Here is a 111128-nt window from a genome sequence, read left to right as displayed (position 1 = left end):
CAACAGATCAACAGCGCTTGAAGTCTTAACAACAGCCGGTAGAGTATTCTCCGGAACGCATTACGAGATCGATATTTTCGGCGAGCAAAAAATACGGCTCACCGGAACTGGCTTTCAACCGACCCCGTAGACTTTAATAAAATCTTCGACGCCCGCTCAGTGGAGCTCAAATGAAGAGATTCTATAAATTTTCGAGTTGTACGTATCTCATTTTGCTCGCAGTCACATTTTGCACCGGCGCATTCATACTCACTAAAAATCTCGAGGCACAAATATACGATGCCAAACAAGATTCAATCGGCATCCCTTTTATCGTATTGTTTGCTATATGGCTGACACTGACACTTAACCACCTAATGCAGATTCTATTATTGCGAAAGTCACGCACTCGCTTCTCTGCAAGTCTAATCCGAAAAATACCAGCATATTTGCTTGCCTCGGTGTCACTGGTGATTCTTGTAGGAAGTATTGTTTATTGGTCGATCCCGCACCATGCGCTCATCGCAATATTTTACGTTGCTAGCGCAATCGCGTTTATCGCTTTTCAGGCAAGCACATTTGCCCAATCTAAATAACACATTAGCAAAACAACTCTTTGAGTAACTTGCCAAACCGTTCGTCTAAGCGGTCTGGCAAGTCTCTCCTGTTTACTGGAAAGCACCGCGATTCTGCGCGTTACGCACCGAGACTTGATCATTCAGCGTCCAGAAGTCATACAGCACACCCAGAAAGAACAACCCGCCCGTCAGCAGATAGATCAGGCCACTGATCCATTTCCCCTGATACATCCGGTGCACACCCAATGCTCCGAGGAACGTCAGCAGAATCCACGCCACGTTGTATTCGATCGGCCCGGCGGTAAAACGCAAATCCGCCTCGCGATCCATTGCCGGGATCAAGAACAGGTCGATCAGCCAGCCAATGCCCAGCAAACCGAAGGTGAAAAACCAGATCGTCCCGGTCACCGGTTTGCCGTAATAGAAGCGGTGAGCGCCGGTAAAACCGAAAATCCACAGCAGATAACCGATGATTTTGCTGTGCGTATCTTGCTGCTGAACAAATTGTTGATAGGGGTTCATGAAGACCTCGATTCACACGATAGATAAATATTCTTGAATTCTTTGTGACTTTTTTACAGGTAGCCGACGTACGGCAAATGTTACCGTTGCTACCGTCAAAGCCTTATAGCACCTGACTTCTGTCCGACAATTGCGTCCATTTGCCGCTTATTTGGTTCCGTTGGCCTCCAACTGAATCGACCAACGGCCTCGGAATGAAAAAAAACTCTGTTATAAAGTTGCGCGCTATCACTTAAGAGCCACGCCTAATGCGACCATTTTTCAAGACATGGCTAACCATCTGCCTATTAATGCCACTGGCCGCCCACGCCACCAATCGTGAGCAACGTCTTCCTAACGTTAACGGCTTTACCCCTAAATCCCATGCTTCGGCTCCTTCGAGCAAAAGCAGCAAAAGCAAAACCACCACGCTGAGCAGCAAGAGCCACAGCAAGCTGGTGCCACCGATGGCGAGCAAGGAAAGCAGCAATGTGCTGAGCCGTGCGGTGAACGTCCTCGGTACACCTTATCGTTGGGGCGGCAGCAGCCCAAGTAAAGGCTTCGATTGCAGCGGTCTGGTGAAATACGCGTTCAACGACGCCACGTTCGACCTGCCACGTACCTCGAATGCCATGGCCAGCGGCCACGGCGAGAAAGTCGAGCGCAAGGATCTCAAGCCAGGCGACCTGATTTTCTTCAACATCAAGAGCCGTCGGGTCAACCACGTTGCCATCTACCTGGGCAACGACCGCTTCATCCACGCCCCGCGTCGTGGCAAAGCGGTGAGCATCGATACGCTGAACAAGCCGTACTGGCAGCAGCATTACGTGGTTGCCAAGCGTGTGTTGCCGAAAGAGCAGAGCCAGATGCGCGTGGTTCAGCGCTAACACCATACCAATCGTTCCCACGCTCCGCGTGGGAATGCCTCAATTGACGCTCCGCGTCCGCTTCGGCAGGGACGCAGAGCGTCCCGGGCTGCATTCCCACGCAAAGCGTGGGAACGATCACTCCCTCAGAAATTATCCGGCGTACGCGCCTTCTCCCGCGCATGGTCGCGGCTGATCAAGCCCTTGGTCAGCAGATCCTTCAGGCACATGTCCAGTGTCTGCATACCCAACGACCCACCCGTCTGAATCGCCGAATACATCTGCGCGACCTTGTCCTCGCGAATCAGGTTACGGATCGCCGACGTGCCCAGCATGATCTCGTGCGCCGCCACCCGTCCGCCGCCGATCTTCTTGATCAGCGTCTGCGAGACCACCGCCAGCAACGACTCCGACAGCATCGAACGCACCATCGACTTCTCGTCGCCGGGGAACACGTCGACCACCCGGTCAATGGTTTTCGCCGCTGAGGTGGTGTGCAGCGTGCCGAACACCAGATGCCCGGTTTCGGCTGCGGTCAGTGCCAGGCGAATGGTTTCCAGGTCACGCATCTCGCCGACCAGAATCACGTCCGGGTCTTCGCGCAACGCCGAGCGCAGAGCGGTGGCGAAACTGCGGGTATCACGATGGACTTCGCGCTGATTGATCAGGCATTTGCGCGATTCGTGAACAAATTCGATCGGGTCTTCAATGGTCAGAATGTGGTGATGCCGATGGGTGTTGAGGTAATCGATCATCGCCGCCAACGTGGTCGATTTGCCGGAACCGGTCGGCCCGGTGACCAGCACCAGCCCGCGCGGCGCATCGGTGATCTTGCGGAAGACGTCGCCCATGGCCAGATCTTCCATGCTCAACACCTTCGACGGAATGGTACGAAACACCGCCCCGGCGCCACGGTTCTGGTTGAAGGCATTGACCCGAAAGCGCGCCACGCCCGGCACTTCGAAGGAAAAGTCGGTTTCCAGATGTTTCTCGAAGTCGACCCGCTGGGTGTCGTTCATGATGTCGTAGATCAGTTCGTGCACTTGCTTGTGATCCAGCGCCGGCAGATTGATCCGCCGCACATCGCCATCGACACGGATCATCGGCGGCAGACCGGCCGACAGGTGCAGGTCGGAAGCGCCCTGTTTGGCGCTGAAGGCCAGCAATTCAGTGATATCCATAGCGCTCCTCAATTCCAGTAGAATGCCGCGAACCTTCAGACCGCTGGCGCCTCTTGATGTCCACGATAGCAGACAACATTTTCCACGTTGGTTCGCGCATCCAGACCGCGACCCAAGCCGCACACCGTCCTGAAAACAGCGTCCAGTTGCTCGCCGTGAGCAAAACCAAACCCGCCGAAGCGCTGCGCGAAGCGTATGCCGCCGGCCTGCGCGACTTTGGCGAGAACTACCTGCAGGAAGCCCTGGGCAAACAGCTCGAACTGGCCGACCTGCCCTTGATCTGGCACTTCATCGGCCCCATTCAATCGAACAAGACTCGCGCCATCGCCGAGCATTTCGACTGGGTGCACTCCGTGGATCGTCTGAAAATCGCTCAACGTCTGTCCGAACAGCGCCCGGCCGAGCTGCCGCCGCTGAACATCTGCATTCAGGTCAACGTCAGCGGTGAAGCCAGCAAGTCCGGCTGCACGCCTGACGATCTGCCGGCATTGGCCGCTGCCATCAGCGCTTTGCCGCGCCTGAAACTGCGCGGCTTGATGGCGATTCCCGAGCCAACCGACGACCGCGCCGAGCAGGACGCGGCCTTCGCCGCCGTGCAGAAATTGCAGGCGAGCCTCGCTCTGCCGCTCGACACACTGTCCATGGGCATGAGTCACGACCTCGAGTCGGCCATTGCCCAAGGCGCCACTTGGGTGCGTATCGGTACCGCCCTGTTTGGCGCCCGCGATTATTCCCAGTCTTGAACCATTCCAGATAAGGACCACACATGAGCAACACACGTATTGCGTTTATCGGTGCGGGCAACATGGCGGCCAGTCTGATTGGCGGCCTCCGTGCCAAGGGGCTGGAAGCCGGACAGATCCGTGCCAGCGACCCGGGTGAAGAAACCCGCGCCAAGGTCAGTGCCGAACACGGCATCGAAACTTTCGCCGACAACGCCCAGGCCATCGACGGCGTCGATGTGATCGTACTGGCGGTCAAGCCGCAGGCCATGAAAACCGTGTGCGAAGCGATTCGCCCGAGCCTGAAGCCGAATCAATTGGTGGTATCGATCGCAGCGGGCATCACCTGCGCAAGCATGACCGCGTGGCTCGGCGAGCAGCCGATCGTGCGCTGCATGCCAAACACCCCGGCGCTGCTGCGTCAGGGCGTCAGCGGTTTGTACGCGACCAGCGAAGTGACCGCCGAGCAGCGTCAGCAAGCTGAAGAGCTGCTGTCCGCCGTCGGTATCGCACTGTGGCTCAACGAAGAACAGCAACTGGACGCAGTCACTGCCGTTTCCGGTTCCGGCCCGGCCTATTTCTTCCTGCTGATCGAAGCCATGACCGCCGCCGGCGTCAAACTCGGTCTGCCTAAAGACATCGCCGAACAACTGACCCTGCAGACCGCACTCGGCGCCGCACACATGGCCGTCTCCAGCGATGTTGACGCCGCCGAACTGCGCCGCCGCGTAACTTCGCCAAATGGCACCACGGAAGCTGCAATCAAATCATTCCAGGCCAATGGCTTTGAAGCACTGGTCGAAACCGCACTCGGCGCCGCCGCGCACCGCTCGGCCGAAATGGCCGAACAACTGGGCAAATAAGGAGCCTTACATGATTGGATTGAACACCGCAGCGGTTTACGTGCTGCAAACCCTCGGCAGTCTGTACCTGCTGATCGTGCTGCTGCGCTTCGTGCTGCAACTGGTACGGGCGAACTTCTACAACCCGCTGTGCCAGTTCATCGTCAAAGCGACCCAGCCGCTGCTCAAGCCACTGCGCCGGATCATTCCGAGCATGTTCGGTCTGGACATGTCGTCACTGGTGCTGGCGATTCTGGTGCAACTGGCGCTGATGGCGCTGACCCTGCTGCTGACTTACGGCACCACCGGCAATCCGCTGCAGCTGTTTATCTGGTCGCTGATCGGCGTGACCGCGCTGTTCCTGAAGATCTTCTTCTTCGCCCTGATCATCAGCGTGATTCTGTCGTGGGTTGCACCTGGCAGCCACAATCCGGGCGCTGAACTGGTCAACCAGATCTGCGAGCCGGCGCTGGCACCGTTCCGCCGCTTTCTGCCGAATCTCGGCGGTCTGGATCTGTCGCCGATCTTCGCCTTCCTCGCGCTGAAGCTGATCGACATGCTGGTAATCAACAATCTGGCGGCGATGACGATGATGCCGGAAATCCTCCGTCTGCTGATGTGAGCTGGTTTCGATGGGACGGTGACGACTTGATCCTCGAGTGTCACCTGCAACCGGCAGCCCGCAGCGATGACTTCGCCGGGCTGCATGGGGATCGCCTGAAGATTCGTCTGACCGCACCGCCGGTTGAGGGCAAGGCCAATGCTTATCTGATGGGCTTTCTGGCCAAGGCGTTTGGGGTGTCCAAGAGCCAGGTGAGTTTGCTCAGTGGCGAGTTGAACCGGCAGAAGCGGGTGAGGATCTGCTCGCCGAAGAAGTTGCCGGACTTGCCTGACCTAATGCGCTGATCGTTCCCACGCTCCGCGTGGGAATGCATCCCGGGACGCTCCGCGTCCCCTGCCGAAGCGGACGCCGAGCGTCCAATGAGGCATTCCCACGCAGAGCGTGGGAACGAGCGCAGGTAGTTGCTTGCCGCTAACCCCCCCGGTCTTTAGACTTACGCCTCATTTCAACGAGAGCAGGGTCGATGCCAACTGCCTTTCCCCCCGATTCTGTTGGTCTGGTGACGCCGCAAACCGCGCACTTCAGCGAACCGCTGGCCTTGGCCTGTGGTCGTTCACTGGCCGCCTATGACCTGATCTACGAAACCTACGGCACGCTGAACGCGCAGGCGAGCAACGCCGTGCTGATTTGCCACGCCTTGTCCGGCCATCACCACGCCGCCGGTTATCACAGCGTCGACGACCGCAAACCCGGTTGGTGGGACAGCTGCATCGGCCCCGGCAAACCGATCGACACCAACAAGTTCTTCGTGGTCAGCCTGAATAACCTCGGCGGCTGCAATGGCTCTACCGGCCCGAGCAGCGTCAACCCGGAGACCGGCAAACCGTTCGGTGCCGACTTCCCGGTGCTCACCGTGGAAGACTGGGTGCACAGCCAGGCGCGTCTCGCTGACCTGCTCGGCATCGGCCAGTGGGCGGCGGTGATTGGCGGCAGCCTCGGCGGCATGCAGGCATTGCAATGGACCATCACTTACCCGGACCGCGTGCGCCATTGTCTGGCTATCGCCTCGGCGCCAAAACTGTCGGCGCAGAACATCGCCTTCAACGAAGTGGCGCGTCAGGCGATCCTCACTGACCCGGAATTCCACGGCGGTTCGTTCCAGGAAGCCGGCGTGATCCCCAAGCGCGGCTTGATGCTGGCGCGGATGGTTGGGCACATCACTTACCTGTCCGACGATTCAATGGGCGAGAAATTCGGCCGTGGCCTGAAGAGCGAGAAGCTCAACTACGACTTCCACAGCGTCGAATTCCAGGTCGAAAGCTACCTGCGTTATCAGGGCGAAGAGTTCTCCGGACGTTTCGACGCCAACACTTATCTGTTGATGACCAAAGCGCTGGACTACTTCGATCCGGCGGCGAACTTCGACGATAACCTGGCGAAAACCTTCGAGAACGCCACAGCCAAGTTCTGCGTGATGTCGTTCACCACCGACTGGCGCTTCTCCCCTGCCCGTTCGCGGGAACTGGTGGATGCGCTTATGGCAGCACGCAAAGACGTCAGTTACCTGGAAATCGACGCACCCCAGGGCCACGACGCCTTCCTGATTCCGATCCCTCGCTACTTGCAGGCGTTCGGTAATTACATGAACCGCATCACGCTGTGAGAAAGCCATGAGAGCTGATCTGGAAATCATCCAGGAATGGATCCCCGCCGGCAGCCGCGTCCTCGACCTCGGTTGCGGTGACGGCGAGCTGCTGACCTGGCTGCGCGACAACAAGAATGTCACCGGTTATGGCCTGGAAAACGACGCCGACAACATCGCCCAGTGCGTGGCCAAAGGCATCAACGTTATCGAGCAGGATCTGGACAAAGGTCTGGGCAACTTCGCCAGCAACAGTTTCGACGTCGTCGTCATGACCCAGGCCCTGCAAGCCGTGCATTACCCGGACAAGATCCTCGACGAAATGCTCCGGGTCGGCCGGCAGTGCATCATCACCTTCCCGAACTTCGGTCACTGGCGCTGCCGCTGGTATCTGGCGAGCAAAGGCCGCATGCCGGTTTCCGAGTTTCTGCCGTACACCTGGTACAACACGCCGAACATTCACTTCTGCACCTTCGAAGACTTTGAAGAACTTTGCCGCGAACGTGATGCGAAGGTCATTGATCGGCTTGCCGTGGATCAACAGCACCGTCACGGGTGGGCCAGTAAGCTATGGCCTAATCTGTTAGGTGAGATCGGTATCTACCGCGTCAGCAGCCCGCAGCTTGCAGACCACAAAGTCGCGGTCTGAATCCCGTCATTTCGAGGAGCACGATCATGGGTCGTTTAGCGTTGTTGTTATTGACTGCCTGCCTGAGCGCCAGCGCTCTGGCGGCCGACGTCATCAAGGGTGAGCGCAAGGAAACCTTTGGCGACGTGACGGTGCACTACAACACCTTCAACTCGACGTTCCTGCAACCGGACATCGCCAAGGCCGCGGAGCTGATCCGCAGCAAGAATCAGGGCGTGATCAATGTCTCGGTAATCAAGAACGGCAAACCGCTGGTCGCCAACGTCACCGGCACGGTCAAAGACCTGACCAGCCAGAGCGTGCCGCTGAATTTCAAGCAAGTCACCGAGCAGGGTGCGATCTACTACATCGCCCAATACCCGGTGCCTCAGCAGGAAACCCGCACCTTTGAAATCAAGGTGCAGAACGGCGACAAGATCAACACCATCAATTTCAACCAAGAACTCTTTCCCGGCGAATGATGAACATCAAGCAGCTCGTACTGGCCAGCCATAACGCCGGCAAACTCAAAGAACTCCAGGCCATGCTCGGCGAATCGGTGCAACTGCGCTCGATTGGCGAGTGGAGCAAGGTCGAGCCGGAAGAAACCGGTCTGTCGTTCGTCGAGAACGCCATTCTCAAGGCGCGCAATGCCGCGCGCATTTCCGGGTTGCCGGCGCTGGCCGACGATTCCGGTCTGGCGGTGGATTTCCTTGGCGGTGCGCCAGGCATCTATTCGGCGCGCTATGCCGACGGCAAGGGCGACGCGGCGAACAACGCCAAACTGCTCGACGCGCTGAAGGATGTGCCGGAAGCCGAGCGCGGCGCGCAGTTCGTCTGCGTGCTGGCATTGGTGCGGCACGCTGACGATCCGTTGCCGATTCTCTGCGAAGGCCTGTGGCACGGGCGCATCCTCACCACTGCCAGCGGCGAGCACGGTTTCGGTTATGACCCGCTGTTCTGGGTGCCGGAGCGCGATGTGTCCAGCGCCGAATTGAGCCCGGCCGACAAGAACCAGATCAGCCACCGCGCCCGTGCAATGGATCTGCTGCGCCAGCGTCTGGGCTTGAAATGACCCGTGACTCTTCCGCGTCGTCGCTGATCGTCGGCGGCGCCGCTTCTTCGCCTCGGGCATCGCTGCCAACGCTGCCGCCCTTGGCGCTGTACATCCACATCCCGTGGTGTGTGCGCAAATGCCCGTATTGCGACTTCAACTCGCACACTGCCAGCCCGGTGTTGCCGGAGCAGGAATACGTCGACGCCTTGCTGGCCGATCTCGATCAGGATCTGCACGCTGTTTATGGGCGTGAAATCAGCTCGATCTTTTTTGGTGGCGGCACACCGAGTCTGTTCAGCGCCGAAGCCCTCGGGCGGCTGCTGGAAGGTGTCGAGCAGCGCATCCCGTTTGCTCAAGACATCGAAATTACTCTGGAAGCCAATCCGGGCACCTTCGAACAAGAGAAGTTCGTCGCGTATCGCAAGCTGGGGATCAATCGCCTGTCGATCGGTATCCAGAGCTTCCAGCAGGAAAAGCTCAAGGCGCTGGGCCGGATTCACAACGGTGACGAAGCGGTGCGTGCTGCCGGCATGGCGCGGCAGGCCGGGTTCGATAACTTCAACCTCGACTTGATGCATGGTTTGCCCGATCAGTCGCTGGACGATGCCTTGAGCGATCTGCGTCAGGCCATTGCGCTGAATCCGACGCATATTTCCTGGTATCAGCTGACCCTGGAGCCGAACACCGTGTTCTGGAACCAACCGCCAGTGCTGCCGGAAGACGACACGCTGTGGGACATTCAAGAGGCCGGGCAGGCGCTGCTGGCCGAGCACGGTTACGCACAATACGAAGTGTCCGCGTATGCACAGGCCGGTCGCCCGGCGCGACATAACCTCAATTACTGGAGTTTTGGCGACTTCATCGGCATTGGTGCGGGTGCGCATGGCAAGTTGAGTCATCCGGACGGGCGCATCGTGCGTACCTGGAAGACCCGTTTGCCGAAGGACTATCTCAACCCGGCAAAAAGCTTTCAGGCCGGCGAAAAAGCGCTGACCAATGACGAGATGCCGTTCGAGTTTCTGATGAACGCTTTGCGCCTGACCGCTGGCGTCGAATCGCACCTGTATCCAGAACGCACCGGGCTGTCGCTGGAAAGCCTCGCCGAAGGCCGGGCAGCGGCAGAACGAAGCGGTCTGTTGCAGGTCGAACCGTCACGTCTGGCGGCGACCGAGCGCGGACAGCTGTTCCTCAACGACTTGCTGCAACAATTTCTGAACTGAGCCCGACCCTCAACTTCAGCTCCAAGGAAAAACGCATGGATTTGATACTCGACCTGCTCGCCACCGTCTCCCGCTGGAGCCGCAGCAACCTCTCGGAAATCGCCCTGGCGCTGGTCGGCTGCCTGCTGGTGCTGTTCGGCGCCGACTTCAAAGGCTGGGTCGAGCAACGCCTGGGCAGCATCGCCGGCGCCCTGCGCGTGCCATTGATGGCGCTGCTGTGCGTGATCGGTAGCGGCGCGGCGCTGATTTACGCCACGCCGTGGGTAATCAAAGGCCTGAGCCAGTTCAACAACTACAGCCTGGCGCCAGTCCTGCTGGTAGTCCTCGTCCTCATCGGCGTAGTCGCCGACCGCCGCTGATCTTTCAGTACACCCAAAACAACTGTAGGAGTGAGCCTGCTCGCGAAGGCGTCATTTCAGCCAACATCACTGCTGAATGACCGATCGCTTTCGCGAGCAGGCTCGCTCCCACAGTTGATCGCAATGACAGGGAAGCTCATGAGTAAAAAACTGCTGGATGAGACGAGCAAATTTCTTAGCTACGTACTGCGCCACGAGCCTCAGGCGATTGGGCTGACGCTGGATTCGGAGGGTTGGGCAGATATCGAAGCACTGATCAGCGGCGCTGCGCGTGATGGTCGAAGCCTGGATCGCTCACTGATTGAAAACGTCGTAGCGAACAACGACAAAAAGCGCTTTTCGATCTCGGAAGACGGCCAGTACATTCGCGCCGTTCAGGGCCATTCGACGAAAAGCGTAGCGCTTCAACTGGAGGAAAAGCAGCCACCGCACACGCTGTATCACGGCACGGCGACGCGCTTCATGGACTCTATCAACCAGCAAGGCTTGATCCCGGGATCGCGTCACCACGTGCATCTATCGGAAGAATCCGCCACCGCCTCAGCCGTCGGGCAACGCTACGGAACCGTGGCAATCCTGAAAGTCGCCGCACAGCAAATGCAGGAGCAAGGCTTCAAGTTTTATCAGGCTGAAAATGGCGTCTGGCTGACAGAACTAGTGCCAGTGCGCTTCATTTCCACCCTGTAACTTCTGACGAAACCGAAAACAACTGTAGGAGTGAGCCTGCTCGCGATTGCGGTCCGACATTCAACCTCTTCGGTGACTGTCAGTCCGCCATCGCGAGCAGGCTCACTCCTACATTTTTACCGCGTGATACTTAGGACTGTTTTTCGAACTTCAGGTCCCACACGCCATGGCCAAGACGTTCGCCGCGGCGTTCGAACTTGGTGATCGGGCGTTCGGCCGGGCGTGGCACGCACTTGCCGTCTTCGGCGAGGTTGCGGTAGCCCGGGGCGACGTTCATCACCTCCAACATGTATTCGGCATACGGTTCCCAGTCGGTGGCCATGTGCAGAATGCCGCCGACCTTCAACTTGCTGCGCACCAGTTCAGCGAACGACGCCTGAACGATACGACGCTTGTGGTGACGGCTCTTGTGCCACGGATCCGGGAAGAACAGCATCAGGCGATCAAGGCTGTTGTCGGCGATGCAACGGTTGAGCACTTCGATCGCGTCGCAATCGTAGACCCGCAGGTTGGTCAGGCCCTGAGTCAGCACACCATTGAGCAGCGCGCCGACACCCGGACGGTGAACCTCAACGCCGATGAAATCCTGATCCGGCGCGGCCGCGGCCATTTCCAGCAGCGAGTGGCCCATGCCGAAACCGATCTCCAGCGAGCGCGGTGCCGAACGGCCGAACACCTGATCGTAATCCACTGGGGCATCGGCCAGCGGCAGCACGTACAGCGGCGCGCCCTGATCCAGACCGCGTTGCTGGCCTTCGGTCATGCGCCCGGCGCGCATCACGAAACTCTTGATGCGGCGGTGTTGGCGCTCGTCGCCTTCTTCCGTCTGGATAGGCGTGTCGTTCGATTCAGTCATCAATGGCTCTTACTTGATCAGACCATCCAGCGGCGAAGAGGCGCTGGCATAGAGTTTTTTCGGCATACGGCCAGCGAGGTAGGCCAGACGGCCTGCAACGATGGCGTGTTTCATGGCTTCAGCCATCATCACCGGTTGCTGGGCGTGGGCGATGGCCGAGTTCATCAGCACTGCATCGCAACCCAGCTCCATGGCGATGGTGGCGTCGGAAGCAGTACCGACACCGGCATCGACCAGCACGGGAATCCTGGCTTCTTCGAGGATGATCTGCAGGTTGTATGGGTTGCAGATCCCCAGGCCCGAACCGATCAGACCGGCCAGCGGCATCACTGCGATGCAGCCGATTTCTGCCAGTTGCCGGGCAATGATCGGGTCATCGCTGGTGTACACCATCACGTCGAAACCTTCCTTGACCAGCGTTTCGGCGGCCTTGAGGGTTTCGATCACGTTAGGGAACAGGGTTTTCTGGTCGGCCAGTACTTCCAGCTTCACCAGGTTGTGGCCATCGAGCAGTTCACGGGCCAGGCGGCAGGTGCGTACGGCTTCGATGGCGTCGTAGCAACCGGCGGTGTTCGGCAGGAAGGTGTAGCGCTCCGGCGACAGCACGTCGAGCAGGTTCGGCTCGCCTTCGATCTGGCCCAGGTTGGTGCGGCGCACGGCGAAGGTGACGATCTCGGCACCCGAGGCTTCGATGGCCTGACGGGTTTCTTCCATGTCACGGTACTTGCCGGTACCGACCAGCAAACGCGACTGGTAAGTACGACCGGCCAGAACAAAAGGCTTGTCGCTACGAACGATGCTCATGGGGAATCCTCTTTAGGAGTGAGGGTCTTGCAGAATTCTGTACCCTTACGGGCCGGGCGATCAGCCGCCGCCGATGGCGTGCACCACTTCGACGTTGTCACCGTCATTGAGCGTGGTGCTGGCATGCTGGCTGCGCGGGACGATATCCAGATTGAGTTCGACTGCCACCCGGCGTCCGGTCAGTTCCAGACGGGTGATCAGGGCCGCAACAGTCTCGCCGTCGGGCAGTTCAAGGGATTCGCCGTTCAACTGAATGCGCATGCGCAACGCCGCCATCATTTTTAGGGGCTGGCATTCTAGCCCGATCATGACCTAAAGGTCAGCACCAAGCGTCAAGCGGTTGGTTGCAAGCGCCAGGCGGCGAGCCCCAGGCACAGCCAGCCGATCAGAAACGCCAGGCCACCGAAGGGGGTGATGATGCCGAGCTTGCTGATACCGGTGGTGGTCAGCAGGTACAGGCTGCCGGAAAACAGCAGGATACCGACAGTGAAGGACACGCCGGCCCAAGCGACCAGTCGGCTCTGAATCTGCGTGGCCAACAGCGCCACACCGAACAGTGCCAGGGTGTGGACCAATTGATAGGTGACGCCGGTATGGAAAATCGCCAGATACTCCAGCGTCAGGCGGCTTTTCAGGCCATGGGCGGCGAATGCGCCCAATGCGACACCGGTGAAACCGAAAAAAGCGGCCAGCATTAAAAAGCCACGCAGCATTGGGAACTCCAGTCAGACGCGATCGGCAGGGTCTGTATAATGGCCCGCTCCACCGGTTCGGCCAAGCCATCTCTATGCTGCGTACTATTTTCCGTCGTCTCACGAAGGCCCTGCTCTGGTTCGCGGGCGGCAGCGTCTTGCTGGTGCTGGTGTTTCGCTTCGTGCCGCCGCCGGGAACGGCGCTGATGGTCGAGCGCAAGGTCGAATCCTGGGTCGATGGCGAGCCGATTGACCTGCAGCGCACCTGGAAACCGTGGGACGAGATCTCCGACGACCTCAAAGTGGCGGTCATGGCCGGTGAGGATCAGAAGTTCCCCGAGCACTGGGGTTTTGATTTCAGCGCGATCCAGGCCGCACTGGCGCACAACGAGCTCGGCGGCTCGATTCGCGGCGCCAGCACCTTGAGCCAGCAAGTGTCGAAGAACCTGTTTCTGTGGGCTGGGCGCAGCTATCTGCGTAAAGGTCTGGAGGCATGGTTTACCGCGCTGATCGAGGTGTTCTGGCCCAAGCAGCGGATTCTTGAGGTGTACCTGAACAGCGTCGAGTGGGATGACGGGGTGTTTGGTGCGGAAGCGGCGGCTCGGCATCACTTTGGCGTGAGCGCGAAGTCCTTGTCACGGCAGCAGGCGAGTTATCTGGCGGCTGTGTTGCCCAATCCACGGGTATGGAGTGCGAGCCATCCGACCGCTTATGTGTCGCGCCGGGCCGGGTGGATTCGCCAGCAGATGAGTCAGTTGGGTGGGGATAGCTATTTGCTGGGCCTCAACGATTCACGGCGGGCACCGTGGTCTCGATGACACCGAGGATCTAAATGTAGGAGTGAGCCTGCTCGCGATAGCGGTACATCAGTGACGGCAATGCTGACTGTCACACCGCTATCGCGAGCAGGCTCACTCCTACAATGTTTTGTGTTGGAGCAGAAATAAAAACGCCCCGATCATCGCTGATCGGGGCGTTTTTTTATTGCCTGCTCGCCGGTTATGCGGCAATCGACAACTTGAGCTTGTTCATCGCGCTCTTCTCGAGCTGACGGATCCGCTCGGCCGACACGTTGTACTTCTGCGCCAGGTCGTGCAGCGTGGCTTTCTCTTCTGCCAGCCAGCGCTGGTAGAGGATGTCGCGGCTGCGTTCGTCCAGCACTTCCAGTGCTTCGTGCAGGTTGTGGTTGGAGTTATCGCTCCAGTCGGCATCTTCCAGTTGACGCGCCGGGTCGTACCGGTGGTCTTCCAGATAGTTGGCCGGCGACTGGAAAGCGCTGTCGTCGTCGGCTTCAGCAGCCGGGTCGAAGGCCATGTCATGGCCGGTCAGGCGACTTTCCATCTCGCGCACTTCACGCGGTTCAACGCCGAGGCTTTCCGCCACACGGTGGACTTCCTCGTTGTTCAGCCACGCCAGACGTTTCTTCTGGCTGCGCAGGTTGAAGAACAGCTTGCGCTGGGCCTTGGTGGTCGCGACTTTCACAATGCGCCAGTTGCGCAGGATGAACTCGTGGATTTCCGCCTTGATCCAGTGCACGGCGAACGACACCAGACGCACACCCATTTCCGGGTTGAAGCGCTTTACGGCCTTCATCAGGCCGACGTTACCTTCCTGGATCAGGTCAGCCTGAGCCAGACCGTAGCCGGAATAGCTACGGGCGATATGTACGACAAAACGCAGGTGGGCGAGCACCATCTGCCGAGCCGCCCCCAAATCCTGCTCATAGTAGAGACTCTCGGCCAGTTCACGCTCCTGCTCCGGCGTCAGCAATGGAATGCTGTTGACGGTGTGCACGTAGGCTTCCAGGTTCGCACCCGGAACCAACGCATACGCAGGTTGCAAAGAATTGGTCATACGAAAAAACCTCCCACTTACATACTCGTGCCTCTCGGCACTGCGAAAAATTGACCGGGAATTCAAGTGCAAGTTCCCAAAAAAACCGCGAGGTCAATCACGCGCAAAAAAGATTCTACTTCGGCGCCAGCTCCCTGAGATGGCGTGCGACTGCAATCCATGCACCGATATAACCCAACAGCACCGCGCCAAGCAAGAGCGACAGACCGTCGGCAACTGGCACTCCGGCCAGCGCGAAATCACTGCCGTACAAGCCGGCCAACCCAACCACCGCATCGTTCAGCCAGTTCAGGCCAAACGCCAATACACCCCAGGACAACAGTCCCGCACCGAAGCCATACAACGCGCCCATATAAAGGAAGGGGCGACGCACATAGCTGTCAGTGCCGCCGACGAGTTTAATCACTTCTATCTCTGTGCGGCGGTTTTCAATATGAAGACGAATGGTATTGCCTATCACCAAAAGTAATGCAGAAACCAAAAGCACCGTCAGACCGAAGACGAAACGATCGCCAAGCTTGAGGATGGCCGCCAGACGCTCGACCCAGACTAGATCAAGTTGCGCCTGTTGTACCTTGGGCAGCTCGGAAAGTTTTTGTCTTAATGCTTCCAGCGTTGGCTTGTCGACTTCGTTCGGCGTGACCAGCACCACGCCCGGCAACGGGTTCTCCGGCAGCTCACGCAGGGCTTCGCCCAATCCGGACTGCTGCTGAAACTCTTCCAGCGCCTGATCGCGGCCGACATATTCAGCATCAGCTACGCCGGGCATGCCTTTGATCTGCTCGCGCAACGACTCGCCCTGCTCCGGGCTGGCGTCGAGTTGCAGATACAAGGATATCTGCGCCGCCCGCTGCCACGAACCGCCGAGACGCTCGACGTTGTTGAGCAACAGCGAAAGCCCCATCGGCAGGCTCAGCGCGACCGCCATCACCATACAGGTGAAGAAGCTGCCGATCGGCTGCTTGCCGAGACGACGCAGACTGTCGAGCAGGCTGGCGCGATGGCTTTCGACCCAGGCACGGAACAACGTGGCGAAATCCGGGCCATCGTCATCGTCGTGCTTTTTCTTCTTCGGCGGCTGCGGATCGGCGGCTTTCGGGGCCACGCGTTCGGAAACCTTCGGACTGCGTGTGGCACTCATTCGCCGGCCTCCCCGTCGCCGATCAATCGGCCGCGTTGCAGGGTCAGCATGCGGTGACGCATGCGCGCGATCAGTGCCAGGTCGTGACTGGCGATCAGCACACTGGTGCCCAGACGGTTGATGTCTTCGAACACGCCCATGATTTCCGCCGCCAGACGCGGGTCGAGGTTACCGGTCGGTTCGTCCGCCAGCAGCAAGGCCGGGCGGTGCACGATAGCGCGGGCAATGCCGACGCGCTGTTGCTGACCGGTGGACAGATCGCCCGGGTACAGATCGGTTTTATCCGACAGCGCCACGCGCTCCAGTGCCGAATCGACACGCTTGGCGATTTCGGCCTTGGACAGCCCGAGAATCTGCAGCGGCAAGGCGACGTTGTTGAACACCGTGCGATCGAACAGCAACTGGTGATTCTGGAACACCACGCCGATCTGCCGACGCAGGAACGGAATCTGCGCGTTGCTGATGGTGCTCAGGTCTTGCCCGGCCAGCAGCAGTTTGCCGCTGGTCGGACGTTCCATCGCCAGCAACAGACGCAACAAAGTGGATTTACCGGCACCGGAGTGGCCAGTAACAAACAAGAACTCGCCACGACGGACTCGAAAGCTCAGCTCATGCAAGCCGACGTGACCGTTCGGGTAGCGTTTACCGACCTGTTCGAAACGAATCATGAACGCTCCCGCTCGGCAAACAGTGCCTGGACAAAGGGTTCGGCTTCAAAGGTACGCAAGTCGTCGATGCCTTCACCGACGCCGATGTAGCGGATCGGCAGGCCAAACTGCTTGGCCAGGGCGAAGATCACCCCGCCCTTGGCGGTACCGTCGAGTTTGGTCAGCGCCAGGCCGGTCAGTTCGACGGTCTGGTTGAATTGCTTGGCCTGGTTGATGGCGTTCTGGCCGGTACCGGCGTCGAGCACCAGCAGCACTTCGTGCGGCGCGTCGGCGTCGAGCTTGCCGATCACCCGGCGAACCTTTTTCAGTTCTTCCATCAGGTTGTCTTTGGTGTGCAGACGACCGGCGGTGTCAGCGATCAACACGTCGATGCCACGGGCCTTGGCAGCCTGCACGGCGTCGAAGATCACCGAAGCCGAGTCGGCGCCGGTGTGCTGGGCGATCACCGGGATCTTGTTGCGTTCGCCCCAGACTTGCAGTTGTTCCACGGCAGCAGCGCGGAAGGTGTCACCGGCGGCGAGCATGACTTTCTTGCCTTCCAGTTGCAGCTTCTTCGCCAGTTTGCCGATGGTGGTGGTTTTGCCGGCGCCGTTGACGCCAACCACCAGAATCACGAATGGCTTGTTCTGCGAGGCGATTTTCAGCGGTTGTTCGACCGGTTTGAGCATCGCGGCCAGTTCGGCCTGCAGGGATTTGTACAGCGCGTCGGCATCGGCCAGCTCTTTGCGGGCGACCTTCTGGGTCAGGCGCTGGATGATCTGTGTCGTGGCTTCAACACCGACGTCGGCGGTGAGCAGACGGGTTTCGAGGTCATCGAGCAGATCGTCGTCGATGGTTTTGCGGCCGAGGAACAGGCTGGCCATGCCCTCGCCGATGCTGGCGCTGGTCTTCGACAGGCCTTGCTTGAGACGGGCGAAGAAACCGGCTTTGGTTTCTTCGGTGCGCGGGGCTTCGACCGGGGCTTCGGCAACCACTTCGACCGGCACGGCTGGAGCTGCAACTACGGGAGCAGGTTCTGGCTCGCGCTGTTGCACGACTGGAGCAACAGGAGCAACAACGACCGGAGCAACAGGCTCAGGCGCAATCATTTCAGGAGCAGGTTCAGCAACCACCCGCACAGGTTCGATGATCGGCTCCACCACTGGCGCCGGCGCCACTTCAGGCACAAACGCAGCAGGTGCAGGAATTTCCGGGGTGATATGCGGCGCAGCCTCTTCAACCAACGCCACCGGCTCTTCCGCTACCGGCAAGGTCAGCCACGGCTCGGCGGCCGGGGTCAGCGGCAGCTCAGCCGCCACCGGAGCTTCAGGCTCTGGCTCAACCGGCTGCAACACCGGCTCGGCAATCGGCAGCACAATCGGTGCCGGCTCTTCTTCTATTACCGGAGTCGGCGCCGGGGCAGGCTCAGGAATCGCAGGCGGCTGTTCGACGACGGGTTCCTGCGGTTTCTTACGCAGCCATCCGAACAGGCTTTTCTTTTCGCCAGCCGCAGCTGGGGTCTTCTTGTCGTCGTTGGAACCAAACATGGAGGACGGCTATCTCACGGTAGCGACGCGCCATAAGGGCGCCCCGGCAAATAAATATTCGATGCAGAACAGACTGTGTTTCATCCAGCTTGTTCACGCGCAACATTTTGTCGAGGCGCCACAGGCACCTCAAAGGTCGATTAATACGAAGGACTGGAACGGCATCGTCGGCGAAAACGCAGAGTTTAGCTGACAAACTCAAAGCTTCTTCCGGGAACCCATACAACCTATCGACCGATCAGTGGCTTGATAGGCGTGGCCGCCAGTAAAACGGATCAGTATCCTAGCACCCTCTCGCCCGCTGACGCTAAGACCAAGCGGGCAGCCCAACAGGTTAAAAAACGAATGAATGCTCTAGCCCGCCGCGCTGCAGGCCTGCTGCTCAGCACAGTCTGCCTGCCCCTTTCGGCCTTGGCGGCCGACCCGCAACCAACCCACGAATTCACCCTCGACAACGGCCTCAAGGTCGTCGTGCGCGAAGACCATCGCGCGCCAGTGGTGGTGTCGCAGGTCTGGTACAAGGTCGGTTCCAGCTACGAAACCCCGGGCCAGACCGGTCTGTCCCACGCGCTTGAGCACATGATGTTCAAGGGCAGCGAGAAAGTCGGCCCCGGCGAAGCGTCGTTGATCCTGCGCGATCTGGGCGCTGAAGAGAATGCCTTCACCAGTGACGACTTCACCGCCTATTACCAGGTGTTGGCCCGCGACCGTCTGGGCGTAGCCTTCGAACTGGAAGCCGACCGCATGGCCAATCTGCGCCTGCCGGCCGACGAGTTCGCCAAGGAAATCGAAGTCATCAAGGAAGAGCGCCGCTTGCGCACCGATGACAAGCCGATGTCCAAGGCTTACGAGCGCTACAAGGCCATGGTCTACCCGGCCAGCGGCTACCACACGCCAACCATCGGCTGGATGGCTGACCTCGAGCGCATGAAAGTCGAAGAGCTGCGCCACTGGTACCAGTCCTGGTACGTGCCGAACAACGCCACACTGGTGGTGGTTGGCGACGTCACCCCGGACGAGGTGAAAACCCTCGCCCAACGCTATTTCGGCCCGATCGCCAAACGCGACGTGCCACCGGCGAAAAAACCGCTGGAACTGGCCGAGCCGGGCGAACGCCAGATCACCCTGCACGTGCAAACGCAACTGCCTAGCCTGATGCTCGGTTTCAACGTGCCAAGCATCGCCACCGCTGAAGACAAGCGCTCGGTCAACGCCTTGCGCCTGATCTCGGCGCTGCTCGACGGTGGTTACAGCGGGCGCATCCCGACGCAACTGGAGCGCGGCGAAGAGCTGGTCTCCGGCGGTTCTTCGAGCTACGACGCCTACACGCGAGGCGACAGCCTGTTCACCCTGTCGGCAACCCCGAACACCCAGAAGAAAAAGACCATGGCACAAGCCGAGGCCGGTCTGTGGAAGTTGCTGGAGCAGCTGAAAACCACCGCGCCGTCCGCTGAAGAATTGGAGCGCGTGCGTGCGCAAGTGATTGCCGGTCTGGTCTTCGAACGCGATTCGATCACCAGCCAGGCCACCGCAATCGGTCAACTCGAGACCGTAGGCCTGTCGTGGAAACTGATGGACACCGAACTGGCCGATCTGGAAAGCGTGACCCCACAAGACATCCAGAACGCCGCCAAGCTGTATTTCACCCGCGAACGTCTCAGCGTCGCCCACGTCCTGCCACTGGAGACGACTCATGAGTAAGCGCAAATCCCCACGCCTGCTGCTCGGCTTGATCGCCATCGCGGTGATCGGCTCTGCCGCTTTCTACCTGACGCCAAGCGCTGACAGCAAAGCGAGTGAAGCCCTCGACAACGCCAAGACCAGCCAAAAGCTGCAATCGCTGGCCGAACTCGACGGCAAGGCCCCGGCCAGCCGCAAACTCGACGTACAGACCTGGAACACCGCCGAGGGCGCCAAGGTGTTGTTCGTAGAAGCCCACGAGCTGCCGATGTTCGACATGCGCCTGATCTTCGCCGCCGGCAGCAGCCAGGACGGCAATGCATCGGGCCTGGCGGTACTGACCAACGCAATGCTCAACGAAGGTGTCGCCGGCAAAGACGTCGGCGCTATCGCTCAGGGCTTTGAAGGCCTGGGGGCGGATTTCGGCAACGGTGCGTTCAAGGACATGGCATTGGCCTCGCTGCGCAGTCTGAGTGCGCCTGAGCAACGTGAACCGGCGCTGAAGCTGTTCTCGGAAGTGGTCGGTAAACCGACCTTCCCGGCCGACTCCTTTGCGCGCATCAAGAACCAGCTGCTCGCCGGTTTCGAATACCAGAAACAGAACCCCGGCAAACTCGCCAGCCTTGAGCTGATGAAGCGTCTGTACGGCGATCACCCGTACGCGCATTCGAGCGACGGCAATCCGCAAAGCGTGCCGAAGATCACCCTCGCGCAATTGCGTGAATTCCATGCCAAGGCTTACGCCGCTGGCAACGCGGTCATCGCGCTGGTCGGCGATTTGTCCCGCGCCGACGCCGAGGCGATTGCCAATCAGGTGTCCTCTATCCTGCCGAAAGGCCCGGCGCTGGCGAAGATCGCTCAGCCGCAGGAACCGAAAGCCAGCGTTAATCACATCGAGTTCCCGTCGAAGCAGACCAATCTGATGCTCGCGCAACTGGGTATCGACCGTGACGACCCGGATTACGCCGCGCTGTCGATGGGCAACCAGATACTCGGTGGCGGTGGTTTCGGCACGCGTCTGATGAGTGAAGTGCGCGAGAAGCGCGGCCTGACGTACGGCGTGTATTCGGGTTTCAGCCCGATGCAAGCGCGTGGCCCGTTCATGATCAACCTGCAGACCCGTGCAGAAATGAGCGAAGGCACGCTGAAACTGGTGCAGGACGTGCTCGCCGACTACCTGAAAACCGGGCCGACGCAGAAAGAACTCGACGACGCCAAACGCGAACTGGCCGGCAGCTTCCCGCTGTCCACTGCGAGCAATGCCGATATCGTCGGCCAACTCGGCGCGATGGGCTTCTATAATCTGCCGTTGAGCTACCTGGATGACTTCATGCGTCAGTCGCAGAGCCTGACCGTGGAACAAGTCCGCGACGCCCTGAACAAACACCTGAGCACGGACAAAATGGTCATCGTCACCGCTGGCCCGACCGTGCCGCAAAAGCCGTTACCGGCCCCATCTGATAAACCTGCCGAGCAACCGCTCGGGGTTCCGGAGCATTAATGGCTACCCGATCGCCTAAAAAACCTGCGCAAAACGTCCACAACGGTGTGAACCAGTTGCGCATCATTGGCGGCCAATGGCGCAGCCGCAAGCTGAGTTTCCCCGATGCGCCGGGCCTGCGCCCGACGCCGGATCGCGTGCGTGAAACCCTGTTCAACTGGCTCGCGCCGTACGTTGAAGGGGCCAAAGTGCTCGACCCGTTCGCCGGCAGCGGCGCGCTGTTTCTCGAAGCACTGTCCCGTGGCGCGGCCATGGGTCAGGCGCTGGATGCCAGCAACATTGCGGTGTCCAGCCTGAAAGAACACCTCGGTACCCTGCGCTGCACCAACGGCCAGGTGCAGACTGCAGACGCCCTGCGTTATCTGGAGACCCAGACCGCCAGCGCGTACGACCTGGTGTTCCTTGATCCGCCGTTCAACCAGAACCTGCTGCCGGCCGTTTGCACCTTGCTCGAAGAGCGTCAGTGGCTGGCGCCCGACTCGTGGATCTACACTGAAAGCGAAACGGCGCCATCGACGCTGGGCCTGCCGGGCAACTGGCGCCTGCACCGCGAGCAGAAATCCGGCCGGGTTTACTACGCGCTGTGGCAACGTACGGCAGAGATCGCCGGTTAACCGACCGGCCTGAACAAGCGGCGCGCCTCGACCGAGGCCGCCGCGCTGCATCGAGAACCATCGTGCCCCCTTCGTCAGAACGCTTCACCCCCGCCTTCGGCCTCGGCAATCCGCACCTGCAAACCCTGTGGGGGCCGCTGTGGCGCAAAACCGTGCATATCGAACGTGAACGCGAACGCCTGTGGCTTGAGGACGGCGACTTCCTCGATCTCGACTGGCACGGTCCGCACACCGCCGATGCGCCCCTGGTGTTGGTACTGCACGGCCTGACCGGCTCCTCCAATTCACCTTACGTCGCCGGCATCCAGAAGGCGCTGGCCGATCAAGGTTGGGCCAGTGTTGCGCTGAACTGGCGCGGTTGTTCGGGCGAGCCGAATCTGCTGCCGCGCAGCTACCATTCCGGCGCCAGCGAAGACCTCGCCGAAACCATCAGACACCTGCGCGCCAAGCGACCGTTGGCACCGTTGTATGCCGTTGGCTATTCGTTGGGCGGCAATGTGTTGCTCAAACATCTTGGGGAGACCGGCAGCGCCAGCGGTGTGCTAGGTGCCGTGGCGGTGTCAGTGCCATTTCGCCTGGACCAATGCGCTGACCGTATCGGCCAGGGATTTTCCAAGGTCTATCAGGCGCATTTCATGCGCGAGATGGTCGCCTACATCAAGAACAAGCAACGGCAGTTTCAGCATGACGGCCGCGAAGACGGACTCGCCGCGCTAGCAGCCCTCGGCTCGCTGGAAAACATGCGCACGTTCTGGGATTTCGATGGCCGGGTGACCGCGCCGTTGCACGGCTTCAATGATGCCGAGGATTATTATCGTCGCGCCTCAAGCCGCTATTTCCTCGGTGAGATCCGCACGCCGACCCTGATCATTCAAGCGGCGGACGATCCGTTCGTGTTCCCGCACAGTTTGCCGCAAGCCAGTGAGCTGTCGGCCTCGATTGCCTTCGAGTTACAGGCACGCGGCGGGCATGTCGGCTTCGTCGATGGCTCGATTCGTCAGCCCGGTTATTACCTGGAACGACGCATCCCGCAGTGGCTGTCTCGCGTGCCCGCATGAGCGATCAGGGCGAGTCGATCCGTTTCTGGCAAACCGCGCCACTGGCCGGGGTCGAGTTGTTGTCGGCGCGCTACATTGAGCATCGTTTCGCCCCGCATGTGCACGACGGATTCGTGATCGGCATGATCATGGCCGGCGCCCAGCGTTATCGCTATCGCGGCGCCGAACATCTGGCCGGCAGCGGCACACTGGTGTTGATCAATCCGGACGAACTGCACACCGGGCACAAGGGCACCGAGGATGGCTGGCTGTATCGGGCGTTTTATCCCGATACGGTGCAAATCGTTTCGCTGCTGGATGAGCTGGAGCTGTCCACCACGAATCTGCCGGCATTCGGCGCCACGCTGTACCGCGATGCGGATCTGGTCAACGGCTTTGCGCAGTTGCATCGTTTGCTCGAAAGCCCTGCCACCGCACTGCAACAGCAAACGCTGTGGCGCGAGATGATGTTGCGGCTGTTGCAGCGCCATGCGGCAGTGCCGGTGCCCGGTCGGGCCGGCAAGGAACACCGAGCGGTGCTGTTGGCCAAGGAATTGTTGCACGCACAATTGGCGGCGCCACCGTCACTGGAGGAACTGGCGGCAGCGGTGAATCTGTCGCCCTTCCATTTCGCCCGGGTGTTCCGCCGCGCCACCGGCATGCCGCCGCACAGCTGGCTGATGCAGCAACGAATCGCCCAGGCGCGCGCACTTCTGCAACACGGCTGCCTGCCGGTGGAGGTCGCCACACAATTGGGGTTTGCCGACCAGAGCCACTTGAGCCGGCAGTTCAAACAGGCTTATGGCGTCGGCCCCGCCGCGTACCGCAGCGCCCGACAATTTCCTTCAGACAACGAATAACCAATGTGGGAGCGAGCCTGCTCGCGAAAGCGGTGTGTCAGTCCAAGAAATAGTGGCTGACAGGACGCATTCGCGAGCAGGCTCGCTCCCACAGGTGTTGGTTATTCGCCAGTGGCGATGCCGCGAGCCGGTTCGTTGATCCACTCGCTCCACGATCCGGCATACAACGATCCGAGCGGATAACCCGCCAGACACAACGCAAACAGGTTTTGACACGCCGTCACGCCAGACCCGCAATAGGCAACCAGATCCGCTGGCGAACGCTCACCGATCTTGGCGGCAAAGCGCTGCTTGAGCTGATCCGCCGGCAGGAATCGCCCATCGCTGCCGAGGTTGTCGGTGAATGCCGCGCATTGCGCGCCGGGAATGTGCCCGGCAATCGGATCAATCGGCTCAACTTCACCCTTGAATCGCGGCAAAGCCCGAGCATCAATCAAGGTCAACGCAGTTTGGCCAAGACGCTTTTGCAATTTTTCGGCGCTGATCAGCAGGCTCATGTCCGGCTGACCACTGAAAGTGCCGCGACTGACCGTCGGCGCATCCAGACTCAGCGGCAGCCCCGCCGCATGCCACGCCTTGAGCCCGCCATCGAGAATGAACACGCCATCGCGCTTGCCCAGCCACGCCAGCAACCACCACGCCCGCGCCGCGTAAGCACCAGGACCGTCGTCGTACAAAACCACGTCGCTGTCGTTGTTGATGCCCCACGCCTGCAGCCGCTCGATCAACACCGCTGGCTCGGGCAACGGATGCCGACCGGTCACGCCTTTGACCACTGTGCCGCTGAGGTCTCGTTCAAGATCGGCGAAGCTCGCCCCGGCAATGTGCCCTTCGGCATAGCTGCGCTGACCGTAGTCCGGGTCTTCGAGGGCAAAACGACAATCGAGAATCACCAGCCCCGGCTGCGCCTTGCGGGCGTCCAGTGCTTCGGGGCTGATCAGTTGCGCAATCGGCATAACAGGCTCCTGAGGGAGTTCAACAGAACGGTTTATTTCACGTCTTCAAGGGCCTGGGCCAGCGGCACATAAAACTCCTCGAACAACGCATTGACCTCGTCTCGCGCCTGCTCGGTGACAAACCCGGCTTCCAGCACCAACACCTGGTACACGCCACGTTTAATGGCTTGTTCACTGAGGTGGTTGGAATTCTCGCGGGTGGTGCACAGGAAACGCACCCACGACGTCAGGATGATCCAGGCATTGAGGGTCAGGGACTCTATCTGCACGCGGTCCATATCGAGAATCCCGGCGGCGACAAAACCTTCGTAGATCGCCGCGCCCTGAATCACGCAGCGTTGCGAGAAGCGCCGATAGCGGGCGGCCAACTCCGGATCGCTGTCGAGCAGATGCTCCAGATCGCGGTGCAGAAAGCGGTAGCGCCACATCGCCGAGAGCAATTCCTTGAGATAGAAACGCTTGTCCTCGACCGTCGCCGCACGCCCCTGCGGTGGGCGCAGAAAGCTGTCCACGAGGCTTTCGTACTCACTGAACAACACGGCGATGATCGCCTGCTTGTTGGGGAAGTGGTAGTACAGGTTGCCCGGAGAAATCTCCATGTGGGCGGCAATGTGATTGGTGCTGATGCTGCGCTCGCCCTGCTGATTGAACAGCTCAAGGCTGTTCAGCACGATACGCTCGCTGGTTTTTATTCGTGGGGCCATGGCTTGAGCTTTAATTCAGAGTGCGTTGGGGGGCATCTTACGACCTAACCGGAAATGGATAAAACACTGCTGTGCAAGGAAGTCATTTGACTTTCTAGAGCATAGACTCTAAAAAGTTCATCACTACAATAAATCCGGAGCAGACCATGACTGCCGACATTGCTTACCTGCAAACGCTGCAACAACCACTGGCAGAGCTGGATCGGTTGTTCGCGGCGCAGCGGGCCGCGTATGCCGCCAATCCGATGCCGCCCGCCGCTCAACGCCAGCAATGGCTCAAGGCGCTGAGTGATTTGCTCAGCAACGAGCGTCAGGCGTTGATCGAGGCGATCAGCTCCGATTTCAGCCATCGCAGCGCCGATGAAACCCTGCTCGCAGAGTTGATGCCAAGCCTGCACGGCATTCATTACGCCAGCCGTCATCTCAAAGGCTGGATGAAAGCTTCGCGGCGCAAGGTCGGCATGGCGTTCCAGCCTGCTTCGGCAAAAGTGGTGTATCAGCCTCTCGGCGTGGTCGGCGTTATCGTGCCGTGGAATTACCCGTTGTATCTGGCCGTCGGCCCGCTGGTCGGCGCCTTGGCGGCGGGCAACCGGGTGATGCTCAAACTCAGCGAATCGACCCCGGCCACCGGCTTGTTGCTCAAAGAATTGCTGGCGCGAATCTTCCCCGAAGACCTGGTTTGCGTGGTGCTCGGTGAAGCCGACATTGGCGTGGCGTTCTCGCGGTTGCGCTTCGATCATTTGCTGTTCACCGGCGCCACCAGCATCGGCAAACACGTGATGCGCGCCGCCGCCGAAAACCTCACCCCGGTGACACTGGAACTGGGCGGCAAGTCGCCGGCCATCGTCTCCCGCGATGTACCGCTCAAGGATGCTGCCGAGCGCATCGCCTTCGGTAAAACCCTCAACGCCGGGCAGACCTGCGTTGCCCCGGATTACGTGCTGGTGCCGGAAGATCGGGTCGGTGCTTTTGTCGAAGCCTATCGCCAGGCGGTGCAGGGTTTTTACCCGACACTCACCGACAATCCGGACTACACGGCGATCATCAACGAACGCCAACTGGCGCGGCTCAACGGCTATGTAAGCGACGCCACCAGCAAGGGCGCGCTGCTGATTCCGTTGTTCGAACAGGCTCAGGGCCGACGCATGCCGCACAGTGTGCTGCTGAATGTCAGCGATGAGATGACGGTGATGCAGGACGAAATCTTCGGTCCGCTGCTGCCGATCGTGCCGTATCAGGATCTCGAGCAGGCATTCGCTTACATCAATCAGCGGCCACGTCCTCTGGCTCTTTACTACTTTGGCTACGACAAACGCGAACAGAACCGCGTGCTGCACGAAACCCATTCCGGCGGTGTGTGCCTGAACGACACGCTGCTGCATGTGGCTCAGGACGACATGCCGTTCGGCGGCATCGGCGCTTCCGGCATGGGCCACTACCACGGTCACGAAGGCTTCCTGACCTTCAGCAAAGCCAAAGGCGTGTTGATTAAACAGCGCTTCAACGCGGCCAGGCTGATTTATCCACCCTACGGCAAATCGATTCAGAAACTGATCCAGAAGCTGTTCATTCGCTAAACCTTCGTCACCGCCGGGTAATAAAAACAATGCACCCAAGCCTGACCGAAACACCTGCACTGTCCCGCCGTGGCCTGCTGAAATTCAGCCTTGGCGCCACGGCATTCCTCGCCACTGCCGGGCTCGGTGCCAGTCTCAGTGGCTGCTCATCGAGCGTCGCGGCCAACGGTTTTGTCTCGTTGCGTGACGGCGATCTGCTGTTTTTGCGCGCACTGATTCCGGTGATGCTTGACGGTGCCGTGGCGGCGGAAAAAATGCCTGCTGCCGTCGATGGCACGCTCAAGTCGCTGGACTACAGCCTCGATCACCTGTCGCCGGAAATGCTCAAACTCACCCGACAACTGTTCGACGTACTCGGTATGGCCGTGACCCGCGGACCTCTCACCGGAGTCTGGGGCAGTTGGGAAAATGCCAGCCCCGAAGCAATGCGGGATTTTCTTGATCGTTGGGAAAACAGCTCATTGAGCTTGTTGCGCATGGGCCACAGCTCGCTGCAGCAGATGGTGATGATGGCCTGGTACACCCGCGCAGAATCGTGGGCGCATTGCGGTTATCCCGGCCCGCCTACCGTTTGAGATCGGCGTCGCGCCCTTCGCGAGCAGGCTCGCTCCCACAGGAAAATGCATTTCAAATGTGGGAGCGAGCCTGCTCGCGAAGAGGTCGGCCGCCACACCGCCGCATCCAAAAATAATAAAGAGAACCTGATCGATGCCCGTACCCGACCCGTTCCGCGAAGGCCTCGCCCGAGGCTGGAGAACCTACAATGGCGCACAGCTGAGCGACGACCTCACCCTTGAGGCCGACGTGGCGATCATCGGCAGCGGCGCCGGTGGCGGCACCACCGCCGAAATCCTCAGCGCCGCCGGTTTCAAAGTGCTGCTGATCGAAGAAGGCCCGCTGAAAACCAGCTCCGATTTCAAAATGCTTGAAGACCAGGCCTACAGCAGCCTCTATCAGGAAGGCATCGGCCGCATGAGCAAGGACGGCGCGATCACCATCCTGCAGGGGCGCGCGGTCGGTGGTACCACGCTGATCAACTGGACATCGAGTTTCCGCACCCCGGAGCCGACCCTCGAGCACTGGGCCAAGGAACACAACGTCAAAGGTCACAGTCCCGCCGAGATGGCGCCGTGGTTCGAGAAAATGGAACAACGCCTCGGCGTCGCCCCGTGGATGGTCCCGCCCAACGCCAACAACGATGTGATCCGCAAAGGCTGCGAGCAACTTGGCTATAGCTGGCACGTGATCCCGCGCAACGTGCGCGGCTGCTGGAATCTCGGCTACTGCGGCATGGGCTGCCCGACCAACGCCAAGCAATCGATGATGGTCACGACCATTCCGGCGACGCTGGAAAAGGGTGGCGAGCTGCTTTATCTGGCCCGCGCGGAGAAGCTGCTGATCAGCGGCGATAAAGTGACCGGTCTGCAATGCGTGGCGATGGATGAGCGCTGCGTCGAACCGACCGGGCGCAAGATCAGCGTCAAAGCGCGGCATTACGTATTGGCCGGCGGTGGCATCAACAGTCCGGCGCTGTTGCTGCGTTCGGACGCTCCGGACCCGCATAAAACCTTGGGGAAACGTACCTTCCTGCACCCGGTGAACATGTCCGCCGCGCGCTTTGACGAGGTCATCAACCCGTTCTACGGGGCGCCACAGTCGATCTATTCCGACCATTTCCAGTGGAAGGACGGCACCACCGGGCCGATGGCTTTCAAACTTGAAGTGCCGCCGCTGCACCCGGCACTGGCGGCCACCCTGCTCGGCGGATTTGGTGAAGAAAGTGCGCAACACATGGCTGACCTGCCGCACACCCACGCCATGCTGGCCTTGCTGCGTGATGGTTTTCACCCGGACAGCACTGGCGGCTCCGTCGAGTTGCGTGGCGATGGTTCGCCGGTGCTCGACTATCAGGTTTCACCCTACGCTTGGGAAGGCCTGCGCCGGGCCTTTCAAGTCATGGCCGAGATTCAGTTTGCCGGCGGCGCAAAAGCGGTGATGCCGATGCACGCCGACGCCCGTTACGTGAAAACCCTGGCCGAAGCGCGCACGCTGATCGATGGTTTGAGCCTGGAGCTGTACCGCACCCGCTTGGGCAGCGCCCACGTCATGGGAGGTTGCACGATGGGTGAAGAGCCGAAAAGCGCGGTCACCGACAGTCTCGGCCGTCATCATCAACTGGCTAATCTGTCGATCCACGACGGCTCACTGTTCCCCACCAGCATCGGCGCCAACCCGCAGCTGTCGGTGTATGGCCTGACCGCGCAACTGGCGACATCCCTCGCCGATCGGCTGAGAAACCCGTGAAAAAACCCATTATCGCGATCGTCTATAGTGCTTTCTTACCCAACAGGCGACTTGGCCGACCGGGACGGCTGCGATACCATCCGACTCCCCAACGGACTCCCGCCAGGACGACGCGATGAACCGAGTGTTGTACCCAGGTACCTTCGACCCTATTACCAAGGGCCATGGCGATCTGGTCGAACGCGCCTCGCGCCTGTTCGACCACGTGATTATTGCGGTCGCTGCCAGCCCGAAGAAAAACCCGCTGTTCCCGCTGGAACAACGGGTCGAACTGGCTCGCGAAGTCACCAAACACCTGCCGAACGTGGAAGTGGTCGGCTTCTCGACGCTGCTGGCGCATTTCGCCAAAGAGCAGAACGCCAACGTGTTCCTGCGTGGTTTGCGTGCGGTGTCGGACTTCGAATACGAATTTCAGCTGGCCAACATGAACCGCCAGTTGGCCCCGGATGTGGAGAGCCTGTTTCTCACCCCATCCGAGCGTTATTCGTTCATTTCGTCGACGCTGGTGCGGGAAATTGCTGCGCTGGGCGGAGATATCAGCAAGTTCGTCCACCCGGCCGTGGCCGATGCGCTGACCCTGCGCTTCAAAAAGTAGACGTTGCCGAAGGCTCGGGCTGCGATCCTGGCTGTTGATTACAGCCCTTGATCGCAGCAGCGTGCACTGCGCGCGCCAATGCGGCACAATTGCGCGCATTGATTTATAGCGCCCGGGCCTGCCGCCCCGGCTGGAGTTAGCATGTCCCTGATCATCACCGACGATTGCATCAACTGCGACGTCTGCGAACCCGAGTGCCCGAACGCCGCCATCTCCCAGGGCGAAGAGATCTACGTGATCGACCCGAACCTGTGCACCCAGTGCGTCGGTCACTACGACGAACCGCAGTGCCAGCAGGTTTGCCCGGTGGATTGCATTCCGCTGGACGAAGCGCATCCGGAGACTGAAGAACAGTTGATGGAGAAGTACCGCAAGATTACCGGCAAGGCCTGAGTCTTCCAGCGCCTGTACAAACGCCATCGCGAGCAGGCTCACTCCTACAGTTAAATGCGTTCCAATGTAGGAGTGAGCCTGCTCGCGATGAGGCCGTCAGCCACACCGGAAATCCCTGATCAGCTCACTCACGCTGCTCAAACCCCTCCCCGATACACCCCAGACACCGCACAAAAGCGGCTTTCGCCGGATCCACCACCAACGCCTGCCCCGCATCGCCAATCCCGCCGCCCAGCGCGGTAAACGGCAGCGACACGACAAACGCCCCCGCACCGATCACCGTCGCCACCACCAATAAAGGGCGGGCAATCAGCAGATCGCCAAGCATGGCGTAGGCCGGTGGATTCTGGATGGTGTAGCGCGGGTCACCGCTGCCATTTTCCGCGGCCTGAACAGCCAGACTGGAACACAGCAGCAGCGCAACAAAGAGGACTTGCAAGGACTTCATGGCACGATCCTTCGGGCTGAACAGTGAGAGAACTCACTATAGACCGTAGGACTTTTTCAGCTTTTTGCCTCAGCTCTGGCAGCGCGGGCAGAACACACTGGCACGCTGACCCAGCTTCACTTCACGCAGCCCGGTACCACAGACCTTGCAGTGCTCACCGCCACGGCCATAGACAAACAGTTCCTGCTGGAAATATCCCGGCTGACCGTCACCGCCAATGAAATCACGCAACGTCGTCCCGCCACGCTCAATGGCAGCGGCCAGAATGCGTTTGATCTCGATCGCCAGCTTCAGGTATCGCCCTCGGGAAATGCCTCCGGCCTCGCGGCGCGGGTCGATCCCAGCAGCGAACAGCGCTTCGGTCGCATAGATATTGCCGACGCCCACAACCACCGCGTTGTCCATGATGAACGGCTTGACCGCCATCGAACGCCCGCGCGACAGCTGAAACAAACGCTCGCCATCGAACAGATCGGTCAGTGGTTCCGGGCCGAGACGAATCAGCAATTCATGATTGAGCGGATCGTTGCTCCACAACATCGCGCCGAACCGTCGCGGATCGGTGTAGCGCAGCGCCAGCCCCGACTCCAGTTCAATGTCGACGTGTTCGTGCTTGAGCGCTGGCAGCCCGACTTCGACCAAACGCAAATTACCCGACATGCCCAAATGACTGATCAACGTACCGACCTCGGCGTTGATCAGCAGGTACTTGGCGCGGCGCTCGACCAGCACGATGCGCTGCCCCGACAGGCGCACATCAAGATCTTCCGGGATCGGCCAGCGCAGGCGCCGATCACGCACGATCACCCGACTGACGCGTTGGCCTTCCAGGTGCGGGGCAATCCCGCGACGGGTGGTTTCGACTTCCGGCAGTTCAGGCATAGCGTCCTCGAATCAATGCGCGCCGAGGTCGCGGATCGTTTGTTTGAGGGTTTCGAAGTCGTAATCCGACAGCCCTACGTAATCGAGTACCAGCGGCCCGACGGCGTTCCATTCGAAGTCTTCGGTCTGGTTGCCCAGCACGCGGTAAGACGCACAAATGTGCTCGGCCATCTTCAGGATCGCCAGCAGGTTTTTCAGCTGACTGTTGCGCGACGACTCATCGCTGAAAATCGCCAAGGCGTTGTGGTGATTGGCGATGGCCGCGCTGACATGCTCCGGCAGGCGCCAGGATTTGGCGGTGTAGTAGCCGACCACTGCGTGGTTGGTGTTGAACTCGCTGTTCTCGGTGTCGACCACCCGACATTCGGCGCTGGCATTGGCGTAGGCGGTTTCCAGCACCGACATGTAGTTAGGGAAGCGCTGCAGCATCAACGGCACGCCGCAATCGTGGAACAGACCCAAGGCATACGCCTCATCCCCGGCCTGAGTGCCGATACGCTTGGCCAGTGTCAGGCACGTCATCGCCACGTCCTGGGCGGTATCCCAGAAGCGGTTGAGCGTGACGATGGTGTCGTCGTTCATCTCGCCTTTGATCGACTGCGCGTTGATCAGGTTGATGATCGAGCGGCTGCCCAACAGATTCACCGCACGCTGAATCGAGGTGATCTTGTTGCTCAGGCCGTAATACGGCGAGTTGACGATTTTCAGCAGCGAACCGGACAGGCCTGGATCCTGGGCGATCAGTTTGGCGATCACCTCCAGGTCCGGGTCGGGCATGTACTGCTCCATTTGCAGATCCACCATGATCTGCGGTTGCGCCGGCACACTGATGCCTTGCAGCGATTGTTGAATCTGTTCGGTGGTCAGCTCTTGGGACATAAGTACACACTCAGGGACAGGCGGCGATTCTAACCTCTAAAAACCGCACGACGACACACCAGTGGGCAATTGTCAGGAACTTTCATTCACGCGCAGGCTTCGGAATCTGTAATGCCCAACGGGTCACACCGGCCCATTGCGGCGGCAAACTCCCACAGACTCAGGAGCTTATCGATGGCCACTTCCCTCACCGGCAAACGCGTCGCCATTTTGGTAACAGACGGTTTCGAACAGGTCGAACTGACCGGTCCCAAGCAGGCACTGGAGCAAGCCGGCGCGCAAGTCGACATCCTTTCCGCCGAGGCTGGCAAGGTCAAAGGCTGGAATCACGACAAACCGGCGGATGACTTCAAGGTCGACCAGACCTTTCAAGGAGCCAGCAGCGAGCAGTACGACGCGATCGTCCTGCCGGGCGGCGTGCAGAACTCCGACACCATCCGCATTGATCAGGATGCCCAACATCTGGTCAAGACCGGCGCGTCTGCCGGCAAACCGATTGCGGTGATCTGCCATGGCGGCTGGTTGCTGATCTCGGCGGGGCTGGTCAACGGCAAAACCATGACCAGTTACAAGACGCTCAAGGACGACCTGATCAATGCCGGGGCCAATTGGGTCGATAAAGAAGTGGTCAAGGATGGTCACCTGATCAGTAGCCGTCAGCCGGATGATATTCCGGCGTTCAACAAAGAGCTGATCGACGCACTGTCGGCGTAGCATTGGGGACCGCATTCGCGAGCAGGTCGAATCGTCGCACCGTCGCTCCCACATTGGTCTTGTGTCGGTCACAAGCCCTTTGTGGGAGCGAGCCTGCTCGCGAAGGGGCCATCAGCGTTTCATCGCTCATCAAACCCGACACAAGTCGCAACACGCTATACTCCCGCTCTTTTTTCCGGAGCGACGTCATGTCCCTGCCTAGCTTGCGCCTCAAAGCCAACGCCGACCGTCGCCTGCGCGCCGGTCACCTGTGGGTCTACAGCAACGAAATCGATGTAGCCGCCACCCCTTTGCACGGCTTCCAGGCCGGCGATCAAGCCATCCTCGAAGCCGCTGGCGGCAAGCCGTTGGGCATCGTGGCGATGAGCCCGAACAACCTGATCTGCGCCCGCCTGCTGTCGCGCGACATTAAAGTTGCGCTGGACAAATCGTTGCTGGTGCACCGCCTGAACGTGGCCCTGTCGCTGCGCGAGCGCCTGTTCGACAAGCCATTCTATCGTCTGGTCTACGGTGACTCCGACTTGCTGCCAGGTCTGGTGGTCGACCGTTTCGGCGACATCCTTGTGGTCCAGATCGCCTCGGCGACCATGGAAGCGCATAAAGATGACGTGATCGCGGCGCTGACCCAAGTGCTCAAGCCAAGCGGCATTCTGTTCAAGAACGACTCCGCCGCGCGTGATGCCGAAGGCCTCAACCGCTACGTCGAAACCGTGTTCGGCCTGGTGCCGGAGTGGGTGGCGCTGGAAGAGAACGGCGTGAAGTTCGAAGCGCCAGTCATTCAGGGCCAGAAAACCGGCTGGTTCTACGATCACCGCATGAACCGTGCTCGCCTGGCCCCTTATGCCAAAGGCAAACGCGTTCTCGACCTCTATAGCTACATCGGTGGCTGGGGCGTGCAGGCTGCCGCTTTCGGCGCCAGCGAAGTGTTCTGCGTCGATGCCTCGGCGTTCGCCCTCGACGGTGTTGAGCGCAACGCTGCGCTGAACGGTTTCGCCGACAAGATGACCTGCATCGAAGGCGATGTCTTTGAAGCGCTGAAAGAACTGAAAGCCAGCGAAGAGCGCTTCGACGTGATCGTTGCCGACCCGCCAGCGTTCATCAAGCGCAAGAAAGACATGAAAAACGGCGAAGGCGCCTACCGTCGCCTGAACGAGCAAGCCATGCGCCTGCTCAACAAGGACGGCATCCTGGTCAGCGCGTCGTGCTCGATGCACCTGCCGGAAGACGATCTGCAGAACATCCTGCTGACCAGCGCCCGCCACCTGGATCGCAATATCCAGCTGCTGGAACGTGGCGGTCAGGGTCCGGACCACCCGGTGCATCCGGCCATTGCCGAGACGCGCTACATCAAGAGCATCACCTGCCGCCTGCTGCCTAACAGCTGATCAATGCGGATGACGGGGAGCCAGCAGGCTCCCCGTTTGCTGTACGCCTGGCCTGGCAGTCATTCCGCGCCTGTTAATTCTTCCGACGTTTACGACTTCCTACACGTGCCTTCCTATGAACGTGCAGGATATTTCCCTACGTCTTTTAATTATTGAAACTTACCCTACATAATCGATCTCCAGCTAAAGATTATTCCGACAAAATTACTGGAGCATTCCTACTTAATATCCACTTGCCAATAACCCATTACAAACTATTATGAAGTCGTCACCACGAGGTGACTTAAAATTTCAACGAACAAGGAGTTCACATCATGAAAAAGATTTCTCTGGAAACCAACAAAATCGCAAACCTGGCTTTTCTGGTTGCTCCTAAAGCCCGTTAAGTAAGTCAGGACGCTGGGGAGTGCCGGCAACCCAGCGTCCTTTCGACTTCAGCCAGAGTGAACAGCCCCATGTACATCAACCCTTATCTTTTTATATTGCCGCGCTCACCAGGACAAATAGTATGGAATTACAAAGACCACACTCAACATGAACTCGACATCAACTATTCATCGCGTCTTGCCCAACTAATAAACAACCCAGACCTGTTCGACACCCACAACATCATAGATACACAACTATTAAGCGCGGGCATTCTAACCATTGCAAAAATCGACACCCCGCAATGGGGCTGGGATGAATTATCAAAGATCTATCACATCGGCACTCAAAACATTCCCTGCGAACACTCACCACAGAACATTCATGAGTGGTCCAGACAATATCTGGCGCACTGCAACGAAGTATTGGCTTGCCCTCCCCCCGCGACTGAGCGCCCACAGCATGAGACTGATCAGCGCATTGCGCTGCCCGTCCCGTACGCATTGAGCAACGACAGCCTGAATAACGCGTTGCTTCAGCGAAAGACCTGCCGTTCCTTTACCGATGCAGCGATGACGCTCAGCGACGTCGGCACCCTGTTTTATCTTTCACTCGGTTATCTCCACGAGCGCGACATTGATCGCGACGACAGCATCGCCCAAGGCCTCGGCGCACGTCGCAGCAGCCCCTCCGGTGGCGGCCTGAACGCCTGTGAAGGCTTTCTGCTGGTACAAAATGTCGAGAGTCTGGAACCCGGCATCTACGCCTACCACCCGGCGCAACACACCCTGAGCCGGGTCAATCCATTACCACAACCGGCGCTGGGCGATTTGCTCGGCGGCCAGCATTTCATCAACAACCTGCCGCTTGGGTTGTTCATCACGGCCCGATTTGATCGGCTCTGGTGGAAGTACGAACACTCACGGGCCTATCGAATGGCGTTCGTCGAAGCCGGTCATCTATCGCAGAGCTTTCAACTGGTTGCCACAGCGCTTGGCCTTAACACCTGGCTGACCGGTGCGTTTGCCGACAAGCAAGTAGAAACACTGCTCAAACTTGAGGGAAGCGCTGAACAACCGCTGTTCTTTGTCGGCTGCGGTGCGAGCGACGGGCACGTGATGTGCGCGGAAATGCGCGATCTGCTGCGCGAGGTCCAGGCATGACCCTGCTGATCCCCGATCCGAATGAAGTACCGGTGTCATGGGCGCTCAAGTTCACCCTCAGGGACTGGGACAGCCGAGCCTCGGTACGCAGCAGCACCCACGACTATCAATTGCCGGACGACGTGCAGCAGCAACTGCAAAGCCGCTACTGGTTCCCGCCCGCCTTCCTGCCCTACCTGGCTCATCCAGCAATCCAGGCTGCGGGGCGCGAGGTGTTGCATCGACTGACGGCCAATCACTTGGTGCACTTCCTCGACTACACCACGCTGCTCGAACACCGCATCGTCAACCGCGCGGTTGAAGTCATTGCGCATCGGGAACTGCCCATTTACGTGCCTCTGCCGATGAAGCACGCGGCGCTGCAACTCTACACCGATGAGGGTTACCACGCGCTGTTCTCCAATCGTCTCGCGGAGCAGATCGCCGGGCTCTACGGAATCACCGGACGGCCGACGATCCCCAAGCGGATCACCCGCATGAACGCAATGATCGCCCGCACCCCGGAGAAGAACCGCGCACTGGCATGGTTTCTGCTCGGCTTCGTCTCGGAGACCATCATTGCCCGCGAGCTGCTGGACATCTGCCGCGACACTCTGGTGTCCAGCGTGAACGACATGCTGCGCGACCATCTGGCCGACGAAGCCCGCCACAGTCGCTACTTTGCCGAAGTGTTCCACTACTGCTGGCTGTCCATGAACAGCCGCCAGCGTACGTTTGTGAGTAGAACGCTGCTGGAGATCATCGGAATTTTCTTCGAGGTCGACGAACGCTGGCTGCAACAGAGCCTGCGTGGCGCGGGCATCGCCGACAGTGACGTGATGGAGATAGTCGGTGGCATGGCAACGGTGCAGGCCAACCGCGCGCGTGCACGATCAGGTTGCATCGCTACGGTGGATGCATTGCGCAAGGCCGGATTTTTCGCCACACCCCATAACCAGACACTTTTTGCCAAGGCAGGACTGATCGATGGATAAAGGAAAATCCGTGGTAACTCCCCGTCAACGTCGCGGGGCGGTCAGCCTGTTGCTCGCAATGGTGCTGCTTGGCGTGTTTCCACTGGATGTCCTGCTGCCTTCGTTTCCGGCACTGGCGGCGCATTTTCGCAGTACACCGGCGGACATCGCACTGTCGATCAGTCTGTTCGCCGTGGGTATCGCGTTTGCCCAGGTGTTGATCGGCCCACTGTCCGACGTGATTGGCCGCAAGGGCTTGTTGCTCGCCGGCATGAGTGTATCGATGCTCGGTGCCGTCGGTTGCGTGATAACCAGCGATTACGCACTGTTCCTGGTATTCCGGGTAGTACAGGCCTTGGGGTGCGGCTGCTTCGTACTGTCCCAGGCACTGGTGCAGGATCTGTTCGAAGGTGAAGAGCGTGATCGTCTGCGTATCCTGATGGTTACGGCCACCGGGATTTTCATCTCCGTATCGCCGCTGGCCGGCACCTTTCTGCAAGCAACCCTTGGCTGGCGCGGCAGCTTCTGGGTGTTCACTGCGCTGGCTGGCGCAGTGTTGCTCAAGGCCTGGATTTTCCTGGAGAACACCCGCCCCGTTGTCAGCGGCCCTCCCATGAGTTTCCTCAAGGCCTATCGACGGGTTTTGGGAGATTTCGACTTCGTCGGCTACTGGCTGATTTCAGCCTTCGCATTTGCCTGCCATTTTTCCTTTATCGTGATTTCACCGCTGATTTTCATGGACCAACTGCAAATGTCGGCCTATGAGTTTTCGCTGATCCTGCTGGTGTACGGCGCCGCGTATGTCGTGGGCGGCATCATTGCCACCGTATTGAACCGACGTATCACGCCGGGCCGGCAAATCATCACCGGGCTTAGCCTGATCCTGCTGTCGGGACTGGTCATGCTGTATCTCGCCGCCCACCATGCTTTGGCCCCCGCCACGGTGCTGATCCCGATGCTGATCTGCACCGCCGGCACCACCATCACGCGTCCAGCCGCCACCTCCCGGGCCATGGGTCTGTTTCCCGAAAATGCCGGCACATCAGCCTCGGCCGGCAGCACAATCATCTTCATCTGCGGCGGGTTGATCAGCGCATTGATCAGCCTGAGTCCGACCAATATGCAATCGACGCTGGGATACAGCTTCGTGCTGCTCAGCGGCATCGCGCTGATACTCAACAGCCGGATAAGCCAACGCGCCAGGAACCTTGCAGACAATGCGCTTGCGCAACCGGGTGGGGATTAAACCTGCCGATCGTCATCCCACACGCACCGTCGGCACTGGAACAACACTTTGCGCCATTCCCTCCAGACGCCAGCGGTGTAGAATCGGCTGATTCATCGCCATTCATCCCCCGGCGGGTTTATGAGCTCAGGCTGAGACCAGCGGCGATCCCGCAACGTCATCGGCAACATCACGGACACACGGCCATTTCTGAGTGTTCCAGACGTCAATAGAAGCTCACTCCCCTTTTGCACCTGATTAGTAAGCGATTAGCCGCCCGGAGTGCTCCATGCCAGATTACCGCTCGAAAACATCCACCCACGGCCGAAACATGGCCGGTGCCCGTGCACTGTGGCGCGCCACGGGGATGAAAGATGACGACTTCAAAAAGCCGATCATCGCCATCGCCAACTCGTTCACCCAGTTCGTACCGGGCCACGTGCACCTGAAAGACCTGGGTCAACTGGTCGCCCGCGAAATCGAACGCGCTGGCGGTGTAGCGAAAGAATTCAACACCATTGCCGTGGATGACGGCATCGCCATGGGCCACGACGGCATGCTGTATTCGCTGCCGAGCCGCGAGATCATCGCCGACTCCGTCGAGTACATGGTCAACGCCCACTGCGCCGACGCCATCGTCTGCATTTCCAACTGCGACAAGATCACCCCGGGCATGTTGATGGCTGCTCTGCGCCTGAACATTCCGGTGATCTTCGTTTCCGGCGGCCCGATGGAAGCCGGCAAGACCAAACTCGCCTCCCACGGCCTCGACCTCGTCGATGCCATGGTGATCGCCGCCGACGAAAGCGCTTCTGACGAGAAAGTCGCCGAGTACGAGCGCAGCGCCTGCCCGACCTGCGGTTCGTGCTCCGGCATGTTCACCGCCAACTCGATGAACTGCCTGACCGAAGCCCTGGGCCTGGCCTTGCCGGGCAACGGTTCGACCCTCGCCACCCACAGCGACCGCGAACAGCTGTTCCTGCAGGCCGGTCGTACCATCGTCGAACTGTGCAAGCGCTACTACGGCGAGAACGACGAGTCGGTATTGCCGCGCAATATCGCCAACTTCAAGGCATTCGAGAACGCAATGATGCTCGACATCGCCATGGGCGGTTCGACCAACACCATCCTGCACTTGCTTGCTGCCGCCCAGGAGGCCGAGATCGACTTCGACCTGCGCGACATCGACCGTCTTTCGCGCACCGTTCCACAGCTGTGCAAGGTTGCGCCGAACATCCAGAAGTACCACATGGAAGACGTGCACCGCGCCGGCGGCATCTTCAGCATCCTCGGCTCGCTGGCCCGTGGCGGTCTGCTGCACACCGACCTGCCGACCGTGCACAGCCGCAGCATGGAAGAAGCCATTGCCAAATGGGACATCACCCAGACCACCGATGAAGCGGTACACCACTTCTTCAAGGCCGGCCCGGCCGGGATCCCGACCCAAACGGCGTTCAGCCAGTCGACTCGTTGGGAAACTCTGGATGATGACCGTGAAAACGGCTGCATCCGCAGCTTCGAACACGCCTATTCGCAGGAAGGTGGTCTGGCTGTGCTGTACGGCAACATCGCTCTCGACGGCTGCGTGGTGAAAACCGCCGGTGTCGATGAGTCGATCCACGTCTTCGAAGGCAACGCGAAGATCTTCGAAAGCCAGGACAGCGCCGTACGCGGCATCCTCGCCGACGAAGTGAAGGCAGGCGACATCGTCATCATTCGCTACGAGGGTCCGAAAGGCGGCCCGGGCATGCAGGAAATGCTCTACCCGACCTCGTACCTGAAATCCAAGGGCCTGGGCAAAGCCTGCGCCCTGCTCACCGACGGTCGTTTCTCCGGCGGTACTTCCGGTCTGTCCATCGGCCACGCTTCGCCAGAAGCCGCCGCCGGTGGCGCGATCGGTCTGGTGCAGGACGGCGACAAAGTGCTGATCGACATTCCGAACCGCTCGATCAACCTGTTGGTCAGCGACGAAGAACTGGCGGCACGCCGCGCCGAGCAGGACAAGAAAGGCTGGAAACCTGTAGAAGTGCGTCCACGCAAAGTGACCACCGCCCTCAAGGCTTACGCCCTGCTGGCGACCAGTGCCGACAAAGGTGCGGTGCGTAACAAAGCGATGCTCGACGGGCTGTAAGCGTCAAATCGCCGAGACAAAATGCCCCGCCAAGTGCGGGGCTGATCGTTCCCACGCTCTGCGTGGGAACGATCAATGGCGACTGACACTACGCTTTCGCGAGCAGGCTCGCTCCCACTTTGGATCGGTGTGGCTTACTGAATTTCCTCAGGCTTGACGATCACCCAGTTCTTGTCCGCCGTCACCGGCAACCCTTCTTTCGCCTGCGCCGCTGCATGCTTGGCCATCATGCCGTTGAGCTGGGTCATGTATTTGTCCTTGCGGTTGATCCACAAGTGAATGCCGCCCTTGGCCACGTCGACATCGTGGAACAGCATGTAGCCGTCGCTGGTCGGCGTATCGCCACCGACCAACACCGGTTTTTTCCATTCGTCGATGTAGGTGAGAATCGCCGCGTGCTTGCCGGCCATCCACGTTGCCGGGGTCCACAGGTACGGCGTCAGCTCGAGCCCAAGGTTGGCCTTCTCGTCATATTTGCCGGCAGTGATCTGCTTGCGCGCCGTGGTCAGTTCATTGGTTTCGCGATTCTTCAATAGCGTGGTCACGCCGATGACGTTTTGCGGTTTGATGTTGTAGCCATACTTCGGATCCGCCGCGACCATGCGCACCAGCTCTTCAGACGCGGCGGTCATCACGTAGACCTCGATGCCGTTCTCCATCAGCTTGTTGTACAACTCTTGCTGGCCGGTGAAGATCTTCGGCGGGTTGACGTCGAGTTTCTTCACCACATCGCCTTCGTAATACGTCGCCGGCACCGGCTTACCGGAAGCCATCAACTCATCGACGTAGCCTTTGAGTTCCTTGAGGGTGAAACCGGAGAACACCTGCGCCACCCACGGGTAGCAGACCATGTCGTCGACTTCGCAGAGGCGATAGTAGTAACTGAACAGGCTTTCCTTGTGGTCGGCGGTGTCCTTGAACGGCATCAGTTTCAGGGAGGGGTCGAGTTTGTCGCGGGTGATCAGGCCCTTGTTTTCCATGAACGGCAACAAGGACTCTTCGAGGTCGTAGCGGTAACTGGTGTTGTCCATGTCGAACACCGCGTAGTTACCCTTGTTGGCGTTGGCGGCGATCATCGCGTCCAGCGCCTTGGCCTGATCGGCCGGCCAGTGTTTCAGGTCAGTGGCGAAGGCCTGAGTGGCCAGGCCCATGCCCACTGTCAGTGCGACAGCCAGAAATTTCGGTGCGAACTTCATAAGCCTCTTCTCCCTGATTCAAAGAGATCGACGCTAACAAATATGTGTGACAGTCCTCGCCTGTCAGCGACCGCCCACGTCCCTATCGCGCCAGATGCATTGCCGAGAGCGACACGGGCTTATTCCAAAAACGACGGACGCCCTAAGATTTCGGTATTAAATCATTGCAAATCAAGCTGTTAGGCTTGCCGGTTCGCAGCAGCCCCGGAAGGCTGTTGGCAAAGTCTTTCTGGAGTTCTCATGAATCTACCGTTGATTCTCAACCTGCTGGTGTTCCTCGCCCTGCTCTTCGGTCTGGCACAGACCCGCCACACCACGTGGAGCCTGGCGAAAAAAGTCCTGCTCGCGCTGGTGCTGGGCGTCGCGTTCGGCGTGGCCCTGCACACCGTTTACGGTGCCGGCAACCCGGTGCTGAAAGCCTCGATCGGCTGGTTCGATCTGGTCGGTAACGGTTACGTGCAGTTGCTGCAAATGATCGTTATCCCGCTGGTGTTCGCCTCGATCCTCAGCGCAGTGGCGCGCCTGCACAATGCTTCGTCGCTGGGCAAGATCAGTTTCCTGACCATCGGCACCCTGCTGTTCACCACCGCGATTGCCGCGCTGATCGGCATCGGCCTGACCAACCTGTTCGGCCTCACCGCTGAAGGTCTGGTCGCCGGCACCCAGGAAATGGCCCGCCTGCAAACCATTCAGTCCGACTATGCCGGGAAGGTTGCCGACCTGAATGTGCCGCAACTGCTGCTGTCGTTCATTCCGCAAAACCCGTTTGCCGATCTGGCGCGGGCCAAGCCGACCTCGATCATCAGCGTGGTGATTTTCGCCGCATTCCTCGGGGTTGCCGCGCTGCAACTGCTCAAGGATGACGTCGAAAAAGGTCAGAAAGTGATCAACGCCATCGACACCCTGCAAGCCTGGGTGATGCGTCTGGTACGTCTGGTGATGAAACTGACCCCTTACGGCGTGTTGGCGCTGATGACCAAAGTGGTCGCCGGTTCCAACCTGCAGGACATCATTAAACTCGGCAGCTTCGTCGTGGTGTCGTACCTCGGTCTGGGCCTGATGTTCGTGGTGCACGGCTTGCTGGTGTCGGCCGCCGGGATCAACCCGCTGCGCTTCTTCCGCAAGATCTGGCCGGTGCTGACGTTCGCGTTCACCAGCCGTTCCAGCGCGGCGAGCATTCCGCTGAGCATTGAAGCGCAGACTCGTCGTCTGGGGATTCCGCAGTCGGTGGCGAGCTTTGCCGCCTCGTTCGGTGCGACGATTGGCCAGAACGGTTGCGCCGGTCTGTACCCGGCGATGTTGGCGGTGATGGTGGCGCCGACTGTTGGCATCAACCCGCTGGATCCGCTGTGGATCGCGACGTTGGTGGCGATTGTGACCTTGAGTTCGGCGGGCGTGGCCGGGGTCGGTGGCGGCGCGACGTTCGCGGCGCTGATCGTGCTGCCGGCGATGGGTTTGCCGGTGTCGCTGGTGGCGTTGCTGATTTCGGTTGAGCCGCTGATTGATATGGGCCGCACGGCGTTGAACGTGAGTGGTTCGATCACGGCTGGCGCGATTACCAGTCAGGTGATGCAGCAGACTGATAAAGCGTTGCTGGATGCTGATGAGCATGCGGAGCTTGCTCAGGCTTGATTAGCGCCTGACAGACCGCTATCGCGAGCAGGCTCACTCCTACAATTGGAATGCGTTCCCCCTGTAGGAGTGAGCCTGCTCGCGATGCTCTTAGGCTTTCTCCCAAACCTCAAAGCTGTACGCGGGTTTATCGCCCTCAGCCGGATTCGGCACATTCGACACCAGTTTCCACTGCTCCAAATCAAACTCCGGAAACCACGCATCCCCTTCCGGGCTCAGCGCCACGCGAGTCAGATACAGACGATCCGCCTGCGCCAGCCCTTGCGCGTACAACTGCGCGCCGCCAATCAGCATCAGCTCATCGACGCCCTGCTCCTTCGCCCATTCCTCGGCGCGAACCACCGCGGCTTCCAGCGACGGATAAACTTCCGCCCCTTCGAGCACCAGACCGGCCTGACGACTGACCACGATATTCAGGCGCCCCGGCAATGGCCGACCGAGCGAATCCCAGGTCTTGCGCCCCATGATGATCGGTTTGCCCAAGGTCGTGGCCTTGAAGTATTTGAAGTCCCCCGGCAGGTGCCAGGGCATGCTGTTGTCGACGCCGATCACGCGGTTTTCACCGAGGGCTGCGATCAGGCTGAGGGGGAGTGATTTAGTCATGCCGGCGAGGATACCAGAGCCGCGCTTACCCCGATAAGCGCCACAGCGGTTATGCTCAGCGCTCAATTAAGCGACGGGACGCTGCGTGACTGAACTGACTCCACTGCAAAACCTCTGGCTCACCGAGACCGTGCGCCTGCGCGAAGAACACGCAGGCCCATTGGATGATCTGGAAGCCAATCGTCTGGCCCGCACCGCCGGCGGCGATCTGCCGAGCCGCATTCAGCGCCGCGCTTTATGGCTGGCCGAACGCGACGGGCTGACTGCTGCCCTCAAACACTGGCTGCAAGGCGCGCGTCTGGCACTGCTATTGATGGTGCTGCTGGCCTGCGTCACCGGGGCTGGCATGGCATTTTCTGCGCTCGGCGACGGTACGCGAGCGGTGAACATTTTCTGGGCGCTGGGCACCTTGCTCGGGGTCAATCTGATCCTGTTGCTGAGCTGGGCATTCGGCCTGCTATTCGCTGGCGAACACGCGGCAGCACTCGGCCGCCTGTGGCTATGGCTCAGCGAGAAACTTGCCCGGGACGCCAAAGCCGCGCAATTACCCCCCGCATTACTGGTCCTGCTGCAACGCCACAAACTCAATCGCTGGGCGATTGGCTCACTGGTCAATGGCCTGTGGTTGCTGATCATGTTCAGCGCGCTGAGCATGCTGATATGGATGATGGCCACCCGGCAATATGACTTCATCTGGGAAAGCACGCTGCTGGGAGCAGACTTCTTCGCGGCACTGACTGATGCGTTGACGGTTATTCCCCATGCGCTGGGCTGGAGTGCGCCGAGCGTGGACATGATTCGCGTAACGCTGGACACCGATTACAACCGCGTCCTGGTTCGCCAGATGTGGGCGATATGGCTGGTCGGCGCGGTGCTGATCTATGGCGTGCTTCCCCGTCTGCTGCTGATGCTGTTCTGCCGTTGGCGCTGGAAGCGTGGACGTGATCGCTTGCGTCTGGAGCTGAACCTGCCCGGCTACGCGCAGCTGCGCGAACGTTTGATGCCGACCAGCGAACGCCTCGGCGTCAACGACCCGGAGCCTGCGCAATTGCACCGCGTCGAAAGCAGCGTCGGCGAACTGGCTAGTGAAGGCGCATTGCTGGTGGCCATCGAACTCGACGAACAACGTCCATGGCCGCCCGCGTTATCGAAAAATGTCAGCAATGCCGGCATCCTCGACAGCCGCGAATCGCGGCACAAACTTCTCGAACAATTGAGCCGCTTCCCGCCGGCACGTCTGGCGATTGCCTGCGACCCACGGCGCTCGCCGGATCGCGGCAGCCTCGCCTTGATCGCCGAACTGGCGCGCAGCGCTGGCGAAACCCGCGTGTGGTTGCTGCAAGCGCCGCCCGGCGAAGCGCTGGATGCCGAGCGTCTCGGCGACTGGCACGTCGCACTGCAACAACTTGACTTGAAGTTCGCCGATTGCGCGCCGTTGAACTGGCTGGAGACGGGTCATGACTGATGCCTGCAAAACGCCGCTGAAACTCGCGGTGGTCGGCCACACCAACGTCGGCAAGACCTCGTTGTTGCGCACGCTGACCCGCGATGTCGGCTTCGGCGAAGTCTCCCATCGCCCGAGCACCACGCGGCATGTCGAAGGCGCGCGGTTGTCGGTCGATGGCGAACCGTTGCTCGACCTCTACGACACGCCGGGGCTGGAAGACGCCATCGCCCTGCTGGATTTTCTCGAACGCCTGGAACGCCCCGGCGAACGCCTCGATGGCCCGGCCAGACTGGCAAGATTTCTCGACGGCAGCGAGGCGCGCCAGCGTTTCGAACAGGAGGCGAAAGTGCTGCGGCAATTGCTCGCCTCCGACGCCGGTTTGTATGTGATCGATGCGCGCGAACCGGTGCTGGCCAAGTACCGCGATGAACTGGAAGTGCTGGCCAGTTGCGGCAAACCGCTGCTGCCGGTGCTGAATTTCGTCAGCAGTGCCAACCATCGCGAGCCGGATTGGCGCGAAGCGTTGGCACGGCTTGGGCTGCATGCGCTGGTGCGTTTCGACAGCGTGGCGCCGCCCGAGGATGGTGAGCGTCGGTTGTATGAAAGTCTGGCGCTGCTGCTGGAAAACGCTCGTCCGCAACTGGAACGCTTGATTGCCGATCAACAGGCTCAGCGCCTGGCGCGGCAGCAAAGTGCGGCGCGGTTGATTGCTGAATTGTTGATCGACTGCGCCGCGTGTCGGCGCAGTGTGGTCAGCGAGGCGGCGCAGGAACAACAAGCCATCAGTGAACTGCGCAAAGCCGTGCGCCAGCGCGAGCAGAAATGCGTCGAGGCGCTGCTCAAGCTGTATGCGTTTCGCCCGCAGGATGCGGCGGCGAGTGATTTGCCGTTGCTCGATGGACGTTGGGGTGATGATCTATTCAACCCGGAAACCTTGAAGCAGCTCGGCGTACGGGTTGGCGGTGGGATTGCGGCAGGCGCGGCGGCCGGGGCTGGCGTGGATCTGCTGGTTGGCGGAATCACCCTCGGCGCGGCGGCATTGGCCGGGGCGATTGCCGGTGGCGCGCTGCAAACGGCGCGCAGTTATGGCAGCCGGTTGCTGGGCAAGATCAAAGGGCAGCGCGAGCTGACGGTGGATGACGGGGTGTTGCGGCTGTTGGCGTTGCGTCAGCGGCAGTTGGTGTTGGCGCTGGATCAGCGTGGGCATGCGGCGATGGATGCGGTTCAGGTGGCCACGCCACAGGACAAAACCTGGCGTGAGGGCAAGTTGCCGGAAGCGCTGAACAAGGCGCGGGCGCATCCGCAGTGGTCGTCGCTGAATCCGCAGGCGAAGTTGAATCAGGCGGAACGGCAGGAGCAGATTGAGGCGTTGGTGGGGAAGGTGCTTGAGCTTTAGATCGCCCCCCTCACCCCAGCCCTCTCCCAGAGGGAGAGGGAGCTGACCGTGTTGTTCTTCCGTCATACGTCGACCTGAGATATCCAGTCGAACTCAGGTTTGAAAGGCATGAAAATCGGCTCCCTCTCCCTCCGGGAGAGGGCTGGGGTGAGGGTTGCAATCACTCAGCCAACAACAAAACCTCAGCCTTGCGCTTGAGCACCGCCAGATCAATCACCGGCACCGCCCTCTCCTTGGCCAACTCATCCCACTGGCGCATCCGCAGGCTAACGGCACACAGCGGATCCCGCTCAAACTCATTCGCCTCGGCCTCGGTCATCACCCCGCCCTGATATTCCAGGGTCCGCCGACTCGCCTCACTCAAGCGTCCGAAATACCCCAGCTCACGCAACGTCAGATACCGCTTGGCCTGCACGTGATATTCCACCAGCCGCGCCATACGCTCGCTGAAACCGGCTTCACGCAAATAATCCGCACCCAGGCGTTCATGACTGACCACGCCATAACCGCCCATATTCTCCGCGCCCTCGGCACACAAATGGCCGATGTCATGAAAGAACGCCGCCAGCACCACTTCATCATCAAAGCCCTCAGCCATTGCCAGTTCGGCCGCCTGCGACATGTGCTCGATCTGCGACACCGGCTCGCCGATGTAATCGCTGGTGCCAAAACGCTCATACAGCGCGAATACCTTGGCGACGGTTTGCTCGTGACCTGTCATCAAACTTCCTCCAGCAACTGCGCAACATTGCGCTCGGCCATGGCCGGGCCGACGCTCATGCCGACGCCGGTGTGCATCAACGCCACACTCAACCCCGCTGCCGGACGCAGCAAAGAAAATGGCCCCGGCCCCCGAGAACCATAGACGCCCTGCCAGCGCTCGACCACTTGCACCTTGCAGCCCAGCGTCTGCTCGGCCAGCTCGATCATCCAGTTATCCACTTGCTCAGCGTTGAACGGTGAAGGGTCGCTGCCGTAGTGGTGCGAGTCGCCGATGATCAGTTCGCCGTACGGCGTCGGGCTGATCAGCAGGTGGATACCGTGGTCGTGCAGGTGCGGTTGCTCACGGAAGATTTGCGCCTGCACCGCCGCCGCTTCGGGTAGATCGGAGAAGGCGCCGTAGTGCACGCAACTCAAACCGGTGAGCAAGGCGTGTTGCAGATTCAGATCGACCTGCGGTTTGGCGCGGAGCATTTGCAGGCGGCAGATTTGCGGGTCGAGGGCAGCGATCGGCTCGGCCAGCAAGGTCTGATAATCGTGGCCGGAGCAGACGATGATCTGCTTGGCGGTAAAACTGCCGGCGGTGCTGTGCAGGTGCCCCGGCTCGACGTCGCGTACCAGCGTGGAGAAGTGGAACTCGACGCCGAGGTCGCGACGCAGGTAATCGATCAGCGCCGGGATTGCTTCACGCGAGTACAGCTGTTGATCGTCCATGCCGTGCAACGCGGCACGGTGGTGGCTGAACTGGCCGTGATACAGATCGCGCAAGGCCGCGCCGCGCAGCAATTGGATGTTGTAACCGTGCTCCACGGCGCGACCGTTGCAGAAGGCTTCCAGCAAGTGTTCTTCAGCTTCACTGCGAGCGAACAGGTACGAGCCGTTACGCTTGATCTGCAAACCGGCGAGCTGCGCCCAGTCGCCCCAGATGTCGCGGCTGGCCTTGGCCAGTTCGAGCATAAGCCCGGGAGGTTGGCCAGTGACCAGCGCCTGGCCGAAGTTGCGCACCGAAGCGCCGAGGGGCGTGGCAGTGCGTTCGAAAACGGCGACCTTGAGGCCGCGTTTGGCGGCGGCGTAGGCGTGCGATAAGCCGAGAATGCCGGCGCCTACGATGAGCAGGTCTTTGTGTTGTGTCATGAGGCTACCTCAATGATCGTTCCCACGCGGAGCGTGGGAATGCAGCCAAGGACGCTCTGCGTCCATAGTGACGCGGAGCGTCACGGGATTCATTCCCACGCGGAGCGTGGGAACGATCAGCAGAGCGTGGGAACGATCGGCAAAGGTTACTTGGCAGCGACTTTCTCGGACTTGCCGTCATAACGCTTGCGCCATTCGGTCAGGATCTCGTCGCGATTCTTCGAGGCCCAGGCAAAGTCGTTCTTGATCAAACGCTGCTCGTAATCGGCCGGCAATTCGGTCTGCGGCTTGGCGATGCCCGGTTGCGCGAGGACAGCGAAGTTCTCCTTGTACAGATCCATCGCTTCGGCGCTGGCGGAGAAGTCAGCCAGTTTCTTCGCCGCGTCTTCATGCGGCGTACCTTTGATCACGGCAGTCGCTTCGATCTCCCAGCCCAGACCTTCCTTCGGCAGAATGATGTCCAGCGGCGCGCCCTGACGCTTCAGCTGTACCGCCGGATATTCAAAGGAAATCCCGATCGGGAACTCGCCCGCCGCCGCTAATTTGCAAGGCTTGGAACCGGAGTGAACGTACTGACCAATGTTCTGGTGCAAGCCATCCATGTACGCCCAGCCCTGCTTCTCGCCAAAGGTTTGCAGCCAGGCGCTGACGTCGAGGAAACCGGTGCCGGACGAGGCCGGGTTTGGCATGACGATCTTGCCCTTGTACTCAGGCTTGGTCAGATCCTGCCAGCTCACCGGTTTGGTCAAACCCTGCTTCTCGGCCTCGACGGTGTTGAAGCAAATCGTTGCCGCCCAGACGTCCATACCGACCCAGGCTGGCGGGTTGGCAGCGTCACGGTAGTTCGCGCCGATCTTGCCGAGGTCCTTCGGTGCATAGCTTTGCAGCATGCCTTGCTGATCGAGGATCGCCAGACTGGAAGCCGCCAGGCCCCACACCGCGTCAGCCTGTGGACGGGCCTTTTCGGCGAGCAGTTTGGCGGTGATGATCCCGGTGGAATCGCGCACCCATTTGATTTCGACGTCCGGGTTGGCCTTTTCGAACGCTTCTTTATAGGACTTCAGTTGTTCGGCTTCGAGGGCGGTGTACACCGTCAACTCGGTTTTTGCCGCGAAGGCATTCAGGCTGAAAGTAGCGAGCACAGCAGCGGCCAGGGCCATAGGCTTGAACATGATCGTTTTCCTGTAAGTGAGTTGAACGGGGTTGGAATCAGTGACCGGGCGCAGTTTGCCGCCAGGCTTGAGAACGGCGCAGCAAGCCGCGCGAAGCCCACGCCAGCAGCAAGGACACGCCCGCCGAGGTGAACAGAATCAGGGTCGACATCGCCGCCGCGCCGCCGACGTTGCCGGCGTCATCCATGTTCAGCACCGCGACCGCCGCGAGGATGGTGTCGGGGCTGTAGAGGAAGATCGCCGCCGACACCGTGGTCATCGCCGAGACGAACAGGTAGCGCACGATGTCCAGCAGCGCCGGCAGGCAGATCGGCACGGTGACGCGCAGGTAGTGGCGGTACAGCGGCGCCTTGAGCGACAGCGCAGCCGCTTCGAACTCGGCGTCGAGTTGGCGCAACGCGGTGGTCGCGGTCATTTGGGCGGTGGTCAGGTAGTGCGCAATGGTGCAGACGATCAGCAGCGTCATCGTCCCGTAGAGCACGTGCAGCGGGTTGCCAGTGAGGTTGAAGAAGAAGACGTAACCCAAGCCGAGCACCAGCCCCGGCACCGCCATCGGCACGAAACTGAGCATGCGCAACGCCAGGTTAAGGCCGCGCTGGCTGCGGGTTTTCTCCATCAGGTAGGCACCGGTGAAGATCAGCACACTGCCGATCAACGCCGTGCCCAGCGCCATCTTCAAACTGTTGCTGTAGGCCAGCCAGCCACCGCCAGCGGTTTCGTTGAACTGGTAGTGGTTGAGCGACAGCGACAGGTTGTACGGCCAGAACTTCACCAGCGAGGAAAACACCGCCATGCCGAACACCAGAATCAACGCGGCGCTGATCAGCAAGACAATCGCCAGATAACAGCCATCGCGCGCTTTCGACGGTGCCGGTTTGAACACCTGCGCCCGACCGCTCATGGAGTCGCCGTGACGCCGACGCAGCCAGGCATCGACACCGAAGCTGAACAGCGCCGGCAGCAACAGCACCATGCCGATCAACGCGCCGCGACCGAATTGTTGTTGGCCGACCACGGCTTTGTAGGCCTCCAGCGCCAGCACTTGATAGTCGCCACCGACCACCACCGGCACGCCGAAATCGGTGATGGTCAGGGTGAACACCAGACAGAACGCAGCGAATACGGCCTGCCGAGTCGCCGGCCAGGTGATGCTGCGAAACGCCTTGGCCGGACTGGCGCCCATGCTCGACGCGGCATCGAACAGTCGCGCATCGGCCAGTGACAACGCCGAGAGCAGAATCATCAACGCATGGGGAAAGGTGTAAATCACCTCACCCAACACAATCCCCCAAAACCCGTAGATGTTGTCCGAGAGCAACCCGCGCAACATGCCCTGGTTACCGAACAGATAAACCAGCGCAATGCCCGGCAGCATCGACGGCGCCATCAGCGGCAGCAGGGAAATACCGCGCCAGATGCCCTTGGCCGGAATCAGCGTGCGTTGCAGCGCATAGGCAAACAGGTAAGCCAGCGGTACGACGATGGCCGCGACGCTGAGGGAAACTTTCAGGCTGTTGCCAAGCAGCCAGTGGAAATTCTCGCTGCTCACCAACTCCTTCGCCGCCACCCAGCCACCGCCCTGCCCGGCTTCACTGCTGAAGCCACGCCAGAAGATCGCCAGCAACGGCAGCAACACCGCGACGCCGAGTAACAGCAGCAGTAGGACTTTGCCGCCGACGACAAAAATGCGGTCGCCTATCTCGGCTTTCGAAGACTGTCGCACCTGCTTGTGCGGTAGCGGCAGCGCGAGGTTGCTGTTCATCAGGCAAACACCTGCAGGCTGCGCGGCGGCAAGGCGACCATGATTTGCTGGGCGCCGAGGCGCGGCATGGCTTCCGGGGCGAGTTCGGCGAGGAGTGCGTGACCTGGCAGTTGATCGAGTTCGAAGCTCATGCGGCAGCGGTTACCGAGGAAAGTGATCTCGCGCACCTTGGCCGGGAACAGGTTTTCCTCATGCACCAGCGGATTGACGTTGATCGCTTCGGGGCGACAGAACAGCCGACCCGAGGCTCCGCTGACGCTGCCGTCGGCCAGACGCACATTCATTCCGCCAACCCGGGCGTGGCTGTCGCTGCTGCGCTGGAACGGCAACCAGTTGCCCTGGCCGACGAACTCGGCCACAAACGGTGTGGCCGGGTGGTTGTAGATTTCCTGCGGGGTGGCGTATTGCTCGACGCGACCGTTATTCATCACGGCGATGCGGTCAGCCATCAGCATGGCTTCGTCCTGATTGTGCGTGACCATCAGGGTGGTGATGCCGAGGTTGCGTTGCAGTTGGCGCAACTCGGTGCAGAGATGCTCGCGGACCCGGGCGTCGAGGGCGGACATCGGTTCGTCGAGCAACAGCAGTGATGGTGCAGGTGCCAAGGCCCGAGCTAGAGCAACGCGCTGTTGCTGGCCGCCGGACAATTGGCCGGGGTACTTTTTCTCGCTGCCGGTGAGGCCAACCAGTTCGAGCATCTGTCCGACGCGCTGGCGCACTTCATCGCGACCGCTGCCAGCAAGGCCGTAGGCAATATTCGCCTCGACGGTCAGATTGGGGAACAGTGCGTAGGACTGGAACAGAATCCCGTAGTCGCGGGCTTGCGGGGCGAGGTGCGAGACGTCGCGCTCGCCGAGGTACAACTCGCCGCTGTCCTGCTTTTCCAGACCGGCGATGCAGCGCAGCAACGTGGTCTTGCCGCAGCCCGACGGGCCGAGCAGGCACACCAGTTCACCGGCGGCGACGTCGAGGGAGACGTTATCCAGTGCGGTGAACGCGCCGAAGCGTTTCTGCACGCCGCGCACTTTCATCGGCGCACCGGGGTTGGTCAGGGCAGTTGCGATGGCAGGATTCATGGACAGACCTCATCAAGCAGATGGGGCCAATCCTAGAGTTGTAATGCGTCCGTCATATGGCAGTGAGGCAAAAACGGCCGATAGTGGTATTCGGGGATTTTGGTTCACTACCGATCGTTCCCACGCTCTGCGTGGGAATGCCTCATCGGACGCTCCGCGTTCGGCTCTTGGGACGCAGAGCGTCCCGGGCTGCATTCCCACGCGGAGCGTGGGAACGATCATTACGCAGGGGACATTTCCTGCGCCAACCCGAGAAACGCCGCCGGCAACCGCGCGCCCTTGCGCTCTTTCAGGCAATACAGATATTCAGGAATCTGCGGCGCATTCTCGATGGTCAACACGCGCAACTGCGGATCATGCGGCACTTCCTGCCGCGCAATAATACTGATGCCAATATTGCGCAACACCGCCTCACGGATCGACTCACGACTACCAATTTCCAACAACGGCCCGAAACTGACCCCGGCGCTGGCCAGCAACTCTTCAGTCAGACGCCGCGTCGTTGACCCGGTTTCGCGCATCAACAAGGTATGCCCGGCCAGCGCACTCAACGCCACATGCTCCTGCGCCGCCAACGGATGATTGCGATGCACCGCCAGCACCAGCGGATCAGTGCCCAACACCCGACGAATCAATCGCGCGTCATCGAGCAATTGCGACGACGCGGCGATGTCCACGCGGTAATCCTCCAGCGCTTCGAGCACCTGCTGCGAATTACCGATTTCCACCGATACTTCCACTTGCGGCAAGCGCTCGCGAAAGGTCTTCACCAGATCGAGGATGTAATACGGCGCCGTCGCCGCGATGCGCAACGTGCCCTGCACCTGGCCGCTGTTGCGCAGGAAGAACTCGATATCGGCCTCTTGCTGCAGCAGGGTCTTGACCATCGGCAGCAACCGCGCGCCTTCATCGCTGACGCTCAGGCGCCGACCGCCACGGTAGAACAGCTCCACCGAATACTGGCTTTCCAGATTACGGATCTGTGTGGTCACGGTCGGTTGGCTGAGGCCGAGTTTTTTCGCCGCCAGCGTAATGCTGCCCAGGCGGGCGACCATGTAAAACGCTTTCAGCTCGGCACTCAGCACAACCTTTCCTCATCTATTTGCGCAGCAGGCGCAAACCGTTGAACACCACCAGCAGGCTCACGCCCATGTCGGCAAACACCGCCATCCACATGGTGGCGAGCCCGGCGAAGGTTACCGCAAGAAAGATAGCTTTGATCACCAGGGCCAGCGCGATGTTCTGTTTCAGGATGCTGGCGGTATTGCGCGACAGGCTGATGAACGCCGGGATCTTGCGCAGATCATCGTCCATCAGGGCGACATCGGCGGTTTCAATCGCCGTATCGGTGCCGGCAGCGGCCATGGCGAAACCGATCTCGGCGCGGGCCAGTGCCGGCGCGTCGTTGATGCCGTCGCCGACCATACCGACCCGATGACCTTTACCGTAAAGCTCCTCGATGGCTTGCAGTTTGTCGGTCGGCAGCAAGTCGCCGCGGGCCTCGTCGATACCGACCTGCGCAGCAATCGCCTGAGCGGTGTGCACGTTGTCACCGGTGAGCATCAGGGTTTTCACCCCGAGTTCATGCAACTGGCGGATCGCTTCGCGGCTGGTTTCCTTGACGGTGTCGGCCACCGCGAACAGCGCTAGCGGGCCGGAACTGTCGAGCAGCAGCACCACCGATTTGCCCTGCTTCTCCAGTGCGAAGAGTTTTTCTTCCAGTGCCGGCGAGCACAGGCCGAGTTCTTCGACCAGACGATGGTTACCCAAGTGATAGGTCTGGCCGTTGATCTCGCCTTTGACGCCACGCCCGCCCAACGCTTCGAAGTTATCCACAATCAGCGCGGCGAAGTTTTTATCCACAGCGGCGTTGGCGATGGCCAGCGACACCGGGTGGTCGGAGCGACCAGCCAAAGCAGCGGCAATTGCAGGCGCGGTGGCGTCGGCGGTCGGATCGAGCGACAGGTAATCGGTCTGCACCGGTTTGCCGTGAGTGATCGTCCCGGTTTTATCCAGCGCCAGATAATCGAGCTTGAAACCGCCCTCCAGGTACACGCCGCCCTTGACCAGAATGCCTTTGCGCGCCGCCGCCGCGAGGCCGCTGACGATGGTCACCGGGGTGGAAATCACCAGTGCACACGGGCACGCGACCACCAGCAACACCAGCGCGCGGTAGATCCAGTCGAACCACACAGCACCCATGAACAGCGGCGGAATGATCGCCACGGCCAAGGCAAACACGAACACTACGGGCGTGTAGATTTTCGAGAACTGATCGACGAAGCGCTGGGTCGGTGCACGCGCACCTTGGGCCTGTTCAACAGCGTGGATGATGCGCGCCAGGGTCGAATTGTTCGCCGCTGCGGTCACCGTGTATTCCAGCGAACCGGCCTGGTTGATGGTGCCGGCGAAGACTTTGTCGCCGACGGTTTTTTCTACCGGCAGGCTTTCCCCAGTGATCGGCGCCTGGTCGATGGTCGAACTGCCGCCGACCACTTCGCCGTCCAGCGCAATACGCTCGCCCGGCTTCACCCGTACGCGGGCGCCGAGTTCGACGTTTTTTACGTCCTGTTCAATCCATGAACCGTCAGCCTGCAACACCGTGGCTTGCTCCGGCGTCATCTGCATCAGGCCGCTGATCGCGTTGCGCGCACGATCGAGCGAGCGCGCCTCGATCAGCTCGGCAACGGTGAACAGGAACATCACCATCGCCGCTTCCGGCCACTGGCCGATAAGGATGGCACCGGTGACGGCGATGCTCATCAGCGCGTTGATGTTGAGGTTGCGGTTCTTCAGAGCGATCCAGCCCTTTTTATAAGTGGTCAGGCCACCGCTGAGGATCGACACCAGCGCGATGATCGCCACCACCCAGGTCGGTGCGGCGTTGGTGAAGTGGATGACTTCGGCGGCGAGCGCGCCGACACCGGACAGCGCCAGCGGCCACCAGTGTTTTTTCACCGGGGCCGGGGCTGGCGAGTCGAGGCCCGCCTCCAGCGGTTCGGCGTGCATGCCGAGGGATTTGATCGCCTCGGTGATCGGTTCCGTGCCCGGCAGATTGTGGGTCACGCCGAGCACGCGATTGATCAGGTTGAATTCCAGTTGCTGCACACCGGCGAGTTTGCCGAGTTTGTTCTGGATCAGCGTCTGCTCCGTCGGGCAGTCCATCGCCTCGATGCGGAAACTGCTCAGCCGCGCATCGGCGCTGGTCTTTTCGCTCAGTTGCACCAACGCAGGCGCGGCGGCTGTCGACGAGCAGCAGGAATCTTCGTGCGCGTGAACCGGTGCCGGCGCAGCGGCTTTTGACCCACAGCAGGCATCGCCGCCGTGGGCATGCTTATGCACAGGCTGCAATTTATGACTGTGATCGTGGCCGTCGCCGGGCTTGTGGGTGTGCTGGGAATCGCTCATTGGTCGCGTCCATGAAGGTGCCTGTTGCCAAGTAAAGACCCTGTAGCCACTATAGGGTCAAGCACCCTTTTGGAGATTGCCGTCATGAAGATCGGAGAACTGGCCAAACTCACCGACTGCGCCGTGGAAACCATCCGCTATTACGAGCGCGAAAACCTCCTGCCAGAGCCGGCCCGCAGCGACGGCAACTACCGCGTCTACACCCAGGCGCACGCCGAACGCCTGACCTTCATCCGCAACTGCCGCACCCTCGACATGACCCTCGAAGAAATCCGCAGCCTGCTGGCCATGCGTGATAGCCCGCAGGATCAGTGTGAAAGCGTTAATACCCTGATCGACGAACATATCCAGCATGTGAAGGCGCGCATTGATGGGTTGTTGGCGTTGCAGACACAGTTGCTCGACCTGCGCCAACGTTGTGGCGAAGGGCCGATGGCCGATCAATGCGGGATTTTGCAGCGGCTGGAGGTCAGCGGCGGAGTCGTCGCAACCGAAGTCGAACACTCCCACGTAGGCCGCAGCCACGGCCACTGACGTTGGCGCTCGTTCCCATGCTCCGCGTGGGAATGCCGCCATGGACGCTCCGCGTCCTAAGTGACGCGGAGCGTCACGGGATTCATTCCCACGCAGAGCGTGGGAACGATCCTGCTGACTAGACCGCCATCGGTGCAGTCATCGGCGCGTGATGCTCATAACCTTCCAGCGAGAAGTCGCTCGGCTCGACCAGCTCCAGCCATTCCGGCTGGTAAACGCCAGTCTTGGCAAACTCCGGCACACGATCGGAGATCTTCAGCTTGGGCATGGCAAACGGCTCGCGCTTGAGCTGTTCGTTGAGCATGTCCAGGTGGTTTTCATAGACATGCGCATCACCAATGAAATAGGTGAACCAGCGCGGCGTGTAGCCGGTCAGGCGACCGATCAGGCTCAGCAGCGCGGCGCCTTCGGTGAGGTTGAACGGCGTGCCCAGACCCAGATCGTTAGAACGGATGTAGAGGGTCAGAGAAATCTCTTTGGTCTCGACATTCGGGTGGAACTGGTACAGCAGATGGCACGGCGGCAGGGCCATTTCATCCAGTTGAGCAACGTTCCAGCCGTGGAACAGAATACGGCGGCTGCCCGGATCGTTGATGATCGTATCGACGCACTGACGCACCTGGTCGATGGCTTTGTACAGCACCACGTAGGCCTGGCCATCTTCTTCGCCCTGAGCGATCTGCTTGTAGCCGTTGCTCAGGGTTTGTTCGATGGCGGCGCTGTTGCTCAGCGGGATCTGCTTGTACGCCGGCCACTTGCGCCATTGCACGCCGTAGATCTCACCGAGGTCGTCATCGCCCTGACGGAACGGGTTGGCCAGCCACTGTGCGTTTTCGTTGGCGTTCTGGTCCCAGACTTTGCAGCCCAGCGCACGGAATTCAGCGGCGTTGTTCACGCCACGAAGAAAACCGCACATCTCGCCGATGGCCGATTTGAAGGCCATTTTGCGCGTGGTGATCGCCGGGAAACCTTCCTGCAGATCGAAACGCAGCATCGCCCCCGGAAAACTGATGGTGTTGATGCCGGTGCGGTTGGCCTGTTTGGTGCCGTTCTGAATGACGTGCGAGACCAGTTCGAGATATTGCTTCATGAGTTACCTGTGTCCTTTGAGCCCCGGCGTCGCGCGCCGGGGTTCGTAGTTTAAGCCGTCGGCGCGAGCGGTGCTGCCGGCGCGCGACGATAGGCCAGCCAGATCAGGAACAGCCCGCCGACGATCATCGGCACGCAGAGCACCTGGCCCATGGTCAGCCAGTTCCAGGCCAGATAGCCCAACTGCGCATCCGGCACGCGGACGAACTCGACGATGAAACGGAAGATGCCGTAGAACAGCGCGAACATGCCGGAAACAGCCATGGTCGGACGCGGTTTGCGCGAGAAAATCCACAGGATCAGGAACAACGCCACGCCTTCGAGCGCGAACTGATACAGCTGCGACGGGTGACGCGGCAGTTGCGCCGGATCGCTGAATGGCGGAAAGACCATGGCCCACGGTACGTCGGTGGCTTTGCCCCAAAGCTCGGCGTTGATGAAGTTACCGATGCGCCCGGCGCCCAGACCGATCGGCACCATTGGCGCGACGAAGTCCATCAACTGGAAGAACGACTTGCCGTTACGCTTGCCGAACCACAACGCGGCCAGCATCACGCCGATAAAGCCGCCGTGGAACGACATGCCGCCCTTCCACACTTCGAAAATCAGCGTCGGGTTGGCCAGGTAAGCGCTCAGATCGTAGAACAGCACATAGCCCAGACGTCCGCCGACGATGACGCCCATCGACATCCAGAAGACCATGTCGGAGAGTTTCTCCTTGGTCCAGGTCGGGTCGAAACGGTTGAGCCGGCGCGACGCCAGCAGCCACGCACCGCCGATGCCGATCAGGTACATCAGACCGTACCAGTGGATTTTCAGCGGACCGATGGCCAGGGCCACCGGGTCGATCTGCGGGTAAGGCAGCATTGCGACTCCTCGTTAGAGTTGAAAGCAGAATTCCCGGGCGACGCTGTCACCTCAGGATTAAGCCAGGATTGCGACGAGATCAAAGCAAAAAGCTTAAACCTACGGTGAACAGCAAAGCGGCGAACAGCCGTTTCAGCAAGCGCGGCGACAACCTGTGCGCCAATCGCGCGCCGATGCGGGCGAATACCATGCTGGTCAGGGCGATGCCCAACAACGCCGGCAAATACACAAAACCGAGACTATGGGCCGGCAACAACGGATCGTGCCACCCCAGAATCATGAAACTTAATGCACTGACCAGCGCGATTGGCAGCCCGCAGGCCGACGAGGTCGCCACCGCTTGCTGCATCGGCACGCTGCGCCAGGTCAGGAACGGCACGGTTAGCGAGCCGCCACCGACGCCGAAAATCGCCGAGGCCCAGCCAATCACACCGCCGGCCACGGTCAGACCGAGTTTGCCCGGCACCGTTCGGCTGGCCTTGGGTTTGATGTCCAGCGCCAATTGCACCGAGATAATCAAGGCAAACACGCCGATGATCTTTTGCAGGTGCGGGCCGGAAATCGCTTCCGCAGTCAGTGCACCGAAACCTGCACCGAGCAGAATGCCGACGGCCATCCACATGAAGATCGGCCAGCGCACTGCGCCTCGTCGATGGTGCTCACGCACGGCGTTGACCGAGGTGAAGATGATCGTCGCCAGCGACGTGCCGACCGCCAGATGCGTAAGGATCGACTGATCAAAGCCCTGCAAGGTGAAACTGAACACCAGCACCGGGACAATAATGATCCCGCCGCCAACCCCGAACAGCCCGGCCAGCACGCCCGCACAGGCGCCCAGCGCCAGATAGAGCAGAAATTCCATGACCGTCTCCCCAGACCGCATCCGCAAAACCGGAGCGGCATGGTAACGGATGCACACCCTCTGGCTCCACTGGCGATGGATGCACGGACGCGGGATGCGTAGAGTGAGCAAAAAACACACAAGGACCACCTTATGTGCCTGATTGTTTTCGCCTGGCGCCCGGGTCATGCCCTGCCACTGATTGTCGCGGCCAACCGTGACGAGTTCTACGCCCGGCCGAGCCTGCCGCTGGCGCAATGGCCGGAAGCGCCGCATGTGCATGCCGGACGTGATCTTGAGGCTGGCGGGACTTGGCTGGGGATTGGCGCCAACGGACGCTTTGCTGCGCTGACCAATATTCGCGATCCGCAGCAGGCGCCAGCGCGCAAGTCACGAGGGGAACTGGTGGCGAGGTTTCTCACGGGTGATGCGTCGATTGATGATTATTTAAGCGATGTGGTCGGGCGTTCGGCGGAATATGCCGGGTTTAATCTGTTGCTCGGCAACAGTCATGAGCTGTGGCACTTCAATGCGCGGATGTCGGAACCGGTGATGCTGGAATCGGGCATCTACGGATTATCCAATGCCGGGCTGGATACGCCGTGGCCGAAGTTGCTGAAGGCCAAGGTTGCTTTGAGTGCGGTGCTGGATGATCCGACGCCTGCGCGGTTGCTGGGGTTGTTGAGTGATGCGCAGGTTGCGCCGTCGGCCGAGCTGCCGGATACCGGCGTGGGTCTGGCCACTGAAACATTGCTGTCGAGTGTGTTTATTGCCAGCCAGAGTTACGGGACGCGGGCGAGTACGGCGTTGATCGTGAAGGCGGATGGGTCGCGGCGGATGGTCGAGCGGAGTTTTGGGCCGTATGGCGGGCATTTGGGCGAGGTGGAAATAACAGCTTAAAAGCTTACCCTCACCCCAGCCCTCTCCCGGAGGGAGAGGGAGCCGACCGTGATGTCTTGAGCCATACATCGACCTGAAAGACCGAGTTGATTATGGATTCAGCAGCACCTTCAGTCGCTGTGAGTCGATTATGGATTCAGCAAAGCACCTTCAAATCGGTGTGAATCTATTATGGATTCAACACAGCACTTTCAGGTCGGCGTACCTCTGCAGCATCCCCCAATCAGTCCCCTCTCCCGGAGGGATAGGGGGGCCGACCGCGTTGTCTTGAGCCATACATCGACCTGAAAGACCGAGTTGATTATGGATTCAGCAGCACCTTCAGTCGCTGTGAGTCGATTATGGATTCAGCAAAGCACCTTCAGGTCGGTGCGGGTCGATCATGGATTCAGCACAGCACCTTCAGGTCGGCGTACCTCTGCAGCATCCCCCAATCAGTCCCCTCTCCCTCTGGGAGAGGGCTAGGGTGAGGGGCTTTTGATCTTCAGAGGGCCTTGACCACCGCCGGCGGATGCATCTTCGACAACCCAAGATTCTTCAGCGCCAATTGCAGCGAGCTGTGGATAACCTGCGGGTTATCAATGGTCATCAGCTCCGCCAGCAATTCCTGAGCCTTGCTCAGATTGACCTGACGCAGCATCCACTTCACCTTCGGCAAGTTGGTGGCGTTCATCGACAAACTGTCGAAACCCATCGCCATCAACAGCACCGCCGCCGCCGGGTCGCCAGCCATCTCGCCGCAGATACTCACCGGTTTGCCTTCCGCATGGGCATCGCGCACCACGGTCTGCAAAGCTTGCAGCACCGCCGGATGCAGGTAATCGTAAAGATCGGCCACACGCGGGTTGTTACGGTCGACCGCCAGCAGGTATTGGGTCAAGTCGTTGGAGCCGACCGAAAGGAAGTCGACCATCCGCGCCAGTTCCTTGGTCTGATAAACCGCTGCCGGAATCTCGATCATCACGCCAATCGGCGGCATCGGCACGTCGGTGCCTTCGTCGCGCACTTCGCCCCAGGCCCGGTGGATCAGGTGCAAGGCTTCTTCGAGTTCGTGGGTGCCGGAGATCATCGGAAGCAGAATCCGCAGGTTGTTCAGGCCTTCGCTGGCCTTGAGCATCGCGCGGGTCTGCACCAGGAAGATTTCCGGGTGGTCGAGGGTGACGCGAATGCCGCGCCAGCCGAGGAACGGGTTGTCTTCCTTGATCGGGAAGTACGACAGCGACTTGTCACCGCCGATGTCGAGGCTGCGCATGGTCACCGGTTGCGGGTGGAACGCGGCGAGCTGCTCGCGGTAGATCGCCAGTTGTTCCTTCTCGCTCGGGAAGCGCTGGTTGATCATGAACGGCACTTCGGTGCGGTACAGGCCGACACCCTCGGCGCCACGCTTCTGCGCCCGCGCCACATCGGCAAGCAGTCCGGTGTTGACCCACAGCGGCATGCGGTGGCCGTCGAGGGTCACGCATGGCAGGTCGCGCAGGGTGTCGAGGCCCAGCGCCAGTTGTTTCTCTTCTTCGACGACCTCGGCGAACTGCTTGCGCAGCACTTCGCTCGGGTTGGTGTAGACCTCGCCGCGGGTGCCGTCGACGATCATTTCGATGCCGTCGACCTTGGCGTACGGCAGGTCGACCAGACCCATCACCGTCGGAATGCCCATGGCCCGGGCGAGGATCGCGACGTGCGAGTTACCCGAGCCGAGTACCGAGACCAGACCGACCAGCGTGCCTTCCGGCACCTCGCCGAGCATCGCCGGCGTCAGTTCTTCGCTGACCAGAATGGTTTTTTCCGGGTAGACCAGGTTCTGCTGACGCTCTTCCTGCAAATAGGCGAGCAGACGGCGGCCAAGGTCTTTGACGTCCGATGCACGCTCACGCAGGTAGGCGTCGTCCATCAGTTCGAACCGGTTGACGTGTTCCGTGACCACCTGACGCAACGCGCCCTGGGCCCACTGGCCGGTCTTGATCACCGTGGTGATTTCGCTGCCCAGCGAGGCATCGTCGAGCATCATCAGGTAGACGTCGAACAGTGCGCGCTCTTCCGGGCGCAACTGGGTCGCAAGCTTGGCGGACAACGTGCGCATGTCTGCGCGCACGCCTTCGATGGCGGTCTTGAACAGCGCCAGCTCGGCGTTGATGTCAGTGATGGTCTTGTCTGGCACTACGTCGAGATCGGCCGGCGGCAGCATGACCACCGCGGTACCGACCGCCGCACCCGGCGAACCCGGCACGCCGACGAACTTGGCTTCCTGAATACCTTTGCCCTGACGGCCCAGGCCGCGGATCGAACCGGTGGCCTCGGCGTGGGCGATAACCCCGGCGAGCTGCGCGCTCATGGTCACGAGGAAGGCCTCTTCACCTTCGTCGAACTGACGGCGTTCTTTTTGCTGGATGACCAACACGCCGACGACGCGGCGGTGGTGAATGATCGGTGCGCCGAGGAACGAGGCATAACGCTCTTCACCGGTTTCGGCGAAGTAGCGGTAGCGCGGGTGAACGGAAGCGTTTTCGAGGTTCAGGGGTTCTTCACGCGTGCCGACCAGACCGACCAGACCTTCGTTGGGTGCCATGCTGACCTTGCCGATCGAGCGCTTGTTCAAGCCCTCGGTGGCCATCAGGACGAAACGGTTGGTCTCGGGATCAAGCAGGTAGACCGAGCAGACCTGGCTGCCCATGGCCTCTTTGACGCGCAACACAATAATCCCCAACGCCGCCTTGAGATCCTTGGCGGAGTTAACTTCCTGGACGATCTTGCGCAGCGTATTGAGCATGGCTCGGGGTCGAACTCCGTCGTCAGTCGCGCGCTAAAAGGCGCGGGGCAAGCTCTTTGAGGGCGCGGCGATACACCTCGCGCTTGAATGTCACCACCTGGCCCAACGGATACCAATAGCTGACCCAGCGCCAGCCATCGAACTCCGGTTTACCGGTCAAATCCATCCGCACCCGCTGCTCGTTGGAGATCAGGCGCAGGAGAAACCATTTCTGTTTCTGGCCGATGCACAGCGGTTGGCTGTGCGTACGCACCAGTCGTTGCGGCAAACGATAGCGCAACCAGCCCCGAGTACAGGCCAGTATTTCAACATCTTCACGTTCCAGGCCAACTTCTTCGTTCAGCTCGCGGTACAAGGCGTCTTCCGGCGTCTCTTCAGGGTTGATTCCCCCTTGCGGAAACTGCCAGGCATCTTGATTGATACGGCGAGCCCATAGCACCTGGCCGGCGTCATTCGTCAGAATGATCCCGACATTGGGGCGGAAACCATCGGGGTCGATCACGGCAACAACCTCGCAAACGCATGTCGCCGCATTGTTCCACAAAGGTTGATAAGGCGGCAACGAAGCTTCCTACCTTATGTGCACTCTTGTGAAAAGACCGTATTCTTGTCGCCTTTTTACAGACTTATCAGCGGGTAACTGCAATGCGCCTGGCACTCTTCGATTTGGACAACACCCTTCTGGGCGGCGACAGCGATCACGCCTGGGGCGACTATCTGTGTGAACGCGGCTTCCTCGACCCGATTGCGTACAAAGCGCGCAACGACGAGTTCTATCAGGATTACCTGGCCGGCAAACTGGATAACGCCGCGTACCTGAACTTCTGCCTGGAGATCCTCGGCCGCACCGAAATGGCCGTGCTCGAGCAATGGCACAGCGATTACATGCGCGACTGCATTGAACCGATCGTATTGCCGCAGGCGCTGGAGCTGCTGAAAAAACACCGCGACGCGGGCGACAAACTGGTGATCATCACCGCGACCAACCGCTTCGTGACCGCGCCGATTGCTGTGCGTCTGGGCGTTGAAACCCTGATCGCTACCGAATGCGAGATGGTCGATGGCCGTTACAGCGGGCGCAGCACTGATATTCCGTGCTTCCGTGAAGGCAAGGTGACACGCCTGAACCGTTGGCTGGAAGAGACCGGGTATTCTTTGGATGACAGCTATTTCTATAGCGATTCGATGAATGATTTGCCGTTGCTGGAGCAGGTGGCGAATCCGGTGGCGGTGGATCCGGATCCGAATCTGCGTGCTGAAGCCGAAAAACGTGGCTGGCCGGTGATTTCGCTGCGCGGCTGATTACGCCTTCGCGAGCAGGCTCGCTCCCACATTGGATCTGTGTAGGTCAAAAATCCCCTGTGGGAGCGAGCCTGCTCGCGAATGGGGTCAACTCGGTCTCAAGCCTTAAACAGGCTTAGCCCCCATCAACCCGGCAATGGCGAGAAATCCGATGCCGCTGACAATCGCCAGCGCCAACGTGAATTTCCAGTTACCAACCCCGCTAGTCCACAGCTGATTAAGCCGCACCAACAACCACACTGCACTCAACGTCGCCACGGCATAGATCACACTGGACCCCAGAATCCACAACTGCCCCAGCGGCCAGCCGATCAGGTGTACCAACCACCAGCCGGTGAAAGGCATGCTGAGCATACCGATCAGCATCAAACACCAGATAAACAGCCAGGGACGCTGCATCGTGCTGGCCGGCCCTTCGCTGCGATTAAGCCAGGTCAGAGCGGCGAGCCCCAGCCCGCTCGCGAGTATGACCACGGTCGCTGCGACGTGAAGGACTTTCAGGGTGGTCAGGGTTTCCATGAATTTCTCTTCCTTGGGCCATGCCCATCAGCGTAGCTGTTCAGCCAAGAAACAGCTGATAGGCCGGGTTTTCGCTTTCATCCCAGTACGGGTAACCGATTTCCGCAAGCGCCGCCGGCACCAGATGACGCTCGTCGTGCGGCACTTGCAGGCCGGCGACCACGCGGCCATCGGCGGCGCCGTGGTTGCGGTAATGAAACATCGAAATGTTCCAACGCCCACCGAGCTTATTAAGGAAGTTGAACAGCGCCCCCGGACGCTCCGGGAACTCGAAACGGAACACCACTTCATCGACCACCTGCGCCGCGCGGCCGCCGACCATGTGCCGGATGTGCAGTTTGGCCAGTTCGTTGTCGGTCAGATCGGTGACCGGGAAACCTTGCTCGGTCAGGCTCGCCAGCAATGCGCTGCGCGGGTCGTTTTCCGGATGGGTCTGCACGCCAACGAAGATGTGCGCTTCGCTGCCGGTGTTATAGCGATAGTTGAATTCGGTGATCTGGCGCTTGCCGATCGCTTCGCAGAACGCCTTGAAGCTGCCGGCCTTCTCGGGGATGGTCACGGCGATGATCGCTTCACGGCCTTCGCCCAGTTCGGCGCGTTCAGCGACGTGGCGCAAGCGGTCGAAGTTGACGTTGGCGCCGGAATCGATCGCGACAAAAGTCTGGCCGCTGACGCCGCGCTGTTCGACGTATTTCTTGATCCCGGCCACGCCCAACGCGCCGGCAGGCTCGGTGATCGAGCGGGTATCGTCGTAGATATCTTTAATTGCTGCACAGATCTCGTCGGTGCTGACGGTGATCACTTCATCGACATAGTCTTTGCAGATGTCGAAGGTGTGCTGGCCGATCTGTGCCACAGCAACGCCGTCGGCGAAGATGCCCACGGTCGGCAGCACCACGCGCTCACCGGCGGCCATCGCCGCTTGCAGGCAGTTGGAATCGTCCGGCTCGACGCCGATGACTTTGATGTCCGGACGCAGGTATTTGACGTACGCGGCGATGCCGGCGATCAGACCACCACCGCCAACCGGAACGAAAATCGCGTCCAGCGGCTGCGGGTGCTGGCGCAGAATTTCCATGGCCACGGTGCCCTGCCCGGCAATGGTGTGCGGATCGTCGTACGGGTGGATGTAGACGTAGCCTTTTTCATCAACCAGTTTCAGCGAGTAGGCCAGGGCTTCCGGGAACGAATCCCCGTGCAGCACCACTTTGCCGCCGCGCGAACGCACGCCTTCGACTTTGATCTCGGGGGTGGTCTTGGGCATGACGATCGTGGCTTTGACGCCCAGCACTTTCGCCGCCAGGGCCAGACCTTGCGCATGGTTGCCCGCCGACGCGGTGACCACGCCACGGGCGCGCTCTTCATCGCTCAGTTGCGTCAGTTTGTTGTAGGCGCCGCGAATCTTGAACGAGAACACTGGCTGCAAGTCTTCGCGCTTGAGCCAAATGTCGTTGCCCAGCCGCTCGGAGAGCTGGCGAGCGTTCTGCAGCGGGGTTTCTACGGCAACGTCATAAACGCGCGAGGTGAGGATCTTTTTGACGTACTGTTCGAGCATCGGAAAGCATCACTGAGCGGTTGAGCGGGACCGAGGAGTCTAACCCGGCTTTTGCCCGCACGACCACACGAATCCAGAGGTTTTAGCCACGCTTGCGGCTATAATGCCGGCCTTTCCGTTCTCACCTTGCCCGCTTCCGGAGCCCGCATGACCCAGGATCAACTCAAACAGGCAGTGGCTCAGGCCGCCGTCGACTTCATCCTTCCGAAACTAGACGACAAGAGCATCGTCGGGGTCGGCACCGGCTCCACTGCCAACTGCTTCATCGACGCCCTGGCCCAGCACAAGGGCGCGTTCGATGGCGCCGTCGCCAGTTCCGAAGCCACCGCCGCGCGCCTGAAAGGCCACGGGATTCCGGTGTATGAACTGAACACCGTCAGCGACCTGGAGTTCTACGTCGACGGCGCCGATGAAAGCGACGCGCACCTGAACCTGATCAAGGGCGGCGGCGCCGCACTGACCCGCGAGAAGATCGTCGCGGCCGTGGCCAAGACCTTCATCTGCATCGCTGACGCCAGCAAACTGGTGCCGGTGCTGGGCGAATTCCCGCTGCCGGTCGAAGTGATCCCGATGGCGCGCAGCCACGTCGCCCGTCAGCTGGTGAAACTGGGCGGCGACCCGGTGTATCGCGAAGGCGTGCTGACCGACAACGGCAACATCATTCTCGATGTGTTCAACCTGCAGATCACCAACCCGGTGGAGCTGGAAGCGCAGATCAATGCGATTGTCGGCGTGGTCACCAACGGCTTGTTCGCGGCGCGTCCGGCGGACTTGCTGTTGCTGGGTACTAGCGAAGGCGTGAAAACCCTCAAGGGTGAGTAAGCCCAGACTGTCCACTCTTTATGGGCAGACGAATAAACCTGTGGGAGCGAGCCTGCTCGCGAAAGCGCCAGTTCAGCCAACATTTTCATTAGCTGACACGACGCCTTCGCGAGCAGGCTCGCTCCCACAGTGTTTTGTGGTGTGAGTTAAGGCTGTGCAGGTTTTTTGAAGACGTAAAACAGATTCGGCTCACTCACCAGATACAACGTCCCGTCATCATCCATCGCAATGCCCTCCGCCTGCGGTACGGTCTTCTTCAAACCCTGCCGACCGCCACTGATGGACATGGTGCTCAACGGCCGCCCGCCGACATCCAGCTCCAGAATCAGCCGCGACTCATCGGACAGCGCCAATAAATGCCCGCTGCGCTCGTCGTATTGCAGGCTCGACAGATCGCGCACAAACATCCCGGCGTCACGCTTGGGATCGTTGATTACATGCACCGCGTAGGACTTCTCCGGATTGAAGTGCGGAAAGCCGTGCACTTCGTAGATCAGCATCGGATTGCGCTCTTTCGCGACAAACAGGCGCTTGCCCACCGAGTCATACGCCAGGCCTTCGAAGCCTTTGTTGCTGGCCATATGCACACCGAGGGTCATCTGTTCGGCATCCGCTGCGTCGAGGAATGTGGTGTCTGCTTCCAGGTGAATCTTGATCAGCCGCTGCTGACGCTCGTCAGTGATCACGTAGGTGTCGGCGCTGATGTACTCGACCGCTTCGGGATCGCCAAAACCAATCAGGGCAATGCGCCGCAGGATCTTGCCTTCGAGCGACAGTTCGACCAGTTCGGAATTCTTGTTGGTCACGGTGAACAGGCTTTTGCGCACCGGATCGAAGGTCAGCGCCGAAACATCGTCGTCCAGCCCGTCAATCACCCGCGCTTCAATCTCGACGCGATACTGATCCAGCCCAATCGACTCGCTACTCTGCGGTTGCCACAGGGTGTGCAGGTTGAACCAGGCACGCTCGAACAGGCGCATGTATTGACCGATCGCAATCAACGCGATCAGGGCAATCACCGTCAGGAAGATAATCAGAGGCTTGGGGCGGGCAAGTCGACGCATGTGGATGAGCTCGGGATCAAAACAGGCGGATGAAATATCACGCCCGTCTGAACTGAAGCTTAATGGCCACTTGCCTCAAACCACAAGCCAACCCGTGTAGGAGCTGCCGCAGGCTGCGATCTGATCGTTCCCACGCTCTGCGTGGGAATGCAGCCGGGGACGCTCTGCGTCCCACAGTCAAAAGATCGTCCGAACGCGGCCCGAACCTTCGGCAGCTCCTACACAGAGGCACTACCTCTGTTTTTCGAAGCGGTAGAACAGGTTCGGCTCGCTGACCATGTACAGCGTACCCGCCTCGTCCATGGTCACGCCTTCGGCGCGGGGAATGGTGTTTTTCAGGCCATTGAAGCCGCCAAGCAGGGTCATGAAGCTGACCTGTTCGCCCTTCTCGTCCAGCTCCAGCAGCAGATGTGAGTCGGCGGACAGCACCAGTGTGTGCTGGGTGCGCGGGTCAATCGCCAAGGCCGAGAGGTTGCGAATATCCAGTTCATCACTGACGAGTTTCTGCTTGTCGCCCTTGAGGATCTGGCTGCCATCGCTTTTCCAGGTGAACAGCGCTGGTGGCCGCTCCTCGCCCAGCAACAGTTGCTGATTGCGAGCGTCCCACGTGATGGCTTCGAAGGCTTTATTCTGGTCTTTCGAAGGACCGAGATCGTATTTCGGGAAATCGGCGATGTTCAATTCACGAGTATCCGCGTCGACCCTGACGATCGACAGCAGGTGCTGGCGCTCGTCGACGATGGCCATCAAGCCGTTTTCCATCATCGTCAGGCCTTCCGGATTGCTCCAGCCCACCAGCGGCATCTTGCGCAGCACATCGCCCTGTAAAGTCAGTTCAGCGAGAAACGGGTTCTTGCCCATCACCGAGAACAGCGTTTTGGTCTGCGGGTTGTACGCCAGATCCGAAGCTTCGTCCTTCTCCATCCCCTTGAGCGGCTTGGCATCGATCACCACGCGATAGTCCGGTAGCCAGATGCTTTCCTTCTGCTCGGCCTGGCTTTCGAAGCGTTCCTGCAGCCAAAGCACTCCGCGATCATCCCAATGCATGGCAAACGCCACGGCATAAGCGGCGGCAAGGACCAGCAAAAGCCAGACATACCAGCGCAGGGCGAAACGTGAACGGCGAGTGGGTTTGAGCTGAGTTTGAGATGACATCGAGGGACGCGTTCCGAAAATTCAGGCTAAGGGTAATAGCACAAAGAGGCCGGCTCAGACGCCAGAATGAGAGGAATTATCCGTACAGGATGTGAAAAAAACGGCAAATGGCGGGATTGCCCTGCACCATTGTGGGAAAGATCACAAAACCCTGTAGGAGTGAGCCTGCTCGCGCCATCGCGAGCAGGCTCACTCCTACAAGGGGACCGCGTTAAATCAGCGCACGCTGCTGGTGAAGCTGCTCGCACCGACCAGTTCGAGGACGATGTCATCGCCCACGTTCAGCGGGCCGACGCCGACTGGCGTACCGGTAAGGATCACATCACCGGCCTGCAGCGAGAAGCAACCGGCCATGTGCTGGATCATCGGCACGATCGGGTTGAGCATCGCGCTGCTGTTGCCGTCCTGACGCACTTCGCCGTTGATGGTCAGGCGGATACCGATGTCGGTCAGGTCAGCAAATGTGCTGCCGACCACGAACGGAGCAAGCACCGCCGCGCCGTCGAACGATTTGGCGATTTCCCACGGCAGGCCCTTGGCTTTCAGCTCGGCTTGCTTGTCGCGCAGGGTCAGATCGAGTGCCGGGGCGAAACCGGAGATCGCGTCGAGCACTTCTTCACGGCTTGGCTTGGTCGACAACGGCTTGCCGATCAACACAGCGATTTCCGCTTCGTAGTGCACCGAACCGCGCTCGGTCGGAATGGCGAAACCGCCTTCCAGCTCGACCACGCAACTGCCCGGCTTGATGAACAGCAACGGCTCGGTTGGCACCGGGTTGTCCAGTTCCTTGGCGTGTTCGGCGTAATTACGGCCAATGCACACGACTTTCCCGATCGGGAAGTGGATGCGCGTGCCGTCGACGTACTGGTGCTGATAGCTCATTTACCGACTCCTGCCTTCATTGATTCATCAAAGATTGCCGATCAAACCGCGAAGATCTTGCCCGGGTTCATGATGCCGTTCGGGTCGAACACCGCTTTCACCGCTTTCATGTACTCGATCTCAACCGGCGAGCGGCTGTAGGTCAAGTAATCGCGCTTGGTCATGCCGACGCCGTGTTCGGCGGAGATCGAACCGTTGTACTTCTCGACGGTTTCGAACACCCACTTGTTGACGGTCGCGCACTTGGCGAAGAACTCGTCCTTGCTCAGGTTATCCGGCTTGAGAATGTTCAAATGCAGGTTGCCGTCGCCAATGTGGCCGAACCAGACGATTTCAAAGTCCGGATAGTGTTCACCGACGATCGCATCGATTTCCTTCAAAAACGCCGGTACTTTCGAGACCGTGACCGAGATGTCGTTCTTGTACGGCGTCCAGTGCGAGATGGTTTCGGAGATGTACTCGCGCAGTTTCCACAGGTTCTGCAGTTGGGTTTCGCTCTGGCTCATCACACCGTCAAGCACCCAGCCCTGTTCGACGCAATGCTCGAAGGTTTCCAGTGCGCTGTTGGCCACTTCTTCTGTGGTCGCTTCGAATTCCAGCAATGCGTAGAACGGGCAATCAGTTTCGAACGGCGCCGGTACGTCGCCACGGCCCATGACTTTGGCCAGGGCTTTGTCGGAGAAGAATTCGAACGCGGTCAGGTCGAGCTTGCCCTGGAAGGCGTGCAGCACCGGCATGATCGAGTCGAAATCGGCGGTGCCGAGAACCATCGCGGTGAGATTCTTCGGCGCGCGATCGAGGCGCATGGTCGCTTCGACGACGAAACCGAGGGTGCCTTCAGCGCCGATGAACAGCTGACGCAGGTCGTAACCGGTGGCGTTCTTGATCAGGTCTTTGTTCAGTTCCAGCACATCGCCCTTGCCGGTGACGACTTTCATACCGGCCACCCAGTTACGAGTCATGCCGTAGCGAATAACCTTGATCCCGCCGGCATTGGTGCCGATGTTGCCGCCAATCTGACTGGAACCTGCAGAGGCGAAGTCGACCGGGTAATACAGGCCTTTTTCTTCGGCGACGTTCTGCAAATGCTCAGTGACCACGCCCGGCTGACAAACGGCGGTACGGTCGGTGAGGTTCACGTCGAGAATCTGATTCATGTAGTCGAACGACACGACCACTTCGCCGTTGGCCGCAACCGCAGCCGCAGAAAGCCCGGTACGCCCGCCCGATGGCACCAGCGCCACCTTGTGCGTGTTGGCCCAACGGACCACCGCCTGCACCTGTTCGATGGTCTTGGGAAACACGATAGCGCTTGGCGCCGGGGCGAAGTGCTTGGTCCAATCCTTGCCATACGCATTCAGGGAGTCGGCGTCGGTCAGGACCTTGCCAGGCTCGACCAGGGTCTTCAGTTCTTCAATCAGGGCAGGATTGGTCATCGACAGAACTCTCGAACAATTCATGGTCATCCTGAGAACGCTTCACGTCGCAGGAATGAGTGTTTAGCGGGGAGGCTATGCTAGCATATCGACCCCGCAGGACAGTGCCCAAGGCCAGATCCGCGGAGACGACTTTCTTGTCGTCCGGGTCAGCGTCTGTTGACCATTTCCTGCCATTTTTCTCCGGGATACAGGTTTACGCAGATGAGCAAGACTTCTCTCGATAAGAGCAAGATCAAGTTCCTTCTTCTCGAAGGCGTCCACCAATCGGCTGTCGACGTCCTCAAGGCGGCGGGCTACACCAGCATCGAATACCTGACAGGTTCCTTGCCGGAAGCCCAGCTCAAGGAAAAGATCGCTGACGCTCACTTCATCGGCATTCGTTCGCGCACCCAACTGACCGAAGAGATCTTCGATCACGCGAAGAAGCTGGTTGCGGTCGGCTGTTTCTGCATCGGCACCAACCAGGTTGACCTGAGTGCTGCCCGTGAGCGCGGTATTGCCGTGTTCAACGCGCCGTACTCCAACACCCGCTCCGTTGCCGAGCTGGTGCTGGCCGAAGCGATCCTGCTGCTGCGCGGCATCCCGGAGAAAAACGCTTCCTGCCACCGTGGCGGCTGGATCAAGTCCGCAGCCAACTCCTTCGAGATCCGTGGCAAGAAACTCGGCATCGTCGGCTACGGCTCGATCGGCACTCAGCTGTCGGTTCTGGCTGAAGGTCTGGGCATGCAGGTGTACTTCTACGACACCGTGACCAAGCTGCCACTGGGCAACGCGACTCAGATCGGTAGCCTGACCGAGCTGCTGGGCATGTCCGACATCGTCACCCTGCACGTTCCGGAAACCGCTGCGACCCAGTGGATGATCGGCGAGAAGGAAATCCGCGCCATCAAGAAGGGCGGCATCCTGATCAACGCGGCGCGCGGTACCGTGGTCGAGCTGGACGCCCTGGCGGACGCGATCAAGGACAAGCACCTGATCGGCGCGGCCATCGACGTATTCCCGGTGGAGCCACGCTCCAACGACGAAGAGTTCGAAAGCCCGCTACGTGGCCTCGACAACGTGATCCTGACCCCGCACATCGGTGGTTCGACCGCCGAAGCGCAAGCCAACATCGGTCTGGAAGTGGCAGAAAAACTGGTCAAGTACAGCGACAACGGTACGTCCGTTTCGTCGGTCAACTTCCCGGAAGTAGCCCTGCCGGCTCACCCTGGCAAGCACCGTCTGCTGCACATCCACGAGAACATCCCGGGTGTGATGAGCGAGATCAACAAGGTCTTCGCCGAAAACGGCATCAACATCTCCGGTCAGTTCCTGCAGACCAACGAGAAGGTTGGCTACGTGGTGATCGACGTCGACGCCGAGTACTCGGACTTGGCGCAAGAGAAGCTGCAGCACATCAACGGCACTATCCGTAGCCGTGTGTTGTTCTGATCGAACGCTGAGCGACAAAAAAGGGAGCCTTCGGGCTCCCTTTTTCATGCACGTCGAAACGTTAATCGACGTTGACGGTGATCTTCTTCGACACGATGGGTGGATCGAACGGCATGTGGCCGCTGTCTCCCAGTTCCAGTTGCAAAGTGTGCTTGCCAGGGGCCAGTTTGATGGTCGCTTCGGTCTGCGCCTTGCCGAAATGCATGTGGTTGGCATCGTTGGGAATCGGCGCACCGGCCGCTGGCAGCTTGTCGACGTCGATCAGCAAGTGATGGTGGCCGGTGTTCTTGGTGACATCACCGGCCGGAGCCAGCGCAACGTCCTTGGTGCCAAACTTGACCTTGAACTCTTGGGAAACCTTTGCCCCGTCTGCGGGAGAAACGATGAACACTTCAGCACCTTTGGGGGCCGGTGTCGCCGCACTGGCCAGCACCGAAACGCCCATCAGCACACCCGCGAACGCTGCACGTGACATAAAGCTTTTCATTTTCTTCTCCAGTTTTTCCGTAAAATCCGCACGGTCATGACAACTTCATGACCATTCGTTGTCGAAGGCACTCGACAACCATAGCAAAGCGAGCCTGAATCAGAGCGTCGCGATAATGATTTCAAAGGAGTGACCATGCGTTTTCTGCCTGGCCTGATCTGCCTGCTACCCCTTTTGAGCCCTTTGGCTCACGCCGAACTGATTGATGACGTCAACGACCGTGGCGAGCTGCGCATAGCCCTTGAGGCTAATACACCGCCCTTCAATTTCAAGGAAGGCGACACACTCACGGGGTTCGAGGTCGAGCTTGGGCAACTGCTGGCCAACGAGCTGGATGTGCGCGCCGACTTCATCGTCACGGATGAGGCCGACCTGCTCCAGGGCGTTGAAAGCGGCAAGTACGACGTTGCGCTCAACCACATAGCACTGACATCCGAACTCAAGGATCGTTTCGACTTCAGCGAGCCTTACGGCAAGGTCGATTCGCAGTTGTTGGCGAAGAAGGATGAGCAGCCACGGCCGATGGTGTTGGTGCAGGCGTTGACGGAAGAGAAGCCGAAAGCGGCGGAGCCGGTGGATTTGGCGATTCCGTTCCAGAAGGGTAATCCGGCGTTTCAGGCCAGCCTTGCGAGTGCGATGCAGAGGATCAAGGACGACGGGCGCCTGGCAGCGCTGACCGAGAAGTGGTTGAAGCCTTAAAAGCCCCTCACCCTAGCCCTCTCCCCGAGGGAGAGGGGACTGATTGGGGGATGCTGAAGGAATACGCCGACCTGAAATGGGTATACCGAATCCGAAATCGACTGAAAATGGCTTTGTCGAATCCATAGTCGATCGTTCATGGCTTTGTCGACGTAATCGATCAGTCATGGCTGTCTCGAATCCATAGTCGATAAGGTGTTTCAGGTCGGTGGACAACGCCAGACACCTCGGTCGGCCCCCTCTCCCTTCCGGGAGAGGGCTGGGGTGAGGGCAACGATTGCGGATCAGTCCAAAGCAGCCAGGGCCAGCGCGGCCTGCGGCAGTTCAAGTTCGCTGAAGACCTGCACACCATGACGCTTGAGCAACGCGGCCGTCACCCCTTCGCCACTCACCTTCACGCCACTGAACGTCCCGTCATACGTCAGCAGATTCCCGCAAGAAGGACTGTTGGCCTTCAACACCGCCACGCGAATCCCGTGCTTCTGCACCAGCTCCAGCGCCTGCCGCGCGCCATCGAGAAACTGCGCACTGACATCCTCGCCCTCGGTGGTGATCACCGCCGCGACACCATCGAGCACTTCACCACCCTGCCCGCCCGGAATCTCCGCCGCCGCCCGCGGCGTCGGCAATCCTCCCGCGACCTCCGGACACAACGGCACCACCCGCCCTTCGGCAATCCACTGTTCAAGCAAATCAAACGGCCCGCTCGCACCGCCGTCATAACGCACGCGATGACCCAACAGGCAGCGACTGACCAGAATCCTGTCCATCTCAGAACGGCTCGTTGCCACGGCGGCGGAACCAACCGGTCAGCGACAAGCGCTCGCGGTTTGCCGGCAGCACTTCATGAGGCACCTCACCAGAGAGAAACACCACCAGACACCCGCCGGTAGGCTGCACGTCGTGCACGCGCTCATCGTTCAGGTACATGCGCAACTGACCGCCATCCTCCGGCAGCCACGCGTCATTGAGGTAGACCACCACCGAGACCATGCGCTTGTCGTCGTCGCGAAAACGGTCGACGTGCTTGCGATAAAACGCACCCGGTGGATACAGCGCGAAGTGGCATTCGAAATCCTCAAGACCAAGAAACAGGCCACGGTTGAGCGCCTCGCGCAGGCTCTCCATCAGGTTCAGATAGCGGTCGCTGGCCTCGGCCTGACCGGGATCGATCCACTGAATATGGTCGCCACGAATCCCCTCGCGGATCTCCGAAAACGGCCCACGCCCCACCGCCGCCGGCGCCAGTTCACCCTCGGCCTCACGTTTACGGCACTCGGCCGCCAGCTCGCGGGTCAAACCGGCGGGCAGGAATATGTTCTGCTGCGACCAGCCGTGTTCGGCCAGGTCGTCGACAATGCGTAACAGCAGTGGGTGTTCAGAGGATATTTGCATGGCGCGCATAGTATGTCGGCGGCAAGAAATCCGACAGAGCCACGCGGCGGCTTGCTACGAATTCTCGACAAGTACCGGCACCGCACGGAGAATAGTCCGCTGCTGACAGGAGTCCCTATGCGCCGTTTGCTTTTTTCACTGTTGATGTTCTGCGTTTTGCCCGCCTGGGCGGACGGCCACGATCAGTTGTACAAGGTCGCCGGCTGGCCAGATCAACGTGCGCATTTCAACGATGCCCTGACAGCCGCACAGCAGCGCTACCAGAACAGCCTGCCGCCCGCCGTATTTCAGGCGCTGGTGAACAACAGCAATCAGCGCTTCGCCCCGCAGGCTGTGGATCAACGCGCCGAAGCGCAACTGCGGCAGAAGCTCGCCGACCCGAAACCGGCGCTGACTTTCTTTCAATCGCCACTGGGCAAGAAAATCGTCGCCGCCGAATTGCTCGCAACCCGTCGCGATCAATTGGCGAAAAACGCCAAGGGCCTGCCGAAGATGCAGGTCAGCGACAGTCGTCTGCTGATCATCGGTCACCTCGCTCAGGCGCTGCCAGCGCGTGAAGCCGGCGCCGAAGTGAGTCTGGCGATTGCTGGTGTGGCGGCGGACAGTTTGAGTTCGATGATTCCGGGGCTGCTCGGTGGTGGTCAGGCGCAGGGCATGTTGAATGGTCAGCGCCAGCGCTTGATGGATCAGATTGGCGCGGACATGAACAACACGTTGCTTTACGTCTATCGCGATCTGTCGGATGAAGAGCTCGAAGAGTTTGCGACGTTTGCTGAATCGGCTGAGGGCAAGGCGTATTACCAAGCGGCGTTGGCGGCGATTCGGGCGGGGTTGGCGGTTGGGCAATGATCTTTAGCGCCTGACCGGCCGTCTTCGCGAGCAGGCTCGCTCCCACAATGGATCTTCAGCGAACACAAAATTTGTGAGTCCCCCGAAATCCCTGTGGGAGCGAGACTGCTCGCGAAGAGGCCCTCCCAGACGCTACAGATTCCGGCCTCTGATCCGCTTGCTCAGAAACTCGAAATACTCCTCACGCATCTCCACCGTCTCATTCGCCAGATGATGCCGTGCCTCGGCCAGCAGCAAGATCTGCGGTCGATCAAACTTCCATTTCAATACCTGCAAATTGTGCTGCCAGTCGACGGTCATGTCCGCCTGCCCCTGAATGATCAGTGGCCGCCGCGGACTTTTCTTCGCGTGCTCGACGCGAATGATCCAACGCGACAACGCCCCCACCCATTTCGTCGGCAAGCGCCGAGGCTGCAACGGATCTGCCTGCAGAAACGGCAGGAAATCCGGATCATTGGAGTTCTCGCTGAAGCGTCGAGCGACACCCCGAACGAAAGGCCTGAGCAGGTAATAACTCAACTGCGACCAGCCCCATGCCCGCGGCCGCACCAGTGGCGCCATCAGAATCACCTGGCCCTGCGCCGGGCTGTTTTCCGCGTGATTGAGCAAATGATCAACCACAATCGCCCCGCCGGTGCTCTGCCCGCACAGATGCCACGGCTGCGGCAACGCGATCGACTGCGCCTCGGCGAACAAGGCCTGCAGGACGTCCTGGTATTCAGAAAAATCGCGAATGCTCGCACGCGGCCCGCTCGACAGGCCATGGCCCGGCAAGTCGCAGGCGATCACCGCGAAGTCCTGATCCAGCGCCCACTCGATCACATGCCGATACAGCCCGGTGTGATCGTAATAACCATGCAGTAGAAACAGCGTCGCCTTGACCTTCTCCGGCCACCAGCAATGGCTGACCACTTCATAGCCATCGACTTCGAAACGGCCCATGCCACGCCAGACATCGCGATGGGGAAAATCGGTTTTATAAAACTGCTGGTACGCCTTGGCCTCGTCCGACAACGGCTGCCACTCGGCCAAAGGCTTGAGGCTGGCGCGGATTTGATCGGGATCGAAAGTGGCAGACATAAGGCAATTCCAAAGCGGTAAACAGACTTTATCGGCCTGCGATATTCATCTGTCGCGGCAAGCATGGCAAGCTAGCCCGCCTCTGAGGAACCAAATCCATGCGTTCGCCCTACCGCACCGCACTGTTTGCCAGCCTGCTCGCGCTGATTTGCGCCGGGGTGCTGTGGGCGGCGTATGACTGGTTTCAGGGGCGTTATCTGCGTGCGTTCAGCGAACACACGGCAGTGTTTTCCGGTGATCCGCTGCGCCTGCCGGACAACCTCGCCGGCCCCGGCAAGATCCGTCTGGTGCATTTCTGGGACCCGGCCTGTCCGTGCAATGTCGGCAATCAACAGCACCTGACCGAGATGGTCGAGCAGTTCGGCGCCAAGGGCGTTGAGTTCTTCGCCGTGCAAAAGACTGGCAGCCACGGCCAGTTGCCCGCGACCCTCAGCAGCCTGAAAACCATCACGATATTGCCCGGTTCCGAACAGGTGCACGCCAGTCCGGCCGTGGCGATCTGGGATCGCAGCGGCAAACTGGCGTACTTCGGCCCTTATAGCGAAGGCCTGACCTGCAACTCCAGCAACAGCTTTATCGAACCGATTTTGAATGCCCTGACAGAAGATCGCCCGGTCAACGCGACACACACGCTGGCAGTCGGCTGTTACTGCCCGTGGCCGGTGGAGGCGCAGTAAGGCATTCCGGACTTTTCAAGGACAGCGCTGCACGGCACAGAAGGTCTGTGCTAATTGTTTGCAGCCCGACGGGCGGCAATCCCGCCTGCACAAGGAGTCACCATGAAGCGCGTGTTCACCGTACTTGGCTTGCTCATCGTTGTTCTGCTCGCCGGCGTCGGCTGGTATGTCTACAGCAAACAACCGACGCGCCAGGGCCAGGTCGAACTGCGCAACCTGCAGGGCTCGGTGACCGTACGCTATGACGAGCGCGGTGTACCGCACATTCGCGCCGAGAACGAAACCGACCTCTACCGCGCCCTCGGCTACGTGCATGCCCAGGATCGCCTGTTCCAGATGGAAGCCATGCGTCGCCTTGCCCGTGGTGAACTGGCGGAAGTACTCGGGCCGAAGTTGCTCGACACCGACAAACTGTTCCGCAGCCTACGCATCCGTGAGCGCGCCGCCAGTTACGTCGCCAACCTCGATAAACAGTCGCCGGCGTGGAAAGGCCTGCAAGCCTATCTGGATGGCATCAACCAATATCAGGACAGCCACGCCGCGCCGATCGAGTTCGACGTGCTGGGCATCCCCAAGCGGCCGTTCACGGCGGAAGACAGCATCAGCGTCGCTGGTTACATGGCCTACAGCTTTGCCGCCGCATTTCGCACTGAGCCGCTGCTGACCTATGTGCGCGATCAGCTTGGCGCCGATTACCTCAAGGTCTTCGACCTCGACTGGCAGCCCAAGGGTGTCCTCGCCAAGGATCACGGCAAATCGACTCCGACCCTCGCTGCCGGCGACTGGAAAGACCTCAACGCCCTCGCCCGCCTCAGCGAACAGGCACTGATCGATAATGGCCTGCCGCAGTTCGAAGGCAGCAACGCCTGGGTGATTGCCGGCAGCCGCAGCCAGAGCGGCAAACCGCTGCTGGCCGGTGACCCGCATATTCGCTTCTCGGTGCCGTCGGTGTGGTACGAAGCGCAATTGTCGGCGCCGGGCTTCGAGTTGTACGGCCATCATCAGGCGCTGGTGCCGTTTGCTTTTCTGGGGCACAACCTCGATTTCGGCTGGAGCCTGACCATGTTCCAGAACGACGATCTCGATCTGATCGCCGAGAAGGCCAACCCGGATAACCCGAATCAGGTCTGGTATCGCGGCCAGTGGACCGACATGGTCGTCACACAGCAGCAGATCAACGTGAAGGGGCAGTCGCCGGTGACCCTCACCCTGCGCCAATCGCCCCACGGCCCGATCGTCAATGATGCCCTCGGCACCGCTGCCGGCAAAACGCCGATTGCGATGTGGTGGGCCTTCCTCGAAACACCGAATCCGATCCTCGAAGGCTTCTACCAGCTCAACCGTGCCGACACCCTGGCCAAGGCCCGCGCCGCAGCGGCCAAGGTTCAGGCGCCGGGGCTGAATCTGGTTTACGCCAACGCCAAGGGCGATATCGCCTGGTGGGCTTCGGCGTTGCTGCCCAAGCGCCCGTCCGGGGTGCGGCCGGAATTCATTCTCGACGGTAGCAGCAGTCAGGCCGACAAGGACGGTTTCTACCCGTTCAGCGCCAACCCGCAGGAGGAGAACCCGGCGCGCGGCTACATCGTCTCGGCCAACTTCCAACCCGTCTCGCCGACCGGCATGGAGATTCCCGGTTACTACAACCTCGCCGATCGCGGCCAGCAACTCAATCGCCAGCTCAGCGACAAGAGCGTGAAGTGGACCAACGAGGCCAATCAGAAACTGCAATTAGGCACCGCCACCGGTTACGGCCCGCGCTTGCTGGCGCCATTGCTGCCGGTGCTGCGTGAGGTGGTCAGCGATCCGGCGCAACTGAAACTGGTCGAGCAACTGGCGCAGTGGCCGGGCGATTATCCGCTGGATTCGGTCAGTGCAACGGTGTTCAACCAGTTCCTCTACGACCTCGCCGATGCGGCAATGCGGGATGAGTTGGGCAATGACTTTTTCGAGACACTGCTGTCCACGCGGGTGATCGATGCGGCGCTGCCGAAGCTGGCGGCGAATGCCGATTCACCGTGGTGGGACAACCGCAGCACGCCGAACAAGGAAACCCGCGCCGATGTCGTGCGCGCGGCGTGGCAGGCGAGCATGCAGCACTTGAAGCTGACCCTCGGCGACAACACTGCCGAATGGAAATGGGGCGCGGCACATACGCTGACTCACGGCCATCCGCTGGGACAGCAGAAGCCGCTGGATCGGATTTTCAATGTCGGGCCGTTTGCGGCGCCGGGCAGTCATGAAGTACCGAACAATCTGTCGGCGAAGATCGGCCCGGCGCCATGGCCGGTGACTTACGGGCCGTCGACGCGTCGGCTGGTGGATTTTGCTGATCCGGCGCATGGGTTGACGATCAACCCGGTTGGGCAGAGTGGTGTGCCGTTCGACAGTCACTATGACGATCAGGCTGAGGCGTATGTCGACGGGATGTATGTGCAGGCGCATTTCAATGCCGAAGAAGTGACGGCGAATACGCGCAGTACGTTGAAGCTGTTGCCGGCGCGGGCGGCGCCTTAAAAGCCCCTCACCCTAGCCCTCTCCCAGAGGGAGAGGGGACTGACCGAGGTGTCTTTTGTCATACATCGACCTGAAAGAGCGGTGTCGATTATGGATTCACAACCGCTCACTCAGGTCGGCGTATCTACCCAATATCCCCGAATCGGCCCCCTCTCCCTCTGGGAGAGGGCTGGGGTGAGGGTCAAAGCATCACCGCAAAATTCAGCCGAAACTGCTGCGGCGTCACACCCAGCCGCCGGTTAAACACCCCACGCATATGCTGCGCATCACGAAACCCGCACTGATACGCCACAGTCTTCAACGGCGCTGCCGTGCTCTCCAGCATCACCCGCGCCGCATCCACCCGCGCCCGCTCGACAAACTCCGCCGGCGTGACTTTGGCTTCCCGGGCGAACACCCGCGAGAAATTGCGCGCACTCATGTTCGCCGCATTGGCCAGATCGGCAATCGTCAGATCGCCGGTGAGATTGGCCAGCACATACAACTGCACCATCGCCACCGCCGAGGTCGGCTCTGCATGCGGCGTCAGGAACGGACTGAACTGCGACTGGCCACCAGAGCGCTGGGTGAACACCACCAGCCGCTTGGCCACGCTCAGCGCCACTTCAGCACCGTGATCACGCGCCAGCAGGTACAGCGACAGATCGATCCCCGCCGTCACCCCCGCCGAGGTATAGAGCGTGCCGTCCTCGACATACAAGCGATCTGCTTCGACCTGCGTTGTCGGGCACAACTGCGCCAACGCCACGGCGTCGTTCCAGTGCGTGGTGACGGTGCGCCCCTCCAGCAACCCCGCGCGAGCGAGCATGAACGCGCCATTGCAGATTGAACCGAAGCGCTGCGCCCGTGAACACGCCCCGCGCAGCCAATCATCAAACGCCGCGCCAAAATCCATGAACGGCAGTTGCGGCCCTCCAGCGACCAGCAACAGGTCGTAGGCCTCAACGGCTTCGCTGAAATGCCAATGGGCATTCAGGTTCAAACCGTTGGAACAGGCCATCGGGCCGCGTTCTACGCCGATCACTTCGAGCCGATAGTGATCCTCGGGCGCCAGGAAGCGGTTGGCCTCGGCAAACACATCCATCGGGCCGCTGACGTCCAGCGACTGCACGCCTGCGAACACCACAATGGCGACGGCTTTATTCATGGCTGTGGATTCCCTTTCAAGAGCAAAAGATCGCAGCCTTCGGCAGCTCCTACAGGTGTCCCCGCTTTCCCATGTAGGAGCTGCCGAAGGCTGCGATCTTTTAGCTTGGCACGATTTGCAGGTGGATTGGCAAGGATCGCAGCCATGGAGCGATTGTTCGCTTTCAGCCTCGGGAACAGACTTTCCCCATCAGCGCCACGACGGCGCTTTCAGAAAGGAAAGCACCATGAGCACCACCATCGCCGGCATCAAAATCCCCGACAGCGCCCTCGCCCGGGCCACCACCGAATACATCCGCGACATCGAATCCGATCTGCTCTACCACCACTCGCGCCGGGTATTTCTGTTCGGTGCATTGAGCGGCGAGCGCCAGCAACTGGCCTACGATCCGGAGTTGTTGTACGTCGGCGCAATGTTCCATGACCTCGGTCTGGTCGAAGGTCATCGCAGTGATGATGAGCGTTTCGAAGTGGATGGTGCCAACGCGGCAGCGGCGTTTCTCAAACCGTACGGGCTGAGCGATGACGATATCGAACAGGTGTGGCTGTCGATTGCCCTGCACACCACGCCGGGCGTGCCCAAGCATCTGCGTCCAACCGTGGCGCTGGTGACCGCTGGTGTGGAGATGGATGTGCTGGGTATGGATTACGCAGCCTTCAGCACCGTGCAGCGTGAGGCGGTGGTGCATGCGCACCCGCGTGGGGAAGGTTTCAAGGAGTGCATCATCTGCGCGTTTGCCGATGGCTTGCGCCATCGTCCGCAGACCACGTTTGGCAATGTGAAGACCGATGTGCTGAAGGATCAGGAGCCGGGGTTCAAGCCGATGAACTTTGTTGAAGTCATCCGCAACTCTCCCTGGACTGCATAAAACCCATGTAGGAGTGAGCCTGCTCGCGATGGCGTCCTGTCAGTTGGAAACTTCCTGACTGACACTCCACTATCGCGAGCAGGCTCACTCCTACAGTTTGAATTGGGTTGGCCTCGAGAATGAGGCCAACCCATTAGTGCTTACGCCGCTTCCGGGCTTGGCGCCCGACGTACGTCCGGCTGTTTCCACGAATCGGCTGCGCTTTCTTCGATGGCTTGCTGGATGGCTTTCTTGCGCGCTTCCTCGGCACGGCGGCTGAAGAACCAGACCATGAAGGTCACGATCGATACCGCGAGCAGAATCAGGCTTGCCACGGCGTTGATCTCAGGCTTCACACCCAGACGCACCGCCGAGAACACTTCCATCGGCAGGGTCGTCGAACCCGGCCCCGAGACGAAGCTCGCCAGTACCAGGTCATCCAGCGACAGCGCGAACGACATCATGCCGCCCGCCGCCAGCGATGGTGCGATCATCGGGATGGTGATCAGGAAGAACACCTTCCACGGCCGCGCACCGAGGTCCATCGCCGCTTCTTCGATCGACAGGTCCAGCTCACGCAGACGCGCCGACACCACCACCGCCACATACGCCGCACAGAACGTGGTGTGGGCGATCCAGATGGTGACGATGCCACGCTCCTGCGGCCAGCCGATCATCTGCGCCATGGCCACGAACAGCAGCAACAGCGACAGACCGGTGATCACTTCCGGCATCACCAGCGGCGCGGTGACCAGACCGCCGAACAGCGTACGGCCCTTGAAGCGGGTGATGCGCGTCAGTACGAACGCTGCCAGTGTGCCCAGCGCCACCGCGGCAACCGCGGTGTAGCAGGCGATTTCCAGCGAGCGTAGCACCGAGCCCATCAGCTGGCTGTTGTCGAGCAGGCCGACGTACCACTTGATCGACCAGCCGCCCCACACCGTCACCAGTTTCGAGGCGTTGAACGAATAGATCACCAGGATCAGCATCGGCAGGTAGATGAACAACAGACCGATGACCAGCATCAGGCTGGAGAAACGGAAGCGCTTCATTCTTTACCCTCCATTTCCTTGGCCTGACTGCGGTTGAACAGAATGATCGGCACAATCAGGATCGCCAGCATCACCACCGCCAGCGCGGACGCCACCGGCCAGTCACGGTTGTTGAAGAACTCTTGCCAGAGCACTTTACCGATCATCAGGGTTTCCGGACCGCCGAGCAGCTCCGGGATCACGAACTCACCGACCACCGGAATGAATACCAGCATGCAGCCGGCAATAATCCCGTTCTTGGACAGCGGAATGGTGATTTTCCAGAAGCTGTTGAAGGTGCTCGAACCGAGGTCGGACGCGGCTTCCAGCAAGCTGTTGTCGTGCTTCACCAGGTTGGCGTACAGCGGCAGGATCATGAACGGCAGGTACGAATAAACGACACCGATGTACACCGCCAGGTTGGTGTTGAGGATCTGCAAAGGCTCGTCGATGAAGCCCATGCTCATCAGGAAACCGTTGAGCAAACCGTTGTTGCTGAGGATGCCCATCCACGCGTAAACGCGGATCAGGATCGCCGTCCAGGTCGGCATCATGATCAGCAGCACCAGCACCGTTTGCAGCTCTTTACGGGCGGTGGCAATGGCGTAGGCCATCGGGTAGCCGATCACCAGACAGAGGATGGTGCTGATCAGCGCCATCTTCAGCGAGCCGAGGTAAGCGGCGATGTACAACTCGTCGCCCGCCAGCATCGCGTAGTTGCCCAGATTCAGCAGCAGTTGCAGCTTCTGCTCGGCGTAGGTGTAGATCTCGGTGTACGGCGGGATGGCCACGTCGGCTTCGGCGAAGCTGATCTTCAGAACGATGAAGAACGGCAACATGAAGAACAGGAACAGCCAGATGAACGGGACCCCGATGACCAGTTGGCGGCCATTGGGGATTATTCGGTTGATGCGGCGTTTGAATTTGCGCATGTTCATGAGCGAAGTACCACGCCGCTGTCGTCTTCCCACCACACGTAAACCTGATCGCCCCAGGTCGGACGCGCGCCACGACGTTCTGCGTTGGCCACAAACGACTGCACCAGTTTGCCGCTCGGCAATTCAACGTAGAACACCGAGTGACCGCCGAGGTAGGCGATGTCGTGCACCTTGCCGCTCGACCAGTTGTATTCGCAGGTCGGTTGATCGGCGGTGACCAGCAGCTTCTCCGGACGGATCGCGTAAGTCACGGACTTGTCCTGCACCGAGGTGCTGATGCCGTGGCCGACGTAGATCTGCCGATCGAGGTCTTTGCAGGTGATGGTTGCGTGGCCCTCAGCGTCGTCGATCACTTCGCCTTCGAAGATGTTGACGTTGCCGATGAATTCGCAGACCAGACGGCTGGTCGGGGTTTCGTAGATGTCGATCGGGCTACCGATCTGGGCGATCCAGCCCAAGTGCATGATCGCGATGCGCTCGGCCATGGTCATGGCCTCTTCCTGGTCGTGGGTCACCATCACGCAGGTCACGCCGACGCGCTCGATGATTTCCACCAGTTCCAGCTGCATCTGCGAACGCAGTTTCTTGTCCAGTGCGCCCATCGGTTCGTCGAGCAGCAACAGCTTCGGCCGTTTGGCCAGCGAACGCGCCAGCGCCACACGCTGACGCTGACCGCCGGACAATTGATGCGGTTTGCGCTTGGCGTACTGGCTCATCTGCACCAGCTTGAGCATCTCGGCCACCCGAGCATCGACTTCAGCCGCCGGGATCTTGTCCTGCTTGAGGCCGAAGGCGATGTTCTGCGCCACGGTCATGTGCGGGAACAAGGCGTACGACTGGAACATCATGTTGATCGGACGTTCGTACGGCGGCATGTCGGTGATGTCGACGCCGTCGAGAAAAATGCGCCCCTCCGTGGGCCGTTCGAACCCTGCCAGCATCCGCAGCAGAGTGGATTTGCCCGATCCCGAACCGCCGAGCAGGGCGAAGATTTCGCCCTTTTTGATTTCCAGGGACACGTCGTCCACGGCAATCGTCTCGTCGAACTTCTTCGTGACCCGGTCGATTTTGACCAACACCTGTTTCGGTGTCTGGTCGCCCTCGAGGGCTTTCTTATAGGCGCCGGAGGCAACTGCCATTTACGAAACTCCCAGAAAAAAACAATGCAGTTCGCCCCGCAAGGCGAACCCAGGATAGTGTGTGCCTTACATCCCCGACTTGACCTTGGTCCAGCTGCGGGTCATCAGGCGCTGAATGTTCGGTGGCAACTCGGTCGATACGTAGGCCTTGTCGATAACGGCCTGCGGTGGGTACACCGACGCATCGGTACGGATGGATTGTTCCATCAACTTGTCCGACCCCGGATTGGGGTTGGCGTAACCGACGTAATCACTGACCTGAGCGATCACCTCAGGTTTCAGCAGATAGTTGATGAAGGCGTGGGCTTCTTTGACGTTGGACGAGTCCTTCGGAATCGCAAGCATGTCGAACCACAACGCGCCGCCCTCTTTCGGCACCGCGTAGGCGATGTTCACGCCTTTCTTGGCCTCCGCTGCGCGGTTCTTCGCCTGGAAGATATCGCCGGAGAAACCGATGGCCACACAGATGTCGCCGTTGGCCAGATCACCGATGTATTTCGAGGAGTGGAAGTAGGTCACGTAAGGACGCACCGCGAGCAGCTTGGCAGTGGCTTTTTCGTAGTCCTTCGGATTGGTGCTGTTGGCATTCAGGCCCAGATAGTTGAGCACGGTCGGCATCATTTCATCCGCCGAATCGAGGAATGCCACGCCACAGCTTTGCAGCTTCTTGATGTTCTCAGGCTCGAACAAAACGCCCCACGAATCGATCTTGTCGACACCCAGCACGGCCTTCACTTTATCGACGTTGTAACCGATGCCGTTGGTGCCCCACAGGTACGGCACGGCGTACAGGTTGCCCGGATCGTTCTGTTCCAGACGCTTGAGCAGCGCCGGGTCGAGATTGGAATAATTCGGCAGCTGCGACTTGTCGAGCTTCTGGAACGCGCCCGCCTTGATCTGCTTGCCGAGGAAGTGGTTCGACGGCACAACCACGTCGTAACCGGTACGCCCAGCCAGCAGTTTGCCTTCCAGGGTTTCATTGGAATCGAAGACGTCGTAGACCGGTTTTATCCCGGTCTCTTTCTGGAAGTCGGCCAGGGTGGTCTCGCCGATGTAATCGGACCAGTTATAAATATGCACCGTACCGGCGGCCTGGGCTCCGACAGCAATCGTCAGGCCGGCAGTGGCCAGCAGGGCTTTGCGCAAAGAAGAAAAAATAGGCAAGTGGAGGTCCTCTAAATTAGTTGGGCCCAAGTTGCCCCGCGCTGCATGACAGCCATGACTGCCCGGCAACAAAACCGGCGCGCAACTTACCCTCGAAAAACCGTTCCTGCAAAACTTCCTGTCATTTAATTGATCCACTGGCCGCCTTCGCGGGAGACGGCGGCCAGCGGTTGCTGCTTCAAACCGGCTTATTTACCGGATTTGATCTTGGTCCAGCTGCGAGTGATCAGGCGCAGGGTCGCTGCGTCCAGATCGCTGATCGCGTAGAGCTGCTTCTTCACTTCAGCCGACGGGTAGATGCTCGGATCGCTGGTGATGTCCTTGTCCACCAGTGGCGTGGCAGCCTTGTTGCCGTTCGGGAAACGCACGGCGTTGGTGATGCCGGCCATCACTTGCGGCTCAAGCAGGTAGTTCATGAATTTGTAGGCGGCTTCGACGTTTTCGGCATCCTTGGGAATGGCGACCATGTCGTAGAACGTGCCAGCACCTTCTTTTGGAATGGTGTAGGCCAGCTTGACCTTGTCACCGGCTTCCTGGGCGCGGGTCTTGGATTGTTCCAGGTCACCCGAGTAACCGACGGCGACGCAGATGTTGCCGTTGGCCAGGTCGGAGATGTACTTGGAGGAATGGAAGTAGGCAACCGAAGGACGAATCTTCAGGAACAGGTCTTCGGCGGCTTTCAGGTCAGCCTTGTCCTTGCTGTTGGTCGGCTTGCCCAGATAGTGCAACGCCGCCGGAATCATTTCGGTCGGTGCGTCGAGGAAGCTTACGCCGCAGCTTTTGAGCTTCTCGATGTTTTCAGGCTTGAACACCACGTCCCAGGAATCGATCTTGTCGATGCCCAGCGCAGCCTTGACCTTGGCCGGGTTGTAGCCGATGCCGATCGAGCCCCACATGTACGGGAACGCGTGCTTGTTGCCTTGGTCGCTGGCATCGCCAACAGCCTTGAGCAGGTCTTCGTCGAGGTTCTTCCAGTTCGGCAGCTTGGACTTGTCCAGCTCCTGGTAAACACCGGCCTTGATCTGCTTGGCGAGGAAGTTATTGGAAGGCACCACGATGTCGTAACCGGACTTGCCGGCCAGCAGCTTGGCTTCCAGGGTTTCGTTGCTGTCGAAGACGTCGTAGACGACTTTGATCCCGGTGGCTTTTTCGAAGTTGGCCACGGTGTCCGGGGCGATGTAGTCGGACCAGTTGTAGACGTGCAACACCTTGTCGTCCGCGTGCGCCGCAGCCGCCATGATTCCCATCAGGGACACGGCGAGCAGAGTCTTGCCAGCGAGCTTTTTGCCTAATGCCTTCATGCGTTAATGCTCCAAATTTTTCTTTTTTGAACCACTTTGTTCAGCGGCCGAACCCGGACAACTGGAACCGCGGCTAGTCTGGCAAGATCCGAGGCGGTCTTTCAAGAAAAGACCAGCCTTTCTGACAGCTTTGAGCGCGAGCGCCACGGCTCCCCCGCTCAAAGCCTAGCACTTAGCCCTGCAACGCACTGAGGGTCAGGTCCAGACACTTGCGTGCCTTTGTAACCAGCTCATCGATCTCGGCTTTGCTGATCACCAGCGGCGGCGCGATGATCATGGTGTCGCCCACAGCGCGCATGATCAGGCCGTTGTCGAAGCAGAACTGGCGGCAGATCATGCCGACGCCCTTGCCTTCGTAACGCTTGCGCGTGGCCTTGTCCTGCACCAGCTCGATCGCGCCCAACAGACCGACGCCGCGAACTTCACCCACCAACGGGTGATCGTTCAGTTCCCGCAGACGTTTCTGCAAATACGGTGCCGTTTCGTTGTGCGCGTTCTCGATAATTTTTTCGTCGCGCAGAATGCGGATGTTTTCCAGGCCCACCGCCGCTGCCACCGGGTGACCGGAGTAGGTGAAGCCGTGGTTGAAATCGCCACCTTCGTTGAGCACCGCTACCACCGAGTCACGGACGATCAGGCCGCCCATCGGGATGTAGCCGGAAGTCAGGCCCTTGGCGATGGTCATCATGTCGGGCTTGAGGTCATAGAAATCGCTACCGAACCACTCACCGGTGCGGCCGAAACCGCAGATCACTTCGTCCGCCACGAACAGGATGTCGTACTTGGCGAGGATTTCCTTGATGCGCGGCCAGTAGCTGTCTGGCGGAATGATCACGCCACCAGCACCCTGAATCGGCTCGGCAATAAAGGCACCGACGTTGTCGACGCCGACTTCGAGAATCTTCTCTTCCAACTGATTGGCCGCCCAGATGCCGAACTCTTCCGGGGACATGTCGCCGCCTTCGGCGAACCAGTACGGTTGCGCGATGTGGACGATGCCCGGGATCGGCAAGTCGCCTTGCTCGTGCATGTACGTCATGCCACCGAGGCTCGCGCCGGCCACGGTCGAACCGTGATAACCGTTCTTGCGGCTGATGATGACTTTCTTGTTTGGCTGGCCTTTGATCGCCCAGTAGTGGCGAACCATGCGCAGCATGGTGTCGTTGCCTTCGGAGCCGGAGCCGGTGAAGAACACATGGTTCATGCCTTCCGGTGCCACGTCGGCAATGGCCTTGGCCAGTTCCAGCGCTGGCGGGTGCGCGGTCTGGAAGAACAGGTTGTAGTACGGCAGTTCGCGCATCTGTTTGGCGGCCGCGTCGGCCAGCTCATCGCGACCATAACCGATGGCCACACACCACAGACCGGCCATGCCGTCGAGAATCTTGTTACCTTCGCTGTCCCACAGGTAAACGCCCTTGGCGTTGGTGATGATCCGCGGGCCTTTCTCTTTCAACTGCTTGAAGTCGCTGAACGGGGCCAGGTGATGATCATTGCTGAGTGCTTGCCACTCGCGGGTTTGCGGGTTGTTGCTGGTCATGCCAATTCTCCTTGTTATCGGTGAAGACGCGGCTGCTGCCAGCCGCGCCTGGCGTATCAGACGGCGAAGAGCAGGTACTCACGCTCCCAGGAACTGATCACGCGCTTGAAGTTTTCATGCTCGGCCCGTTTTACCGCGACGTAGCCTGTGATGAAGGTTTTGCCCAGGTACTTCTCGATGGTCGCGCTGTTTTCCATACGCTCCAGCGCGTCTTCGATGGTCAGCGGCAGGCGCAGGTTGCGGCGCTCGTAACCACGGCCCACCACCGGCGCGCTCGGGTTGAGGCCTTCGACCATGCCGATGTAACCGCAGAGCAGGCTCGCGGCGATCGCCAGATACGGGTTGGCGTCGGCGCCCGGCAGGCGGTTTTCCACACGACGGTTCTGCGGGCCGGCATCCGGTACGCGCAGGCCGACGGTGCGGTTCTCTTCGCCCCACTCGACGTTGACCGGTGCCGAGGTGTCCGGAAGGAAGCGGCGGAACGAGTTGACGTTCGGCGCGAACAGCGGCAGCAATTCCGGAATCAGCTTCTGCAAACCACCGATGTGGTGCAGGAACAACTGGCTCATGGTCCCGTCTTCATTAGAGAAGACGTTCTTGCCGGTCTCGATGTCGATGATGCTCTGGTGCAAGTGCATCGCACTGCCCGGCTCGCCGGTCATCGGTTTGGCCATAAAGGTCGCGGCGACGTCGTGCTTGAGCGCGGCTTCACGCATGGTGCGTTTGAACACCAGAATCTGGTCGGCCAGTGACAGTGCGTCGCCGTGACGGAAGTTGATTTCCATCTGCGCCGTGCCGTCCTCGTGGATCAGTGTGTCGAGGTCCAGTTCCTGCAGTTCGCACCAGTCGTAGACGTCTTCGAACAGCGGGTCGAATTCGTTCGCCGCTTCAATCGAGAACGACTGGCGACCGATTTCCGGACGGCCCGAACGGCCAATCGGCGGCTGCAACGGATAGTCAGGGTCGTCGCTGCGCTTGGTCAGGTAGAACTCCATTTCCGGCGCCACGATCGGCTGCCAGCCCTTGTCGGCATAGAGTTTCAGAACTTTTTTGAGGACGTTGCGCGGCGACAGCTCGATCGGGTTGCCTTGCTTGTCGTAGGTGTCGTGGATCACTTGCGCGGTCGGCTCGATGGCCCACGGCACCAGGTACACGGCGTTCTGGTCGGGGCGGCAGATCATGTCGATGTCGGCCGGGTCAAGCAGTTCGTAATAGATGTCGTCTTCGACGTAGTCGCCGGTCACGGTCTGCAACAGCACGCTCTCGGGCAGGCGCATGCCTTTTTCGGCGATGAACTTGTTGGTCGGCGAGATCTTGCCCCGGGTGATCCCGGTCAAGTCGGCGATCATGCATTCGACTTCTGTGATCTTGTGGTCTTTCAACCAATCGGTGAGCTGGTCGAGGTTGTTACTCATAAATGCCTCTGGGCTGAGTCTCCTGACATGATGTCAGGCAAAGTTTGACGCTTGGAGCGTCGCGTTAAAGGGGGCTTGCTCGCGCAGTGCCGGCTTACGCCTGGCACCGCGCATAGACAATGAAAGAGGAGCTTACCTGCCCTTTACGCTGGCGTTGCATTTCCTGTGCACACTCAAGGCGTGCAGAATCATGAGCACGGCTTGGCAAGCGGCACAGGCTTTGAGGGTGAAAGCGATCTATATTGGAAAGGGACGCCATAAACAGGATGCTTTCCCGTACGTCCAGAATATCGGACGCTGACGCTTGAGCGGTCATGGACGGGAACATCGTCGCTAACGGGCGAGCCATGCTGGCTGCGCTACGGACGGATTGGTCGCCACTGATGTGATGAGCATGCAGACCGGACTGTTGCGAGCAGTCGGTGATGCCGATTAACGGCAGGCGAGACATGAAGCACCCCGGTATTATTGCTGTTATGGGTTTGATCGGAGCTTAGCCTTGTTCATTTTTTTACACAACACCCCCGTAAAAAATACAACACGGCCTGCTCAAGCCTGCGGGTGCACAGTCTCGCAAGGACAAAAAAACGCCCGAAAGTGCCCCATAAATGCCCTCACAGCGCTTTTTTAGGGCAAAAAAGGCCTCGCTTGACTTCGGCAGGCCGTTCGGGTTGACTGAAACCAGAAAAGATCAATGATTGATATTTTTAACAACAAAGGTGTTGCATCATGTCGGTACCCCCGCGTGCCGTTCAGCTTAACGAAGCGAACGCGTTCCTTAAGGAACATCCTGAGGTTCTGTACGTTGACCTTCTGATTGCGGATATGAATGGTGTGGTGCGCGGCAAGCGCATTGAACGCACCAGCCTCCACAAGGTTTACGAGAAAGGCATCAACCTGCCGGCCTCTCTATTTGCTCTGGATATCAACGGTTCCACGGTGGAAAGCACCGGCCTGGGCCTGGACATCGGCGACGCCGATCGTATCTGCTATCCGATCCCCGATACCCTGTGCAACGAGCCATGGCAGAAGCGCCCGACCGCGCAACTGTTGATGACCATGCACGAACTCGAAGGCGACCCTTTCTTCGCCGATCCGCGCGAAGTGCTCCGTCAAGTTGTTGCAAAGTTTGACGAGCTGGGCCTGACCATCTGCGCCGCATTCGAACTCGAGTTCTACCTGATCGACCAGGAAAACGTGAACGGCCGTCCTCAGCCGCCACGCTCGCCGATCTCCGGCAAACGTCCGCACTCGACGCAGGTCTACCTGATCGACGACCTCGACGAATACGTCGACTGCCTCCAGGACATTCTGGAAGGTGCCAAAGAGCAAGGCATCCCGGCCGACGCCATCGTCAAGGAAAGTGCCCCGGCGCAGTTCGAAGTGAACCTGCACCACGTCGCCGACCCGATCAAGGCATGCGACTACGCGGTACTGCTCAAGCGTCTGATCAAGAACATCGCCTACGACCATGAAATGGACACCACCTTCATGGCCAAGCCGTACCCGGGCCAGGCAGGTAATGGTCTGCACGTACACATTTCGATTCTGGATAAAGAAGGCAAAAACATTTTTGCCAGCGAGGATCCCGAGCAGAACGCCGCGCTGCGTCACGCGATCGGCGGTGTGCTCGAGACCCTGCCCGCGCAGATGGCTTTCCTCTGCCCGAACGTCAACTCGTACCGTCGTTTCGGCGCACAGTTCTACGTGCCGAACTCGCCGTGCTGGGGCCTGGACAACCGCACGGTGGCGATTCGCGTACCGACCGGCTCTTCCGATGCCGTGCGTATCGAACACCGCGTGGCCGGTGCCGATGCCAACCCGTACCTGTTGATGGCTTCGGTTCTGGCCGGCGTGCACCACGGTCTGACCAACAAGATCGAGCCGGGCGCGCCAGTCGAAGGCAACAGCTACGAGCAGAACGAGCAAAGCCTGCCGAACAACTTGCGCGATGCCCTGCGCGAGCTGGACGACAGCGAGGTGATGGCCAAGTACATCGATCCGAAGTACATCGATATCTTCGTCGCCTGCAAGGAAAGCGAGCTGGAGGAGTTCGAACACTCCATCTCCGACCTTGAGTACAACTGGTATCTGCATACCGTTTAAGCGGATTGCAGCACCAGGAAGAACGCCGTTGGCTGATTCAGCCAACGGCGTTTTTTTATGGCCGAACACAAATCCTTGAGATGGGAGTGAATGGCCGCCTGCGGCGGTTCGCGAGCAGGCTCGCTCCCACAGTTGATCTTCAGTGAACATGAATGCTGTGCACACAGAGCCTCCCTGTGGGAGCGAGCCTGCTCGCGAAAGCGGCCGACAAGACAACACAAGAGCCGGCTCGTACAATGCCCGCTGCCCCGCAGGAGACTTCCATGACGCGTCCCGCCCCCGTCCGCAAACCCCGTGCCCGCAGCCAGGCGCGCATCGATTCGATACTCGACGCCGCGCGTACGCTGCTGGCCGCCGAGGGTGTGGCGAGTCTGTCGATCTACAGCGTCGCCGAGCGCGCGCAGATTCCGCCCTCCTCCGTGTACCACTTCTTCGCCAGCGTCCCGGCATTGCTCGAAGCTCTGACGGCGGATGTGCACGCCGCGTTTCGCGCCTGCCTGCAAGCGCCGATCGATCACGAAGCCCTGCGTGACTGGCGTGATCTGTCGCGGCTGGTCGAACAACGGATGCTGGAGATCTACGACGAAGACGCCGCCGCACGGCAGTTGATCCTCGCGCAACATGGTTTGACCGAAGTCACTCAGGCTGACCGTCAGCACGACATCGAACTGGGCGACCTGATGCACAAGCTGTTCGATCATCACTTCGAGTTGCCGAGGCTGCCGGAGGATGTCGATGTGTTTGCCTTGGCCATGGAGTTGGGTGACCGGGTTTATGCGCGCTCGGTGCAGCAGCATGGGCAGATTACGCCGCGCATGGCCGAGGAAGGGATGCGGGTGTTTGATGCCTATATCGGCCTGTATCTGCCACCTTACCTGCCCAAGCGCTGAGCCATGATCGTCCCCACGCTCTGCGTGGGAATGCAGCCCGTGACGCTCCGCGTCACTGGACGCAGAGCGTCCCAAGAGGCATTCCCACGCGGAGCATGGGAACGATCGCCAGGCACAAAAAACCCCGAAGGGCTCACGCCCTCCGGGGTTGTTTTTTGCTCACCGGCTTACAACTTGGCGATCGACACCTCGGTGGATTTCACAAAGGCGATCACTTCGCTGCCGACCACCAGTTCCAGCTCCTTGACCGAGCGGGTGGTGATCACCGAAGTGACGATGCCGGAAGCAGTCTGCACGTCGATTTCCGACAGCACGTCACCGAGGACGATTTCCTTGATCGAGCCTTTGAACTGGTTACGGACGTTGATGGCTTTGATAGTCATGGCAATGATTCCTGTCGTTTGCTTGAGTTATTGAGCCCAACGCAGTTGCGTAGGCAGTGGTGAAACAGGTTCCGGCGCCGGCGGCTCGCCGGGCAGGGAGAGAACACGGTTAAGCACTTCGGTTTCCAGCGCCGCCAGGCGATGCGAACCGCGCACCCTTGGGCGCGGCAATTCAACATGCAGATCAAGACCGACTTCGCCGTCCTCGATGAGAATCACCCGGTCGGCAATCGCCACCGCTTCGCTGACGTCGTGGGTCACCAGCAGCACGGTGAAGCCGTGTTGCTGCCAGAGACGCTCGATCAGTTGCTGCATTTCAATTCGGGTCAGCGCATCCAGCGCACCGAGCGGTTCATCGAGCAACAGCAGACGTGGTTGATGGATCAGTGCGCGTGCCAGTGCGACGCGTTGTTTCTGCCCGCCGGACAACGCCGCCGGCCACTCATTGGCACGATCCGCCAAGCCAACCGCTTCCAGCGCTTCGAGAGCCTTCGGGCGCCAGTTGCCTTTAAGGCCCAAGCCGACGTTGTCGATGATCTTTTTCCACGGCAGCAGGCGTGCTTCCTGGAACATCAATCGGGTGTCTTCCCGCGCATCGCTGAGCGGCGCGGCACCTGCCAGCAAGTCGCCGCCAGTCGGTTGATCGAGGCCGGCGAGCAAACGCAGCAAAGTACTTTTGCCGCAACCACTGCGCCCGACCACAGCGACGAATTGCCCCGCCGGAATGTGCAGGTCGATGTCACGCAGCACCTGCCGCGTGCCGAAGGTTTTCTGCAGGTTGCGCACCGCCAGCGGAATCCCGCGCAACAGGCGTGGAGGTTGTTGAGCAGTCATGCCGCACCTCCTTTGGCAACCTGATAAGCCGGGTGCCAACGCAACCACACACGTTCAAGTCCACGGGCCGCAAGGTCGGCGAGTTTGCCCAGCACGGCGTAAAGCAGGATCGCCAGTACCACCACATCGGTCTGCAAAAACTCCCGGGCATTCATCGCCAGATAGCCGATGCCGGAACTGGCGGAAATGGTTTCGGCGACGATCAGCGTCAGCCACATAAAGCCCAGGGCGAAACGCACGCCGACCAGAATCGAAGGCAGCGCCCCCGGCAGAATCACCTGCCAGAACAGGCTGAACCCGCTCAAGCCATAACTGCGCGCCATCTCCACCAGCGCCGGGTCGACGTTGCGGATGCCGTGATAAGTGTTGAGGTAGATCGGGAACAGCGTGCCCAACGCCACCAGAAAAATCTTCGCCGACTCGTCGATGCCGAACCACAGGATCACCAGCGGAATCAGCGCCAGGTGCGGCACGTTGCGGATCATCTGCACCGAACTGTCGAGCAGGCGTTCGCCCCATTTCGACAGGCCGGTGATAAAACCCAAGACCAGACCGATGCTGCCACCGATGGTGAAACCGAGTGCCGCACGCCAGCCACTGATCGCCAGGTGCGTCCAGATTTCACCGCTGCGCACCAAGCTCACGCCGGCTTCGATCACCGCCACCGGTGCCGGCAGAATCCGTGTCGACAACCAACCGGCCGACACCGACAACTGCCACACCGCCAGCAACAACACCGGCAACGCCCAGGGCGCAAGGCTGTGGATGATTTTCTTCATGGCGCGCCTCAGCTCTGCGACGCGGCTTTGGGAAGAATGTCGTTGGCGACCATCTCGCCGAACGGGCTGACGTACCCGGCGCTTTTCGGCAGTTCCGGACGCTCGATGTCGAGGTGCGGGAACAGCAGTTCGGCGACGCGATAAGACTCTTCGAGGTGTGGATAACCGGAGAAGATAAAGGTGTCGATGCCCAGATCGGCGTATTCCTTCACACGCGCGGCCACGGTCGGGCCATCGCCGACCAGCGCCGTACCGGCACCGCCGCGTACCAGACCGACGCCGGCCCAGAGGTTCGGGCTGACTTCGAGGTTGTCGCGACTACCGCCATGCAGCGCGGCCATGCGTTGCTGGCCAACCGAATCGAAACGCGCCAGCGAAGCCTGAGCACGAGCGATAGTGTCGTCATCCAGATGCGAGATCAGCCGATCCGCCGCTTGCCACGCTTCAGCGTTGGTTTCACGAACGATCACGTGCAGACGAATGCCGAAGCGTACGGTGCGACCGAGCTTGGCAGCTTTGGCGCGCACTTGGGCAATCTTCTCCGCCACTGCTGCGGGCGGCTCGCCCCAGGTCAGGACCATTTCCACTTGTTCGGCGGCCAAGTCCTGCGCCGCTTCCGAAGAACCACCGAAGTACAGCGGCGGACGCGGTTGCTGAATCGGCGGGTAGAGCAATTTCGCACCCTTCACGCTGATGTGCTGACCGTCGTAATCAACGGTTTCGCCCTCGAGCACACGACGCCAGATGCGGGTAAATTCCACCGAGGCTTGATAGCGTTCTTCGTGGCTGAGAAACAGACCGTCGCCAGCCAATTCTTCCGGGTCACCGCCAGTCACCAGATTGAACAGCGCACGGCCGCCGGACAGACGATCCAGCGTGGCTGCCTGCCGCGCTGCGACCGTCGGGGAAATGATCCCGGGGCGCAGGGCAACAAGGAACTTCAGACGCTGGGTCACCGGGATCAGCGACGCCGCCACCAGCCACGAGTCTTCGCAGGAACGCCCGGTGGGGATCAGTACACCGCCGAAGCCCAGACGATCCGCCGCTTGCGCGACCTGTTGCAGATAACCGTGGTCGACGGCGCGGGCGCCTTCGGCGGTGCCAAGGTAATGGCCGTCGCCGTGGGTGGGCAGGAACCAGAAGATATTGAGGCTCATGGAGTGGTCTCCTTGGGGATTCGAATTACTGCGCTTTAGCCACAGCGGCCGGTGGTGTCCAGATCACATCCTTGATGCTCAGCGGCTTCGGAATCAGCTTGAGCTGGTAGAACGTGTCAGCGATTTTCTGCTGTGCGGCGACCACTTCCGGGGTCAGGAACAGCGCGCCATAGCCCTGGCGTTTCACCGAGGTCAGAGTGATGTCCGCCGGCAGACCGAGCAGTGGTGCAACCTGTTGGGTCACGTCTTCAGGGTTGGCCTTCGACCACTCGCCAACGGCGCGCACTTCTTCCACGAGGGTCTTGATCACCTCAGGGTTCTTCTGTGCGTAAGGCTTGGTCGCGAGATAGAACTGATGGTTGTCGACGATGCCTTTGCCGTCGCGCAGGGTGTGCGCTTGCAGTTGTTTCTCGGCGGCAGCCTGGTACGGATCCCAGATGACCCAAGCGTCGACGCTGCCACGTTCGAACGCGGCGCGAGCATCGGCGGGCGGCAGGAAGACGGTCTGGATGTCGGTATATTTGAGGCCGGCGTCTTCCAGTGCACGCACCAGCAGGTAGTGGACGTTGGAGCCTTTGTTCAGGGCGACTTTCTTGCCCTTGAGATCAGCCACCGACTTGATCGGCGAATCTTTCGGCACAAGGATCGCTTCGCTGTTCGGCGCTGGTGGTTCATAGGCGACGTAAAGCAGATCGGCGCCGGCAGCCTGAGCGAAGACTGGCGGGGTTTCGCCGGTGACGCCGAAGTCGATAGAGCCGACGTTCAGGCCTTCGAGCAATTGTGGGCCGCCAGGGAATTCAGTCCATTGCACGTCGACGCCTTGGGCGGCCAGACGTTTTTCCAAAGTGCCCTTGGCTTTGAGCAGCACCAGCGTGCCGTACTTCTGATAACCGATCCGCAATGTCTCGGCTTGAGCTTGAGTGATGGCGCCGAAGGTGACAGCCGCAGCAAACAGAGCGACCAGACCACGACGCAAAAATACAGTGCGCATAGCGCTCTCCTTTTTGCTGTTGGGTTTTGGCTGCACCTGCTTGCCCGTTAGCGGGCGAGTAAGGCCAGTACTTCAAATTTCGGTGAGGCTTAAATGCTCCAGCGAGCACTCAACAAACGTTCGTTCAACAGGCCCGGTTCCAGCGGCTTCGGGCGGCGCGCCATGGCGCCGACAAACTGATCCAGCGCTTCATGCAGACGCTGCTCCAGCGCCGGTGCAAGTTGCGCGGCGGCACTGCCTTCTCCGTAAGCGATCTGGCTGTCCTCGGCGAAAATCCCCTGGAGCATTTCCTGGGCTTTCAATGCCGACAGCACCGGCTTGAGGGCGTAATCGACCACCAGCATGTGGGCGATGCTGCCGCCAGTGGCCATCGGCAGGACAATCTTGTGGTTCAGTGCGCGCTCGGGCAGCAAATCCAGCAGGGTCTTCAGGGCGCCGGAAAACGACGCCTTGTAAACCGGTGTGGCGATCAGCAGGCCGTCGGCGTTTTCGATCTGTTGCAGCAGGTCGAGCACCTTCGGGCTGTCGAAGCGGGCGTGGAGCAAATCCTCGGCCGGGAAATCCCGAATCTGATAACTCACCACTTCCACGCCTTGCTGCTGCAACCAACGTTGCGAGCGCTCCAGCAGCACCCCTGAACGGGAGCGCAGGCTGGGACTGCCACCGAGTGAGACGACCAGCATTGAGACAATTCCTTAAGCGTTACAGGCGATTCGCGGGTTGCGATCTCGCTTCGATGGGAGTGACCTTACCAGTTGATTTATATATCCATAAATCATATTTATTCATTTGGTTATGCGTTTTGGAGATATACGATTCAAGCTATTCAAGGCGAAAAAAAAGGCCGTCGAAACGGCCTGAAATCCCCTGCTTAGTAGCTACCACTGATCGTTCCCACGCTCTGCGTGGGAATGAATCCATGGACGCTCCGCGTCCACTGTGACGCAGAGCGTCACGGGCGGCATTCCCACGCGGAGCGTGGGAACGATCTGCCCGGTGAGATCACTTGTTCGGCTGTGGCGTCAGGCGCAGGTACGGTTTTACTGCGCGATACCCCTTCGGAAAGCGCTGCTTGATCTCTTCTTCATCTTTCAACGAAGGCACGATCACCACCTCTTCACCGTCCTGCCAGTTGGCCGGCGTAGCCACCTTGTAGTTGTCGGTGAGCTGCAGCGAATCGATCACCCGCAGAATCTCGTGGAAGTTACGCCCGGTGCTCGCCGGATAGGTGATGGTCAGGCGAATCTTCTTGTTCGGATCAATCACGAACAGCGAACGCACGGTCAGCGTGTCGTTGGCATTCGGGTGGATCAGGTCATAGAGATCGGAAACCTTGCGATCGGCATCGGCGAGGATCGGGAAGTTGACGATGGTGTTCTGGGTTTCGTTGATGTCTTCGATCCACTTGTGGTGCGAATCCACCGGGTCGACCGACAACGCGATGGCTTTGACGCCGCGTTTGCTGAACTCATCCTTGAGCTTGGCGGTGAAGCCCAGCTCAGTGGTGCACACCGGGGTAAAGTCCGCCGGGTGGGAGAACAGCACGCCCCAGCTATCGCCCAGCCATTCGTGGAAACGAATCTTGCCGGCGCTGGAATCCTGTTCGAAATCGGGGGCGATGTCGCCGAGTCTGAGGCTCATGATGCTGCTCCTGATGAGTTGTTCGAGACCTCAACTGTAGCTCGTGATTTGCCATCGTGAAAAAGAATAAATAATGAGATATCTAGATCATAAGTGAATATTAAACATCTGTTCACTGGACGCTCGGCGGCATCCCGACGAACATCGGTCGCAAGGTTCGAGAAGGCCTTGAGTTGCTGTAAAGAGGGAAATCGGGGATGGCTTACGGGGGTGGGCCTGACTCGAAAACGCAAAAGCCCCGTCCGGCGCGATGCCGGACGGGGCTTTTTTTACATCAGGTGCAGGAGCTCGCTATTACAGCAGCGGGATCGAGTAGCTGACGATCAGGCGGTTTTCGTCCTGCGAACGGGTGTTCGGCAGATCGGTGCGCCAGGTAGCGTTTTTCCACATCAGGCCGACGTTTTTGAACGGGCCTTCCGGCACTACGTAGCCGATGGTGAAGTCACGTTCCCACTCAGTGTGGTCGCCGCTCGGAGTGTCGATGTTGTCACCACGCAGGTAAACAACACCGGCGGTCAGACCAGGTACGCCGACCTTGGCGAAATCGTACGAGTAACGACCCTGCCAGGTGCGTTCGCCGGCACGGCCGAACTTCTGGATTTGCATGTCGGTGATGGTGTAGTTCGACGAGCCGTCACCCTGGTTCAGCCAAGGGAAATCGCTGTCGCCGTTGCTGACCTGATAGCCGCCGCCGAAAGTGTGACCAGCAACGGTGTACAGGAACAGGCCGCTGTACAGATTGTTGTCGACTTTACCTTTGGTGACGTTACCGCCGTAGTAGCCCGTGGTGAAGTAATTACTGTCGTGGCCGTTGGCGCCATCGTCACGGCTATTGAAGTAACGGAGGTCCGACTTCAACACGCCCGGGCCAATTGCCCAGTTGTGAACCAGCCCCAGGAAGTGCTGTTTGTAGAAGTCTTCCAGGTTGCCGTAGTAGTACTGGGCAGTCAGGTCTTTGGTGATTTTGTAGTCACCACCGGCGTAGATGAACTTGTTGCTGTCGCGGCCAGCCGCGGTACGGCCGTTGGCACCGGAGATCGACAACTGTTCGTTGTTGCTCGAGTTACGACCTTTCACGGCTTCGATCTGGCCGCCGACCAGAGTCAGATCCTTGATGTCGCCGGAAGTGATCTGGCCACCCTGCCAGGTTTGTGGCAGCAGACGACCGTCGTTGGTCACGATCACTGGCAGTTTTGGCTGCAGGGTGCCCAATTTCAGTTCGGTCTGGGAGATTTTGGCTTTGGCAGTCAGGCCCAGGCTGGAGAAGTTGTCGACCGCTTCACCATTGTGCTCGCTAGGGAACACAGTGCCGCCGTACGAACCGGCGTTGGTGCGGGTCGCTGCCGTGGCGCCGTTAGTGCCGCCGCCCGAATCCAGACGTACGCCCAGCAGGCCGATAGCGTCGATACCGAAACCAACAGTGCCTTGGGTGTAACCGGAGATGAAGCGCAGATCGAAGCCTTGGCCCCACTCTTCGTTCTTGTTGGCGCCAGTGCCATCACGGTTATCGGTGTTGATGTAGAAGTTACGCAGCCCCAAAGTAGCTTTGCTGTCTTCGATGAAACCGGCGGCGCCTGCCTGCTGCGCCATAACCCCTACGGCCACAGCCAGGGCCAAGGTGGACTTGTTCATGTAAAGCTCCTCTCGTTTCTAATTCTTGTGTTCCTGGCCCGGGGTCTGATGCCCTGGGTCCTAAGATGCGCGATTAGCGCCAGACCGTGACTGACAAGTCAATCGTAACCTTGTGTGTCTACGACCAAGGTCTAATCGCAGTGATTTGGTCCGTGCAGAGTAAAGATTTCCTGATAAACCCAAAAAGAATTTATTCATTCTTTTTCATATCATTTCGGAATATGGCCATTATCGTGCCATCTCCGCCGGGAAACAGCGTATCGGCGACTAAGCTCATTCCTAAATGGTATTTGTTAGCCTTTTTTTATATCGATTAGCTTTGGCGCAACCCCGAATCGTCAAACCCTATCGAAAAGGCGACGCCATGATGGCCAAACGCGCACTATCTAGTCAATTTGTTACAGTTTGTGTGTCGGCGATGATTAGTTTTTCCGCCCATGCCGCCAACCTCACCGTGGGTTATCAAACCGGTATCGACCCGAGCAAAGTCCCCCAGGCCGACGGCGTCTACGAAAAAACCATCGGCGAGAAAATCGACTGGCGTCGCTTCAACAGTGGCCCGGAAGTTGTGACAGCCATTGCTTCGGGTGACGTGCAGATCGGCAACCTCGGTTCCAGCCCGTTGGCAGCGGCGGCCTCGCGTAATCTGCCAATTGTCGCGTTCATCGTTTCGGCGCAGATCAATGCCGCCGAGGCCTTGGTGGTGCGCAATGGCAGCGGCATCAACACACCCCAGGATCTGGTCGGCAAGACCATCGCCACGCCTTTCGTTTCCACCTCACACTACAGCCTGCTCGGTGCACTCAAGCACTGGGGGCTGGATAGCTCGAAAGTTAAAGTGGTGAACCTGCAACCGGCAGAGATCGCAGCGGCGTGGAAACGTGGCGATATCGATGGCGCGTTTGTCTGGTCGCCGGCGTTGGGGGAAATCCGCAAGACCGGCAAGACCCTGACCGATGCTGCACAGGTCGGTCAGTGGGGCGCGCCGACCTTCGAGGTTTGGGTCGCGCGCAAGGATTTCGCCGAGAAGCATCCAGACGTCGTAGCAAAGTTTGCCAAGGTCACGCTGGATTCATTCGCCGATTACGCGGCGCATAAAGACAGCTGGACAGCTGACTCGGTGCCGGTACAGAAAATCGCCAAACTGACCGGTGCCAATGCCGCCGATGTACCGGAATTGCTGGCAGGTTCAGCGTTCCCGGATGCCAAGGCGCAGCAAACCACCGCGCTGCTGGATGGCGGCACGGCGAAAGCGATTGGCGAGACGGCGAAGTTTTTGAAGGAACAGGGCAAGGTTGAAACGGTGCTGCCGGATTATTCACCCTACGTCAGCGCCAAATTCATCACCGAGTAATTGATCGTTCCCGCGCTCTGCGTGGGAATGCAGCCCGGGACGCTCCGCGTCCCATCAAAAGCCGAACGCGGAGCGTCCGTTGAGGCATTCCCACGCAGAGCGTGGGAACGATCGAATGGACCAACTCGGTTAAAGGGTTTTTTCGAAGATCTTCGAATTGCGCTGAAAGTTGTACAGCGACGCTCGGGCCGCCGGCAGGCGTTCAACGCTGCTCGGTTCGAAACCACGCTCGCGAAACCAGTGCGCGGTGCGCGTGGTGAGGACGAACAAGGTCTTCAAACCCTGCGCCCGTGCGCGGGTTTCGATGCGTTCCAGCAGTTCATCGCCGCGACCGCCATGGCGATACTCCGGATTCACCGCCAGACACGCCAGTTCACCTGCATCGGAATCGGCAATCTGATACAGCGCCGCGCAGGCGATGATCATGCCTTCACGCTCAACCACGCTGAACTGCTCGATCTCGCGCTCCAGCACTTCGCGCGAGCGACGCACCAGAATCCCCTGCTCTTCCAGCGGACTGATCAAGTCGAGCAAGCCGCCGACGTCTTCAATCGCTGCCTCACGCACCAGTTCGAATTGCTCCTGCGCGACCAGCGTACCGCCACCGTCACGGGTGAACAGCTCGGTCAGCAGCGCGCCGTCTTCGGCGTAACTGACGATATGGCTGCGCGCCACACCGCCACGGCAAGCCTCGGCGGCAGCATCGAGCAGTTCCGCCTGATAGTTGCTGCCAAGGCGTTGCAAATGTGCCGGCACCTGTTGCGGGCGCAGTTCACGCACCAATTTGCCGTTTTCGTCGATAAGACCGAGGTCGGCGCCAAACAGCAACAATTTATCTGCACCCAGGTCGATGGCGGCGCGGGTAGCGACGTCTTCGCAGGCGAGGTTGAAGATTTCACCAGTCGGCGAGTAGCCCAGCGGCGACAACAGCACGATCGAACGCTCATCGAGCAGACGGTTGATGCCTTTGCGGTCGACCCGGCGCACTTCGCCGGTGTGGTGATAATCGACACCTTCCAGCACGCCGATCGGCCGCGCGGTAACAAGGTTGCCGCTGGCCACACGCAGACGCGAGCCTTGCATCGGCGACGAAGCCATGTCCATCGACAGCCGCGCTTCGATGGCGATGCGCAATTGGCCGACCGCGTCGATCACACACTCCAGGGTTGCGGCATCGGTGATGCGCATGCCGTGGTGGTAATGCGGGGTCAGGCCACGAGCAGCGAGGCGAGTTTCGATCTGCGGGCGCGAACCGTGCACCAGCACCAGGCGCACGCCGAGGCTGTGCAGCAGGACGATGTCGTGCACGATGTTGCCGAAATTCGGATGCTCGACGCCGTCGCCGGGCAGCATGACAACGAAGGTGCAATCGCGGTGGGCATTGATGTAAGGGGACGCGTGACGAAGCCAATTAACGTATTCGGGCATGAACCTGGGCCTGTAATAAATAGCAGCCTAAAAAGGGGCGAAACGGAAAACGCACAGCGGGCTGATGGTTATCGTCGGAACAGGCTTGGCGACACGCGCGCTCTCCTCATGAATACGGGTTGGGATGCTGGCAATTTACAGCGTTTGGTCAGACAAAACACATACCTCCTGTGGGAGCGAGCCTGCTCGCGAAAGCGGTCTGTCGACATCGAGGTGTCTGAACTGGCGCTTTCGCGAGCAGGCTCGCTCCCACAGGGGTGGATCATCGTTCGTCAGCGGTCAGGCAGTAATGTTCAATCAGTTGCCGTAATAGATGCACGGTAGGCTGCAAACGTGACATTTCAAGGTACTCGCCGGGCTGATGCGCACAGGCAATGTCGCCGGGGCCGAGCACAATGGTTTCGCAGCCAAGGCGCTGAAGATAAGGCGCTTCGGTGCCGAACGCTACTGCTTCGGCGCGATGACCGGTGAGCTTTTCGGCGATGCGCACCAGTTCGGCGTCTTCCGACTGCTCAAACGGTGGCACTTCCGGGAACAACGGTTTGTAATCGATCTTCACCTGATGCCGTTCGGCGACCGGGTTGAGCTTGCGCAGGATCTCTGCGCGCAGGACTTTCGGGTCCATGCCGGGCAGCGGTCGCAGATCAAACTCCAGCGAACACTGACCGCAGATACGGTTGGGATTATCGCCACCATGAATGCAGCCAAAGTTCATCGTCGGCTGCGGCACGCTGAACTGCGGGTTATTGAATTCACGTTGCCACAACAGACGCAGGCCGCGCAGTTCGCCGATGGCATCGTGCATCGCTTCGAGGGCGCTGTGGCCCAGGCGCGGATCCGACGAATGGCCGCTCTGCCCGAGGATGTCGATGCGCTCCATCATGATGCCTTTGTGCATGCGGATCGGCTTGAGCCCGGTCGGCTCGCCGATCACCGCTGCGCGGCCCAATGGACACCCGGCCTCGGCCAGTGCACGGGCGCCGGACATCGAGCTTTCTTCATCGCAGGTGGCGAGGATCAGCAGTGGCTGCTTGAACGGCTGATCGAGCAGCGGCAGCACCGCTTCGATGATCAGCGCGAAGAAACCTTTCATGTCGCAACTGCCCAGCCCGACCCAACGGCCATCGACTTCGGTGAGTTTCAGCGGATCGGTCTGCCACAACGCATCGTCGTACGGCACCGTGTCGCTGTGCCCGGCCAATACCAGCCCGCCAGGACCGCTGCCAAAACTGGCGAGCAGGTTGAATTTGCCGGGGCTGACTTGCTGGATGTCGCAGCTGAAACCCAGATCCCCCAGCCAGCCGGCGAGCAAATCGATCACCGCGAGATTGGATTGGTCGAGGTTTGGTTGGGTACAGCTGACCGACGGCGCGGCGATCAGCGCCGCGAACTGGTCTTGCATGGATGGCAAAGGCATCGCTGACTCCAACTCCCGAATTGAAGTCCATCATAGAACCATCCGGCGCTCGGAATAAACCGTCGCAGGGCGTAGGAAGTTTGAGTCCTGTACACTGCACGGCCTTGGCAGCCACATATTCCCCGGCTGCGCTCCCGATCCTGGATTTTCCGGCCATGCAGAAAGAAACCGAAATCAAACTCCGCGTCAGCCGCGAAACCCTCGCCGCCCTGCGCGAGCACCCGTTACTGAAAAAACGCAACAAAAGTGGCTGGGAACGCCGTGAGTTGATGAACCAGTACTTCGACACCCCCGAGCGCGACCTGGCCCAGGCCAAAGTCGCCCTGCGCCTGCGCAAGGACGGTGACGAAGTGATTCAGACCCTCAAGACCCGTGGCCAGAGCGTCGCCGGTCTGTCCGAGCGTAACGAGTACGACTGGAAGTTGCCGAAAGCCAAGCTTGACGTGAAGAAACTCGACGGCGAATGCTGGCCCGAGTCGCTGGCCGAACTGGACAAGAAAACCCTCAAGCCGATCTTCACCACCGATTTCGTCCGCGAACGCGCCGAAATCGCTTGGGGCCGTGGCAAGAGCAAAGTGGTCATCGAAGCCGCGCTGGATCTTGGTCACGTTGTCGTCGGCAAACAGAAAGAAGAAATCTGCGAGCTGGAACTGGAGCTACGCGAAGGCGAACCTGCCGCGCTGCTGGAACTGGCCGCTGAACTGGCGGAAACCCTGGCGCTGATGCCGTGCGATATCAGCAAGGCTGAGCGCGGTTATCGTCTGTACGACGCCAACAGCTACTCGCTGAGCCTGGCGGCGCCGGAGCTGACTGCGGACACCCAACTCGACGACGCCTTCGCCGCGCTGAGCTGGCACTTGCTCGGCAGCAGCCAGCGTCTGGCTGAACAGTATCGCTTCAACGGCCACTGGCGCCTGTTGCTCGACTGGGTCGAGAACCTCGCCGAAATGCGCGCTCTGCTCAGCAGCCTCGGCCAGGCCGCGCCGCGCCAGTCGACTCACGACTTGCGCGTTGCTCTGGATGCGTTGCTGGAAGACTGGCGCCCGCTGGTGCAGGCCGGTATCGAAGACGAAGACGTGCGCAAAGCCGCACCGGAGCAGTTCCTCGAAGAACTCGAAGACCCGCGCTGGGGCCTGTTCTCGCTAAACACTTCGCGTTGGTTGCTGGCCCGCACCTGGACCGCCGAGCGTAACGTGCGTGGCAATCGTCAGGGCGGCGCGCAGTTGCACAGCTGGTTGCCGCGCCTGTTGGGCGAAGAAGCCACGGCCCTGCAATTGCAGCGCTATCAGCAACAGCCGGAAGATCTGGCTGAGCAATTGCCGCGTATCGAGCGCATTCAGGTCTGGCTGCACCACGCCCGTAACGTGCTGGACATCGCGGAAATGGACCGTCTGTACGGTGAACTGAACAAACTGGCGCAACTGGCCAACGAGCCGACGATCACTGACGAACTGCTCGACGCACGCAAGCAGCAGGCGATTGCGGTTTACCAGAATCGCGCGTGGAAAATGCTCCTGCGCATGTAAAACCGCTTTCGCGAGCAGGCTCGCTCCCACAGGGGATTGCATTCCAATGTGGGAGCGAGCCTGCTCGCGAAGAGGCCAGCAGCCTTGCCTCAAACCGGCAGGCTGGTGGTGGACTTGATTTCCGATAACGCCACAATCGAATTCACCTCCTGTATCCCCGGCACCAGCGACAGCTTCTCGAAGAAGAACCGCTCATACGCCTCAATATCTGCCGCGACGATGCGCAACAGAAAATCCACCGCGCCCATCAGCACATAACACTCCAGCACTTCCGGAAAGCCGCGAATCGCTTCAGTGAACTCAGTGAAGTTCGAACGCCCGTGCGCGTTGAGTTTGATCTCGGCAAAGATCTGCGTATTCAGGCCAATCTTCTTGCGATCGAGCAAAGTCACCTGGCCGCGAATGATCCCCTCCTCCTTCATCCGCTGAATTCGCCGCCAGCACGGCGATTGCGACAGGCCGACCTGCTCGGCGATCTGCGCGCTCGACAGGGAAGCATCCTCCTGCAGCAGGGCGAGAATCTTGCGGTCGTAGCTGTCCAGTTCGCTGTGCATAGAAAAACCTCAATAACCGGATTATGCGAATTGATCTTTTCGATCAGCCGTCATTAACGCCGATCATAGCCAAGAAATACCCCGCGCCGAATGTAAAAATTCCTCCAGAGATTTTGGAGACTCGTCATGCCGCACCTCGAAGCCGTAACCACCGCGCCAACCCGCGCCGATGTCTGGAACGTCAGCAACGCCCATTGCCTCGCGCAGTATCAGATTCTCGCCGAGGCTGAGCCGGACTTGCTGGTGCGGGTGCTCAACCTGTTCGCACTGCAATTCCTCACACCGGAACAGGTCAACGTGCAGCGCATGGATGACTTGATGTCGATCGACATTGTCATGGGCGGTTTCAGTTGGCATCGCGCGCAAGTGATCGCGGAAAAACTTCGTAACCTGATCAGCGTTTGCTCGGTGAACCTGCAAAACGCCGACAGCTTCTGGGATGCACCCGCGCAAGCCGCTGGCTGACAAATCCGGCAACGGCTTCGTCGGGTAGTGGCCCAACGGTCTGCGGGGCCACGACTATCATTTTGCGCACTGTCGCTCAAAAGGAAGCCCGCATGCCCGTTCAACTCGCCACTCAGGACCGCTGGCTGGAACTCAACGAGGTGCTGCGTGAACTGGTCGCCCAAGGCTTTATCGGCCAGGACTCGGCGGAGCAGGCACTGAATGCCCGCCGTCGCCATGCAGCCCACGGCCAGATGCACCCGCTGGAATTCATCGCCAGTCAGCAACTCGATGACCTTAGCCGTCCAGGCAAACACCTCGACCTGGAAAGCCTGACCCTGTGGCTGGCGCAGCAGGCCGGTCAGCCGTATCTGCGCATCGATCCGTTGAAAATCAACGTCGCCGCGATCACGCCGTTGATGTCTTACGCCTTCGCACAACGGCACAAGATTCTCGCCGTAGCGGTCGACCGCGACTCGGTCACCGTGGCCAGTGCCCAGCCTTACGTCACCGGATGGGAAGCCGATCTCACCCACGTATTGAAACTGCCGATCAAGCGGGTGGTTGCCAACCCGGCGGATATCCAGCGCTTCAGCGTCGAGTTCTTCCGCCTGGCCAAATCGGTCAGCGGCGCCAGCAATGGCGATCAGCAGAGCGGTAACCTCGGCAACTTCGAACAACTGCTCAACCTCGGCGCCAGCGATCAGGAGCCGGACGCCAACGACGCGCACATCGTCAACATCGTCGACTGGCTGTTCCAGTACGCCTTCCAGCAGCGTGCCAGCGATATCCACATCGAGCCACGGCGTGAACAAGGCACCGTGCGCTTTCGCATCGACGGCGTGCTGCACAACGTCTATCAATTCCCGCCACAGGTGACCATGGCGATTGTCAGTCGCCTGAAAAGCCTCGGGCGCATGAACGTCGCCGAGAAACGCAAACCCCAGGACGGCCGGGTCAAAACCAAGACCCCGGACGGCGGCGAAGTCGAGCTGCGCCTTTCTACCCTGCCCACCGCGTTCGGCGAAAAAATGGTCATGCGGATTTTCGATCCGGAAGTGCTGCTCAAGGATTTCGATCAACTGGGCTTCAGCGCCGACGACCTGAGGCGTTGGCAAGACATGACCCGCCAGCCCAACGGCATCATTCTGGTCACCGGGCCGACCGGCTCGGGCAAGACCACCACGCTGTACACCACGCTGAAAAAACTGGCGACGCCTGAGGTCAACCTCTGCACCATCGAAGACCCGATCGAAATGGTCGAACCGGCGTTCAACCAGATGCAGGTGCAGCACAACATCGACCTGAGTTTCGCCGCCGGGGTGCGCGCGCTGATGCGGCAAGACCCGGACATCATCATGATCGGCGAGATCCGTGACCTGGAAACCGCTGAAATGGCGATTCAGGCGGCGCTCACCGGGCACTTGGTGCTGTCGACCCTGCACACCAACGACGCCCCCAGCGCGATCAGCCGTCTGCTCGAACTCGGCGTGCCACACTACCTGATCAAAGCCACCGTGCTCGGGGTCATGGCCCAGCGTTTGGTGCGCACCCTGTGTCCGCATTGCAAGGCGCCGCTGACGCTGGAAGACGAAGACTGGCAAACCCTGACCCGCCCTTGGCAAGCGCCACTGCCAGGTAACGCGCAGCGTGCCATCGGTTGCGTGGAATGCCGCGACACCGGTTATCGCGGTCGCGCCGGGGTTTACGAAATCATGCAATTGAGCGACAGCCTCAAAGCCTTCATCACTCCGGATACCGACCTCACCGCCATTCGGCGGCAGGCGTTCAAGGAAGGCATGCGCAGTTTGCGTTTGTCCGGCGCGCAGAAGGTTGCGGCAGGGCTGACGACGGTAGAGGAAGTGCTACGGGTGACGCCGCAGAGCGAGCAGAAATAAGCCGCCACGGAACCGGATCGGGGAAATGGCGATCCAAGGCCCTAGTTAACCCCCAGGAGTCATCTCATCATGCGTCTCAAACTTGCTGTCGCCACTCTGGCCTTGCTGTCCCTTCCCGTTGGTTCGGCCATGGCGGACAGCTTTTGGCGTAACGTCATCTCGTCCGGCGCCACCACCGGTTCGACCTACCTGACCTTCAAGGATCACAAGCTGATCATCGCCGCGCAGGACGATGCCGGCAGTTTCGTTGCCAGTGACGGCGGCATTCGCGGGCCGTATCTGGAAGCAGCGATGCAGAAGGTTCGCGCCGACAATCCGGGCCTGCAGGCGTCGGACATGGAACTGGCGAATGCGATTCTGGCGAAGAACGCCGTGGCTTCCGAGTAAGCCGTTCGCCGAAGTAAAAATGCCGCTCAATCGAGCGGCATTTTT

110 protein-coding genes (1 of these 110 cut by a window edge) are annotated in these 111128 nt (G+C 60.0%); 51 read left to right on the top strand and 59 right to left on the bottom strand.

Translation table 11 applies throughout. The features are described from left to right. On the top strand, positions 1 to 130 hold the end of the coding sequence (locus tag ACOYXJ_RS11405) for a lipid II-degrading bacteriocin (RefSeq protein WP_460369499.1). 857 nt of this gene lie to the left of the window's left edge; 130 of the gene's 987 nt are visible here — the last part of the coding sequence; its start codon lies beyond the left edge, outside the window; its stop codon occupies positions 128 to 130. A 517-nt stretch (positions 131 to 647) separates the two neighbouring features. Here ACOYXJ_RS11405 and ACOYXJ_RS11400 read toward each other — a convergent pair. Next, entirely contained in the window at positions 648 to 1079 is a 432-nt protein-coding gene (locus ACOYXJ_RS11400; protein WP_122596578.1) for an NINE protein, read from the bottom strand. A 248-nt stretch (positions 1080 to 1327) separates the two neighbouring features. Here ACOYXJ_RS11400 and ACOYXJ_RS11395 point away from each other — a divergent pair, with 248 nt between their 5' ends. Beyond that, positions 1328 to 1945 (top strand): C40 family peptidase, encoded by a 618-nt coding sequence (locus tag ACOYXJ_RS11395; protein WP_016985978.1) that lies wholly within the window; start codon positions 1328 to 1330, stop codon positions 1943 to 1945. Between the two features lie 125 nt (positions 1946 to 2070). On the opposite strand, the gene ACOYXJ_RS11390 is transcribed toward ACOYXJ_RS11395, so the two are convergent. Next, the gene (locus tag ACOYXJ_RS11390; RefSeq protein ID WP_150793221.1) at positions 2071 to 3105 is read right to left on the bottom strand and encodes a type IV pilus twitching motility protein PilT; all 1035 of its coding nucleotides are present in this window, start codon (positions 3103 to 3105) and stop codon (positions 2071 to 2073) included. Positions 3106 to 3161: 56 nt separating this feature from the next. Between ACOYXJ_RS11390 and ACOYXJ_RS11385 the strand changes: the two genes are divergently transcribed. The 11 genes from ACOYXJ_RS11385 (at position 3162) to ACOYXJ_RS11335 (ending at position 10824) form a co-directional block, all read left to right on the top strand. After that, positions 3162 to 3848, top strand: coding sequence for a YggS family pyridoxal phosphate-dependent enzyme (locus ACOYXJ_RS11385; RefSeq protein WP_460369496.1), 687 nt, complete (start codon positions 3162 to 3164; stop codon positions 3846 to 3848). A 23-nt stretch (positions 3849 to 3871) separates the two neighbouring features. Beyond that, complete coding sequence (gene proC, locus ACOYXJ_RS11380; RefSeq protein WP_102901331.1) at positions 3872 to 4690, top strand: pyrroline-5-carboxylate reductase; 819 nt, start codon at positions 3872 to 3874, stop codon at positions 4688 to 4690. Positions 4691 to 4700: 10 nt separating this feature from the next. Then, the gene (locus tag ACOYXJ_RS11375) at positions 4701 to 5291 is read left to right on the top strand and encodes a YggT family protein (protein ID WP_150776071.1); all 591 of its coding nucleotides are present in this window, start codon (positions 4701 to 4703) and stop codon (positions 5289 to 5291) included. Then, complete coding sequence (locus tag ACOYXJ_RS11370) at positions 5288 to 5575, top strand: DUF167 domain-containing protein (protein ID WP_460369492.1); 288 nt, start codon at positions 5288 to 5290, stop codon at positions 5573 to 5575. The genes ACOYXJ_RS11375 and ACOYXJ_RS11370 overlap by 4 nt, the downstream gene beginning before the upstream one ends. 179 nt (positions 5576 to 5754) lie before the next feature. Next, positions 5755 to 6894: a homoserine O-succinyltransferase MetX gene (gene metX, locus ACOYXJ_RS11365; RefSeq protein ID WP_038358832.1), complete on the top strand. Its 1140-nt coding sequence runs from the start codon at positions 5755 to 5757 to the stop codon at positions 6892 to 6894. Positions 6895 to 6901: 7 nt separating this feature from the next. Continuing rightward, complete coding sequence (gene metW, locus ACOYXJ_RS11360; RefSeq protein WP_150793218.1) at positions 6902 to 7522, top strand: methionine biosynthesis protein MetW; 621 nt, start codon at positions 6902 to 6904, stop codon at positions 7520 to 7522. A gap of 26 nt (positions 7523 to 7548) precedes the next feature. Then, on the top strand, positions 7549 to 7983 hold the full coding sequence (locus ACOYXJ_RS11355) for a DUF4426 domain-containing protein (protein WP_460369489.1): 435 nt from the start codon (positions 7549 to 7551) through the stop codon (positions 7981 to 7983). Next, positions 7980 to 8576 (top strand): RdgB/HAM1 family non-canonical purine NTP pyrophosphatase, encoded by a 597-nt coding sequence (rdgB, locus tag ACOYXJ_RS11350; protein WP_460369487.1) that lies wholly within the window; start codon positions 7980 to 7982, stop codon positions 8574 to 8576. The genes ACOYXJ_RS11355 and rdgB overlap by 4 nt, the downstream gene beginning before the upstream one ends. After that, positions 8573 to 9778: a radical SAM family heme chaperone HemW gene (gene hemW / locus ACOYXJ_RS11345; RefSeq protein ID WP_460369485.1), complete on the top strand. Its 1206-nt coding sequence runs from the start codon at positions 8573 to 8575 to the stop codon at positions 9776 to 9778. Before rdgB ends, hemW begins: the two co-directional genes overlap by 4 nt. Before the next feature lie 35 nt (positions 9779 to 9813). Next, positions 9814 to 10137 carry a DUF3392 domain-containing protein gene (locus tag ACOYXJ_RS11340; protein WP_007913629.1) on the top strand — a complete coding sequence of 108 codons (324 nt, stop codon included), beginning with the start codon at positions 9814 to 9816 and terminating at the stop codon, positions 10135 to 10137. A gap of 138 nt (positions 10138 to 10275) precedes the next feature. After that, on the top strand, positions 10276 to 10824 hold the full coding sequence (locus ACOYXJ_RS11335) for an RNA 2'-phosphotransferase (protein WP_460373128.1): 549 nt from the start codon (positions 10276 to 10278) through the stop codon (positions 10822 to 10824). A 130-nt stretch (positions 10825 to 10954) separates the two neighbouring features. Here ACOYXJ_RS11335 and trmB read toward each other — a convergent pair whose 3' ends face one another. The 4 genes from trmB to ACOYXJ_RS11315 form a co-directional block, all read right to left on the bottom strand. Next, the gene (gene trmB / locus ACOYXJ_RS11330; RefSeq protein WP_016983240.1) at positions 10955 to 11680 is read right to left on the bottom strand and encodes a tRNA (guanosine(46)-N7)-methyltransferase TrmB; all 726 of its coding nucleotides are present in this window, start codon (positions 11678 to 11680) and stop codon (positions 10955 to 10957) included. A 9-nt stretch (positions 11681 to 11689) separates the two neighbouring features. Beyond that, entirely contained in the window at positions 11690 to 12484 is a 795-nt protein-coding gene (locus ACOYXJ_RS11325; RefSeq protein WP_064116276.1) for a thiazole synthase, read from the bottom strand. 60 nt (positions 12485 to 12544) lie between these two features. Continuing rightward, positions 12545 to 12745 carry a sulfur carrier protein ThiS gene (thiS, locus tag ACOYXJ_RS11320; protein WP_123454333.1) on the bottom strand — a complete coding sequence of 67 codons (201 nt, stop codon included), beginning with the start codon at positions 12743 to 12745 and terminating at the stop codon, positions 12545 to 12547. A 71-nt stretch (positions 12746 to 12816) separates the two neighbouring features. Further along, positions 12817 to 13197 carry a DUF423 domain-containing protein gene (locus tag ACOYXJ_RS11315; protein WP_460369482.1) on the bottom strand — a complete coding sequence of 127 codons (381 nt, stop codon included), beginning with the start codon at positions 13195 to 13197 and terminating at the stop codon, positions 12817 to 12819. 74 nt (positions 13198 to 13271) lie between these two features. Here ACOYXJ_RS11315 and mtgA point away from each other — a divergent pair, with 74 nt between their 5' ends. Further along, positions 13272 to 13994, top strand: coding sequence for a monofunctional biosynthetic peptidoglycan transglycosylase (gene mtgA, locus ACOYXJ_RS11310; protein ID WP_007913618.1), 723 nt, complete (start codon positions 13272 to 13274; stop codon positions 13992 to 13994). A 181-nt stretch (positions 13995 to 14175) separates the two neighbouring features. Here mtgA and rpoH read toward each other — a convergent pair whose 3' ends face one another. From rpoH to ftsY, 4 genes are all read right to left on the bottom strand, one after another. Continuing rightward, on the bottom strand, positions 14176 to 15030 hold the full coding sequence (rpoH, locus tag ACOYXJ_RS11305; RefSeq protein ID WP_003229146.1) for an RNA polymerase sigma factor RpoH: 855 nt from the start codon (positions 15028 to 15030) through the stop codon (positions 14176 to 14178). 115 nt (positions 15031 to 15145) lie between these two features. Next, a complete protein-coding gene (gene ftsX, locus ACOYXJ_RS11300) occupies positions 15146 to 16171 on the bottom strand; it encodes a permease-like cell division protein FtsX (RefSeq protein WP_034153670.1) in 1026 nt (341 codons plus the stop codon). After that, complete coding sequence (ftsE, locus tag ACOYXJ_RS11295; RefSeq protein ID WP_008065082.1) at positions 16168 to 16839, bottom strand: cell division ATP-binding protein FtsE; 672 nt, start codon at positions 16837 to 16839, stop codon at positions 16168 to 16170. Before ftsE ends, ftsX begins: the two co-directional genes overlap by 4 nt. Beyond that, positions 16836 to 18365, bottom strand: a complete 1530-nt coding sequence (gene ftsY / locus ACOYXJ_RS11290) for a signal recognition particle-docking protein FtsY (protein ID WP_460369480.1) — start codon at positions 18363 to 18365, stop codon at positions 16836 to 16838. The genes ftsE and ftsY overlap by 4 nt, the downstream gene beginning before the upstream one ends. On the opposite strand from ftsY, the gene ACOYXJ_RS11285 reads away from it, so the two are divergent. The 6 genes from ACOYXJ_RS11285 to ACOYXJ_RS11260 all read left to right on the top strand — a co-directional run bounded on the left by ACOYXJ_RS11285 (position 18364) and on the right by ACOYXJ_RS11260 (position 24057). Further along, entirely contained in the window at positions 18364 to 18558 is a 195-nt protein-coding gene (locus ACOYXJ_RS11285; protein ID WP_025112092.1) for a hypothetical protein, read from the top strand. The genes ftsY and ACOYXJ_RS11285 overlap by 2 nt on opposite strands. Positions 18559 to 18710: 152 nt before the next feature. Then, positions 18711 to 20066 carry a M16 family metallopeptidase gene (locus ACOYXJ_RS11280; protein WP_460369478.1) on the top strand — a complete coding sequence of 452 codons (1356 nt, stop codon included), beginning with the start codon at positions 18711 to 18713 and terminating at the stop codon, positions 20064 to 20066. Continuing rightward, positions 20059 to 21546 carry a M16 family metallopeptidase gene (locus ACOYXJ_RS11275; RefSeq protein ID WP_460369476.1) on the top strand — a complete coding sequence of 496 codons (1488 nt, stop codon included), beginning with the start codon at positions 20059 to 20061 and terminating at the stop codon, positions 21544 to 21546. Before ACOYXJ_RS11280 ends, ACOYXJ_RS11275 begins: the two co-directional genes overlap by 8 nt. Beyond that, complete coding sequence (gene rsmD, locus ACOYXJ_RS11270; RefSeq protein WP_122604437.1) at positions 21546 to 22160, top strand: 16S rRNA (guanine(966)-N(2))-methyltransferase RsmD; 615 nt, start codon at positions 21546 to 21548, stop codon at positions 22158 to 22160. The genes ACOYXJ_RS11275 and rsmD overlap by 1 nt, the downstream gene beginning before the upstream one ends. Before the next feature lie 62 nt (positions 22161 to 22222). Next, complete coding sequence (locus tag ACOYXJ_RS11265) at positions 22223 to 23218, top strand: hydrolase (RefSeq protein WP_460369474.1); 996 nt, start codon at positions 22223 to 22225, stop codon at positions 23216 to 23218. Next, positions 23215 to 24057, top strand: coding sequence for an AraC family transcriptional regulator (locus ACOYXJ_RS11260; protein WP_460369472.1), 843 nt, complete (start codon positions 23215 to 23217; stop codon positions 24055 to 24057). Before ACOYXJ_RS11265 ends, ACOYXJ_RS11260 begins: the two co-directional genes overlap by 4 nt. 101 nt (positions 24058 to 24158) lie before the next feature. Here the strand turns inward: ACOYXJ_RS11260 and ACOYXJ_RS11255 are convergent, their stop codons facing one another. Further along, a complete protein-coding gene (locus ACOYXJ_RS11255) occupies positions 24159 to 25013 on the bottom strand; it encodes a sulfurtransferase (RefSeq protein ID WP_460369470.1) in 855 nt (284 codons plus the stop codon). Between the two features lie 32 nt (positions 25014 to 25045). Beyond that, on the bottom strand, positions 25046 to 25717 hold the full coding sequence (locus ACOYXJ_RS11250) for a TetR/AcrR family transcriptional regulator (protein WP_007913599.1): 672 nt from the start codon (positions 25715 to 25717) through the stop codon (positions 25046 to 25048). A gap of 146 nt (positions 25718 to 25863) precedes the next feature. Here ACOYXJ_RS11250 and ACOYXJ_RS11245 point away from each other — a divergent pair, with 146 nt between their 5' ends. The 5 genes from ACOYXJ_RS11245 (at position 25864) to ACOYXJ_RS11225 (ending at position 30586) form a co-directional block, all read left to right on the top strand. Next, the gene (locus ACOYXJ_RS11245; protein ID WP_460380891.1) at positions 25864 to 27294 is read left to right on the top strand and encodes a coniferyl aldehyde dehydrogenase; all 1431 of its coding nucleotides are present in this window, start codon (positions 25864 to 25866) and stop codon (positions 27292 to 27294) included. 29 nt (positions 27295 to 27323) lie between these two features. Further along, on the top strand, positions 27324 to 27869 hold the full coding sequence (locus ACOYXJ_RS11240; protein WP_460369468.1) for a twin-arginine translocation pathway signal protein: 546 nt from the start codon (positions 27324 to 27326) through the stop codon (positions 27867 to 27869). A gap of 133 nt (positions 27870 to 28002) precedes the next feature. Further along, on the top strand, positions 28003 to 29598 hold the full coding sequence (locus ACOYXJ_RS11235) for a GMC family oxidoreductase (protein ID WP_460369466.1): 1596 nt from the start codon (positions 28003 to 28005) through the stop codon (positions 29596 to 29598). A 115-nt stretch (positions 29599 to 29713) separates the two neighbouring features. Further along, positions 29714 to 30193, top strand: coding sequence for a pantetheine-phosphate adenylyltransferase (gene coaD, locus ACOYXJ_RS11230; protein WP_003229157.1), 480 nt, complete (start codon positions 29714 to 29716; stop codon positions 30191 to 30193). Positions 30194 to 30334: 141 nt separating this feature from the next. Continuing rightward, positions 30335 to 30586: a YfhL family 4Fe-4S dicluster ferredoxin gene (locus ACOYXJ_RS11225; RefSeq protein WP_003195146.1), complete on the top strand. Its 252-nt coding sequence runs from the start codon at positions 30335 to 30337 to the stop codon at positions 30584 to 30586. A 124-nt stretch (positions 30587 to 30710) separates the two neighbouring features. On the opposite strand, the gene ACOYXJ_RS11220 is transcribed toward ACOYXJ_RS11225, so the two are convergent. The 3 genes from ACOYXJ_RS11220 to ACOYXJ_RS11210 form a co-directional block, all read right to left on the bottom strand. Next, a complete protein-coding gene (locus ACOYXJ_RS11220; RefSeq protein WP_110718043.1) occupies positions 30711 to 31034 on the bottom strand; it encodes a multidrug transporter in 324 nt (107 codons plus the stop codon). 69 nt (positions 31035 to 31103) lie between these two features. Continuing rightward, the gene (gene mutM, locus ACOYXJ_RS11215; RefSeq protein WP_007913582.1) at positions 31104 to 31916 is read right to left on the bottom strand and encodes a bifunctional DNA-formamidopyrimidine glycosylase/DNA-(apurinic or apyrimidinic site) lyase; all 813 of its coding nucleotides are present in this window, start codon (positions 31914 to 31916) and stop codon (positions 31104 to 31106) included. A 12-nt stretch (positions 31917 to 31928) separates the two neighbouring features. Then, positions 31929 to 32741: an HDOD domain-containing protein gene (locus tag ACOYXJ_RS11210; RefSeq protein WP_460373124.1), complete on the bottom strand. Its 813-nt coding sequence runs from the start codon at positions 32739 to 32741 to the stop codon at positions 31929 to 31931. Positions 32742 to 32969: 228 nt separating this feature from the next. Here ACOYXJ_RS11210 and ACOYXJ_RS11205 point away from each other — a divergent pair, with 228 nt between their 5' ends. The 6 genes from ACOYXJ_RS11205 (at position 32970) to ilvD (ending at position 40732) form a co-directional block, all read left to right on the top strand. After that, the gene (locus ACOYXJ_RS11205) at positions 32970 to 33509 is read left to right on the top strand and encodes a type 1 glutamine amidotransferase domain-containing protein (RefSeq protein WP_460369463.1); all 540 of its coding nucleotides are present in this window, start codon (positions 32970 to 32972) and stop codon (positions 33507 to 33509) included. Positions 33510 to 33697: 188 nt separating this feature from the next. Beyond that, a complete protein-coding gene (locus ACOYXJ_RS11200) occupies positions 33698 to 34894 on the top strand; it encodes a class I SAM-dependent rRNA methyltransferase (protein ID WP_095121546.1) in 1197 nt (398 codons plus the stop codon). Positions 34895 to 35349: 455 nt separating this feature from the next. Then, positions 35350 to 36423: a SagB family peptide dehydrogenase gene (locus ACOYXJ_RS11195; RefSeq protein WP_460369461.1), complete on the top strand. Its 1074-nt coding sequence runs from the start codon at positions 35350 to 35352 to the stop codon at positions 36421 to 36423. Then, positions 36420 to 37397 carry a diiron oxygenase gene (locus ACOYXJ_RS11190; RefSeq protein WP_150793199.1) on the top strand — a complete coding sequence of 326 codons (978 nt, stop codon included), beginning with the start codon at positions 36420 to 36422 and terminating at the stop codon, positions 37395 to 37397. The genes ACOYXJ_RS11195 and ACOYXJ_RS11190 overlap by 4 nt, the downstream gene beginning before the upstream one ends. Beyond that, positions 37390 to 38622, top strand: a complete 1233-nt coding sequence (locus tag ACOYXJ_RS11185) for a multidrug effflux MFS transporter (RefSeq protein WP_095121551.1) — start codon at positions 37390 to 37392, stop codon at positions 38620 to 38622. Before ACOYXJ_RS11190 ends, ACOYXJ_RS11185 begins: the two co-directional genes overlap by 8 nt. Before the next feature lie 268 nt (positions 38623 to 38890). Next, on the top strand, positions 38891 to 40732 hold the full coding sequence (ilvD, locus tag ACOYXJ_RS11180; protein WP_077574927.1) for a dihydroxy-acid dehydratase: 1842 nt from the start codon (positions 38891 to 38893) through the stop codon (positions 40730 to 40732). Positions 40733 to 40866: 134 nt separating this feature from the next. Here ilvD and ACOYXJ_RS11175 read toward each other — a convergent pair whose 3' ends face one another. Further along, positions 40867 to 41928, bottom strand: a complete 1062-nt coding sequence (locus ACOYXJ_RS11175) for an HAD family hydrolase (protein ID WP_460369458.1) — start codon at positions 41926 to 41928, stop codon at positions 40867 to 40869. A 240-nt stretch (positions 41929 to 42168) separates the two neighbouring features. Here ACOYXJ_RS11175 and ACOYXJ_RS11170 point away from each other — a divergent pair, with 240 nt between their 5' ends. Then, a complete protein-coding gene (locus tag ACOYXJ_RS11170) occupies positions 42169 to 43560 on the top strand; it encodes an L-cystine transporter (protein ID WP_007913564.1) in 1392 nt (463 codons plus the stop codon). Between the two features lie 90 nt (positions 43561 to 43650). Here ACOYXJ_RS11170 and ACOYXJ_RS11165 read toward each other — a convergent pair whose 3' ends face one another. After that, positions 43651 to 44163 carry a dihydrofolate reductase gene (locus tag ACOYXJ_RS11165; protein ID WP_150647602.1) on the bottom strand — a complete coding sequence of 171 codons (513 nt, stop codon included), beginning with the start codon at positions 44161 to 44163 and terminating at the stop codon, positions 43651 to 43653. An 85-nt stretch (positions 44164 to 44248) separates the two neighbouring features. Here ACOYXJ_RS11165 and ACOYXJ_RS11160 point away from each other — a divergent pair, with 85 nt between their 5' ends. Continuing rightward, a complete protein-coding gene (locus ACOYXJ_RS11160; protein ID WP_460369455.1) occupies positions 44249 to 45628 on the top strand; it encodes a DUF2868 domain-containing protein in 1380 nt (459 codons plus the stop codon). Next, the gene (locus ACOYXJ_RS11155) at positions 45621 to 47006 is read left to right on the top strand and encodes a GTPase/DUF3482 domain-containing protein (protein ID WP_150793194.1); all 1386 of its coding nucleotides are present in this window, start codon (positions 45621 to 45623) and stop codon (positions 47004 to 47006) included. Before ACOYXJ_RS11160 ends, ACOYXJ_RS11155 begins: the two co-directional genes overlap by 8 nt. 160 nt (positions 47007 to 47166) lie before the next feature. Here ACOYXJ_RS11155 and ACOYXJ_RS11150 read toward each other — a convergent pair whose 3' ends face one another. The 7 genes from ACOYXJ_RS11150 to ACOYXJ_RS11120 all read right to left on the bottom strand — a co-directional run bounded on the left by ACOYXJ_RS11150 (position 47167) and on the right by ACOYXJ_RS11120 (position 56278). Continuing rightward, positions 47167 to 47727: a phosphonate degradation HD-domain oxygenase gene (locus ACOYXJ_RS11150; RefSeq protein WP_460369453.1), complete on the bottom strand. Its 561-nt coding sequence runs from the start codon at positions 47725 to 47727 to the stop codon at positions 47167 to 47169. After that, on the bottom strand, positions 47727 to 48860 hold the full coding sequence (locus ACOYXJ_RS11145; RefSeq protein WP_460369451.1) for a TIGR03364 family FAD-dependent oxidoreductase: 1134 nt from the start codon (positions 48858 to 48860) through the stop codon (positions 47727 to 47729). Before ACOYXJ_RS11145 ends, ACOYXJ_RS11150 begins: the two co-directional genes overlap by 1 nt. A 146-nt stretch (positions 48861 to 49006) precedes the next feature. Beyond that, positions 49007 to 50032: a putative 2-aminoethylphosphonate ABC transporter substrate-binding protein gene (locus ACOYXJ_RS11140; protein WP_123376160.1), complete on the bottom strand. Its 1026-nt coding sequence runs from the start codon at positions 50030 to 50032 to the stop codon at positions 49007 to 49009. 37 nt (positions 50033 to 50069) lie between these two features. Further along, entirely contained in the window at positions 50070 to 51794 is a 1725-nt protein-coding gene (locus ACOYXJ_RS11135; RefSeq protein WP_460369449.1) for a putative 2-aminoethylphosphonate ABC transporter permease subunit, read from the bottom strand. After that, the gene (locus ACOYXJ_RS11130; protein ID WP_460369447.1) at positions 51794 to 52870 is read right to left on the bottom strand and encodes a putative 2-aminoethylphosphonate ABC transporter ATP-binding protein; all 1077 of its coding nucleotides are present in this window, start codon (positions 52868 to 52870) and stop codon (positions 51794 to 51796) included. The genes ACOYXJ_RS11135 and ACOYXJ_RS11130 overlap by 1 nt, the downstream gene beginning before the upstream one ends. A gap of 221 nt (positions 52871 to 53091) precedes the next feature. After that, positions 53092 to 53955, bottom strand: coding sequence for a LysR family transcriptional regulator (locus tag ACOYXJ_RS11125; RefSeq protein ID WP_034153701.1), 864 nt, complete (start codon positions 53953 to 53955; stop codon positions 53092 to 53094). Positions 53956 to 53968: 13 nt separating this feature from the next. Continuing rightward, positions 53969 to 56278 carry a heavy metal translocating P-type ATPase gene (locus ACOYXJ_RS11120; protein ID WP_460369445.1) on the bottom strand — a complete coding sequence of 770 codons (2310 nt, stop codon included), beginning with the start codon at positions 56276 to 56278 and terminating at the stop codon, positions 53969 to 53971. An 84-nt stretch (positions 56279 to 56362) separates the two neighbouring features. Here ACOYXJ_RS11120 and cadR point away from each other — a divergent pair, with 84 nt between their 5' ends. Continuing rightward, complete coding sequence (cadR, locus tag ACOYXJ_RS11115; protein ID WP_016983204.1) at positions 56363 to 56812, top strand: Cd(II)/Pb(II)-responsive transcriptional regulator; 450 nt, start codon at positions 56363 to 56365, stop codon at positions 56810 to 56812. Positions 56813 to 56930: 118 nt separating this feature from the next. Here the strand turns inward: cadR and ACOYXJ_RS11110 are convergent, their stop codons facing one another. From ACOYXJ_RS11110 to ACOYXJ_RS11100, 3 genes are all read right to left on the bottom strand, one after another. Next, entirely contained in the window at positions 56931 to 57902 is a 972-nt protein-coding gene (locus ACOYXJ_RS11110; protein ID WP_064116306.1) for a thymidylate synthase, read from the bottom strand. Between the two features lie 50 nt (positions 57903 to 57952). Beyond that, positions 57953 to 58768, bottom strand: coding sequence for a prolipoprotein diacylglyceryl transferase (gene lgt / locus ACOYXJ_RS11105; protein WP_007913003.1), 816 nt, complete (start codon positions 58766 to 58768; stop codon positions 57953 to 57955). A 79-nt stretch (positions 58769 to 58847) separates the two neighbouring features. Beyond that, complete coding sequence (locus tag ACOYXJ_RS11100; RefSeq protein ID WP_460369442.1) at positions 58848 to 59630, bottom strand: sulfite exporter TauE/SafE family protein; 783 nt, start codon at positions 59628 to 59630, stop codon at positions 58848 to 58850. Positions 59631 to 59762: 132 nt separating this feature from the next. On the opposite strand from ACOYXJ_RS11100, the gene ACOYXJ_RS11095 reads away from it, so the two are divergent. After that, positions 59763 to 60509 (top strand): NRDE family protein, encoded by a 747-nt coding sequence (locus ACOYXJ_RS11095; RefSeq protein ID WP_460369440.1) that lies wholly within the window; start codon positions 59763 to 59765, stop codon positions 60507 to 60509. 484 nt (positions 60510 to 60993) lie between these two features. On the opposite strand, the gene ptsP is transcribed toward ACOYXJ_RS11095, so the two are convergent. Together ptsP and ACOYXJ_RS11085 are read right to left on the bottom strand one after the other, a co-directional pair. Next, a complete protein-coding gene (gene ptsP, locus ACOYXJ_RS11090; RefSeq protein ID WP_095121580.1) occupies positions 60994 to 63273 on the bottom strand; it encodes a phosphoenolpyruvate--protein phosphotransferase in 2280 nt (759 codons plus the stop codon). A gap of 22 nt (positions 63274 to 63295) precedes the next feature. Next, a complete protein-coding gene (locus ACOYXJ_RS11085; RefSeq protein WP_003229203.1) occupies positions 63296 to 63775 on the bottom strand; it encodes an RNA pyrophosphohydrolase in 480 nt (159 codons plus the stop codon). A gap of 143 nt (positions 63776 to 63918) precedes the next feature. Between ACOYXJ_RS11085 and ACOYXJ_RS11080 the strand changes: the two genes are divergently transcribed. Further along, positions 63919 to 64575, top strand: coding sequence for a histidinol-phosphatase (locus ACOYXJ_RS11080; protein WP_150793184.1), 657 nt, complete (start codon positions 63919 to 63921; stop codon positions 64573 to 64575). A 105-nt stretch (positions 64576 to 64680) separates the two neighbouring features. On the opposite strand, the gene ACOYXJ_RS11075 is transcribed toward ACOYXJ_RS11080, so the two are convergent. Further along, positions 64681 to 65094 carry a DUF2269 family protein gene (locus ACOYXJ_RS11075; RefSeq protein WP_460369437.1) on the bottom strand — a complete coding sequence of 138 codons (414 nt, stop codon included), beginning with the start codon at positions 65092 to 65094 and terminating at the stop codon, positions 64681 to 64683. A 40-nt stretch (positions 65095 to 65134) separates the two neighbouring features. Beyond that, on the bottom strand, positions 65135 to 66649 hold the full coding sequence (ilvA, locus tag ACOYXJ_RS11070) for a threonine ammonia-lyase, biosynthetic (RefSeq protein WP_095121585.1): 1515 nt from the start codon (positions 66647 to 66649) through the stop codon (positions 65135 to 65137). Between the two features lie 147 nt (positions 66650 to 66796). Here ilvA and rpiA point away from each other — a divergent pair, with 147 nt between their 5' ends. After that, complete coding sequence (rpiA, locus tag ACOYXJ_RS11065; RefSeq protein ID WP_460369435.1) at positions 66797 to 67471, top strand: ribose-5-phosphate isomerase RpiA; 675 nt, start codon at positions 66797 to 66799, stop codon at positions 67469 to 67471. A 146-nt stretch (positions 67472 to 67617) separates the two neighbouring features. Here rpiA and ACOYXJ_RS11060 read toward each other — a convergent pair whose 3' ends face one another. The 4 genes from ACOYXJ_RS11060 to ACOYXJ_RS11045 all read right to left on the bottom strand — a co-directional run bounded on the left by ACOYXJ_RS11060 (position 67618) and on the right by ACOYXJ_RS11045 (position 72008). After that, on the bottom strand, positions 67618 to 68535 hold the full coding sequence (locus tag ACOYXJ_RS11060; RefSeq protein ID WP_460369433.1) for an SdiA-regulated domain-containing protein: 918 nt from the start codon (positions 68533 to 68535) through the stop codon (positions 67618 to 67620). Positions 68536 to 68766: 231 nt separating this feature from the next. After that, positions 68767 to 69690: an SdiA-regulated domain-containing protein gene (locus ACOYXJ_RS11055; protein ID WP_460369431.1), complete on the bottom strand. Its 924-nt coding sequence runs from the start codon at positions 69688 to 69690 to the stop codon at positions 68767 to 68769. A gap of 216 nt (positions 69691 to 69906) precedes the next feature. After that, positions 69907 to 70572, bottom strand: a complete 666-nt coding sequence (locus ACOYXJ_RS11050) for a fumarylacetoacetate hydrolase family protein (protein WP_007913879.1) — start codon at positions 70570 to 70572, stop codon at positions 69907 to 69909. A gap of 41 nt (positions 70573 to 70613) precedes the next feature. Beyond that, on the bottom strand, positions 70614 to 72008 hold the full coding sequence (locus ACOYXJ_RS11045; protein ID WP_095121590.1) for an FAD-binding oxidoreductase: 1395 nt from the start codon (positions 72006 to 72008) through the stop codon (positions 70614 to 70616). A 204-nt stretch (positions 72009 to 72212) separates the two neighbouring features. Between ACOYXJ_RS11045 and serA the strand changes: the two genes are divergently transcribed. Beyond that, positions 72213 to 73442, top strand: coding sequence for a phosphoglycerate dehydrogenase (gene serA / locus ACOYXJ_RS11040; RefSeq protein WP_008085296.1), 1230 nt, complete (start codon positions 72213 to 72215; stop codon positions 73440 to 73442). A 61-nt stretch (positions 73443 to 73503) separates the two neighbouring features. Here the strand turns inward: serA and ACOYXJ_RS11035 are convergent, their stop codons facing one another. Then, positions 73504 to 73929: a DUF4399 domain-containing protein gene (locus tag ACOYXJ_RS11035; protein ID WP_460369428.1), complete on the bottom strand. Its 426-nt coding sequence runs from the start codon at positions 73927 to 73929 to the stop codon at positions 73504 to 73506. A 135-nt stretch (positions 73930 to 74064) separates the two neighbouring features. On the opposite strand from ACOYXJ_RS11035, the gene ACOYXJ_RS11030 reads away from it, so the two are divergent. After that, complete coding sequence (locus tag ACOYXJ_RS11030) at positions 74065 to 74628, top strand: transporter substrate-binding domain-containing protein (protein WP_460369426.1); 564 nt, start codon at positions 74065 to 74067, stop codon at positions 74626 to 74628. Between the two features lie 284 nt (positions 74629 to 74912). Here ACOYXJ_RS11030 and ACOYXJ_RS11025 read toward each other — a convergent pair whose 3' ends face one another. Together ACOYXJ_RS11025 and ACOYXJ_RS11020 are read right to left on the bottom strand one after the other, a co-directional pair. Beyond that, positions 74913 to 75398, bottom strand: coding sequence for a 2-thiouracil desulfurase family protein (locus ACOYXJ_RS11025; protein ID WP_460369424.1), 486 nt, complete (start codon positions 75396 to 75398; stop codon positions 74913 to 74915). 1 nt (position 75399) lies between these two features. Then, entirely contained in the window at positions 75400 to 76032 is a 633-nt protein-coding gene (locus ACOYXJ_RS11020) for a 2OG-Fe(II) oxygenase (RefSeq protein ID WP_077574950.1), read from the bottom strand. A 108-nt stretch (positions 76033 to 76140) separates the two neighbouring features. Between ACOYXJ_RS11020 and ACOYXJ_RS11015 the strand changes: the two genes are divergently transcribed. Then, a complete protein-coding gene (locus tag ACOYXJ_RS11015) occupies positions 76141 to 76872 on the top strand; it encodes a DUF2059 domain-containing protein (RefSeq protein WP_123593566.1) in 732 nt (243 codons plus the stop codon). Positions 76873 to 77004: 132 nt separating this feature from the next. Here ACOYXJ_RS11015 and bipL read toward each other — a convergent pair whose 3' ends face one another. After that, complete coding sequence (gene bipL / locus ACOYXJ_RS11010) at positions 77005 to 77952, bottom strand: phospholipase BipL (RefSeq protein WP_150793176.1); 948 nt, start codon at positions 77950 to 77952, stop codon at positions 77005 to 77007. Between the two features lie 98 nt (positions 77953 to 78050). Between bipL and ACOYXJ_RS11005 the strand changes: the two genes are divergently transcribed. Next, positions 78051 to 78629 (top strand): DUF6436 domain-containing protein, encoded by a 579-nt coding sequence (locus ACOYXJ_RS11005; protein WP_460369421.1) that lies wholly within the window; start codon positions 78051 to 78053, stop codon positions 78627 to 78629. Between the two features lie 102 nt (positions 78630 to 78731). Further along, positions 78732 to 81143, top strand: a complete 2412-nt coding sequence (locus tag ACOYXJ_RS11000) for a penicillin acylase family protein (RefSeq protein WP_460369419.1) — start codon at positions 78732 to 78734, stop codon at positions 81141 to 81143. 181 nt (positions 81144 to 81324) lie between these two features. Here ACOYXJ_RS11000 and ACOYXJ_RS10995 read toward each other — a convergent pair whose 3' ends face one another. Beyond that, positions 81325 to 82290: a GlxA family transcriptional regulator gene (locus ACOYXJ_RS10995; RefSeq protein ID WP_460369417.1), complete on the bottom strand. Its 966-nt coding sequence runs from the start codon at positions 82288 to 82290 to the stop codon at positions 81325 to 81327. A 226-nt stretch (positions 82291 to 82516) separates the two neighbouring features. Between ACOYXJ_RS10995 and ACOYXJ_RS10990 the strand changes: the two genes are divergently transcribed. Continuing rightward, the gene (locus ACOYXJ_RS10990) at positions 82517 to 83158 is read left to right on the top strand and encodes an HD domain-containing protein (RefSeq protein ID WP_150793173.1); all 642 of its coding nucleotides are present in this window, start codon (positions 82517 to 82519) and stop codon (positions 83156 to 83158) included. Between the two features lie 140 nt (positions 83159 to 83298). On the opposite strand, the gene ACOYXJ_RS10985 is transcribed toward ACOYXJ_RS10990, so the two are convergent. The 8 genes from ACOYXJ_RS10985 to ACOYXJ_RS10950 form a co-directional block, all read right to left on the bottom strand. Further along, complete coding sequence (locus tag ACOYXJ_RS10985; RefSeq protein WP_460369415.1) at positions 83299 to 84189, bottom strand: ABC transporter permease subunit; 891 nt, start codon at positions 84187 to 84189, stop codon at positions 83299 to 83301. Continuing rightward, positions 84186 to 85067 (bottom strand): ABC transporter permease subunit, encoded by an 882-nt coding sequence (locus ACOYXJ_RS10980; RefSeq protein ID WP_176091783.1) that lies wholly within the window; start codon positions 85065 to 85067, stop codon positions 84186 to 84188. The genes ACOYXJ_RS10985 and ACOYXJ_RS10980 overlap by 4 nt, the downstream gene beginning before the upstream one ends. A gap of 35 nt (positions 85068 to 85102) precedes the next feature. Next, positions 85103 to 86245, bottom strand: a complete 1143-nt coding sequence (locus tag ACOYXJ_RS10975) for an ABC transporter ATP-binding protein (RefSeq protein WP_007913856.1) — start codon at positions 86243 to 86245, stop codon at positions 85103 to 85105. A 66-nt stretch (positions 86246 to 86311) separates the two neighbouring features. Next, positions 86312 to 87409: a polyamine ABC transporter substrate-binding protein gene (locus tag ACOYXJ_RS10970; RefSeq protein WP_150793172.1), complete on the bottom strand. Its 1098-nt coding sequence runs from the start codon at positions 87407 to 87409 to the stop codon at positions 86312 to 86314. Between the two features lie 188 nt (positions 87410 to 87597). After that, on the bottom strand, positions 87598 to 88710 hold the full coding sequence (locus ACOYXJ_RS10965) for a polyamine ABC transporter substrate-binding protein (protein WP_460369413.1): 1113 nt from the start codon (positions 88708 to 88710) through the stop codon (positions 87598 to 87600). Between the two features lie 172 nt (positions 88711 to 88882). After that, the gene (locus ACOYXJ_RS10960) at positions 88883 to 90247 is read right to left on the bottom strand and encodes an aspartate aminotransferase family protein (RefSeq protein WP_034151967.1); all 1365 of its coding nucleotides are present in this window, start codon (positions 90245 to 90247) and stop codon (positions 88883 to 88885) included. Between the two features lie 56 nt (positions 90248 to 90303). After that, positions 90304 to 91662, bottom strand: a complete 1359-nt coding sequence (locus ACOYXJ_RS10955) for a glutamine synthetase family protein (protein ID WP_034151968.1) — start codon at positions 91660 to 91662, stop codon at positions 90304 to 90306. A gap of 94 nt (positions 91663 to 91756) precedes the next feature. Further along, positions 91757 to 92113: a glutamine amidotransferase gene (locus tag ACOYXJ_RS10950; RefSeq protein WP_223026734.1), complete on the bottom strand. Its 357-nt coding sequence runs from the start codon at positions 92111 to 92113 to the stop codon at positions 91757 to 91759. A 278-nt stretch (positions 92114 to 92391) separates the two neighbouring features. Here ACOYXJ_RS10950 and ACOYXJ_RS10945 point away from each other — a divergent pair, with 278 nt between their 5' ends. Both ACOYXJ_RS10945 and ACOYXJ_RS10940 read left to right on the top strand, forming a co-directional pair. After that, on the top strand, positions 92392 to 93768 hold the full coding sequence (locus ACOYXJ_RS10945) for a glutamine synthetase family protein (RefSeq protein ID WP_007913842.1): 1377 nt from the start codon (positions 92392 to 92394) through the stop codon (positions 93766 to 93768). 263 nt (positions 93769 to 94031) lie between these two features. Then, complete coding sequence (locus ACOYXJ_RS10940) at positions 94032 to 94658, top strand: TetR/AcrR family transcriptional regulator (protein ID WP_034151970.1); 627 nt, start codon at positions 94032 to 94034, stop codon at positions 94656 to 94658. A gap of 167 nt (positions 94659 to 94825) precedes the next feature. Here the strand turns inward: ACOYXJ_RS10940 and ACOYXJ_RS10935 are convergent, their stop codons facing one another. From ACOYXJ_RS10935 to ACOYXJ_RS10900, 8 genes are all read right to left on the bottom strand, one after another. Next, a complete protein-coding gene (locus tag ACOYXJ_RS10935; RefSeq protein WP_003229256.1) occupies positions 94826 to 95041 on the bottom strand; it encodes a TOBE domain-containing protein in 216 nt (71 codons plus the stop codon). 27 nt (positions 95042 to 95068) lie between these two features. Further along, complete coding sequence (gene ssuB, locus ACOYXJ_RS10930; RefSeq protein WP_150793169.1) at positions 95069 to 95875, bottom strand: aliphatic sulfonates ABC transporter ATP-binding protein; 807 nt, start codon at positions 95873 to 95875, stop codon at positions 95069 to 95071. Continuing rightward, positions 95872 to 96654, bottom strand: a complete 783-nt coding sequence (ssuC, locus tag ACOYXJ_RS10925; protein ID WP_003229260.1) for an aliphatic sulfonate ABC transporter permease SsuC — start codon at positions 96652 to 96654, stop codon at positions 95872 to 95874. The genes ssuB and ssuC overlap by 4 nt, the downstream gene beginning before the upstream one ends. Positions 96655 to 96662: 8 nt before the next feature. After that, positions 96663 to 97811, bottom strand: coding sequence for an FMNH2-dependent alkanesulfonate monooxygenase (gene ssuD, locus ACOYXJ_RS10920; protein ID WP_018928626.1), 1149 nt, complete (start codon positions 97809 to 97811; stop codon positions 96663 to 96665). Positions 97812 to 97836: 25 nt separating this feature from the next. Continuing rightward, complete coding sequence (locus ACOYXJ_RS10915) at positions 97837 to 98802, bottom strand: sulfonate ABC transporter substrate-binding protein (protein ID WP_433588849.1); 966 nt, start codon at positions 98800 to 98802, stop codon at positions 97837 to 97839. 89 nt (positions 98803 to 98891) lie between these two features. Then, the gene (gene ssuE, locus ACOYXJ_RS10910) at positions 98892 to 99485 is read right to left on the bottom strand and encodes an NADPH-dependent FMN reductase (protein ID WP_008085340.1); all 594 of its coding nucleotides are present in this window, start codon (positions 99483 to 99485) and stop codon (positions 98892 to 98894) included. A 319-nt stretch (positions 99486 to 99804) separates the two neighbouring features. Further along, positions 99805 to 100443 carry a peroxiredoxin gene (locus tag ACOYXJ_RS10905; protein ID WP_077574963.1) on the bottom strand — a complete coding sequence of 213 codons (639 nt, stop codon included), beginning with the start codon at positions 100441 to 100443 and terminating at the stop codon, positions 99805 to 99807. Between the two features lie 294 nt (positions 100444 to 100737). Then, the gene (locus tag ACOYXJ_RS10900) at positions 100738 to 102075 is read right to left on the bottom strand and encodes an OprD family porin (RefSeq protein ID WP_150793166.1); all 1338 of its coding nucleotides are present in this window, start codon (positions 102073 to 102075) and stop codon (positions 100738 to 100740) included. Between the two features lie 418 nt (positions 102076 to 102493). On the opposite strand from ACOYXJ_RS10900, the gene tauA reads away from it, so the two are divergent. Continuing rightward, positions 102494 to 103429: a taurine ABC transporter substrate-binding protein gene (tauA, locus tag ACOYXJ_RS10895; RefSeq protein WP_460369407.1), complete on the top strand. Its 936-nt coding sequence runs from the start codon at positions 102494 to 102496 to the stop codon at positions 103427 to 103429. 129 nt (positions 103430 to 103558) lie between these two features. On the opposite strand, the gene argA is transcribed toward tauA, so the two are convergent. Then, the gene (argA, locus tag ACOYXJ_RS10890) at positions 103559 to 104857 is read right to left on the bottom strand and encodes an amino-acid N-acetyltransferase (protein WP_007913824.1); all 1299 of its coding nucleotides are present in this window, start codon (positions 104855 to 104857) and stop codon (positions 103559 to 103561) included. A 262-nt stretch (positions 104858 to 105119) separates the two neighbouring features. Next, a complete protein-coding gene (argE, locus tag ACOYXJ_RS10885; RefSeq protein WP_460369405.1) occupies positions 105120 to 106274 on the bottom strand; it encodes an acetylornithine deacetylase in 1155 nt (384 codons plus the stop codon). Positions 106275 to 106429: 155 nt separating this feature from the next. On the opposite strand from argE, the gene ACOYXJ_RS10880 reads away from it, so the two are divergent. Further along, positions 106430 to 107800 carry a CYTH domain-containing protein gene (locus ACOYXJ_RS10880; protein WP_460369403.1) on the top strand — a complete coding sequence of 457 codons (1371 nt, stop codon included), beginning with the start codon at positions 106430 to 106432 and terminating at the stop codon, positions 107798 to 107800. An 89-nt stretch (positions 107801 to 107889) separates the two neighbouring features. Here ACOYXJ_RS10880 and ACOYXJ_RS10875 read toward each other — a convergent pair whose 3' ends face one another. Continuing rightward, complete coding sequence (locus tag ACOYXJ_RS10875) at positions 107890 to 108354, bottom strand: Lrp/AsnC family transcriptional regulator (protein WP_016983809.1); 465 nt, start codon at positions 108352 to 108354, stop codon at positions 107890 to 107892. Between the two features lie 126 nt (positions 108355 to 108480). Here ACOYXJ_RS10875 and ACOYXJ_RS10870 point away from each other — a divergent pair, with 126 nt between their 5' ends. The 3 genes from ACOYXJ_RS10870 (at position 108481) to ACOYXJ_RS10860 (ending at position 111083) form a co-directional block, all read left to right on the top strand. Next, the gene (locus ACOYXJ_RS10870) at positions 108481 to 108819 is read left to right on the top strand and encodes a hypothetical protein (RefSeq protein WP_150793162.1); all 339 of its coding nucleotides are present in this window, start codon (positions 108481 to 108483) and stop codon (positions 108817 to 108819) included. A 92-nt stretch (positions 108820 to 108911) separates the two neighbouring features. Then, complete coding sequence (locus ACOYXJ_RS10865) at positions 108912 to 110696, top strand: GspE/PulE family protein (RefSeq protein WP_150793161.1); 1785 nt, start codon at positions 108912 to 108914, stop codon at positions 110694 to 110696. Between the two features lie 66 nt (positions 110697 to 110762). Next, positions 110763 to 111083 (top strand): DUF2388 domain-containing protein, encoded by a 321-nt coding sequence (locus tag ACOYXJ_RS10860; RefSeq protein WP_174245147.1) that lies wholly within the window; start codon positions 110763 to 110765, stop codon positions 111081 to 111083. The last annotated feature ends 45 nt before the right edge of the window (positions 111084 to 111128 follow it).

The sequence above is a fragment of the Pseudomonas sp. Tul2A7 genome, assembly GCF_054790505.1.
The sequence above is the reverse complement of the archived record's forward strand: the minus strand, read 5'-3'. Positions and strand labels throughout refer to the sequence as shown.

What these genes read in the sequence shown, in the direction of transcription:
- ACOYXJ_RS11400 (WP_122596578.1), bottom strand. Translation starts at nt 1,079, where the DNA reads ATGAACCCCTATCAACAATTTGTTCAGCAGCAAGATACGCACAGCAAA.
- ACOYXJ_RS11395 (WP_016985978.1), top strand. Translation starts at nt 1,328, where the DNA reads ATGCGACCATTTTTCAAGACATGGCTAACCATCTGCCTATTAATGCCA.
- ACOYXJ_RS11390 (WP_150793221.1), bottom strand. Translation starts at nt 3,105, where the DNA reads ATGGATATCACTGAATTGCTGGCCTTCAGCGCCAAACAGGGCGCTTCC.
- ACOYXJ_RS11385 (WP_460369496.1), top strand. Translation starts at nt 3,162, where the DNA reads ATGTCCACGATAGCAGACAACATTTTCCACGTTGGTTCGCGCATCCAG.
- proC (WP_102901331.1), top strand. Translation starts at nt 3,872, where the DNA reads ATGAGCAACACACGTATTGCGTTTATCGGTGCGGGCAACATGGCGGCC.
- ACOYXJ_RS11375 (WP_150776071.1), top strand. Translation starts at nt 4,701, where the DNA reads ATGATTGGATTGAACACCGCAGCGGTTTACGTGCTGCAAACCCTCGGC.
- metX (WP_038358832.1), top strand. Translation starts at nt 5,755, where the DNA reads ATGCCAACTGCCTTTCCCCCCGATTCTGTTGGTCTGGTGACGCCGCAA.
- metW (WP_150793218.1), top strand. Translation starts at nt 6,902, where the DNA reads ATGAGAGCTGATCTGGAAATCATCCAGGAATGGATCCCCGCCGGCAGC.
- ACOYXJ_RS11355 (WP_460369489.1), top strand. Translation starts at nt 7,549, where the DNA reads ATGGGTCGTTTAGCGTTGTTGTTATTGACTGCCTGCCTGAGCGCCAGC.
- rdgB (WP_460369487.1), top strand. Translation starts at nt 7,980, where the DNA reads ATGATGAACATCAAGCAGCTCGTACTGGCCAGCCATAACGCCGGCAAA.
- hemW (WP_460369485.1), top strand. Translation starts at nt 8,573, where the DNA reads ATGACCCGTGACTCTTCCGCGTCGTCGCTGATCGTCGGCGGCGCCGCT.
- ACOYXJ_RS11340 (WP_007913629.1), top strand. Translation starts at nt 9,814, where the DNA reads ATGGATTTGATACTCGACCTGCTCGCCACCGTCTCCCGCTGGAGCCGC.
- ACOYXJ_RS11335 (WP_460373128.1), top strand. Translation starts at nt 10,276, where the DNA reads ATGAGTAAAAAACTGCTGGATGAGACGAGCAAATTTCTTAGCTACGTA.
- trmB (WP_016983240.1), bottom strand. Translation starts at nt 11,680, where the DNA reads ATGACTGAATCGAACGACACGCCTATCCAGACGGAAGAAGGCGACGAG.
- ACOYXJ_RS11325 (WP_064116276.1), bottom strand. Translation starts at nt 12,484, where the DNA reads ATGAGCATCGTTCGTAGCGACAAGCCTTTTGTTCTGGCCGGTCGTACT.
- thiS (WP_123454333.1), bottom strand. Translation starts at nt 12,745, where the DNA reads ATGCGCATTCAGTTGAACGGCGAATCCCTTGAACTGCCCGACGGCGAG.
- ACOYXJ_RS11315 (WP_460369482.1), bottom strand. Translation starts at nt 13,197, where the DNA reads ATGCTGCGTGGCTTTTTAATGCTGGCCGCTTTTTTCGGTTTCACCGGT.
- mtgA (WP_007913618.1), top strand. Translation starts at nt 13,272, where the DNA reads ATGCTGCGTACTATTTTCCGTCGTCTCACGAAGGCCCTGCTCTGGTTC.
- rpoH (WP_003229146.1), bottom strand. Translation starts at nt 15,030, where the DNA reads ATGACCAATTCTTTGCAACCTGCGTATGCGTTGGTTCCGGGTGCGAAC.
- ftsX (WP_034153670.1), bottom strand. Translation starts at nt 16,171, where the DNA reads ATGAGTGCCACACGCAGTCCGAAGGTTTCCGAACGCGTGGCCCCGAAA.
- ftsE (WP_008065082.1), bottom strand. Translation starts at nt 16,839, where the DNA reads ATGATTCGTTTCGAACAGGTCGGTAAACGCTACCCGAACGGTCACGTC.
- ACOYXJ_RS11285 (WP_025112092.1), top strand. Translation starts at nt 18,364, where the DNA reads ATGGAGGACGGCTATCTCACGGTAGCGACGCGCCATAAGGGCGCCCCG.
- ftsY (WP_460369480.1), bottom strand. Translation starts at nt 18,365, where the DNA reads ATGTTTGGTTCCAACGACGACAAGAAGACCCCAGCTGCGGCTGGCGAA.
- ACOYXJ_RS11280 (WP_460369478.1), top strand. Translation starts at nt 18,711, where the DNA reads ATGAATGCTCTAGCCCGCCGCGCTGCAGGCCTGCTGCTCAGCACAGTC.
- ACOYXJ_RS11275 (WP_460369476.1), top strand. Translation starts at nt 20,059, where the DNA reads ATGAGTAAGCGCAAATCCCCACGCCTGCTGCTCGGCTTGATCGCCATC.
- rsmD (WP_122604437.1), top strand. Translation starts at nt 21,546, where the DNA reads ATGGCTACCCGATCGCCTAAAAAACCTGCGCAAAACGTCCACAACGGT.
- ACOYXJ_RS11260 (WP_460369472.1), top strand. Translation starts at nt 23,215, where the DNA reads ATGAGCGATCAGGGCGAGTCGATCCGTTTCTGGCAAACCGCGCCACTG.
- ACOYXJ_RS11255 (WP_460369470.1), bottom strand. Translation starts at nt 25,013, where the DNA reads ATGCCGATTGCGCAACTGATCAGCCCCGAAGCACTGGACGCCCGCAAG.
- ACOYXJ_RS11250 (WP_007913599.1), bottom strand. Translation starts at nt 25,717, where the DNA reads ATGGCCCCACGAATAAAAACCAGCGAGCGTATCGTGCTGAACAGCCTT.
- ACOYXJ_RS11245 (WP_460380891.1), top strand. Translation starts at nt 25,864, where the DNA reads ATGACTGCCGACATTGCTTACCTGCAAACGCTGCAACAACCACTGGCA.
- ACOYXJ_RS11240 (WP_460369468.1), top strand. Translation starts at nt 27,324, where the DNA reads ATGCACCCAAGCCTGACCGAAACACCTGCACTGTCCCGCCGTGGCCTG.
- ACOYXJ_RS11235 (WP_460369466.1), top strand. Translation starts at nt 28,003, where the DNA reads ATGCCCGTACCCGACCCGTTCCGCGAAGGCCTCGCCCGAGGCTGGAGA.
- coaD (WP_003229157.1), top strand. Translation starts at nt 29,714, where the DNA reads ATGAACCGAGTGTTGTACCCAGGTACCTTCGACCCTATTACCAAGGGC.
- ACOYXJ_RS11225 (WP_003195146.1), top strand. Translation starts at nt 30,335, where the DNA reads ATGTCCCTGATCATCACCGACGATTGCATCAACTGCGACGTCTGCGAA.
- ACOYXJ_RS11220 (WP_110718043.1), bottom strand. Translation starts at nt 31,034, where the DNA reads ATGAAGTCCTTGCAAGTCCTCTTTGTTGCGCTGCTGCTGTGTTCCAGT.
- mutM (WP_007913582.1), bottom strand. Translation starts at nt 31,916, where the DNA reads ATGCCTGAACTGCCGGAAGTCGAAACCACCCGTCGCGGGATTGCCCCG.
- ACOYXJ_RS11205 (WP_460369463.1), top strand. Translation starts at nt 32,970, where the DNA reads ATGGCCACTTCCCTCACCGGCAAACGCGTCGCCATTTTGGTAACAGAC.
- ACOYXJ_RS11200 (WP_095121546.1), top strand. Translation starts at nt 33,698, where the DNA reads ATGTCCCTGCCTAGCTTGCGCCTCAAAGCCAACGCCGACCGTCGCCTG.
- ACOYXJ_RS11195 (WP_460369461.1), top strand. Translation starts at nt 35,350, where the DNA reads ATGTACATCAACCCTTATCTTTTTATATTGCCGCGCTCACCAGGACAA.
- ACOYXJ_RS11190 (WP_150793199.1), top strand. Translation starts at nt 36,420, where the DNA reads ATGACCCTGCTGATCCCCGATCCGAATGAAGTACCGGTGTCATGGGCG.
- ACOYXJ_RS11185 (WP_095121551.1), top strand. Translation starts at nt 37,390, where the DNA reads ATGGATAAAGGAAAATCCGTGGTAACTCCCCGTCAACGTCGCGGGGCG.
- ilvD (WP_077574927.1), top strand. Translation starts at nt 38,891, where the DNA reads ATGCCAGATTACCGCTCGAAAACATCCACCCACGGCCGAAACATGGCC.
- ACOYXJ_RS11175 (WP_460369458.1), bottom strand. Translation starts at nt 41,928, where the DNA reads ATGAAGTTCGCACCGAAATTTCTGGCTGTCGCACTGACAGTGGGCATG.
- ACOYXJ_RS11170 (WP_007913564.1), top strand. Translation starts at nt 42,169, where the DNA reads ATGAATCTACCGTTGATTCTCAACCTGCTGGTGTTCCTCGCCCTGCTC.
- ACOYXJ_RS11165 (WP_150647602.1), bottom strand. Translation starts at nt 44,163, where the DNA reads ATGACTAAATCACTCCCCCTCAGCCTGATCGCAGCCCTCGGTGAAAAC.
- ACOYXJ_RS11155 (WP_150793194.1), top strand. Translation starts at nt 45,621, where the DNA reads ATGACTGATGCCTGCAAAACGCCGCTGAAACTCGCGGTGGTCGGCCAC.
- ACOYXJ_RS11150 (WP_460369453.1), bottom strand. Translation starts at nt 47,727, where the DNA reads ATGACAGGTCACGAGCAAACCGTCGCCAAGGTATTCGCGCTGTATGAG.
- ACOYXJ_RS11145 (WP_460369451.1), bottom strand. Translation starts at nt 48,860, where the DNA reads ATGACACAACACAAAGACCTGCTCATCGTAGGCGCCGGCATTCTCGGC.
- ACOYXJ_RS11140 (WP_123376160.1), bottom strand. Translation starts at nt 50,032, where the DNA reads ATGTTCAAGCCTATGGCCCTGGCCGCTGCTGTGCTCGCTACTTTCAGC.
- ACOYXJ_RS11135 (WP_460369449.1), bottom strand. Translation starts at nt 51,794, where the DNA reads ATGAACAGCAACCTCGCGCTGCCGCTACCGCACAAGCAGGTGCGACAG.
- ACOYXJ_RS11130 (WP_460369447.1), bottom strand. Translation starts at nt 52,870, where the DNA reads ATGAATCCTGCCATCGCAACTGCCCTGACCAACCCCGGTGCGCCGATG.
- ACOYXJ_RS11120 (WP_460369445.1), bottom strand. Translation starts at nt 56,278, where the DNA reads ATGAGCGATTCCCAGCACACCCACAAGCCCGGCGACGGCCACGATCAC.
- cadR (WP_016983204.1), top strand. Translation starts at nt 56,363, where the DNA reads ATGAAGATCGGAGAACTGGCCAAACTCACCGACTGCGCCGTGGAAACC.
- ACOYXJ_RS11110 (WP_064116306.1), bottom strand. Translation starts at nt 57,902, where the DNA reads ATGAAGCAATATCTCGAACTGGTCTCGCACGTCATTCAGAACGGCACC.
- lgt (WP_007913003.1), bottom strand. Translation starts at nt 58,768, where the DNA reads ATGCTGCCTTACCCGCAGATCGACCCGGTGGCCCTGGCCATCGGTCCG.
- ACOYXJ_RS11100 (WP_460369442.1), bottom strand. Translation starts at nt 59,630, where the DNA reads ATGGAATTTCTGCTCTATCTGGCGCTGGGCGCCTGTGCGGGCGTGCTG.
- ACOYXJ_RS11095 (WP_460369440.1), top strand. Translation starts at nt 59,763, where the DNA reads ATGTGCCTGATTGTTTTCGCCTGGCGCCCGGGTCATGCCCTGCCACTG.
- ptsP (WP_095121580.1), bottom strand. Translation starts at nt 63,273, where the DNA reads ATGCTCAATACGCTGCGCAAGATCGTCCAGGAAGTTAACTCCGCCAAG.
- ACOYXJ_RS11080 (WP_150793184.1), top strand. Translation starts at nt 63,919, where the DNA reads ATGCGCCTGGCACTCTTCGATTTGGACAACACCCTTCTGGGCGGCGAC.
- ACOYXJ_RS11075 (WP_460369437.1), bottom strand. Translation starts at nt 65,094, where the DNA reads ATGGAAACCCTGACCACCCTGAAAGTCCTTCACGTCGCAGCGACCGTG.
- ilvA (WP_095121585.1), bottom strand. Translation starts at nt 66,649, where the DNA reads ATGCTCGAACAGTACGTCAAAAAGATCCTCACCTCGCGCGTTTATGAC.
- rpiA (WP_460369435.1), top strand. Translation starts at nt 66,797, where the DNA reads ATGACCCAGGATCAACTCAAACAGGCAGTGGCTCAGGCCGCCGTCGAC.
- ACOYXJ_RS11060 (WP_460369433.1), bottom strand. Translation starts at nt 68,535, where the DNA reads ATGCGTCGACTTGCCCGCCCCAAGCCTCTGATTATCTTCCTGACGGTG.
- ACOYXJ_RS11055 (WP_460369431.1), bottom strand. Translation starts at nt 69,690, where the DNA reads ATGTCATCTCAAACTCAGCTCAAACCCACTCGCCGTTCACGTTTCGCC.
- ACOYXJ_RS11050 (WP_007913879.1), bottom strand. Translation starts at nt 70,572, where the DNA reads ATGAGCTATCAGCACCAGTACGTCGACGGCACGCGCATCCACTTCCCG.
- ACOYXJ_RS11045 (WP_095121590.1), bottom strand. Translation starts at nt 72,008, where the DNA reads ATGACCAATCCTGCCCTGATTGAAGAACTGAAGACCCTGGTCGAGCCT.
- serA (WP_008085296.1), top strand. Translation starts at nt 72,213, where the DNA reads ATGAGCAAGACTTCTCTCGATAAGAGCAAGATCAAGTTCCTTCTTCTC.
- ACOYXJ_RS11035 (WP_460369428.1), bottom strand. Translation starts at nt 73,929, where the DNA reads ATGAAAAGCTTTATGTCACGTGCAGCGTTCGCGGGTGTGCTGATGGGC.
- ACOYXJ_RS11030 (WP_460369426.1), top strand. Translation starts at nt 74,065, where the DNA reads ATGCGTTTTCTGCCTGGCCTGATCTGCCTGCTACCCCTTTTGAGCCCT.
- ACOYXJ_RS11025 (WP_460369424.1), bottom strand. Translation starts at nt 75,398, where the DNA reads ATGGACAGGATTCTGGTCAGTCGCTGCCTGTTGGGTCATCGCGTGCGT.
- ACOYXJ_RS11020 (WP_077574950.1), bottom strand. Translation starts at nt 76,032, where the DNA reads ATGCGCGCCATGCAAATATCCTCTGAACACCCACTGCTGTTACGCATT.
- ACOYXJ_RS11015 (WP_123593566.1), top strand. Translation starts at nt 76,141, where the DNA reads ATGCGCCGTTTGCTTTTTTCACTGTTGATGTTCTGCGTTTTGCCCGCC.
- bipL (WP_150793176.1), bottom strand. Translation starts at nt 77,952, where the DNA reads ATGTCTGCCACTTTCGATCCCGATCAAATCCGCGCCAGCCTCAAGCCT.
- ACOYXJ_RS11005 (WP_460369421.1), top strand. Translation starts at nt 78,051, where the DNA reads ATGCGTTCGCCCTACCGCACCGCACTGTTTGCCAGCCTGCTCGCGCTG.
- ACOYXJ_RS11000 (WP_460369419.1), top strand. Translation starts at nt 78,732, where the DNA reads ATGAAGCGCGTGTTCACCGTACTTGGCTTGCTCATCGTTGTTCTGCTC.
- ACOYXJ_RS10995 (WP_460369417.1), bottom strand. Translation starts at nt 82,290, where the DNA reads ATGAATAAAGCCGTCGCCATTGTGGTGTTCGCAGGCGTGCAGTCGCTG.
- ACOYXJ_RS10990 (WP_150793173.1), top strand. Translation starts at nt 82,517, where the DNA reads ATGAGCACCACCATCGCCGGCATCAAAATCCCCGACAGCGCCCTCGCC.
- ACOYXJ_RS10985 (WP_460369415.1), bottom strand. Translation starts at nt 84,189, where the DNA reads ATGAAGCGCTTCCGTTTCTCCAGCCTGATGCTGGTCATCGGTCTGTTG.
- ACOYXJ_RS10975 (WP_007913856.1), bottom strand. Translation starts at nt 86,245, where the DNA reads ATGGCAGTTGCCTCCGGCGCCTATAAGAAAGCCCTCGAGGGCGACCAG.
- ACOYXJ_RS10965 (WP_460369413.1), bottom strand. Translation starts at nt 88,710, where the DNA reads ATGAAGGCATTAGGCAAAAAGCTCGCTGGCAAGACTCTGCTCGCCGTG.
- ACOYXJ_RS10960 (WP_034151967.1), bottom strand. Translation starts at nt 90,247, where the DNA reads ATGACCAGCAACAACCCGCAAACCCGCGAGTGGCAAGCACTCAGCAAT.
- ACOYXJ_RS10955 (WP_034151968.1), bottom strand. Translation starts at nt 91,662, where the DNA reads ATGAGTAACAACCTCGACCAGCTCACCGATTGGTTGAAAGACCACAAG.
- ACOYXJ_RS10950 (WP_223026734.1), bottom strand. Translation starts at nt 92,113, where the DNA reads ATGTCTCGCCTGCCGTTAATCGGCATCACCGACTGCTCGCAACAGTCC.
- ACOYXJ_RS10945 (WP_007913842.1), top strand. Translation starts at nt 92,392, where the DNA reads ATGTCGGTACCCCCGCGTGCCGTTCAGCTTAACGAAGCGAACGCGTTC.
- ACOYXJ_RS10940 (WP_034151970.1), top strand. Translation starts at nt 94,032, where the DNA reads ATGACGCGTCCCGCCCCCGTCCGCAAACCCCGTGCCCGCAGCCAGGCG.
- ACOYXJ_RS10935 (WP_003229256.1), bottom strand. Translation starts at nt 95,041, where the DNA reads ATGACTATCAAAGCCATCAACGTCCGTAACCAGTTCAAAGGCTCGATC.
- ssuB (WP_150793169.1), bottom strand. Translation starts at nt 95,875, where the DNA reads ATGACTGCTCAACAACCTCCACGCCTGTTGCGCGGGATTCCGCTGGCG.
- ssuC (WP_003229260.1), bottom strand. Translation starts at nt 96,654, where the DNA reads ATGAAGAAAATCATCCACAGCCTTGCGCCCTGGGCGTTGCCGGTGTTG.
- ssuD (WP_018928626.1), bottom strand. Translation starts at nt 97,811, where the DNA reads ATGAGCCTCAATATCTTCTGGTTCCTGCCCACCCACGGCGACGGCCAT.
- ACOYXJ_RS10915 (WP_433588849.1), bottom strand. Translation starts at nt 98,802, where the DNA reads ATGCGCACTGTATTTTTGCGTCGTGGTCTGGTCGCTCTGTTTGCTGCG.
- ssuE (WP_008085340.1), bottom strand. Translation starts at nt 99,485, where the DNA reads ATGCTGGTCGTCTCACTCGGTGGCAGTCCCAGCCTGCGCTCCCGTTCA.
- ACOYXJ_RS10905 (WP_077574963.1), bottom strand. Translation starts at nt 100,443, where the DNA reads ATGAGCCTCAGACTCGGCGACATCGCCCCCGATTTCGAACAGGATTCC.
- ACOYXJ_RS10900 (WP_150793166.1), bottom strand. Translation starts at nt 102,075, where the DNA reads ATGAACAAGTCCACCTTGGCCCTGGCTGTGGCCGTAGGGGTTATGGCG.
- tauA (WP_460369407.1), top strand. Translation starts at nt 102,494, where the DNA reads ATGATTAGTTTTTCCGCCCATGCCGCCAACCTCACCGTGGGTTATCAA.
- argA (WP_007913824.1), bottom strand. Translation starts at nt 104,857, where the DNA reads ATGCCCGAATACGTTAATTGGCTTCGTCACGCGTCCCCTTACATCAAT.
- argE (WP_460369405.1), bottom strand. Translation starts at nt 106,274, where the DNA reads ATGCCTTTGCCATCCATGCAAGACCAGTTCGCGGCGCTGATCGCCGCG.
- ACOYXJ_RS10880 (WP_460369403.1), top strand. Translation starts at nt 106,430, where the DNA reads ATGCAGAAAGAAACCGAAATCAAACTCCGCGTCAGCCGCGAAACCCTC.
- ACOYXJ_RS10875 (WP_016983809.1), bottom strand. Translation starts at nt 108,354, where the DNA reads ATGCACAGCGAACTGGACAGCTACGACCGCAAGATTCTCGCCCTGCTG.
- ACOYXJ_RS10870 (WP_150793162.1), top strand. Translation starts at nt 108,481, where the DNA reads ATGCCGCACCTCGAAGCCGTAACCACCGCGCCAACCCGCGCCGATGTC.
- ACOYXJ_RS10865 (WP_150793161.1), top strand. Translation starts at nt 108,912, where the DNA reads ATGCCCGTTCAACTCGCCACTCAGGACCGCTGGCTGGAACTCAACGAG.